114 protein-coding genes, 7 tRNA genes and 1 pseudogene (2 of these 122 running past the window's edge) are annotated in these 110719 nt (G+C 66.5%); 53 read left to right on the forward strand and 69 right to left on the reverse strand.

Annotation, left to right across the window (positions count from 1 at the left end):
- The 4 genes from ACN20X_RS12165 to hpnC all read right to left on the reverse strand — a co-directional run.
- Positions 1–206, reverse strand: partial view of a Bug family tripartite tricarboxylate transporter substrate binding protein gene (locus ACN20X_RS12165; RefSeq protein ID WP_016449594.1) — the beginning only. The gene continues 814 nt to the left of window position 1, outside the view; only the first 206 of its 1020 coding nucleotides appear in the window; its start codon is at positions 204–206; its stop codon lies beyond the left edge, outside the window.
- 125 nt (positions 207–331) lie between these two features.
- Positions 332–1735, reverse strand: a complete 1404-nt coding sequence (hpnE, locus tag ACN20X_RS12170) for a hydroxysqualene dehydroxylase HpnE (RefSeq protein WP_473210648.1) — start codon at positions 1733–1735, stop codon at positions 332–334.
- A complete protein-coding gene (gene hpnD, locus ACN20X_RS12175; RefSeq protein ID WP_016449592.1) occupies positions 1732–2577 on the reverse strand; it encodes a presqualene diphosphate synthase HpnD in 846 nt (281 codons plus the stop codon). Before hpnD ends, hpnE begins: the two co-directional genes overlap by 4 nt.
- Before the next feature lie 67 nt (positions 2578–2644).
- A complete protein-coding gene (gene hpnC, locus ACN20X_RS12180) occupies positions 2645–3529 on the reverse strand; it encodes a squalene synthase HpnC (protein ID WP_473210649.1) in 885 nt (294 codons plus the stop codon).
- Positions 3530–3703: 174 nt separating this feature from the next.
- Between hpnC and ACN20X_RS12185 the strand changes: the two genes are divergently transcribed.
- The 5 genes from ACN20X_RS12185 to ACN20X_RS12205 all read left to right on the forward strand — a co-directional run bounded on the left by ACN20X_RS12185 (position 3704) and on the right by ACN20X_RS12205 (position 9912).
- Complete coding sequence (locus tag ACN20X_RS12185; protein WP_016449590.1) at positions 3704–4927, forward strand: efflux RND transporter periplasmic adaptor subunit; 1224 nt, start codon at positions 3704–3706, stop codon at positions 4925–4927.
- On the forward strand, positions 4924–8139 hold the full coding sequence (locus tag ACN20X_RS12190) for an efflux RND transporter permease subunit (protein ID WP_473210650.1): 3216 nt from the start codon (positions 4924–4926) through the stop codon (positions 8137–8139). The genes ACN20X_RS12185 and ACN20X_RS12190 overlap by 4 nt, the downstream gene beginning before the upstream one ends.
- Before the next feature lie 120 nt (positions 8140–8259).
- Positions 8260–8346: transfer RNA gene (locus ACN20X_RS12195), tRNA-Leu, on the forward strand.
- A gap of 245 nt (positions 8347–8591) precedes the next feature.
- Positions 8592–9557 carry a tyrosine-type recombinase/integrase gene (locus ACN20X_RS12200; RefSeq protein ID WP_016454069.1) on the forward strand — a complete coding sequence of 322 codons (966 nt, stop codon included), beginning with the start codon at positions 8592–8594 and terminating at the stop codon, positions 9555–9557.
- Positions 9558–9621: 64 nt separating this feature from the next.
- Positions 9622–9912 (forward strand): helix-turn-helix domain-containing protein, encoded by a 291-nt coding sequence (locus ACN20X_RS12205; protein WP_016454070.1) that lies wholly within the window; start codon positions 9622–9624, stop codon positions 9910–9912.
- Between the two features lie 13 nt (positions 9913–9925).
- On the opposite strand, the gene ACN20X_RS12210 is transcribed toward ACN20X_RS12205, so the two are convergent.
- The 12 genes and pseudogenes from ACN20X_RS12210 to ACN20X_RS12265 form a co-directional block, all read right to left on the reverse strand.
- Positions 9926–10180 carry a helix-turn-helix transcriptional regulator gene (locus ACN20X_RS12210; protein WP_016454071.1) on the reverse strand — a complete coding sequence of 85 codons (255 nt, stop codon included), beginning with the start codon at positions 10178–10180 and terminating at the stop codon, positions 9926–9928.
- The gene (locus tag ACN20X_RS12215; protein WP_473210651.1) at positions 10177–10638 is read right to left on the reverse strand and encodes a hypothetical protein; all 462 of its coding nucleotides are present in this window, start codon (positions 10636–10638) and stop codon (positions 10177–10179) included. The genes ACN20X_RS12210 and ACN20X_RS12215 overlap by 4 nt, the downstream gene beginning before the upstream one ends.
- 4 nt (positions 10639–10642) lie before the next feature.
- Positions 10643–10885, reverse strand: a complete 243-nt coding sequence (locus ACN20X_RS12220) for a hypothetical protein (RefSeq protein ID WP_473210652.1) — start codon at positions 10883–10885, stop codon at positions 10643–10645.
- Positions 10882–11469, reverse strand: a pseudogene (locus ACN20X_RS12225) (DNA cytosine methyltransferase); the annotation flags it as partial. The gene ACN20X_RS12220 and the pseudogene ACN20X_RS12225, both read right to left, overlap by 4 nt.
- Before the next feature lie 176 nt (positions 11470–11645).
- The gene (locus ACN20X_RS12230; protein WP_473210653.1) at positions 11646–12266 is read right to left on the reverse strand and encodes a hypothetical protein; all 621 of its coding nucleotides are present in this window, start codon (positions 12264–12266) and stop codon (positions 11646–11648) included.
- A 3-nt stretch (positions 12267–12269) separates the two neighbouring features.
- Positions 12270–12473 (reverse strand): hypothetical protein, encoded by a 204-nt coding sequence (locus ACN20X_RS12235; protein WP_096915321.1) that lies wholly within the window; start codon positions 12471–12473, stop codon positions 12270–12272.
- A gap of 96 nt (positions 12474–12569) precedes the next feature.
- The gene (locus ACN20X_RS12240) at positions 12570–14492 is read right to left on the reverse strand and encodes a replication endonuclease (protein ID WP_473210654.1); all 1923 of its coding nucleotides are present in this window, start codon (positions 14490–14492) and stop codon (positions 12570–12572) included.
- Between the two features lie 2 nt (positions 14493–14494).
- On the reverse strand, positions 14495–14908 hold the full coding sequence (locus ACN20X_RS12245) for a hypothetical protein (protein ID WP_016454079.1): 414 nt from the start codon (positions 14906–14908) through the stop codon (positions 14495–14497).
- A complete protein-coding gene (locus ACN20X_RS12250; RefSeq protein WP_016454080.1) occupies positions 14905–15063 on the reverse strand; it encodes a hypothetical protein in 159 nt (52 codons plus the stop codon). Before ACN20X_RS12250 ends, ACN20X_RS12245 begins: the two co-directional genes overlap by 4 nt.
- Entirely contained in the window at positions 15060–15470 is a 411-nt protein-coding gene (locus ACN20X_RS12255) for a hypothetical protein (RefSeq protein WP_016454081.1), read from the reverse strand. The genes ACN20X_RS12250 and ACN20X_RS12255 overlap by 4 nt, the downstream gene beginning before the upstream one ends.
- A 115-nt stretch (positions 15471–15585) precedes the next feature.
- A complete protein-coding gene (locus ACN20X_RS12260; protein ID WP_016454082.1) occupies positions 15586–16134 on the reverse strand; it encodes an Ogr/Delta-like zinc finger protein in 549 nt (182 codons plus the stop codon).
- A gap of 10 nt (positions 16135–16144) precedes the next feature.
- Entirely contained in the window at positions 16145–16399 is a 255-nt protein-coding gene (locus tag ACN20X_RS12265) for a hypothetical protein (RefSeq protein WP_016454083.1), read from the reverse strand.
- An 80-nt stretch (positions 16400–16479) separates the two neighbouring features.
- On the opposite strand from ACN20X_RS12265, the gene ACN20X_RS12270 reads away from it, so the two are divergent.
- A complete protein-coding gene (locus ACN20X_RS12270; RefSeq protein ID WP_016454084.1) occupies positions 16480–17046 on the forward strand; it encodes a helix-turn-helix domain-containing protein in 567 nt (188 codons plus the stop codon).
- Between the two features lie 62 nt (positions 17047–17108).
- The gene (locus ACN20X_RS12275; protein WP_016454085.1) at positions 17109–17804 is read left to right on the forward strand and encodes a zinc ribbon domain-containing protein; all 696 of its coding nucleotides are present in this window, start codon (positions 17109–17111) and stop codon (positions 17802–17804) included.
- A gap of 50 nt (positions 17805–17854) precedes the next feature.
- Here ACN20X_RS12275 and ACN20X_RS12280 read toward each other — a convergent pair whose 3' ends face one another.
- The 34 genes from ACN20X_RS12280 to ACN20X_RS12445 form a co-directional block, all read right to left on the reverse strand.
- Complete coding sequence (locus tag ACN20X_RS12280) at positions 17855–18064, reverse strand: hypothetical protein (RefSeq protein WP_016454086.1); 210 nt, start codon at positions 18062–18064, stop codon at positions 17855–17857.
- Between the two features lie 43 nt (positions 18065–18107).
- Positions 18108–18353, reverse strand: a complete 246-nt coding sequence (locus ACN20X_RS12285; RefSeq protein WP_016454087.1) for a hypothetical protein — start codon at positions 18351–18353, stop codon at positions 18108–18110.
- A 9-nt stretch (positions 18354–18362) separates the two neighbouring features.
- The gene (locus ACN20X_RS12290) at positions 18363–19238 is read right to left on the reverse strand and encodes a tyrosine-type recombinase/integrase (protein WP_016454088.1); all 876 of its coding nucleotides are present in this window, start codon (positions 19236–19238) and stop codon (positions 18363–18365) included.
- A complete protein-coding gene (locus ACN20X_RS12295; protein ID WP_016454089.1) occupies positions 19235–19555 on the reverse strand; it encodes a hypothetical protein in 321 nt (106 codons plus the stop codon). Before ACN20X_RS12295 ends, ACN20X_RS12290 begins: the two co-directional genes overlap by 4 nt.
- 80 nt (positions 19556–19635) lie before the next feature.
- Positions 19636–20025 (reverse strand): hypothetical protein, encoded by a 390-nt coding sequence (locus ACN20X_RS12300; RefSeq protein WP_016454090.1) that lies wholly within the window; start codon positions 20023–20025, stop codon positions 19636–19638.
- A 22-nt stretch (positions 20026–20047) separates the two neighbouring features.
- Positions 20048–20338 (reverse strand): BrnA antitoxin family protein, encoded by a 291-nt coding sequence (locus tag ACN20X_RS12305; protein ID WP_016454091.1) that lies wholly within the window; start codon positions 20336–20338, stop codon positions 20048–20050.
- The gene (locus tag ACN20X_RS12310; protein WP_016454092.1) at positions 20325–20591 is read right to left on the reverse strand and encodes a BrnT family toxin; all 267 of its coding nucleotides are present in this window, start codon (positions 20589–20591) and stop codon (positions 20325–20327) included. The genes ACN20X_RS12305 and ACN20X_RS12310 overlap by 14 nt, the downstream gene beginning before the upstream one ends.
- Positions 20592–20644: 53 nt before the next feature.
- On the reverse strand, positions 20645–21724 hold the full coding sequence (locus ACN20X_RS12315; protein ID WP_016454093.1) for a contractile injection system protein, VgrG/Pvc8 family: 1080 nt from the start codon (positions 21722–21724) through the stop codon (positions 20645–20647).
- Complete coding sequence (locus tag ACN20X_RS12320; protein WP_016454094.1) at positions 21724–22188, reverse strand: phage tail protein; 465 nt, start codon at positions 22186–22188, stop codon at positions 21724–21726. The genes ACN20X_RS12315 and ACN20X_RS12320 overlap by 1 nt, the downstream gene beginning before the upstream one ends.
- 12 nt (positions 22189–22200) lie before the next feature.
- Positions 22201–24705 (reverse strand): phage tail tape measure protein, encoded by a 2505-nt coding sequence (locus tag ACN20X_RS12325; protein ID WP_016454095.1) that lies wholly within the window; start codon positions 24703–24705, stop codon positions 22201–22203.
- Positions 24698–24823: a GpE family phage tail protein gene (locus ACN20X_RS12330; protein WP_016454096.1), complete on the reverse strand. Its 126-nt coding sequence runs from the start codon at positions 24821–24823 to the stop codon at positions 24698–24700. The genes ACN20X_RS12325 and ACN20X_RS12330 overlap by 8 nt, the downstream gene beginning before the upstream one ends.
- Positions 24824–24831: 8 nt before the next feature.
- Entirely contained in the window at positions 24832–25197 is a 366-nt protein-coding gene (locus tag ACN20X_RS12335; protein WP_016454097.1) for a phage tail assembly protein, read from the reverse strand.
- Between the two features lie 133 nt (positions 25198–25330).
- The gene (locus ACN20X_RS12340) at positions 25331–25840 is read right to left on the reverse strand and encodes a phage major tail tube protein (protein ID WP_016454098.1); all 510 of its coding nucleotides are present in this window, start codon (positions 25838–25840) and stop codon (positions 25331–25333) included.
- 36 nt (positions 25841–25876) lie between these two features.
- On the reverse strand, positions 25877–27073 hold the full coding sequence (locus tag ACN20X_RS12345) for a phage tail sheath protein (protein WP_016454099.1): 1197 nt from the start codon (positions 27071–27073) through the stop codon (positions 25877–25879).
- Between the two features lie 167 nt (positions 27074–27240).
- Positions 27241–27705 carry a hypothetical protein gene (locus ACN20X_RS12350; protein ID WP_016454100.1) on the reverse strand — a complete coding sequence of 155 codons (465 nt, stop codon included), beginning with the start codon at positions 27703–27705 and terminating at the stop codon, positions 27241–27243.
- Positions 27702–28121, reverse strand: a complete 420-nt coding sequence (locus ACN20X_RS12355) for a hypothetical protein (protein WP_016454101.1) — start codon at positions 28119–28121, stop codon at positions 27702–27704. Before ACN20X_RS12355 ends, ACN20X_RS12350 begins: the two co-directional genes overlap by 4 nt.
- A complete protein-coding gene (locus tag ACN20X_RS12360) occupies positions 28118–28621 on the reverse strand; it encodes a hypothetical protein (RefSeq protein ID WP_016454102.1) in 504 nt (167 codons plus the stop codon). Before ACN20X_RS12360 ends, ACN20X_RS12355 begins: the two co-directional genes overlap by 4 nt.
- Positions 28622–28631: 10 nt before the next feature.
- Positions 28632–29666, reverse strand: coding sequence for a hypothetical protein (locus tag ACN20X_RS12365; protein WP_016454103.1), 1035 nt, complete (start codon positions 29664–29666; stop codon positions 28632–28634).
- Positions 29656–31815: a DUF4815 domain-containing protein gene (locus tag ACN20X_RS12370; protein WP_016454104.1), complete on the reverse strand. Its 2160-nt coding sequence runs from the start codon at positions 31813–31815 to the stop codon at positions 29656–29658. Before ACN20X_RS12370 ends, ACN20X_RS12365 begins: the two co-directional genes overlap by 11 nt.
- Positions 31816–31822: 7 nt before the next feature.
- Positions 31823–32311, reverse strand: coding sequence for a hypothetical protein (locus ACN20X_RS12375; RefSeq protein ID WP_016454105.1), 489 nt, complete (start codon positions 32309–32311; stop codon positions 31823–31825).
- A gap of 12 nt (positions 32312–32323) precedes the next feature.
- Positions 32324–33271 (reverse strand): phage tail protein, encoded by a 948-nt coding sequence (locus ACN20X_RS12380; protein WP_016454106.1) that lies wholly within the window; start codon positions 33269–33271, stop codon positions 32324–32326.
- Positions 33271–34125 (reverse strand): baseplate J/gp47 family protein, encoded by an 855-nt coding sequence (locus ACN20X_RS12385; RefSeq protein WP_016454107.1) that lies wholly within the window; start codon positions 34123–34125, stop codon positions 33271–33273. Before ACN20X_RS12385 ends, ACN20X_RS12380 begins: the two co-directional genes overlap by 1 nt.
- Positions 34122–34475 carry a GPW/gp25 family protein gene (locus ACN20X_RS12390; protein ID WP_034348225.1) on the reverse strand — a complete coding sequence of 118 codons (354 nt, stop codon included), beginning with the start codon at positions 34473–34475 and terminating at the stop codon, positions 34122–34124. The genes ACN20X_RS12385 and ACN20X_RS12390 overlap by 4 nt, the downstream gene beginning before the upstream one ends.
- Positions 34476–34477: 2 nt before the next feature.
- Positions 34478–35077, reverse strand: a complete 600-nt coding sequence (locus ACN20X_RS12395) for a phage baseplate assembly protein V (RefSeq protein WP_193584795.1) — start codon at positions 35075–35077, stop codon at positions 34478–34480.
- A 73-nt stretch (positions 35078–35150) separates the two neighbouring features.
- A complete protein-coding gene (locus ACN20X_RS12400; protein WP_080649872.1) occupies positions 35151–35786 on the reverse strand; it encodes a phage virion morphogenesis protein in 636 nt (211 codons plus the stop codon).
- Positions 35783–36322 carry a phage tail protein gene (locus ACN20X_RS12405; protein ID WP_016454111.1) on the reverse strand — a complete coding sequence of 180 codons (540 nt, stop codon included), beginning with the start codon at positions 36320–36322 and terminating at the stop codon, positions 35783–35785. Before ACN20X_RS12405 ends, ACN20X_RS12400 begins: the two co-directional genes overlap by 4 nt.
- A gap of 1 nt (position 36323) precedes the next feature.
- Positions 36324–36905: a hypothetical protein gene (locus tag ACN20X_RS12410; protein WP_016454112.1), complete on the reverse strand. Its 582-nt coding sequence runs from the start codon at positions 36903–36905 to the stop codon at positions 36324–36326.
- Positions 36902–37486, reverse strand: coding sequence for a glycoside hydrolase family protein (locus ACN20X_RS12415; RefSeq protein ID WP_016454113.1), 585 nt, complete (start codon positions 37484–37486; stop codon positions 36902–36904). Before ACN20X_RS12415 ends, ACN20X_RS12410 begins: the two co-directional genes overlap by 4 nt.
- The gene (locus ACN20X_RS12420; RefSeq protein WP_016454114.1) at positions 37483–37734 is read right to left on the reverse strand and encodes a hypothetical protein; all 252 of its coding nucleotides are present in this window, start codon (positions 37732–37734) and stop codon (positions 37483–37485) included. The genes ACN20X_RS12415 and ACN20X_RS12420 overlap by 4 nt, the downstream gene beginning before the upstream one ends.
- Before the next feature lies 1 nt (position 37735).
- Positions 37736–37960 carry a tail protein X gene (locus ACN20X_RS12425; RefSeq protein ID WP_016454115.1) on the reverse strand — a complete coding sequence of 75 codons (225 nt, stop codon included), beginning with the start codon at positions 37958–37960 and terminating at the stop codon, positions 37736–37738.
- 2 nt (positions 37961–37962) lie between these two features.
- Positions 37963–38448, reverse strand: a complete 486-nt coding sequence (locus tag ACN20X_RS12430) for a head completion/stabilization protein (RefSeq protein WP_016454116.1) — start codon at positions 38446–38448, stop codon at positions 37963–37965.
- 107 nt (positions 38449–38555) lie between these two features.
- A complete protein-coding gene (gene gpM / locus ACN20X_RS12435; protein WP_473210655.1) occupies positions 38556–39278 on the reverse strand; it encodes a phage terminase small subunit in 723 nt (240 codons plus the stop codon).
- A gap of 82 nt (positions 39279–39360) precedes the next feature.
- Complete coding sequence (locus tag ACN20X_RS12440; RefSeq protein ID WP_333907515.1) at positions 39361–40371, reverse strand: phage major capsid protein, P2 family; 1011 nt, start codon at positions 40369–40371, stop codon at positions 39361–39363.
- A gap of 51 nt (positions 40372–40422) precedes the next feature.
- Positions 40423–41409: a GPO family capsid scaffolding protein gene (locus ACN20X_RS12445; protein ID WP_333907516.1), complete on the reverse strand. Its 987-nt coding sequence runs from the start codon at positions 41407–41409 to the stop codon at positions 40423–40425.
- 16 nt (positions 41410–41425) lie between these two features.
- On the opposite strand from ACN20X_RS12445, the gene ACN20X_RS12450 reads away from it, so the two are divergent.
- Both ACN20X_RS12450 and ACN20X_RS12455 read left to right on the forward strand, forming a co-directional pair.
- A complete protein-coding gene (locus tag ACN20X_RS12450) occupies positions 41426–43276 on the forward strand; it encodes a terminase large subunit domain-containing protein (protein WP_473210656.1) in 1851 nt (616 codons plus the stop codon).
- Positions 43276–44313 (forward strand): phage portal protein, encoded by a 1038-nt coding sequence (locus ACN20X_RS12455; protein ID WP_333907518.1) that lies wholly within the window; start codon positions 43276–43278, stop codon positions 44311–44313. Before ACN20X_RS12450 ends, ACN20X_RS12455 begins: the two co-directional genes overlap by 1 nt.
- Positions 44314–44369: 56 nt before the next feature.
- Here ACN20X_RS12455 and ACN20X_RS12460 read toward each other — a convergent pair whose 3' ends face one another.
- Positions 44370–44504 (reverse strand): hypothetical protein, encoded by a 135-nt coding sequence (locus ACN20X_RS12460; RefSeq protein ID WP_333907519.1) that lies wholly within the window; start codon positions 44502–44504, stop codon positions 44370–44372.
- Positions 44505–45412: 908 nt separating this feature from the next.
- Here ACN20X_RS12460 and tig point away from each other — a divergent pair.
- The 13 genes from tig (at position 45413) to ACN20X_RS12525 (ending at position 55099) form a co-directional block, all read left to right on the forward strand.
- Positions 45413–46723 carry a trigger factor gene (gene tig / locus ACN20X_RS12465; protein WP_016445087.1) on the forward strand — a complete coding sequence of 437 codons (1311 nt, stop codon included), beginning with the start codon at positions 45413–45415 and terminating at the stop codon, positions 46721–46723.
- 135 nt (positions 46724–46858) lie between these two features.
- A complete protein-coding gene (gene clpP / locus ACN20X_RS12470) occupies positions 46859–47467 on the forward strand; it encodes an ATP-dependent Clp endopeptidase proteolytic subunit ClpP (protein WP_016445088.1) in 609 nt (202 codons plus the stop codon).
- A 107-nt stretch (positions 47468–47574) separates the two neighbouring features.
- The gene (gene clpX / locus ACN20X_RS12475) at positions 47575–48837 is read left to right on the forward strand and encodes an ATP-dependent Clp protease ATP-binding subunit ClpX (RefSeq protein ID WP_012204530.1); all 1263 of its coding nucleotides are present in this window, start codon (positions 47575–47577) and stop codon (positions 48835–48837) included.
- A 120-nt stretch (positions 48838–48957) separates the two neighbouring features.
- A complete protein-coding gene (gene lon, locus ACN20X_RS12480) occupies positions 48958–51372 on the forward strand; it encodes an endopeptidase La (RefSeq protein WP_016445089.1) in 2415 nt (804 codons plus the stop codon).
- Positions 51373–51475: 103 nt separating this feature from the next.
- Positions 51476–51551, forward strand: a tRNA-Gly gene (locus tag ACN20X_RS12485).
- A gap of 67 nt (positions 51552–51618) precedes the next feature.
- Positions 51619–51694 (forward strand) — tRNA-Gly (locus ACN20X_RS12490).
- Between the two features lie 58 nt (positions 51695–51752).
- Positions 51753–51828 (forward strand) — tRNA-Gly (locus ACN20X_RS12495).
- Positions 51829–51873: 45 nt separating this feature from the next.
- Positions 51874–51947: transfer RNA gene (locus ACN20X_RS12500), tRNA-Cys, on the forward strand.
- Between the two features lie 383 nt (positions 51948–52330).
- On the forward strand, positions 52331–53095 hold the full coding sequence (gene loiP / locus ACN20X_RS12505; protein WP_016445158.1) for a metalloprotease LoiP: 765 nt from the start codon (positions 52331–52333) through the stop codon (positions 53093–53095).
- 139 nt (positions 53096–53234) lie between these two features.
- Positions 53235–53310 (forward strand) — tRNA-Gly (locus ACN20X_RS12510).
- 99 nt (positions 53311–53409) lie between these two features.
- Positions 53410–53500: transfer RNA gene (locus tag ACN20X_RS12515), tRNA-Leu, on the forward strand.
- Between the two features lie 328 nt (positions 53501–53828).
- Positions 53829–54455, forward strand: coding sequence for a DUF6806 family protein (locus tag ACN20X_RS12520; RefSeq protein WP_013803265.1), 627 nt, complete (start codon positions 53829–53831; stop codon positions 54453–54455).
- Between the two features lie 32 nt (positions 54456–54487).
- The gene (locus tag ACN20X_RS12525; protein WP_017407253.1) at positions 54488–55099 is read left to right on the forward strand and encodes a M48 metallopeptidase family protein; all 612 of its coding nucleotides are present in this window, start codon (positions 54488–54490) and stop codon (positions 55097–55099) included.
- A 1-nt stretch (position 55100) separates the two neighbouring features.
- On the opposite strand, the gene murI is transcribed toward ACN20X_RS12525, so the two are convergent.
- The 4 genes from murI to ACN20X_RS12545 all read right to left on the reverse strand — a co-directional run bounded on the left by murI (position 55101) and on the right by ACN20X_RS12545 (position 58919).
- Positions 55101–55991 carry a glutamate racemase gene (gene murI, locus ACN20X_RS12530; protein WP_016453100.1) on the reverse strand — a complete coding sequence of 297 codons (891 nt, stop codon included), beginning with the start codon at positions 55989–55991 and terminating at the stop codon, positions 55101–55103.
- A gap of 58 nt (positions 55992–56049) precedes the next feature.
- Complete coding sequence (locus ACN20X_RS12535; RefSeq protein ID WP_016453099.1) at positions 56050–56637, reverse strand: GNAT family N-acetyltransferase; 588 nt, start codon at positions 56635–56637, stop codon at positions 56050–56052.
- Positions 56634–57266: a class I SAM-dependent methyltransferase gene (locus tag ACN20X_RS12540; RefSeq protein ID WP_016453098.1), complete on the reverse strand. Its 633-nt coding sequence runs from the start codon at positions 57264–57266 to the stop codon at positions 56634–56636. The genes ACN20X_RS12535 and ACN20X_RS12540 overlap by 4 nt, the downstream gene beginning before the upstream one ends.
- A gap of 99 nt (positions 57267–57365) precedes the next feature.
- Positions 57366–58919, reverse strand: a complete 1554-nt coding sequence (locus ACN20X_RS12545) for a fumarate hydratase (protein ID WP_013803260.1) — start codon at positions 58917–58919, stop codon at positions 57366–57368.
- 313 nt (positions 58920–59232) lie between these two features.
- On the opposite strand from ACN20X_RS12545, the gene fumC reads away from it, so the two are divergent.
- On the forward strand, positions 59233–60624 hold the full coding sequence (gene fumC / locus ACN20X_RS12550) for a class II fumarate hydratase (RefSeq protein WP_016445164.1): 1392 nt from the start codon (positions 59233–59235) through the stop codon (positions 60622–60624).
- A 64-nt stretch (positions 60625–60688) separates the two neighbouring features.
- On the opposite strand, the gene ACN20X_RS12555 is transcribed toward fumC, so the two are convergent.
- The 5 genes from ACN20X_RS12555 to ACN20X_RS12575 form a co-directional block, all read right to left on the reverse strand.
- On the reverse strand, positions 60689–61588 hold the full coding sequence (locus ACN20X_RS12555; protein ID WP_016445165.1) for an alpha/beta hydrolase: 900 nt from the start codon (positions 61586–61588) through the stop codon (positions 60689–60691).
- A 114-nt stretch (positions 61589–61702) separates the two neighbouring features.
- Positions 61703–62929 (reverse strand): multidrug effflux MFS transporter, encoded by a 1227-nt coding sequence (locus tag ACN20X_RS12560; protein WP_016453095.1) that lies wholly within the window; start codon positions 62927–62929, stop codon positions 61703–61705.
- Position 62930: 1 nt separating this feature from the next.
- Positions 62931–63440 carry a MarR family winged helix-turn-helix transcriptional regulator gene (locus tag ACN20X_RS12565; RefSeq protein WP_016453094.1) on the reverse strand — a complete coding sequence of 170 codons (510 nt, stop codon included), beginning with the start codon at positions 63438–63440 and terminating at the stop codon, positions 62931–62933.
- A gap of 116 nt (positions 63441–63556) precedes the next feature.
- The gene (locus ACN20X_RS12570) at positions 63557–64243 is read right to left on the reverse strand and encodes a DUF3334 family protein (protein WP_016445168.1); all 687 of its coding nucleotides are present in this window, start codon (positions 64241–64243) and stop codon (positions 63557–63559) included.
- A gap of 128 nt (positions 64244–64371) precedes the next feature.
- Positions 64372–65358, reverse strand: a complete 987-nt coding sequence (locus ACN20X_RS12575; protein WP_016453093.1) for a LacI family DNA-binding transcriptional regulator — start codon at positions 65356–65358, stop codon at positions 64372–64374.
- Positions 65359–65493: 135 nt separating this feature from the next.
- Between ACN20X_RS12575 and ptsP the strand changes: the two genes are divergently transcribed.
- From ptsP to ACN20X_RS12590, 3 genes are read left to right on the forward strand one after another with little or no spacing between them, the layout of a single operon-like run.
- A complete protein-coding gene (gene ptsP, locus ACN20X_RS12580; protein WP_016453092.1) occupies positions 65494–68037 on the forward strand; it encodes a phosphoenolpyruvate--protein phosphotransferase in 2544 nt (847 codons plus the stop codon).
- On the forward strand, positions 68034–68996 hold the full coding sequence (locus ACN20X_RS12585; RefSeq protein ID WP_473210657.1) for a 1-phosphofructokinase family hexose kinase: 963 nt from the start codon (positions 68034–68036) through the stop codon (positions 68994–68996). Before ptsP ends, ACN20X_RS12585 begins: the two co-directional genes overlap by 4 nt.
- Positions 68997–69019: 23 nt before the next feature.
- Positions 69020–70774, forward strand: coding sequence for a PTS fructose transporter subunit IIC (locus ACN20X_RS12590; RefSeq protein ID WP_016453090.1), 1755 nt, complete (start codon positions 69020–69022; stop codon positions 70772–70774).
- Between the two features lie 44 nt (positions 70775–70818).
- On the opposite strand, the gene proX is transcribed toward ACN20X_RS12590, so the two are convergent.
- From proX to ACN20X_RS12610, 4 genes are all read right to left on the reverse strand, one after another.
- The gene (proX, locus tag ACN20X_RS12595; protein ID WP_016453089.1) at positions 70819–71865 is read right to left on the reverse strand and encodes a glycine betaine/L-proline ABC transporter substrate-binding protein ProX; all 1047 of its coding nucleotides are present in this window, start codon (positions 71863–71865) and stop codon (positions 70819–70821) included.
- A gap of 109 nt (positions 71866–71974) precedes the next feature.
- Complete coding sequence (proW, locus tag ACN20X_RS12600) at positions 71975–73147, reverse strand: glycine betaine/L-proline ABC transporter permease ProW (protein WP_473210658.1); 1173 nt, start codon at positions 73145–73147, stop codon at positions 71975–71977.
- Positions 73144–74478: a glycine betaine/L-proline ABC transporter ATP-binding protein ProV gene (proV, locus tag ACN20X_RS12605; protein WP_016453088.1), complete on the reverse strand. Its 1335-nt coding sequence runs from the start codon at positions 74476–74478 to the stop codon at positions 73144–73146. The genes proW and proV overlap by 4 nt, the downstream gene beginning before the upstream one ends.
- Positions 74479–75175: 697 nt before the next feature.
- The gene (locus ACN20X_RS12610; RefSeq protein WP_016445176.1) at positions 75176–75784 is read right to left on the reverse strand and encodes a TIGR00645 family protein; all 609 of its coding nucleotides are present in this window, start codon (positions 75782–75784) and stop codon (positions 75176–75178) included.
- A 231-nt stretch (positions 75785–76015) separates the two neighbouring features.
- On the opposite strand from ACN20X_RS12610, the gene acs reads away from it, so the two are divergent.
- Positions 76016–78016 carry an acetate--CoA ligase gene (gene acs / locus ACN20X_RS12615; RefSeq protein ID WP_016445177.1) on the forward strand — a complete coding sequence of 667 codons (2001 nt, stop codon included), beginning with the start codon at positions 76016–76018 and terminating at the stop codon, positions 78014–78016.
- A 175-nt stretch (positions 78017–78191) separates the two neighbouring features.
- On the forward strand, positions 78192–78674 hold the full coding sequence (locus ACN20X_RS12620) for a hypothetical protein (RefSeq protein WP_016445178.1): 483 nt from the start codon (positions 78192–78194) through the stop codon (positions 78672–78674).
- 106 nt (positions 78675–78780) lie between these two features.
- Here the strand turns inward: ACN20X_RS12620 and ACN20X_RS12625 are convergent, their stop codons facing one another.
- Complete coding sequence (locus tag ACN20X_RS12625; RefSeq protein WP_016445179.1) at positions 78781–79086, reverse strand: c-type cytochrome; 306 nt, start codon at positions 79084–79086, stop codon at positions 78781–78783.
- Between the two features lie 107 nt (positions 79087–79193).
- On the opposite strand from ACN20X_RS12625, the gene ACN20X_RS12630 reads away from it, so the two are divergent.
- Together ACN20X_RS12630 and ilvD are read left to right on the forward strand one after the other, a co-directional pair.
- Positions 79194–79436, forward strand: a complete 243-nt coding sequence (locus ACN20X_RS12630) for a TIGR04438 family Trp-rich protein (protein ID WP_016445180.1) — start codon at positions 79194–79196, stop codon at positions 79434–79436.
- 189 nt (positions 79437–79625) lie between these two features.
- Positions 79626–81485, forward strand: coding sequence for a dihydroxy-acid dehydratase (gene ilvD / locus ACN20X_RS12635; protein ID WP_473210659.1), 1860 nt, complete (start codon positions 79626–79628; stop codon positions 81483–81485).
- Positions 81486–81823: 338 nt separating this feature from the next.
- Here the strand turns inward: ilvD and bfr are convergent, their stop codons facing one another.
- Positions 81824–82300, reverse strand: coding sequence for a bacterioferritin (gene bfr, locus ACN20X_RS12640; protein WP_016445182.1), 477 nt, complete (start codon positions 82298–82300; stop codon positions 81824–81826).
- Between the two features lie 264 nt (positions 82301–82564).
- Between bfr and ACN20X_RS12645 the strand changes: the two genes are divergently transcribed.
- The 9 genes from ACN20X_RS12645 (at position 82565) to ACN20X_RS12685 (ending at position 94509) form a co-directional block, all read left to right on the forward strand.
- On the forward strand, positions 82565–83407 hold the full coding sequence (locus ACN20X_RS12645) for a p-hydroxycinnamoyl CoA hydratase/lyase (protein ID WP_016445183.1): 843 nt from the start codon (positions 82565–82567) through the stop codon (positions 83405–83407).
- Positions 83408–83571: 164 nt separating this feature from the next.
- Positions 83572–85743, forward strand: coding sequence for an acetate--CoA ligase family protein (locus ACN20X_RS12650; RefSeq protein ID WP_126311839.1), 2172 nt, complete (start codon positions 83572–83574; stop codon positions 85741–85743).
- 106 nt (positions 85744–85849) lie between these two features.
- Positions 85850–87220, forward strand: a complete 1371-nt coding sequence (locus ACN20X_RS12655) for an MFS transporter (RefSeq protein ID WP_017405759.1) — start codon at positions 85850–85852, stop codon at positions 87218–87220.
- The gene (locus ACN20X_RS12660; protein WP_047217624.1) at positions 87217–89007 is read left to right on the forward strand and encodes an acyl-CoA dehydrogenase; all 1791 of its coding nucleotides are present in this window, start codon (positions 87217–87219) and stop codon (positions 89005–89007) included. The genes ACN20X_RS12655 and ACN20X_RS12660 overlap by 4 nt, the downstream gene beginning before the upstream one ends.
- A 109-nt stretch (positions 89008–89116) precedes the next feature.
- On the forward strand, positions 89117–89581 hold the full coding sequence (locus ACN20X_RS12665; protein ID WP_016445187.1) for a MarR family winged helix-turn-helix transcriptional regulator: 465 nt from the start codon (positions 89117–89119) through the stop codon (positions 89579–89581).
- Positions 89582–89642: 61 nt separating this feature from the next.
- Positions 89643–90488 (forward strand): prolipoprotein diacylglyceryl transferase, encoded by an 846-nt coding sequence (gene lgt / locus ACN20X_RS12670; RefSeq protein WP_223275185.1) that lies wholly within the window; start codon positions 89643–89645, stop codon positions 90486–90488.
- A 209-nt stretch (positions 90489–90697) separates the two neighbouring features.
- On the forward strand, positions 90698–92143 hold the full coding sequence (locus ACN20X_RS12675; RefSeq protein ID WP_016445189.1) for a malonyl-CoA decarboxylase: 1446 nt from the start codon (positions 90698–90700) through the stop codon (positions 92141–92143).
- Positions 92144–92239: 96 nt separating this feature from the next.
- The gene (locus ACN20X_RS12680) at positions 92240–93238 is read left to right on the forward strand and encodes a Bug family tripartite tricarboxylate transporter substrate binding protein (RefSeq protein ID WP_016453085.1); all 999 of its coding nucleotides are present in this window, start codon (positions 92240–92242) and stop codon (positions 93236–93238) included.
- A gap of 116 nt (positions 93239–93354) precedes the next feature.
- The gene (locus ACN20X_RS12685; RefSeq protein ID WP_043789635.1) at positions 93355–94509 is read left to right on the forward strand and encodes an esterase-like activity of phytase family protein; all 1155 of its coding nucleotides are present in this window, start codon (positions 93355–93357) and stop codon (positions 94507–94509) included.
- A 12-nt stretch (positions 94510–94521) separates the two neighbouring features.
- Here the strand turns inward: ACN20X_RS12685 and ACN20X_RS12690 are convergent, their stop codons facing one another.
- Complete coding sequence (locus ACN20X_RS12690) at positions 94522–95238, reverse strand: GntR family transcriptional regulator (RefSeq protein ID WP_016453084.1); 717 nt, start codon at positions 95236–95238, stop codon at positions 94522–94524.
- A gap of 39 nt (positions 95239–95277) precedes the next feature.
- Between ACN20X_RS12690 and ACN20X_RS12695 the strand changes: the two genes are divergently transcribed.
- From ACN20X_RS12695 to ACN20X_RS12710, 4 genes are all read left to right on the forward strand, one after another.
- Positions 95278–96027, forward strand: coding sequence for an enoyl-CoA hydratase/isomerase family protein (locus ACN20X_RS12695; RefSeq protein WP_016453083.1), 750 nt, complete (start codon positions 95278–95280; stop codon positions 96025–96027).
- Positions 96028–96209: 182 nt separating this feature from the next.
- Entirely contained in the window at positions 96210–97178 is a 969-nt protein-coding gene (locus ACN20X_RS12700) for a Bug family tripartite tricarboxylate transporter substrate binding protein (protein WP_016453082.1), read from the forward strand.
- A 164-nt stretch (positions 97179–97342) separates the two neighbouring features.
- Entirely contained in the window at positions 97343–98530 is a 1188-nt protein-coding gene (locus tag ACN20X_RS12705) for a CaiB/BaiF CoA transferase family protein (protein ID WP_016453081.1), read from the forward strand.
- A 43-nt stretch (positions 98531–98573) separates the two neighbouring features.
- Positions 98574–100127, forward strand: coding sequence for a malonate--CoA ligase (locus ACN20X_RS12710; protein WP_016453080.1), 1554 nt, complete (start codon positions 98574–98576; stop codon positions 100125–100127).
- 108 nt (positions 100128–100235) lie between these two features.
- On the opposite strand, the gene ACN20X_RS12715 is transcribed toward ACN20X_RS12710, so the two are convergent.
- Positions 100236–100679 (reverse strand): universal stress protein, encoded by a 444-nt coding sequence (locus ACN20X_RS12715; RefSeq protein WP_016445196.1) that lies wholly within the window; start codon positions 100677–100679, stop codon positions 100236–100238.
- 116 nt (positions 100680–100795) lie between these two features.
- On the opposite strand from ACN20X_RS12715, the gene ACN20X_RS12720 reads away from it, so the two are divergent.
- The 9 genes from ACN20X_RS12720 (at position 100796) to ACN20X_RS12760 (ending at position 108990) form a co-directional block, all read left to right on the forward strand.
- Positions 100796–103231 (forward strand): heavy metal translocating P-type ATPase, encoded by a 2436-nt coding sequence (locus ACN20X_RS12720; protein WP_047327124.1) that lies wholly within the window; start codon positions 100796–100798, stop codon positions 103229–103231.
- A gap of 2 nt (positions 103232–103233) precedes the next feature.
- Positions 103234–103371 carry a cbb3-type cytochrome oxidase assembly protein CcoS gene (ccoS, locus tag ACN20X_RS12725; RefSeq protein ID WP_013803228.1) on the forward strand — a complete coding sequence of 46 codons (138 nt, stop codon included), beginning with the start codon at positions 103234–103236 and terminating at the stop codon, positions 103369–103371.
- A 63-nt stretch (positions 103372–103434) separates the two neighbouring features.
- Entirely contained in the window at positions 103435–104871 is a 1437-nt protein-coding gene (gene ccoN / locus ACN20X_RS12730) for a cytochrome-c oxidase, cbb3-type subunit I (RefSeq protein ID WP_016445198.1), read from the forward strand.
- Between the two features lie 19 nt (positions 104872–104890).
- On the forward strand, positions 104891–105523 hold the full coding sequence (ccoO, locus tag ACN20X_RS12735) for a cytochrome-c oxidase, cbb3-type subunit II (RefSeq protein ID WP_016445199.1): 633 nt from the start codon (positions 104891–104893) through the stop codon (positions 105521–105523).
- 11 nt (positions 105524–105534) lie between these two features.
- On the forward strand, positions 105535–105672 hold the full coding sequence (locus ACN20X_RS12740; protein ID WP_016445200.1) for a cbb3-type cytochrome oxidase subunit 3: 138 nt from the start codon (positions 105535–105537) through the stop codon (positions 105670–105672).
- Between the two features lie 27 nt (positions 105673–105699).
- The gene (gene ccoP / locus ACN20X_RS12745) at positions 105700–106617 is read left to right on the forward strand and encodes a cytochrome-c oxidase, cbb3-type subunit III (protein ID WP_016445201.1); all 918 of its coding nucleotides are present in this window, start codon (positions 105700–105702) and stop codon (positions 106615–106617) included.
- Between the two features lie 77 nt (positions 106618–106694).
- Positions 106695–108149, forward strand: coding sequence for a cytochrome c oxidase accessory protein CcoG (gene ccoG, locus ACN20X_RS12750; protein WP_016445202.1), 1455 nt, complete (start codon positions 106695–106697; stop codon positions 108147–108149).
- Between the two features lie 57 nt (positions 108150–108206).
- Positions 108207–108521 carry a FixH family protein gene (locus ACN20X_RS12755; RefSeq protein ID WP_016445203.1) on the forward strand — a complete coding sequence of 105 codons (315 nt, stop codon included), beginning with the start codon at positions 108207–108209 and terminating at the stop codon, positions 108519–108521.
- A gap of 181 nt (positions 108522–108702) precedes the next feature.
- On the forward strand, positions 108703–108990 hold the full coding sequence (locus ACN20X_RS12760) for a hypothetical protein (protein WP_016445204.1): 288 nt from the start codon (positions 108703–108705) through the stop codon (positions 108988–108990).
- 81 nt (positions 108991–109071) lie between these two features.
- On the opposite strand, the gene fnr is transcribed toward ACN20X_RS12760, so the two are convergent.
- Positions 109072–109791 carry a fumarate/nitrate reduction transcriptional regulator Fnr gene (gene fnr / locus ACN20X_RS12765; RefSeq protein WP_016445205.1) on the reverse strand — a complete coding sequence of 240 codons (720 nt, stop codon included), beginning with the start codon at positions 109789–109791 and terminating at the stop codon, positions 109072–109074.
- 161 nt (positions 109792–109952) lie between these two features.
- On the opposite strand from fnr, the gene hemN reads away from it, so the two are divergent.
- On the forward strand, positions 109953–110719 hold the 5' portion of the coding sequence (gene hemN, locus ACN20X_RS12770; protein WP_016445206.1) for an oxygen-independent coproporphyrinogen III oxidase. 616 nt of this gene lie beyond the right edge of the window; 767 of the gene's 1383 nt are visible here — the first part of the coding sequence; the start codon lies at positions 109953–109955; the stop codon falls past the right edge of the window.

Here is a 110719-nt window from a genome sequence, read left to right on the forward strand (position 1 = left end):
GCGGCCGTGGAGCGCGCCACGATTTCCGAGCTTCCGCCCGGCGCAAAGGGCACGACAAAGCGGATGGGCCGTGTGGGCCAGGCGTCCTGCGCCAGCGCGGCCGCAGGCAGCAGGCCAGACAGGGCCATGGCGCCCGTGCCGGCCAGCAGTTGGCGGCGGCTGAGCGGGGGCAGGTCTGCGTGGTGAAGAAAGTCGCGCGAAGGCATGTCTGGTCTCCTGGATATCGTTGTAGTGGATGGTCCGCAGCAGATGCGGCGCCAGCGATGGTGGCGCTGGCGGCTGTCAATCTGCTGTCAAACCGGGGTCCGCAGGCTACGGAGATACCCGGGGGTCAGTCGGTGTGTGCTGTGCGATGGGCTGCGGCTGCGGCCTCGGCAGCCTGCATGCCGCTGCGCACGGCGCCCTCGATGGTGGCCGGATACGGCCCGTCCACATGATCGCCGCAGGCCCACAGGCCGTGGCCCAGCTCCAGGCCGGGCCGCTGAAGTTGGGGCAGGCAGGCGAAGGTGGCGCGCTTGTCGATCACGGTGCGCAGCGGGATCAGGCCATGCCAGCCCAGCTGGGCCTGTGCCTGGGCCAGCACCTGGACCTGCAGGGTTTCGCGGTCCGATGCGCTGTCGCTGATGACGAAGGCCATCAGGCCCTGCGGGCCGCCGAGTTGTCCACGGTCGAAGACGAATTGCGCAGGCGCATCGGGCGTGGGGCGCAGCGCCAGCCAGGGCGCGCCCGGGGGCAATGTGTGGGAGGGATCGCCGGTCTGCGCATAGACGGTGGCAATGGGGCGGTGCTGCAGGTCCTGGGCCAGCTGCGCCCAGCGCTGCAGGGCTATGCCGTCGCGTGCAGGCAGGCTGTCGTGCTCGGCGGCGGTGAGTGCCAGGCGCGCGGCCTCGGGCGCGGGGCAGGCCAGCAGCACGGCGTCGAAGGGCGCGTCTTCGCCCTGGGCTGCGCCCAGCGTCCAGTGCGGGCCCTGGGGCTGCAGTTCGGCCACGCGGCTGCCCAGGCGCACGGCGTGGCCGCGCTCTTGCAGCCACTGCGCGGCCGGCGCGGGGAACAGGCTGCCCAGGTCATGGCGCGGCACCAGGAAATGCGAGCCGCCACGGCCGCTGAACAGCGCATCGCGCAGCACGCGAAGGAACACCGTGCCGCTGGCCAGGTGAATGGGTGTGTTGAGCGCCGAGATGCACAGCGGGTCGATGAACTCGCTGACCAGGCGCTGCGGCAGGCCGGCGCACAGGTCGGCCACGGTGGCTTGCGGCACGCAGCGAAAGCCCGCCAGCCGCCAGCGCACGGCACGCGCCAGCAGGGCTGCACGCTCGCCCAGGCTCCAGCCGCGTGCGGTGGCAATGCCGGCCAGCGCATCCAGCGGCGCAGGCCAGTCGGGAAAGCGCAGGCCGCTGCCATCGGCGTAGGGCAGGGCCATGGGCTGGCGGTGCAGCGCCCGTTCAGGGTCCACGCCCACCTCGCGCATGAGGCGCAGGCTTTCGGTGTACGCACCGATGAGGATGTGCTGGCCGTTGTCCACGCGCAGCGGGCCCTGTGGCGTGTCGAGGTCCATGCCGCGCGCACGGCCGCCGGGCTCGCGTGCGGCCTCGTGCAGGGTGATGTGCCAGCCGCTGCGCGCCAGCGCAAGGGCGGCCGCGAAGCCGGCCCAGCCGCCGCCGAGGATGGCGGCGCGCGGCTGAGCGGCGCGCGGCACAGAGGTGCGCGGCTTGTCTTTGGCGCTGTCTCTGCTCACCGCGCCATGCGCCCCAGCGCCTGCATCTTCCAGGCCAGCCACAACTTGCGCAGCGGCGGCAGGCTGATGCGCTGGTGCAGCACGCGGAAGTCGTCGGCCTCGATCTCGCGCAGCAGGGTGCGGTAGATGCTGGCCATCATCAGGCCGGGCTTTTGCGTGCGGCGGTCGGCCGCGGGCAGCAGGGCCAGGGCCTCGTCGTAGAGGCGGTGGGCGCGCTCGGCCTGAAATCGCATCAGCGCGGTGAAGCGGTCCGAGTATTCGCGCTTGGTGATCTCATGCGCCTTGACGTCGAACTGCTGCAGCTCGCTGATGGGCAGGTAGATGCGTCCGCGCATGGCGTCCTCGCCCACGTCGCGGATGATGTTGGTCAGCTGGAAGGCCAGGCCCATCTTGTGGGCGTAGGCCGTGGTTTCTTCCTGCGTCTGGCCAAAGATGCGCGCGGCCACTTCGCCGACCACGCCTGCGACCAGGTGGCAGTAGCGCGCCAGGCCCGGGAAGTCCAGGTAGCGGGTCTGCTCCAGGTCCATGCGGCAGCCGTCAATGACGGCCTGCAGGTGGCGCTCCTCGATGGCGTAGACCGGGGCATGCGGCATGAGCGCCCGCATCACGGGATGGGAGGGCTTGCCTGCAAAGGCCTGGTGCACTTCGTTCTGCCACCAGCCGAGCTTGGTGGCGGCCACGCCGGGGTCGGAGACTTCGTCCACCACGTCGTCCACTTCGCGGCAGAACGCATAAAAGGCGGTGATGGCGGCACGGCGCTCGCGCGGCAGGAAGAGGAAGGCGTAATAAAAGCTGCTGCCCGAGGCGGCAGCCTTGTCTTGGACGTACTGATCCGGATTCATATGGGGCGGGATTGTCCCATGGACGGCTGGGAGCCAAAGCCTGGGTGTCGCAACGGCCGGCCCGCCATCACATGCGCAGGGCGCGCCACAGCAGCAGCGGCGCATCGGCCTTGCCGACGGTGGGGCGGCGGTAGAGGCTGGCGTCCTGCAGCGCATCGACCTTGTCCAGGATGCGCAGCCCGCCCTGCACGACCAGGCGCAGCTCCCAGCCGATGCGGCCCGGCAGGCGGTGCACCAGCGGTGCGCCGGACTGCATCAGTGCACGCGCCCAGGCCGACTGCTCGGCCAACAGTGCGCGCACGGCAGGGGTCAGTGCAGCTGGCTCGGCGCGCAGGTCTTCACGCCGCACGCCATGGGCGGCGCAGTCGGCATCGGTCAGGTAGTGGCGCCCGCGCGGCAGGTCCACGCTGAAGTCCTGCCAGAAATTGATCAGCTGCAGGGCGGTGCAGATGGCGTCGCTGCGGGCCAGCGATTCGGCATCGTCCACCCCGTACAGATGCAGCAGCAGCCGGCCCACGGGGTTGGCCGAGCGGCGGCAGTAGTCGAGCAGTTCGGCGCGGTCGGCGTAGGTGGTGCCGGAATCGGTCTTGCGCACGTCCTGTGCGAAGGCGCTGAGCAGGTCGTCCATCAGCGCCAGCGGCAGCTGGTGGGCGCGTACTTGCGGCGCCAGCCCTGCAAAGACAAGAGGCCAGGCCGTGCGGGCGAGCATGGAGGCCTCGCCTTCGGTGCCCAGCGCCATCAGGTCGGCACGGTAGGCGGCCAGCGCAGCCAGGCGCTCGGACGGCGTGGCGTCGCCCTCGTCGGCCAGATCGTCTGCAGTGCGTGCGAAGTGGTAGAGCGCGGCAATCGGCGGGCGCAAGCGGGGCGGGCACAGCCAGGACGCCACGGGAAAGTTCTCGTAGTGCGTGACCGGGGCGGGGGAGGCGGGCAGGGTGGGAGCGGTGGACTTCACGGTGGCCGATTGTCGATGCTGCGCGCAAGGCCATGCATTTCACTTGACGGGCTCAAGGGCTTCTCCTAAATTACTAACCCGTCAGTCAGTAAACGGCGCCAGCCAGCTGCCGCGGCATGTTGCCCGGATCTTGCAGCCCGCAGCCGCTTTTCGCACCAGCCCTCCCGGATCCACATGCCCGACTTGCCATCGAACCCTGCCGCGCGCGCTTTGCCGCGCCATCTTCTTCTTGCCCCTCTGTGCCTGGCCGCCGCGCTGGCACTGGGCGCCTGCTCCAAGGCCGAGCCGCCGCCCGAGCCGGTGCGCGCCGTCAAGCTGCTCACTGTAGGCGTGGGCGCGCTGGACACGCAACTGGAATACGCGGGCGAGGTGCGCGCGCGCATAGAGTCGCGCCTGGGCTTTCGCGTGGCCGGCAAGCTCGTTCGCCGCGAGGTGGAGCTGGGCCAGCACGTGCAGGCAGGTCAGTTGCTGGCGCGGCTCGATGCCAGCGACTACCGGCTGGGAGCTGACGCCGCGCGCGCCCAGGTGGCGGCCGCGACCACGCAGCGCGATCTTGCCGCCGCCGATGTGAGGCGTTACTCGCAGCTGAAGGCGCAGAACTTCATCAGCGGTGCGGAGCTGGAGCGGCGAGAGGCCACGCTCAAGTCCGCCCAGGCCACGCTGGACCAGGCCAAGGCGCAGCTGGCATCGCAGAGCAACCAGGAGGCCTATGCGCAACTGCTGGCCGATGTGCCCGGCGTGGTGACCGGCATAGACGCCGAGCCGGGCCAGGTGGTGTCGGCCGGCTCGCCCGTGGTGCGCATTGCCCAGGACGGCCCGCGCGACGTGGTGTTCGTGGTGCCCGAAGACAAGCGCGGCGCCATCCGCGTGGGCCAGAAAGTGAATGTGCGCCCGTGGTCGGCCGGCATGCAGCCGCTGCAGGGCCAGGTGCGCGAGGTGGCGGCCAGTGCCGATCCGGTCACGCGCACCTACCAGGTGAAGGTGGCACTGCCCGCGTCGGATGCGGCCGCCGTGCCGCCGCTGGGCGCGACGGTCCATGCGCTGCCCGAGGGCATGGGCCCCACGGGCCAGCCCGTGATCAAGCTGCCCACCACGGCGCTGCGCCAGGAAGGCGGCGGCGGCCAGGGCACGGCCGTGTGGGTGTTCGATGCCGCCAGCAGCACGGTGAAGCTGCAGCCCGTGCAACTGGCCACGGCCGATGGCAACGAGGCCGTGATTGCCGCCGGCCTGACGCCCGGCATGCAGGTGGTGGCCGCCGGCGTGCATGTGCTCACGCCCGGGCAGAAGGTCACGGTCTATCAGGACCGGTATGACAAGACGCAGCAGCCGGCACAGGCGCCTGCCGCCGCAGGTGCCGCAGCTTCCGCAGGTGCTGCGTCCAGCGGAGCGGCCCAATGAGCGGGCCCAAGCACAAGGCGCCGCAGGGCGGGCACTTCAATCTTTCGCGCTGGGCGCTGGACCATGTGGCGCTGACGCGCTATTTCATGGTCGTGCTGCTGCTGCTGGGCTTTGCCTCGTACTTCCAGCTGGGGCAGGACGAAGACCCGCCCTTCACCTTCCGCGCCATGGTGGTGCGCACCAACTGGCCGGGCGCCACGGCGCAGCAGATGGCCGAGCAGGTCACCGACAAGATCGAGCGTACGCTGCAGGAGGTGCCCTACGCCGACAAGATCAGCAGCTACTCCAAGCCCGGCGAGTCGCTGATCATCTTCCAGCTCAAGGACAATTCGCGCCCCGGCGATGTCCAGCAGCTGTGGTACACGGTGCGCAAGAAGATCGGCGACATGCGCTACACCCTGCCGCAGGGCGTGCAGGGGCCGTTCTTCAATGACGAGTTCGGCGATGTCTATGGCGTGATCTACGCCCTGCAGGCCGACGGCTTCAGCTACGCCGAGCTCAAGACCATGGCCGACGACGTGCGCCAGCAGCTGCTGCGCGTGCCCGATGTGGCCAAGGTCGAGCTGTTCGGCGTGCAGGACGAGAAGGTCTACATCGAGCTGTCGCAGCGCCGCCTGTCGCAGCTGGGCCTGGACATGAACCAGGTGCTCGGCCAGCTGGGCCAGCAAAACGCCATCGAGGGCGCAGGCGTGCTGCAGACGCCGCGCGAGGATGTGCAGGTGCGCGTGGCCGGCCAGTTCCTGGCGGTGGACGAGTTGCGCGCCATGCCGATCCGCGGCGCATCGGGCGCGCAACTGCGCCTGGGCGATATCGCCGAGATCCGCCGCGGCTATGCCGATCCGGCCAATGTGAAGGTCCGCCACCAGGGGCGCGAGACGATTGCGCTGGGCGTGTCCATGACCAAGGGCGGCGACATCATCCGCCTGGGCAAGTCCCTGCGCGGCGCCGTGGGCGACATCGCGCGCACGCTGCCGGCTGGCGTGGAGCTGGCCAACATGCAGGACCAGCCCAAGGCCGTGGCCGATTCGGTCAACGAGTTCCTGCAGGTGCTGATCGAGGCCGTGGTGGTGGTGCTGGCCGTGAGCTTCATCAGCCTGGGCCTGCACAAGCGCGAGGGCCACCAGCCGCTGTGGAAGCGCTGGTACATCGATCCGCGCCCGGGTCTGGTGGTGGCCATCACCATTCCGCTGGTGCTGGCCGCGACCTTCCTGGCCATGTGGTACTGGAACATCGGCCTGCACAAGGTGTCGCTGGGCTCGCTGATCATCGCGCTGGGCCTGCTGGTGGACGACGCCATCATTGCGGTGGAGATGATGGTGCGCAAGATGGAGGAGGGCTACGAGAAGTACCGCGCCGCCACCTTTGCCTACGAGATCACGGCCAAGCCCATGCTGACCGGCACGCTGATCACGGCGGCGGGCTTCCTGCCCATCGGCATGGCCAGGTCCATGACGGGCGAGTACACCTTCGCCATCTTCGCGGTGACGGTGATTGCGCTGGTGCTCAGCTGGTTCGCCTCGGTGTACTTCGTGCCCTACCTGGGCATGCTGCTGCTCAAGCGCCCGCCGCACGCGGCCACGCTGCCGCCCGAGGTGGCCTCGGGCGAGGTGCCCATCGAGGAGACCAAACTCAATGCGTCCTCAGCCGAGCATGAGGTCTTCGACAGCCCGTTCTACAACCGCTTCCGGCGCGCCGTGAACTGGTGCGTGACGCACCGCTGGCTGACCATCGCCATCACGGTGCTGGTCTTTGCGCTGGGCCTGGTGGGCATGTCGCGCGTGCAGCAGCAGTTCTTCCCGGATTCCAGCCGACCCGAGGTGCTGGTGGACATCTGGTTCCCCGAAGGCACGTCGCTGGCCGCCAACGAGGCCGTCACGCGCCGCGTGGAAGAGCGCTTCATGAAGCTCGACGGCGTGCGCACGGTCAGCGAATGGGTAGGCTCGGGCGTGCCGCGTTTCTACCTGCCGCTGGACCAGGTGTTCCCGCAGAACAACGTCTCGCAGTTCATCCTGGTCGCCCAGGACCTGCCCACACGCGAGCGTCTGCGCAAGGCGCTGCCGGCGCTGCTGGCCCAGGAGTTCCCCGAAGTGCGCGGCCGCGTCAAGCTGCTGCCCAACGGGCCTCCCGTGCCCTATCCGGTGCAGTTCCGCGTCTCCGGCACCGATCCGCAAAAGCTGCGTGCCTATGCCGACGAGGTCAAGCAGGCCATGATCGCCAACGCCGACATGCGCGGCGTCAACGACAACTGGAACGAGTCCGTCAAGGCCGTGCGCCTGGAGGTGGACCAGGACAAGGCGCGCGCCCTGGGCGTGAGCAGCCAGGCCATCGCCCAGGCGGCCCGCGTCATGCTCAGCGGCTCCACCGTGGGCCAGTTCCGCGAGGGTGACAAGCTCATCGACATCGTGCTGCGCACGCCGTATTCGGAGCGCGACGCCATCACCGACATCGCCAACGCCTACCTGCCCACGGCATCGGGCAAGTCGATCCCGCTCACGCAGATCGCCAAGCCCGTGATGGTCTGGGAGCCCGGCGTGATGTGGCGAGAAAAGCGCATGTTCGCCATCACCGTGCAGGGCGATGTGCGCGAGGGCCTGCAGGGCGCAACGCTGACCCATGCGCTGCTGCCGGGCCTGCGCGAGATCGAGGCGCGCTGGCATGCCGCGGGCGACACGGCCTACCGCATCGATGTGGCCGGCGCCGTGGAGGAAAGCTCCAAGGGCTCGGACGCCATCGTCGCTGGTGTGCCCGTGATGCTGTTCCTCACCTTCACGCTGCTCATGCTGCAACTGCGCAGTGTCAGCCGTTCACTGCTGGTGTTCATCACCGGGCCGCTGGGCATTCCCGGCGTGGCGGCGGCGCTGCTGCTGCTGGGCCGGCCCTTCGGCTTCGTGGCGCTGCTGGGCGTGGTGGCGCTGATGGGCATGATCCAGCGCAACTCGGTGATCCTGATCGACCAGATCGAGACCGACCGCGCGCGCGGCGTGCCGGCCTGGGACGCCATCATCGAAGCCGCCGTGCGCCGCCTGCGCCCCATCGTGCTGACGGCCGCTGCCGCCGTGCTGGCCATGATCCCGCTGTCGCGCAGCGTGTTCTGGGGCCCCATGGCCGTGGCCATCATGGGCGGGCTGATCGTGGCCACCGTGCTGACACTGCTGGCGCTGCCGGCCATGTACGCCGCCGTGTTCCGCGTGCGCCGCGAGCCCACGCATTGAGGTGGCGGAAACGCAGAGGCCGCCGCTCAAATCCGGGGTATGGCAATGCACCCCGCAATTGCGGCTAGAATCTGCGCCCTGACCTAGGAGCCGCCGCGCAGGCGGCTCCCCCAAGAACCAGCGCGGGTGGCGAAATTGGTAGACGCACCAGGTTTAGGTCCTGACGCCAGCAATGGTGTGGGGGTTCGAGTCCCCCCCCGCGCACCACAATAAAAACCCGGTGTAATCCACCGAAACCCCCTCAAGCCCGTTTTCTCCTATGAAAACGGGCTTTTTTCTTGGTTCGACGCCTCTGTGCGTACCGGCCGAAGCTGGCAGGATCTGGCGCAAAATCACATCCCAATCCCGCACGGTTCCCGCATGCGATCCCGCATGACCTGGCGCGGGTAAAGGGGGCGTGGGTGGCGTATTTCCGAAAACTCAAAACGGGGTGGCGCGCAGAGGTTGAGCGAATGGGCGTGCGGCGCACAGCAGTGCGGCCGACAAAGGCGGAGGCTCAGGCATGGGCTGTCGCCGAAGAGGCTGCGATTTTGGCCGGCGCAAGGGGTGAGTTTCCCCGGCGCACCCTGGCCGAGGCCGTAGAGCGATATCGGTGCGAGGTCACGGACAAGAAGCCGTCATCGACGGCGCGGGCCGACAACCTGCGTTTCGACGCTTGGCTTCGCGAATTCCCCGAGCTGGCGGCCAAGGTCTTTCATGAGATCACGGGCGACGATTTGGCGCGCTGGCGTGATGCCAGGCTCAAACAGGTGTCCGGGTCCAGCGTGCTGCGTGAAGCACAGCAGTTTCGGCCTATCTGGTCGCTGGCCGTCAAGCAGTGGAAATGGGCGGGCAAAAGCCCGTGGCCAGAAATCAAGCTCCCCGGGAAGGCCCACGCACGACGGCGCACGGGGCAGTGGTCTGAAATCCGGCTGATGCTGCGATCTGCAATGGTTTCCCCGCGTGTGGCTCCCGTGGCCCCCATGCAGCAGGCTGCGTGGGCCATGCTGGTGGCCCTGCATACCGGCATGCGCAGCGGCGAAATCCTGCGCATGTCGCGCAGCAACGTGGATTTGCGGCGCAAGGTCTACGAGCTGCCGCACCACAAGACAGAGGCCATCGTAGGGGCGCGGCGCGTACCACTGACAAGCCGCGCCGTGCGCCTGCTGCGCGTGCTGGAGGCTTCAGCCGAGGCTGCTGGGCGTGACGCCTATTGGACCATCAGCGATGCGAGCCGCGACACGCTCTACCGAAAGCTGCGCGATCGGGTGATGGTTGAGGGCCTGCGCTTCCATGACCTGCGCGCCACGGCCCTGACATGGCTCAGCAAGCGCGTGGACGTGATGACGCTGGCCCGCATCAGCGGCCATGTGGATATCAATGAGCTGTTCAATACCTACTACCGGGAATCGGCCGAGGACATCGCCGCACGGCTTTAGGCCATTTCATAACCCATCGGTTATTTTTTGCTTTTATCACCTATGGGTGATTTTGGAGCACGCCATGGATTACTTGTTGCAGTTGCCGCACCAATTGGCCCCACAACTCAAGTCATTGCGCAAAGCGGCCGGCATGAGCCAGGCCCGACTGGCTCACCTGCTTGGAATCTCCCAGGCCCGCGTGGCTGTGATAGAGCGCGATCCGCTGGCTGTCAGCGTCGGCCAGCTGGCGGAAATTTTGCGGCTGCTGGATGTTCAGTTGGTGCTGCGTGCCAATGATGTGCCGGGCTCTGGGCGCGAAGCCTTGGAGCTGCCGCCCGGCTGGCAGCGGCGCAAGCCACAAGGGCGCTGGTAGGCCCATGCAACGCTCAATGGCGCCCCTCTGCCCATGCTTTCACGTCAGCCACTCGCCAATAACGAATGCGGCGGCTGGCGTTGATGAAGGGCTTGGGAAAATCCGGGCGCTTGGTCAGGCGCGCGGTGACGTGCTCGCGGCTCAGGCCGAGGTATTCGGCAATTCCTTGAGTGTCCATGCGGGGTGCGGTGCTCAGATGCGGGTTCATTTCGTTGGTTCCTTTGGGTGGTTTTTGAGACTGGTTTTTTTTGGGCTGGTTCGCACTCATGGGCTTACTTCTGGTGGCGCCGGCTCGATGGCATCGGCCCGGATGGTGCCGGCCAGGATGTGCGCGGCCAGCTTGTGAGCGCCGTCGAACACCTGGCCGGCGATGTCGCCGTTTTCGACAAGCAGATCGGCAGACAGGTCCGCAGCCGTTGCCAGCTGCGCGGCCCATGCCGAGTCCCAGCGGTTGCCATCGCATGCCATCTGCACCACCACTGCCAGGGAGTGGTGCAGGCCGTGGGCGTTGCGTTTTTCGGGCGGCAGGCGGGCCGCCACCTCGGCGCCGACGCCCACCAGCTTGGCCAGGTAGGCCAGCAGCTCCCGCTGCTCGCTGCCGTGGTCTGCCATGAGCATTGCCACGGACTTGTCGCGCAGCTCGCGGGCCATGGCGCGCATTGCGTTGCCGCGCCAGATGGGCGCCGCGTGGGGGTTGTAGTGCTTGCGCCTGGTGTGCTTTTTCATGTTCTCAGCCCTTCTTTGGTGCCTTCGCGTTGCGTGCCGCCATCAAGTGCTCTCCCATAGCCCAGCGCGTCTGCAGCAGCGGTGCAATCACGCTGGGCGGCAAGGTGTGCAACCTGGCCTGTTGCGGTTGGCCGGCCTGCATTGCAGGCAGCATCTGCACGAACACGTCTGCCATTTCTTCGCTTATGAACGCAGCGCATTGCATGCCGTCCACCTCAATGAACACGTTGATTGCTGTGATGGTCATGCCGTGGTCCCCATGGCCAGCCCCAGGGCGATCGGCCGCACCCATACAGGCTGCGCCGAGAGGATGAACGTTTCGCCGCTCAACGCGAGCAGCAGCGTTTCACCCATAACGTGGGCGATGGCCTCGCCGGCCTCGCTGGGCACGGCATTGCCGATGCGCTCGCGCTTGGCCTGGTCGCTGGTGCCGTCCAGTTCCAGCAGCTCGTCGGGTTCGACCAGGCTCTGCAGGTGCGCCAGCTCCAGGGTCGTGAAAGGGCGGTGCCATGTGCCGTCCTCGGACACGATGCGGCACACGAGCTTGTCAGCAGCTGCCGGCATGCGCGGATCGGCCACGCTCCAGCGGCCGTTGTCGTGGCATGCCGCGCCGCTGACGGCGCCGGCCTGGCTGTCCCACGGCACCACGCCGTAGTGGCCGCCCGTGGTGTACGCGGTGCGCTCGGCGTCCATGCCGCTGCGCGGGTCGGCCACGGCAAACGCGCCCTGGCCGGTGGTGCTGCCGCTGATGACGGTGCCGGCGTGAGTGCCGTAGGGTGTCACGGCGTACTTGCCAAAGCACGGGCCATCGCGGCGCGGATCTGCCACGGCCAGGCGGCCGAAGTCCCGGATGCTGGCCGGGTCCACGTCGATGCCGCCCAGGCAGCGGAATTTCGCCTGCAGGTTGCCCACTCGGGGGCTGGCGCGGTTGAAACCACGCGCGCCGCCGCCCAGGCCGCAGAACAGATGGAAGTGGCGGATTTCCACGGGGGTGGTGGTTTGCATGGTCATGCTCCCTCGGTGTTTGCTGCGGGCGAAGCGGGTGCTGCTGCAGCGGCGCCTGGCCATATGTCGTCGCGGTATGCCCAATGTGTGCAGGCGCGGGCAACATCAGCCCCATCCCCATCGCCATCGGTGTGGAAATCACTCGCTCGGATGTCGTGGATCTGGACGCCGCCGAAGTCGTCGTGTGCTGTGACGGCAATCACGCGCACGGCCCTGTCATCCGTCCACGCCGGAATGCCGGTGCGCCAGGGCAGGGCCACGGTCGCGGGCATAGGCTGTATGTGTGTCCGCCATTGGTGCCCAGACGGATCGGCGAGCGCTTTTTTCAGGTCCGCCAGGCTCCCGCCAGACAAGTCCACGCCGCACACATAGACCGGCACCTGCTCCAGATGCGGTGCAGCAGGAATTCCAGAGGCGGCGAAGGCACCGCGCATGTGGAGCATGTCGCCCAGCACCTGCATGGCTGTGTGCAAATCCTGCTCATGGTTGCGCACCTCGCGCACGGGGGCTGCGCCCCAATCGGCCACCGGCGTTTGTGCCAGGTTGCCGGCCAGGCCGGCGCGCGTTGCCTCGATGGTGGCAATCAGCCACGCGAGGGTCAGTTGAGTGAGGGTCTGGGTCATGGCTCAGGCTTCCAGACGTTCAACGCGCAGCACGGGGCGGCCGGTGGCCAGGTGCGCCAGGTTGCTGGCCGCGCTGGCGGTGGGTGCGCTCAAGTTGTGGGTGGGCAGCAGACCGGCGTCGGCCAGCTGCTCCAGCTCGGCGGCCTCGATGTGCGGGGGAATGATGGTGGCGCGATAGGTACGCATGGCAGGGGTGGCGTGTTGCATGTTGGTCCTCTGTGGGTGGTGGTTGCGGGTTCAGGCGACCAGCTGCAGCTGGGCGGGGTGGGTGATTTCGGGCATGGGGTGGCCTCCTTTGCGGGATCAGCGGGAAAAAACGGGGGTGGGGGTGGTGGCGGCGGGCCGGTAGAGCACAGAATCGGGGCTGCTGGGACTGCTCCAGTCCTCTGCCTCGTGCCGTCCGCGCCCGAAAAGGGCTCGCAGCGTCTCGCCGCGCAGGCGGGCCGTACAGTTATTGAAACCAGTCCAAGGGCGCGCCAGCGGCGCGCGGTCAGCGCCCATCGCAAGCGCTTTGCCGCTATCGGCATCCGTGCACGTTGCGGGGTCGAAAGTCTCGGTTTCCTTGGCCACGCTGCGCCATGAAATGCGGCGCGACACCAGCCAGCGGCCGGCGCGGGTTTCCAGGCCCACCACGCGGCCCTGGCCCGGGGCAATCTCTTCGCCGTACTGATTCACGGCGCCGGCCGGCACGGGGCGGCGGGCAATGCTCAGGTGCCAGCGGCCACGGCCCACGCAGTGGCCGCCCATGGCCTCCATGTAGCGGCGCCAATCGGCCTTGATGTCCTCGCTGTGCTTGTGGCACGCGCCCCAGGCCTGCCAGGTGGCGCGGTCGCCGTCCAGGCGCATGGTTTCGATCTGGTCTTTACCCACGCGGCGCAGCTCGCGCCACACGCACACGCTGGGCATGCCAATGGCTTGGAACTGGCGAATGCCCCAGCACGCGGCCCAGGCGTCTACGCGGCGGTGGCCGGGCATATCGCCCTGCTCCACGTCCCACAGCTGGCCTTGCGCCACATCCAGGTGGTCAGCCAGGGCCGCATGGCCCACGCTCTTGGCGATGTACTTGGCCACATAGCCGGCCGCGCCGCCCGTGGTCATGCGCTTCACATTCACGCGGTTCTTTGCCGCGCCGCGCTCGTCGCCATCGTCTTTCAGCCACCACTTGCGGATTGCGGCCTCGATGTGCTGGGCGTGGGCCTCGCACTCGGCCCACACCAGGGCGTGCCAGTGCGGCGTGGCGTCGTGGTGGGGCTCGGCCACGCGAATGCCGTACATGGCAATGCCCGCGTTGCTCAGGTGCGCGCGCACGAGCGCCCACTTGTCGCGCAGCCACATCTGGGCATCGCGCGGGGTGCTCACGCCGTCATAGCGGGGGTTGGGCCGGGGCCGGCCGCCGCTGCCCAGCGTCACGGCATGGAAGCGGCTGGGCGCTGTCAGCGTCAGGAACAGGCCCACATGATTGCGGGCGTCTGCATATTCCTCGGCGCCACGGATGCGCGTCATCAGCTCGCCGCCGCGAATCACCGGGTTGGACGGCGACAGGGCCGCCAGCTCGGCCAGCGTGAACACCTGCCCGGCCTCGTTCTTGAACAGCGAGCGCTCCAGCGCCTTGGCGTTGCGCTCCACCTGCGCCGTGCGGCGGCGCACCGTGGCATTGCTGGCATAGCCGCCCGCAAAGCGGTTGACCACGCCCAGCTTGACGGCGCCGGCCTCCACCGTGCGCGTGACGTGCTTGCGCAGCAGGCGCCGCCACCACGCCGAATCCATGGCACGCCGAATAGCGGGCTCACCCACCAGCGGCGCGGACTCCTGCACGCCCATCATGCGCAGCATCAGGCGCACCAGGTCCACGCGCGCCGGCAGGTCCATGGCCTGGGCCTGGGCGCCCGAATCCAGCTCTGCGACTTCTTCGGCCAGGCGCTTAGCCATGGCGCATATCTCGTAGTCGCTCAGATTCCACTCGGCCGCATTGCCGTGGCGCGCTGCAAAGTCGTCAATGGCCACCAGCGCGTCGAAGCACGCCGCCCACTCGGGCAGATTGCCCGCGCCCAGCTTGCCCAGGCCCATGGCGCGGATGGGCTGCAGCCACTGCGGCGGCAATGCCTTCTCCAGCGCCTGCATGGCGGCTTGCACCATGTGCGGGCGGGGCTTGTGGCGCTTCCATTCCTGCTGCGATGCAGTGCGCAGGCGGCGGCCGGTGGGCTTGGCGTTGAGCAGCGCGGACATGGCTAGTTCTTCACCGTCAGCGAATGCAGCTTCGCCATCTCGTCGGCCATGTAGCGGATCTGGGCCTTGATGGCATTGCGCTCAGGCGGCGGCAGCTCGCGCCACTCGCGGCGGCCCAGCTCTTCCAGCTCGCCCTCGATGCCCGCCAGCAGCAGCACCGACATGCGAATACTGATGTGCAGCGTGGACCACTCGCGCGCCTCGGCATCGCTCCAGCGGCCATTGCTTGAGCGGTACACGGCATCGTCCTTGAGGCGGCGCAGATGCTCGCGGCACTCTGCAGGTGTCATGCGGGCAATGTGCGGCGCCACGGGCGGCGCAGGCAGGCGATGCAGGACGGGTGCCAGGGACGGGGCAGCGTTGTGCACGCCCACCCATTGCAGGAATTGCGGTGCGGAGATTTCGGACAGGTTCACCGCGCACCCCCGTTCAAGCGCACGGCGGTCAGGAACCAGGGCAGTCCGTAGATGAGTTCCACGGTGGCCTGGGCGGCGGCGCGGTTCGCGGCGCTGAGCACCACGCGGCGGCGCACATGCAGCGCGTCAACATGGGTCACGGCGTACTGGCTCATGCCGCACTCCCTTGCGCCCCGGCCCCTGCTGCGCGCGGGTCCACGTAGAAAGCCAGATGCAGGCCGCCCAGGTCCAGCTCCACGGCAAAGCCGCCATCCTTGAATGCGGCCCTGTTGCGGGCCTTGCCGCCCATGCCCATGAGGGCCTGCAGCATGCGGCCGTTGCGGGCGCGGTCCTGGCCGCCGTGGATGAACAGGCCGCCGATGTTGGCGCACTCGTGGCCGCTCACGTCCACGCCGGCCGCGCGCAGGGCGGGCAGGTGCTGCTGCAGCCGCTGCAGGTCGCTGGCGAGGCCGTCAATTTCCTTGAGCCGCGCAGCGTGCCGGGTGTGCTCGGCCCGCAGGGCCTCATCCACCAGGGTGATCTGCTGCGCGGGCCGGGGCCTGCGGAGTTCAAAGAATTGCATTGCGTCCTCTCGGGGTTGCGTTTTTCAGGGTGAGCACGTCCCGCAGGGCCTTCTTTCAGGCTCCACAGGAACAGGGGGAACGGGGTGGGTCAGGGCAGGGCGCGCGGCCCTGGTGTCAGTCCGCTGGCGGGCTGGTGCCGAACAGCTCCAGGGTGCTGGGCGCGGTCTGCGTGGTGCGGTAGTCAGAGGGCTGGGCGCATGCCAGCTGCTCGCGCATCAGATCGCGGCGCACATGGGTGCTCAGGGGCAGGCGCACCGTGGGGTTGGGCGTGGCGCTGGGGCTCAGGGTGCGCGTGATTTCCATCGTGGCGCTGAAGGTGTGGCCGCACTCGAAATTGGTGCAGGCGAATGCGTACTCGCGCGTCAGGTTCGTTACCTGGTTGCTGCGGCGGATGGTGGCCGGGCTCTCGCAGTGCGGGCAGGCGATGCGGTGGAATTCGGATTTCAGGCGCGGGCCTTCGTCCTGAGCCTGGGCCTGCGTGTCGGCAGATGTATCCGGCTTGGACAGGTTGTTACAGCCTTGCGCGCCTTTTCGCACAGTGGCGCGCGCCTTGGGGACGGGCTTGCCGGCCCGGTGGATTACACCCAGAGCGGCCTTGGTGAATCCAAGATTCGGCTGCGTGCCGAGCTGGGGCTGAAAGGGGTTTGCTGCTGCCTGTGCCATGACCGGACTTTCAGCGCTGCTCGGCGGCGGTGGCGGTGCCGGTGTCGTTGTGGCCCAGCACGATGCGGCCGTGCTTGGCGTACTGCTCCATGCCCATGTTGTGGATCATGCGGATGAAGTTGCTTGCGCTGCGGCCCTCGTGCTGGGCGCCGGCCCATGCACGTTCCAGCTCTTCGCCGGTCAGCCGCAGGGGAATGGGTTTGGCGTGCATCAGGGGCTCGACCGTGGCCGAGCGATGGCGGGTGTGGTGCGCTGGGGTGGTCATGTAGTATCTGGAGCTAGGTTGTTACAAGGTGGCTCCAATGTATTTGACGAACGTACAACGAGTCAAGAGTTATTTGAACTATGTCCAATTTTTTTGAGCGCTTGATAGTGGAGCGTAAGCGCTTAGGTCTCAACCAAGAGGACTTTGGCGCGCTTGCGGGCATCTCAAAATTCACGCAGCTCAACTATGAAAAGGGCACCCGCAAACCGGACTCGGATTACCTCGCCGCGCTGGGCAGCGAGGGCGTGGATATCCCGTTCCTACTGACAGGCACGCGCTCGTTTGACCCAAGCGTGCGGCCGGCCGGGCTCGAGCCTGCGGGCGAAACCATCGCCCAGCGGCTCCAGCAGGAGCGCAAAAGGCTGGATTTGACGATTGGCCAACTGGCCGAGAAATCAGGCGTGGACCGCCTGGCGCTGCTGAAATTTGAAGAAGGCGAGTTCGCGCCAGACGCCAAGGCGCTGCAGCAGCTGCACGCGGTTGGCGTGGATGTGGGTTATGTGCTGCTGTCGCTGCGTGCAGGCGGCGGCGTTGAGGCTGGCGCACTGCCCAGCGATGCCCAGGCACTGCTGCAGCACTACCAGCAGGCCGACGATGAGGCGCAGGCCGCGCTGCGCACGCTGGCCGCCCGCGTGGCGCGGGCCTGAATCACCAATTCGCGCGGCCGCCCGCGCGGCAGCAAGCGCGACTTTCACAGAGAGGGAAAACCATGGCAATGATGCCTTGCAAGCAATGCAAAAAAGAGGTTGAACGTACCGCAAAGACATGCCCACATTGCGGCGTTACAAACCCCGCAGTTTCCACAAAGCAAACAGTCCTCGGTGTGGCAGCACTGGCTGCAATCGTTGTTGCTGTCGTCGTTGCCTGCAGCGACAGCAGCACCCCAAAGAGCACAGAGGCTGCAGCGCCGGCACCCGCGACTGCCGCCAGCAGCACCCCACCCACTGCAGAGGTTCGCCCGAATTTTGGCTTTGACTCCCAAGAATTCCGCACACGTTTCAACGCAGTGGCCAAGGAGGTCGGCAAGGAGTGGCTGATTCAGCAGCCGCTGGCCCTTACTCAGGGCAGCAAAAAGGACACGTGGACGCACATAGCACCCGGAGAAACTCCCGTTGTCGGCACGGTGGACAAGCAAAGCGGCAACATGGAGTCCGTCATGGCCACCTTGACGGGCGGCGATCAGGAAAAGTCCATCAAGGCCTTCGCCAGCCTCCACATGATTGCCAACGCGCTCACGAAAAATGCCAGCCGTGACGATGTTTCCGCAGCCTTGATGAGCGCAGTCAAGAAAGCAATGGACGGCTCAGGCGGCGACTTGGTGCGCGAGACTATCGGCGGAGTTCAGATATCCGCCAGGGCAATGCAAGGTGTCGGCGTGATGGTGACGTACAGCCCTGCTGAGTAGCCGAGCCGCCCACAAAAAAGCCCGCTGCGTGCGGGCTTTGTTTTGGGCGCTTACGGCTTTGCAGGTTCGCAAAGCGCCAGGTTCACCGTTGCCTTGACCAATTCAAGGAATGACACATCAAGGCTACCGCGCGCCTTGCGCTCAGCGTCTGAGAGCAATGCTTCCCAGTCCACGTCTGGCCTGGCAAGTTGCAGCCTCACACGCATCTCCTCAAAGGCTTCCGCCTGATGCTGGCCGATCCGTCTGGTTGCGTCGTACATGGTTTGTTCCATCGGTGTATGCAGCGGCGAGAGAGGCCGCCGCCTAGCGTTGGCGCAGGATTGCACCAGGTGCCAGGTAGTCGCGTTCGCCGGGCCTTGACCCGTAGCGGTAGGCATTGAGCTGGCGATTGTCCAGCGTCATCAGCAGCAGGTGCGCCGCATCAAATTCCTGCTCTTGCAAGGCACCGAATGCTGCCGCCGCAGCAGCAAAAACAGGGGTTTGGGTGCGCGTGGCGGGCAGCACTTCGCTGCCCCCGGCGCGCTGCTTGATCACATAGACGCGGTACATGCATGGAGTTTATCCGGCCCACCTGCCCAACACTTCGGCAGCGGGGGCCAGCTGGGCGGGCTTGAGGTGGCCGTACACGTCCGCCGTGATGGCCACGGATGCATGCCCAAGCATTTTGGAAACCATGGTCAGCTCCACCCCTTCGGCAAGCATGTGCGTGGCCACGCTGTGCCGGATGACATGCGGCGTGACTCCCTGCACGCCCGCCTGCAGGGCAGCGGTCTTGAGCTGCTGGCGAGCAGATGACACGGACAACCCGACCACGCGGGCGCCCGGCACTGGACGCCGGCCGCGTCCTCGGTGCACCTCTGGCGCGTCACGATAGGCGGCCAAGTAAGCGGCCAGCTCGCTGGTGATGGGGACTACAGCGCGGCGCTTCATGCGTTGCGCCAAGGGGTGACGGGAGCGCAGATCAATGACGCGCTCGTGCAGATCCACGGCGGCCCACGTCAGTTCGCACACAGCAGATACGCGCCCGCAGGTGGCGATGAGCAACCGAAGGAACGCATGCAGGCGGGGCCTGGGTGCGGTTGCCGCAAGCAGGGCACGGACCTCATCCCGGGAGAGAACTCGCTCACGGCGGTTGCTGTGCGCCGGCATGGGCAGCGGGGGCACACGATCAATCAGGCCGTCACGCCAGGCCATCCGCAGTGCTGCGCGCAGGGACACCAGCTCACGGCGAACGGTTGGGGATTGCAGGCCTGTGGCCTGGCGCTTTTGCGTGTACTCCAGCACGGCGCTGCGGGTGATCTCTGCCACCGTGAGCTGCCCGAAGAAGGGCAGCAGGTGCGCCACGGTGTCACGGATGCGCTGGGGCTGCACCACCACCGCCACGCGGTCCCGCTCGTACACCTGCAACAGATGGGCAATGCGGGGCGCGCTCATGAAAAGAATTCCTCGATTTCAAGCAGCGGCGATGCGCCGGCCGCCATCATCATGACCCTGCCGATAGGCGTGTCCCAGGCGAACAGCTGGGAATTGAGTTGCCGGGCGGGCCGGCCGTTCAGAAAGCAGCTGAGCGAGTATTGCGTGCCCATGCCGTGGCCATTGCTGGGCGTCAGCCGCATTTCAAAAGTGTCGTGCTGGTCTCTGTAGAAAAGGTGCGGCCAGCCTTGGCCGTCTTGTGCTTCGCGGGCCTGCGTGAAGATGTGGGCCAGGGGGCGTACCAGGTCGGCGCGCGTGAGAGTGGTGCATGTGGACATGCGATTGCTCCTATCAAGCATCCGGGAACCCGCCCGGCCGGTTGGTGCCCGGCGCCATGCCGGGCTGATGCGTTGCAACGCTATCGGTAGGGGTTAAAGCCCTCGCCGCCTTCGTTGTGCCGTTGGTCGAATTCGCGCGCCTTGTGCATCCGGTCCGCAAATTCAGCCTCGCTCTCCCGAGGCAGCGCTGCAATCTCGGCAATCTCCCTGGCCTGGTCCGCAGCCTGGGCTGCAGCCTCTATTTCCCTCAGTGCAGCCCAGAACGCATGCACATCGGCCTCAACCTCGGCCGGCAATGCTTCGCCGCCAAAGCCCTGCCTTGCGAAATAGGCCATTTGATAGATGTCGCGTTGCGCCACGGTGTCGTGCAGGTAGCTGTCTGCGCCGGTAAACCAGGTATAGCGCCCGTTTTCTGACTGCACCCTGTAGGGCAGTCCCCGGTGATCTTTCTCAGTAACGATGAGCTGCATTTGATTCTCCCGTTGATTGTGCTCAGGCCAATTTGCCGCGTCGCACGGCTTCGCGCAGCACATCATTGACGCGCGACTGCCAGCCCGACCCGGTGGCCTTGATTGCCATCAGAACGTCTGCATCCACACGCATGGTCATGGACAGCTTGGGCTGCTCCAGCGGGGGGCGCCCACGCCGGGCCAGCGGTTGCATTTCGGCGAGCATGTCGCCCGTGATTTCCATGGTGTCCGGGTCTTGTTCGATGCCCCGGGCAATGGCGGCATCTTCGGCCGCCGTGGGCTGGATCAGCCCCACTTTCTTAGATTGCTTCATAAGCCTTGACCTCTCTGGAGTTTGCCTTGCGGAGACTGACGATTCGCATGGTCTGCCCGCGCTGCACGAACACCACAACGTACAGCCGTTGGCCGATGACGGTGAAGCCGATTTCACGTACTTCGCCGTAGTCCCGGCGCGCATCCGGCATGCACAGGACATTGCTCCATTCGATGTGGCCCGCCATCTCCAGCGAAACGCCGTGCTTGTCGATGTTGGCCTGGTTCTTGTCGGGGTCGAATTCGATGTCCATGTGAATTATTGTACTTACGATAATTCCCGGGTCAAGGCTTTTTTGTATGTACGTTAATTGTCGTCGTCGGGTACTTCCGTCGCCGCATCATCCGCATCATCCTGGGCCTGCGCGTCGCCACCGCCCTGGCGCTCCAGCTCGATCTGCGTGGTGAATCCCCCATCACCCAGGGCGTGCTCCACGGACTTGACCAGCCAGCCCTCGCCGTCAATCTCGGGTTTGAAGCCCTCCACGGTCACGGCCGCCTGCGGCATGAGGTGGGGCCGGCCCAGGGCCAGGGCCAGGCTCAGGGTGGCGGCGCCACGGTCCACGCGCTGCATCTCCGATTGCGCGGCCTGGCGCGCGGCCTCGGCGCTGGCGAAGGTGTCTTTCAGCGTCTTGACGCTGCCCGTCTTGGTGCCCGCCAGCACGCCCCTGCGGCGGGCGCGCTTGCCGTCAGTCCAATAGGCGCGCACCCCGGTGTAGTTGGTGCGGTCTGCGGTGTGCCATCGGTGTTGGTCGCCCGCTTCGCGCGTGATGTGCATAGGGGCGATGGGCTGGCCGCTGGCGTTGGTGCGGCTGTTTGTGCGCAGAAAGATCAGCTGCCCTTTTTTGACCGTGGCCACGGCGTCGTGCTGGCGCGCCAGGCGGGACAGAAAATGCAGGTCCGATTCGTTGGTCTGGTCTATGTGCTGCACCTTGCGCTCGGCCAGCTCAGGGGCGATGCGCGCCGGCAGGCTGTTGCGCGCGGCAATGTCTTGGACCACGGCGCCCACGGTGGAGTCGTTCCAGCTGTGGCTGGCGCGCTCGCGCAGGCTCTTGGCCATGTCCGCGCTGCGGGCGCGCACGCTGATGCGGTCGGGGCTGCCGCCGTGCTCCACCTCATCCACCACAAAGCTGCCCTTGTCCACCAATCCCTCGTGCAGCCAGCCCAGACGGATGGAGATGGTGGCGCCCTTGGGCGGGATGGCCATGCGGCCGTCCGCGTCGTCCAGGGTCAGATCCAGCTGGTCCGCCTCTTCGCCGCGGCTTTCGCGCAGGCGCAATTCGATCAGGCGTTTGCCCACCTTGGGCGTGATGTTGACGCCGTTGATAGTGAGCTGATAGTCCGGCTGCTGGTAGGCGCCCGTGGCCTGGTTTTCTGTTGCTGCCATCACATCCACCAATCCCAGAAGTCGCCATCGTCCCAATCACCGCCGCCCGTGCCGCCATCGCTGCCCCCGCTGGGGTCGGCCTGGGAGTCGTCCACGCGGGCCAGCTCCACGGTGAAGTCGATGCGGCGGGGCAGGCCTTCCTTCACGAACACGCTGCCGTTTTCGCTCAGGCGCTGGATGACCCACGCGCCCAGGTTGTCCCCGGCCCCGTTGACCATGGCGTATGCGCTGCCGGCGTCGGCCATCTTGCGCAGTTCGTCCAGGGTCTTGCGGCCGCCACGGAATTCTGGAACGAACAGTCCGGTAAACGTGATGGTGTCATCACCCTGGCCCACGTACTGGCGCGCCGGCCGGGCGCCCACGCGGCTGTTGCTGGGGTGGCGCCAGTCGGTGGCGCGCTGCATTTCCTGATACGCCACGGTATCTAGGCCAAACACAAATTGGCCCAGGGTCATCATTGGCATGTGCGGGCTCCTTTATCCCTCGGTGTCGCTGAGCTGGCTGAGCACGCGGGACTTGTTGGCGCGCTCGCGCTTGTCCAGCTCGGCCGCCACGGCGCGGGCTATGTCCTTGGGGTCCATGCCTGGCGCGGCGTTGATGGTAATGGTGATGGGGCCGCTGGCCGCCGCCATGGGCGCGCCCGCTCCGGCCGCATTGCCACGCCCCAGGGCGCTGCCGCTGGGCGCCATCAGCGGCGCGGGCGCCGTGATGGGCATGGCCTGGGCAGCGGCCAGCGCATCAGTGCCGGCAGCGGCCATGGGTGCGGCCGTGACGCCGGCCAGGCCCACGGCAGCCGCTGCCGCCAGGCCCTGGCCCTTCTGGATGCCCAGGGCCGCGCCCTCGGACACCCAGCCGCCGTACTCCATGAACACGCGCGAGGGGCTGGCAATGCCCAGCGTTTCCTTGAACCATTGGCCCACGGATGTGGCGGCGCCCACCACGGTGTCCTTGAGCGCGGTGAGCTTGGCGGTCACGCCGCTGATGAGGCCGTCAATCATCTGGCCGCCGATCTGCACAAAGTTGCCGGCCATGCCCTTGAGGCTTTCCCACAGCGCCAGGGCGCCGGCCTTGATCTCTTCCCAGCGCGTGACGATGAGGTAGGCCGCAGCGGCCAGGGCCACCAGGGCCAGGATGACGATGCCAATGGGGTTGGCCGCCAGGGCGGCATTGACCAGCCACTGCGCTGCGGCAAATGCCTTGCTGGCCAGCGCGGCAGTGCGGCTGATGACCATGCTGGCCACCATGGCGCCGGTCTGCAGAATCCAGGCCATGCGCGCCGCAATCAGCACGCCGCGCACGGTGAGCAGGGCGCCTTTGATCAGCGCGAATCCGTAGCCCGCCGCAATGGCCACCACCTTGCCCAGCACCAGGGCGGCCACCAACAGGACCACGGCGCGCGTGACACCGGGAAAGGCCTGGGTGAGTGCGGAGATGCGCTCCATCCAGGGCGTCAGCATGGTGAGCCCGTCATTGAGCGATGGCAGCAGGATGTTGCCCAGGGAGATGCCCATGGCCGCCGCCTGGTTGCTGGCCAGTTTCAGGCGGTTGGCCGTGGTCGCTGCGCGCTTTTCGTACTCCGCATTCACGGCGCCGCCGTATTTGCTTTCGTCCGTGACCTTCTCGAAGTTTTCTTTGAGCGTGTCCAGCTGGCTGAGCAGGGGCGCAATGGCCTTGATGGATTCCTTGCCGAAGAGCGTTTGCAGGGCGGCGGCCTGCTGGTATTTCTCCAGCCCGCGCACCTTGTCGAACACGTTCATCATCGTGGCCGTGGCGTCCTGCTGCATGCTCTTGGCCACTTCGGTGGCGTCCAGTCCCAGGGCCTGCAGGCCCTCGCGCTGGCTCTTTGTGGCGCTTTCGCCGGCCACCAGGGCGAGCATCAGATTCTGGATGCCGGTGGATGCCACCTCTTCCTGCACGCCCATGCCGGCCAGGGTGGAGCCCAGGGCCGCAATGCCCCCGGCCGCCACGCCGGCCACGCCGCCCAGCGGACCCACGCGCGTGACTATGCCAAGGATCTGCTTTTCGTTGGCCGCCCCCGTGTTGCCCAGCAGGTTGATTTTGTCGGTGAGCGTGGCCACTTCGGGGATGGACATGCCGAAGGCAGATTTCATCTTGGCCATGGCCTCGCCAGACTCTTCGGCCGTCATGCCGAAGGCCGTGCCCATCTTCACGGCGTGCTCCACAAAGCCCACCTGTCCGTCGCCGCCCAGCAGCTGCTTTTCGTCCAGGCCAGACTGGCCGCCGAGGGCCATGATTTGCGCGATGTCCTTGGCCGCCATGGGCAGGCGCTTGGACAGGTCAATGGCGCTTTGGGACATGCGCTCCAGGCCGCTTTTGTCCAGGTCCATGACCTTGTCCACATCGGCCATGGACGACTCGAAGTCAACGGCCATCTTCAATGGCGCGGCCAGGGATGCGGCCATGGCCGCGCCGTCGAACAGTGCGCCACGCGCATCGCCCCGGGCGGCCTTGTTGGCGTCCACGGCGGCGCGGTGCTTGTTGGTCAGCTCCTGCGCCTTGCGCTGACGCTCCAGGGCCTTGGTGGTGCGGTCGATGGCCTCGCGCAGCTTGCCTTCTGCCTGGGCCGCATTGGTAATGCCCATTTCAGCCAGGCCGGCGCGCAGGCGTTTGGTCTGGTCAATCTGCCGCTGATAGGTGGCCGCGAGCTTTTGCACTGCGTCGCCAGCGGCGCGGTACTGCCCGCCTGCGGCCTTGGCCGCCTCGCCGCCCTTGAGCATTTCCGCCACCAGCGCAGCCTTGGCCGTGCGCGCGGCCTGCAGTTTCGCCTGCGTTTCGCGCAGGCTGGCCTGCATGGCGTTGGCCTTGCCCACGGCAGCCTGCTGCTGCTGGAGCTTGCGCAGCACGTCCTGGGTGCTGCTCACATCCGTGTTCAGCGCACGGGCGCCCGCGCCTATGCGCTTGAGCGGGGCCGAAACCCGGTCGGCCAGGTCCAGCAGTACCTGCAGCTTGAGCTTATCCATGCTTGTTCATCTGTTGGAAGCGGTCTACAGCCAGGGCGCGCCAGTGCATCAGCTCGGCCAGGTCCATGGGGTCCATGTCGGCCGGCCGCCAGTGGAAGATGGCGGCCACGTCCGCCATGGCGTCCTCTACGCGCCCAGGGATTCCATGGCCATCGCCTGATTGGCCTTGGCCGTCTCCAGCTGCTTGGATGGCACCAAAAAATTGACCACCTCCGAAGCGCAGGCCACCAGGTCCACGGGGTCCATGGCCGCCACGTCTTCCCGCGTGAGGGTGGGGGTGGTGATGCGCGGCAGCAGCAGCATGACGGACTCGGCACGCAGGGCCAGCAGCTCGGCCAGGTTGATGCCGCGCAGTGCGCCGGCCAGCGGCTTGCGCAGCGTTACCACGTCGATGACGCCGCTGCCGCGCTGGATCGGTGTTTCCAGCGTGACGTTGACCTGCACGGTCTTGGGACTGGTAGTGGTGTCGGTGGTCTTGGCTTGGGGGTCCATAGGTGCCTCGGTGGTTGGTTGTGAAGAAAAAAGCGCCGACCAAGGTAGTGGCCCAGGCCGGCGCGAAGGGCCGTTTCCCATGCGGCCGGAGACAGACGAGAGGGGAAGGAAAACTGTTTGCGGGTGCGGGCCGTCAGATGCCCAGGGCGGTGCGGGTCTGGGCCATGCGGTCCTCGCCGTGGACCTTCTCGACCAGGTTCACGAAGTCGATTTCAAGGATGGTTTCGCCGTCCAGCACTTCCTTGTAGTAGCTCAGGCTGTACTTGAAGGTCTGCTCCACCATGTCGCCAGCCTTGGAGCTGCCCGGGTCGCGCTCGGTCAGGCGCCCGCGCATGACGACTTCGACGGCCTGCACGCCCTCGCTGTCATCGGTCTGCAGGGCGCCGGCAAAGCGCAGCATCACGGCATCGTGCTTGGCGGCGCCCCATTGCTTCATCAGGCCCTTCATGTAGCCGGCCGCCTTGAGTTCGGCTTCCATCTTGTCCTGGCCCATGTCCAGATCAACGGGGCCATTCATGCCGCCGCCCCGGTATTCCTCCACCTTGCGGGTGAGGGTGGGCAGGGTGACTTCGGGCATTTCGCCCATGTAGTTCTCGCCATCAATGAAGGTGGCGAAGTTCTTGAGTTTGCGGGGCAGTCCCATGGTGTGGATCTCCTGTGTGCTGGAATGCGGCCGGGCTTATTGGCCGGTGCCCACGCGCATGGCGAAGTCGGCGAAATAGCGGTCGGTGATGCGCTGGCGGAATCCCAGGTCTTCCAGCGGCGGCACGGGCGTGTAGTCGTAGTCGATGACCAGCTTGCCGGCCTTGAGGGCTTCGGTGGTGTTGACCTCGGCGTCAAACCAGGCGCGGCCGTCGAGGATGTAGCCCAGGGCCTTGAGTTCGCGGAACTTGGCGTTGATGCCTTCGATGATGTCTTTCACCAGGCTGGGGTGCAGGGGCTTGTCGATGAAGGCGAAATGGCCTTCTGCCACGGTGTCGGCCAGCACCTGGGCGGTGCGGGTTGCGGACTCGAAGCGGAACAGTTCGCCCGTGCTGCAGGTGCGCGATCCCCAGAAGCGATAGCCCTGGTAGTTGATCAGCGTGGTGACGTTGCCCTCATTGAGAATGTTCGCGTCCGTCTCCGAGCTTTGCAGGTCGAAATGCACGTCCTTGCTGATGCCGACCGGGCCATTGAGCGGCACGTTGGAGAGGGTCTTGTGCCAACCCTGCTCCACGTCGATGCGGGCGCGCAGGCCCAGCGCATAGGCCACGGCCGGCACGTTGGTGGCCGCGTTTGTGGTGGTGTTCCAGGCCTTGAAGTCGGGCCAGATGACCATGGTTTCCCGTGCGCCGAAACTCTCTGCATAGGCCAGCGCCTCGCTCACATCGTCTGCGCCGTAGCCCTGCACGTAGGCCATGGCGCGCAGCTTGATGGCGGCGGCCGTCAGCGCATCGGCCACGGGCTTGGAATCCAGGCCCGGCGCGCCCAGGATGCGGGGCTTGACGCCCAGCTGCTGCTGCGCGGTGAGCAGGGCCTGAATGCCGGAGCGCTTGCCGCCCACGTTGTCGCCAACGACCAGGCTGGTCTGGTCGGCCTCGGCCTCTTCTGGCGTGGCACCTGCGCCCAAGGGCACGCGGACGATGACGAGCACGGGGCGGGACTGGTCCTTGATGGCCTTCAAGGCCTCGGGCAAGGTGCCGGTGGTGCCGGCCGCGTCCAGCGCCTTCTCGATGTTGGTGAAGAGAACAGGCCTATCCAGCGGGAATTTGGTGGGGTCGGCTCCGGGGCCGGTGGCCACCAGGCCGATAACGGCCGTGGAGACGATGCGCAGCGTGGTGGTCCCGGTGTTGACTTCCGAGACGCGCACGCCGTGGTGGTAGCCGGCGAGTGTCATGGTGATGGGCTCCTGCAGGGGTTCGGTGGGTGTGCGGTGTGTGTCTGCATGTTCCCCCGCCCGCGCGTAGGCGGCCAGCGATAGGGCCGGTGCGAGCCGGTGCTACCCCAAAGACAAAGCCCGCCGAGTGGCGGGCTTGCGGTGGTGGTGCGGGTGGCGCGGCCAGGTCAGTCCGGCAGCTCGTCTGGGCGCGGTGGCGTGTCCGTGATCTGCAGCGCGCGGCCGTCTGCGATCAGGCCCACGGTTTCCAGCAGCTGCACGCCGGCCGCCACGTCCGGGTCGTCCAAGTCGATGAAGCTGGCCAGCTCCTGGTCCTTCAACGTGCTGCGCAGCTGGGCGGCCTGCATGCGCTCCATGGTGCCGGCCTCTGCGCGGTCCACGGCCGCCCATTCGATGGCGGCGCGCTCGATGGCGGTGAAGCGGCGGCGAAACGCCAGCGGCGTGATGCGCCGGCTGATCTTGGGCGGTGGCACGTCCACCCATTTGGCGCCAGTCCAGCGGCGGCCCAGCACGCTCGTGTCGTATTGGGGCAGGCGGTGCATGTCGGCAGCGGTGATTTCCTCGTGGGCTTGCGTCAGCGCCACAGCCACGCCAGATGCATTCAGTTGGGCATAGAAATAGGCGACCATCATTTGTACTCCACCAACTCCCACGACACCAAAATATTTGTCGCGTTAATAACCTGATTTCCCCAATCAAACTGTATTTGACTACTGTTGATGAGCTTCGCGTAGGCAAATCGCCCGTATCCGTTGCTGACAAATGCCGCACCGCCAATAAAGTGGAGCGATGTTCGCTCCATCGTTACAGGGCTCACATTCACAATTACAGAATTACTGCCCGAAGGCGTTTCCCCACTCATCGACACAACCCCGCGCTGCACGCTCTTTACCGCTCCGGTATTGGCCACTTGGCTGCTCACCCACTGCACGCGGTTGTCCACGGTGGCGATTTCTACCCGGGCAGCTGCCAGACTTTGATTCAGCGCCGCGATTTCCGCGCGGGCGCGCACCAGGTCACTGCTGATGACCATCTCCATGCTGCTCATGCCTGCACCTCCGATGCGTTGCTGCCGCTGACCCGCCCGGACACATAGGCCATGGTTTCGGTGCGCGTGCGGCCCCTGTAAGTGGTGGTCACGGTGTTGACCGTGCCGTCTCCGTTGTAGGCCACGGTGGTGGTGGCCAGCTGTCCGTCCACGGTTTCCACGACGGTGGAGACGCGGCCCGAGCCGTCATAGGTGATGACGGTTTTGGATGGGCCGTTTGCGGGGCCGAGTGCCATGTCCTCGGCCTTGAGCACGATGGTCTTGCCGGCCTTGGTGTTGACCTTCTCAACCTTGGTCGCGCCCAAGTCGTTGATGGCCAGGCGAATGAGGTCCAGGCTGTCCGCCACCTGCTGGGAGACGGCGCGCCGGGCCACTTCCTCGTCGATGATTTCCAGCGCGCGGATGAGCTTTGGCAGATCCACCTCCAGCGTACTGCCTGGCAGTGGTAGGCCCAGGTGCTCGGTCTGGCCCTGCCCGGTTGCAATGCTGTTGTCGCTCATGGGGCCTCGCTCACAGGATGACGGCGCGCAGGTCGCGCACCTTGGGCCGGGCCGTGGTGGTGCCGGTGAGGGTGAGCCGCAGGCGCAGACTGGTGGCGTTGATGCCCTGCAGCCGGTGCGTGATTTCGATGGAGCCAGCCGTCTGCTGGCTGCTGGACAGGTAGGGCACTTCCTGCCATTGCTGGCTTGCGGCCAGCTGCATGTGGACGGCCACGGCCGCGCCGGCTGGAATGTCGCCCACGAACAGGACGCGCAGATCCGTGCCGCCCGCTGTCGCAATGCTGGGCGTGATGTAGGTGCCAGCGTTGAGCAGGCTTCCGACCAGCAGCAAGGGGGCGGCGTCAAGCACGGCGCCCAGGCCGTTGTCGCCCACGCGCAGGGTGGCGCGTACGCGCACGCTGCCGTTGTGGGCCGCCGAAAGCTTGACGGGCTGGCCCACGTCTGCCTCGATGGTCTGCTGCAGGGCGCCGCCAGCGTCCAGCAGTTCCAACGCGTAGCTGATGCGGGCGGTGGGCTCGGGCTGCGAGGCGCCCGCGTTGAGCATCAGTGAGGTGGCATTGGCCACGGCTTGCGTGCCCAGGGTGACGGTTTTGCTGTTGGCGGTGTACTGCACGGCCAGCAGCTCAAAGCGCAGCATGCGGTTGGCGTGCCGCGTGACGATGGCCGATGCATTGATTTCCAACATCTGGCCCACTTCGGCCTGCGCCGCTGTGACCCAGCCGCCGCCGCCCTGGCTGGCCTCGCCCACCTGGGCCACTTCCAGCGCGGTCTGCGTATCTGCCGCAGAAACGCTGATGGCATAGCCCGTCCTGGCGCGCATCAGCACGGGCGCCGGCCACGTCACGCGCGTGGCCTGACCGGCCACGTTGATCTGCGCGGGCTCCAGGCGCCGGACCACGGCAGCTATACCGGGCATGCCCGCATCGTCCAGCTCGGACAGCACGACGATGACGGGGCCGCCCACGGCGGCAAAGTGCAGATCCAGGCCCGCGCACTGCAAAGCGGCGGCAGGGGTGACGGTTTGGACGATGGTGCTAGATGACATAGGTGAGGGTCGTGTGGACGGCAGAACGGGCACCCCATGCGAGGTTTGCCGTTGCTTGCACATACAGTTTTACGGATGCGGCGCCCACGAATTGCGCGCGCCCTATGGTTCCCTGCTCGCCTTCCAATTCCACGGTTTTCGCACCCACTGGAATACCTGCAGGAATGGTGAATTTGCCGTGCAGCACGCCTTGTGCATCCGCCACCAGGCTGCCGCCAGCGGCCGGCGTGGCGGCCACGGGCTGGCCATCGAAGCGCACGGCCTTCAGCGGCTCCATCGGGCGGAAACCGGCAATCTCGAAAGCCACGTCGATGGTGCGCAGCGTGATGCCGCTGGTGTCGATCAAATCCGGGTTCACGCCGGGCTTGATGTTGCCTTCTGTCATCCACGTCAATGGGTTGACGTCATGCCCGAAATTCAGGATCACCTCTTTCGGATAGCGCAGCTCTTGCGGGTGCTCCCAGCGGTCCACGGCCGGAATCAGGGTCACGGTGGCGGGCATGTCGCCGGCCACGGCCAGGCCGTTGACGAGCATGGAGCGGCTGACGCTGGTTTGCCGGATGACGGGCACCAGGCTGTATTCGAGCGCGTGGGTAGTACGCCCGTCGCCCAGCATGTGGGCGGCCTCGGCTTCGTACAGCTGCAGGGCGCCGCCCGTGACCAGGGCGGTCTGCTCGATGCCCTGGTCGCGCATGCTGTCATCCTTCATCGGGTCGGCGAAGTAGCCCTTTTTCAGCCCGCTGTACCGGCCTGCGGTGTCGGTGGCCAGGCGCAGCTCGGCCAGGTCCATCTCGATGTCATCCATGCGGCGCCGATAGTCCACCAGGGTGGCCATGGGCACCATGCGCACGCTGTCGGATTCCGTGCGGCGCGTGTCCGCTTCCCAGGTCTGGTAGATGCTGCCCAGGGCCAGCATGCTGTCGGGCACAGCCGGGGGGACAGGTTGCCAGGTGGCGGGAATGCCCTTGACCACGTTGATGAGGCCTTCACCGTCCATGACGATGCGGTCAATGCGGCGCAGTGCAAAGCGGTAGTCCACAAGGATCAGCGAACCGACCAGGGCGCCACTCACGTCAAAGCCGCGCGGCGTCTGGTTGAGCACGGGTTCGGTGCTGATGTACTCATAGGTCACGTTGTAGCTGCTGCCCGGCGTGGGCTCGGCGCCGGTCGGGCTCCAGTCCACCTGTTGGGCCGTGAGCTTGTAGTCCACGTCGGGCGTGAAGGTCTTGGCGCCCTGGGTGACGCTGTTGATGCGGATCACGCTGCCATCGGGCAGCGGGTCGGCCGCGCCCACGAAACTGCCGTGCACCACCTGGGCGGTCTTGCGGCGCGTGACGCGCACGGTGGCCGGCTCCAGTACGGGCCAGCGGTCGAAAGTCACATGCTGCTGGGCCTCGGTGGTGCTGCCGTGGGGCTCGCTGCTCACCTGGGCCATGTTGGGCTGAGCCTTGTAGATCAGGCGGCGGTCAGCAGGCACCTCGATGGCCGCGCCCACGACTTGCGCCGCACCGGCCGTGACGGCATAGACCTGGTTGCCCTCCTCATCATCAGGCAGCTGGATGGTGAGCAGGCCGCGCACGGCGTAGGTGCCGCCCGTGCTGCGCTCGTCATAGCGGCGGATGGCCTGGGTGACGGCGTTGAGCTGGGGCGCGGGCTCGCGCGGCTTGACGATGCCATCTTCAACGGTCCACACGGGGTAGAAGTCGCCCGCGCCCTGGCCCTGCAGGCCCCAGACCACGGACACCTTGATGCGGTCGGCGCCGGGCTCGCCATAGCCGCTGGTGCCCACGGCGGGGTTGTAGAGGCTGGGGTCTTCCTCGGCGGTGACGATGCGCGTGGAGTACAGCACGCCCACATGCACGGTGCCTTGGGTGGCGATCTGCAGCGCTGCGGCGGCCACGTCATGCACGGCGCCGTGGATGTAGACGCTGCCGGCCTCCAGCTGGCAGGCGCCGGTTTCGGGGTCCACGGTGCAGCGCGCGCCGGCCGTGATATCGCCGTTGGAAAACAGCACATCGGCCACGCGGCGCAGGCGGTAGTTGGCCTGGGCCTGCATCTCGTTCGGCTCGGCCGACTGCGCCACGCGGTCGGCGTGGAAGATGTGCTCTGTGTAGCCCTTGGCGGGGTCGAATCGGTTGTAGCTGGTCATGCGCGGCTCACAGGGGAATGACGATTTCTTCCGTGGCCTTGGTCGTGCCGCTGCGCAGCACGGGCGGCCGGTTCTCCAGGCAATACACGGTGCCGGGGTTCTCGATCTCGCCGGGCGTGAGATAGCGTTTGCCGGCCGGCACGTCAGGCTTTGCCACGGTGCCGAAGAACACGCCGCATTCCCGCACGGTTTCGCCTTCGGCGTCGGCAAAGGCAAAGGTGGTGCGCAGCACCAGGTAGGGCGTGGGCTCGGCGCTGGACTTGTAGTAGATGGGGCCGGGCAGCTCGATATCGTGGTCTGCCAAGGTGCCAGGGCGGGCATAGCCCACGTCCACCACGGTGCGGCGGCCTATTTCGTCGCGCAGTGCGGTGCGGTCGGTGGGGTTGGCGGGGGCGACTTGCCACTGGCCATCGCCGCGGCCCCATGCGATATGGCAGGGCATGGCGGCCAGGGATTTGGCCAGGGCAATGCGGCCGGCGTCTTGCAGTGTTTGCATGCGGTACTCCGTCTATTCGGTGGATTCGGTGGTTTTGCCGTGGATGTTGGATTGCTGCCAGCGGTCGCCGTCCCAGCGGCCCGTCCAGCCCCGGGCAGGCGCCACGCGGGGCCGGGCGGCGCCGGCAGTCCAGTGGCTGGTGGCCCCTGGCGATTGGCTGGGCCGTGCGTCTGCGCTGGACGCCCAGGCCTCGCCGTAGGCACTCAGGGGCTGATGCGGGAAATGTGGTGCGGTCTGGCCTGGCGTGTGCTGCAGCTGCCCCCCGGCCGGCAGGCGCTGCATGCGGCCGTCCCAGCGCCACACATCCAGGCGCAGCTGGTCAGCTCGGCGCAGGCGGCCGCTGGTGTGCTGGTGGTCTGCGCTGCGCAGCGGGGTGAGGTTGGGGCGCTGGGCCTGGGACTGGTTGATGCGGCCTTGGCTGCCGATGACGGGCGGCTCACCCTCGCCCACATCCACGGGCATGCCGCTGTCGTTGTCCCAGAGGGCGCCGTCCAGCTTGGGCGCGCGATCCCAGCGCAGGGCGCGCAGATCGAAGCGATAGAACACGCGGTAGAAATGGACGTGCAGCGGGATGCTGGCCCGCACCACATGGGCCATGCGCGCGATATCGGCATTGCTGACTTCGCGGCCCGGGTTGATGTGCAGGCGGGCGCCGTCCTCTTCCAGGGTCACGCTCAGGTAGCCCTGCCAGGCCAGCGCGCGGCGCACGGCGGCGGCGCTGCCTCGCTCGCGCAGCCAGGGCAGGCCCTTGGCCAGCAGCTCGCGCGGGTCGGAAAAATAGCGCTCGAATTGCCCCAGCTGCCACTGCTGGGCCAGCCAGGGCAGCAGGGCCGGGTGCTGGGCGGTGCTGGCCGGCTCGGCCGCGTCGGCCATGGCGCCCCAATCGCGCGGCAGCGTGGTGTCTATCACGCGCTCCAGGCTGGTGGATGCCGGGGGCAGGATGCTGCGGCGCGCGTCCATCAGGCCACCCCTGCGTCGATCAGGTCCACGGCGCCCAGGGCCGGGAATTCGCCGGCGGCGATGGGCGTGATGGGCGCGGGCCGGGCGTTGTCCTGGTAGTCCACGGCGTGCACGCCATCGACGTGCAGCAGCGTGGTGATGTAGCTGCGCGCCACGCTGCCGTCCAGGCTGGCCATGCCCGCAAAGGCCGCCTGCAGGCGCGCCTGCAGCTGCTGCAGCAGGCCGGCCGGCGCGGTGCGCGTGCGGGTGATGCGCGCGGTGATGTCAATGGCGCGCGGCACGGCCACGGCCACGTTGACGGGCACGCCCAGCATGCGGGCGTTGTCGGCGTTCAGGGTCTGGGACACCAGCTGTCGCACAGCCTGGGCTTGCGTCTGGTCGGTGACCCACAGCATGACGAGCACGCTGCCCGGGGTCTGCTGGCTGGCCCGCACGGAGCGCACCAGGGGCGAGGCCGTAAGGGCGTGGAATTCGTAGTGCTCGCGCGTGCCCTGGCCGGCCAGGGCGGCGATGCGCAGCTGCAGGCGGGTGCGCAGGCGGTCGTCGGTTTCGCCATCCTGGCGGGTCACGCCGTACTGCGCGGCCAGGTGGTCGAGGTCGCCGCCCGTGGCAAAGGCCAGCAGGTGGGCGCGGGCGGCATCGTTGACGCGGGCGCGGTACAGCAGTTCCCGGTAGGCGCAGGCCTCCAGCAGCTTGACGATGGGATCGGATTCGAGCGCGAGGACTTCGGCCAGCTCGGGCGCGCGGGCCAGTATGTCGGCCTTGAGGTCGGCCAAGATCTGCTCGAAGTCCAGCGGCTCGATGATCTGCGGGGCGGGGAGGGTGGCCAGGTCTGTGCCCAGGGATTGACTCATGGCGCGCCCCCGATGGTGACGGCCAGGCGCAGGGCGCGGGCCTTGGCGGCGGCGCCGGTCAGCAGGTTGCCCACCACGGTGATGGTGGCCCGGCCCTTGGTCAGCGGGTCGCGCTCGATGTTGAGCTGCTGCAGCTGCAGGCGCGGCTCCCAGCGCATCAGGGCACTGGCGGCGGCGGACAGCAGGCGGATTTCAGTGGTGCGGTTGTCGGGCTGGTCCACCAGCGCGGGCACAAGCGAGCCGTAATCGCGGCGCATGACGCGCGTGCCGATGGGCGTGGCCAGGATGTCGCCAATGGATTGGCGCAGATGCTCCACCTCGGTGATGGCGCGGCCAGTGTTGCGGTCCATCATCACAGAGGCCCCCCGGTGTTGGCAGGACCTGGCTCCACGCCGCTGTGGCGGTGGCTGGCGAGGCTGATGCCCTGGGCCACGATATCCACGCTGGTGGTGATGCGCTCGGCCGTCATGCTGAGCGATGCGCCGCCCACGTTGAGCTGCAGGCTGCTGGGGGTCATGTGCAGGCGGCACTGGCCCTGGCCCACGTCCAGCGTGATGGACTCCAGGCACATGATTTCCAGGGCGCCGCGCAGCCACTGCAGGTAGTTGTCTTGCGCCCACTCCATGCGTTCGCATTCGGGCTGGTCGCTGGGCTGGGGCATGGCGTCGGAGTACAGGCCCACCAGGGCCACGCCTTGGGTCATGTCGCCGCCCTGGCACAGCACCACGGCCTGCTCGCCCACCACGGGTGGGGACCAGTGCCGGCCGCCCTGGGCGCCGCCAGCGCGCAGGGCCAGCCAGGGGAGCCATGCCGTGGTGTTGTCGCCCACCTTGACGCGGATGCGCGCCGGGCTGGCCAGCCGCACGGCGGCCACGGTGCCGCGCCGGATCAGGTTCTCCAGGCGGCGGGCGGCCTCGTAGGGCGATTCGGTTTGTGCGACGGGCGATTCCATGGCCCCCATGGTGGCCACGCACGCGCGCGAAGGCCACAAGCATTGCCGGTGCCAGGCGGTCTAACCCAACTGCCTATGCCGCGTTCAGGTAGTTGAGCACAGCAGCCAGCACCGCCTCGCGCTCCATCCTGCCGATGCCGAGTAGTGGCCGCGCTGGATAGTCGTATTGAGGCCCGCCCGGACGCACGCTGTCGCGCTCGCCAAAGTGATGGACACGCGCGATGCGCTCGGCGCGTCCGAAGAATCCCACCTCTGCCCCATTCGGGGTCCCACGTGCGCCCAGGTGTTTAGGCGATGCCATCCGGACAAGCATCATTTGCGCGCGCTTGCGAAGGCTGGTCATGTTCGCAGGGTGCTTGGCCGCCTCTTTACGGACCATTCCAGACTTGAGCATGGTCCGGACACCCTTGGCTTCCTTGTCATACCCGACGATGCGGTCGCCGTCATCGCGGTAGCTGGACATTTCAAGCTCCCTGTGACTCCCGCCGCGCCCTCTGTAGAAGTACCGAATGGGTGGCGCCACGTTGCGCGTTTGTTTGCGCTTTGGCCATTTGCGCCCATCCGCGCCCCGTTGCGCACGGATGTTGCGTATCTGGAGCTTTCGCAAATCTTGGCTGATGCGTCGGCGCAGCACCATGTTTTGCCGGGGGCTGAGCTTTCGCGCAAAGGCTGCTACCCATTCTTCCAACAGGTGAAGATCATCCGTCATTGGCCGAAGCGTTCCACGTAGCCGGGCGGCTTGAATTCCCAACGGGCCAATAGCTGCTCGTCACGCAGCCACAGTTCCCATTGCTCCAGTTGATCGATGTCTCTACCGTCAAAGCGTTGGAGCCCCACTTGCCCAGGCTCATCGGGGTGTGAGATGCGGACGCGGGTAGGGTGATCAGGATCGGCTTTGACAATGGCGCGCTCTGTCAGATCAATCTCTATGCCGATATCACAAGTTGTCGCATTCAACGGTTCGACGTTGAAGCGGATAGCGCGCTCACTCTTTTCCTTGCTGGCAAACAGATCGGCTTGGTGAACTTTGCACCAGGCCAAGACTGGGACCATGAGGGCATCAGCGTGGCCAGCGAAGTCCAACACGGTGACGAAGGCGGTGTACCTGTATTCAAAGGATAGCGACTGCGTTCCGGTGGCAACGATCTGCCCGTTGTCTCCCGTGATGATGAGATTTTCAGGGGTACGCGCAAGGTCCGGAATGCATTGCGCCAGGAGATTGCGCAGGCTCTGCAGCTTGAGCATGTCAGCCCCCCATGCCGGCCAGCGTCCGCTCGGTCCACATGTCCATGGCCTTGCGCATCAGCTCGTATTGACCGATGCAGTGATTCAGCTCCCTGATTCCCTGATCCCCATCGTTGGCGATGCCGGCAAGATTTGCCGCTGCCTCTGGGTCAAGTTGGGCATACGCGGTTTCAGGCCCAGCGGCTCCACCCTGGGCGGGGCCGCGTGGCGCAGGTCCACCGCAGGCGGGCACTGCAGGGACGATGGGGACGCGCACGCGGACAGTGCCAGCACGCACGCCAGCGACATGGGTTTGATGAGCTGCATTGGCGTTTCCTTGGGTGGTTTCGAGTTTGGCTTTCTGGTCGGCGATCTGCTTGCGCAAGTCGCGCTCTGTGTCGTCGCGCTCGGCGCGCAGCTTGTCCACAGCCTCGTCGGCCTTGCGCTGCTGGGCCTGCAGGGCGGTCTGCTGGGCCTTGGCGGCGCTGCGGCCTTCGTAGAGCACGCCCGCGTAGAACGTGGCCAGGACCAGAGCCAGGACCAGCACGCCGGTCAGCAGGAATTGCGAGCCGAGCAGGCCGCGCTGGTGGTTGTGTGGTGTCACGTCAGGGCCTCCATGCAGGCGCTGTGCCGCGCGAGCTGCCGGGTCCAGACGCCGCGGCAAACGCGGTTGCCCGGCGTGCTGCAGTCAAAGCGCCAGCGGCGCGGCCGGCCCGCGCTGTCCCATTGGTAGGCGGTCCAGCCTGCGGCCTCCTGCCGCGTGCTGGTCATGTAGCGATAGGCCAGGTAGGCCTGGCAGGCGCCCGCATAGTCGCCGGCCCGGGTGCGCGCCAGCATGCTTGAGCCGCGCCAGGCGCCGCAGCCGTACTGCCCGGCAAAGTCCACGGCCTGGGCGAATTCAGCGGCATGCATCGGCGTGTCGCCCAGCGAGTCGCGCACGCAGGTGCCGTATTGCGCTTCCAGCAGGTTGGTGGCCAGCTGCCGGGCACGTTCGCGCGTGATGGGCGGATCTTCCATGGTCACGCGCTTGCCGTCCTCGTAGTGGGTGGCGCCGTGGCCGATGGTGGGCACGTCTCCCTGCACCGGCACGATGGGCGCCGAGCTGAAACCCTCGGCCGCAATCCAGGCGGTGACGATGGCCGCACCGATGCCCAGCAGCTTTGCAGGGATGCGCTGGCCGCTCATGCCTGCACCTTGCAGGCTGCGGCCTGGTCCAGCGCTTCGCGCGCCTGCTTGGCGCGGCGGTCTTCGCGCTCATTGCTCCAGCGCCACACGAGGTAGGCCGCCTGCAGCAGCACGTAGATGATGGTGAGCGCGGTAGCGGTGTGGGTCATGGTCCAGCCGTTGGCAACGTTGGCGGCCACGACGGTGACGGGCGGGGCGGCCTTGGCACCCTCCATGGCAACGGCTTTCACGATGGTTTCGCGGTCCATATCAGTCCCACAGTTGAATCATTGGGCGGGCCGGCGCGGGCGCGGCCACCAGTTGGACGGGCTCCCCTGCGCCCAGGCCTGCGGCACGCTTGGCCAGGCCCGGTTGGGCGTTGAGCGTGGCTTCCACGGCGCCGGCCGTGCGGCCCAGGTGGCGGTGGCACAGGGCGTCCAGCGTGTCGTGCTCATGGGCGCGCACGGTGGTGGTGGGGCTGCTGGTGGTGGCCATGGCTACAGCAGTTCCACGGTGCAGCGGGCACGGCCCACCAGGTCGGCAATGGCCCAGCGCTGGTTTTTGCGGTGGTAATCCACCTTGGCCGCCAGGGCCTCGCGCACGGCTTCCTCGCCGCCGCCGCCCACCTTGGTGGCCGCGCTTTCGCGGTAGGCCTCCTGCAGATCCGCCTGCAGGCATTCGTGCACGGCGCGGCGGTAGTGCAGGAGCTTGGCGCTTTCGCCGCCTACCTGGGGCGCGGGCACGTCAGCCAGCTGCGCATAGCCCCAGCGGGCGCGCTGCTCGGCCGCCCACTCTGCCAGCTCGGCATTGACGCTGAGCATGGCGGCCTTGAGGGCGGGCAGCAGGCGCGCGGTGGTCACGGTGCCGTCCAGGCGGCAGGCATCGCGCACCTGGGTGGGCGCCAGTTCGGGAAACCAGCCGTCATTGCTTACGGTGGGCTCTGCGGTGGATGCGGGCGGGTTGGCGTTGGCAATGAAGGACATGGCAGGCAGTGGCGGGTGGTGTAGGTGGGCGGTGGTCCGTGGCGTTGGCCGTGCGTGGCATGGCCAGATGGCCGTGGCAACGGAGCCGCCCGGCGCGGGGGGTGCGCTCAGGTGGGAGCGTCGGACTGCTGCAGCTCGGTCAAGCGGCGCTCCAATCGCTCCACGTCTTTTTTCACGCCCACCTTGTCAAACAAGGTGACGGCGCGTGTCAGGTGCTGCAGCGCGATTTGCACGGGCTGCAGCTCCAGCTGTTTGGGGTCCACCTCGGTTGTGGTGGTCTTGCCCATGGCGGCCCAGCCGATGGCCTTGTGCAGCTTGGCGCGCACCTGGTCATGGATGTCCAGGCCGGTGGTGAGCTGGTCCACCTTGGCCAGCGTGACCAGGGCGTCATGGCCGGCCAGCTTGCCGGCAATGGCGGCCTCGGCGGTTTCTTCCATGACCACGGCCGGCAGGTCGCGGTTGTACTGGTCGGGCATCTTGAGCTGGTGACGCAGCGCGTAGTCGGCCAGCTCCAGGACGCGGGGCCAGTTGCCCACGTCGATCTGCCACACGAGCACTTCCACCAGCACGGGGTCTTGCGCGCCTGCATCGGCCTGCAGCACGCCGTCAATGTAGGCGTCGAAGTCGGGCAGAAACTTGACCTTGGCCGCGATCTTGTTGTCCACGGCCTTGATGTTTTTCAGCGTGGCCTTGTGGGCGTACAGAGTGGCCAGCATCAGCTGGTGTTCGCTGCCTTGCATGGGGCCGTGTGGGTCGATGGAGGCAGATGCGGCGGCCTCTTGTTCCGCCAGCACACGCATGCGGTGCAGGCGCGCGGGAGTCATTGGCATGGTGTGTTCCAGGTGGTGGCTTGCAACATGGGCCGCGCCGCTGAGCTGCTGCGCGGCCCTGGCCCTCGGCTTGGGGGCCGGGCTATTCGATGAGTTCGATGTTTTCGACGAAGGCGCAGGCGCCGAAATCCTCGATCACATAGTCATCGTTGGAGCTGTTGAAAAAGTCCACCTGATCCATGGCCGGGTGGTCGATGATGGCTTTGCGGCGCGCATCGCGTTGCCAATAGATGGACAGATTTTTCAGCGGCGTGAGGAGCACGCCGCCGTCGATGAAGAAAGGCACGGTCACGGCCTGGCTGCCGCCCAGGCGCAACTGGCTCACAACCATGTCGGCCGCCAGGCGCTCGGTGGGCAAGTCGTTGTTGTTCACGATGGGGAACAACTTGTCATGCATCAGGTCATCGCTGGTGATGGCGCGCAGGTCCGGATTTTTTCGGTGCCACGGGTCTATCAGCGAGTGCTTGGCATCCATGACCAGGGCGTCAAGGTTCTTGTAGTCGCCGTTCTGCCCCACAGTGACCTTGCCCGCCACCTTGCCCGAAGACATGACGCGCTCAGGTGCCTCTTCGCGCAGGCGCTGCAGCCATCCCTTGGTCAAGTCCTGCAGCAGAGGGTTGGCGGTCAGGTCTGTGGTTGGCTCTGCCTTCACGCCGTTCCAGCCCACCATGATGCGGTCCAGCGCATTGCGTTCAGCAATCAGGTTGCTGATACGCACCTGAAAATCGGGGAAGTGCGCCCAGGCATCGAGCATGGCGTACTTGATGTGGGTATCGGAATTGATTTGCCGGCAGAGATAGCCCTTCTGATCCTTGCCGGTCGGGTCCTTGGTCTTTCGGGGGCCATCCACAGCCGTGTTGGTCCGGCTTGCAACGGGCCGGGTCAGGCTCAGGCCCACTTTGGCGCCCATCTGCGGGACCACGGGAAGGACGCTGATGCCGCTCAGGAACGAACTGGATTCCTGCATGCGGGTTTCCAGCTTCTGCTGGACAGTCGGCGAGACGTTGAAATGCCGTGTGACGTTGGACACGCCCGACAGTCGGGCTTGTTGTTGCGTGTAGGCATCGAAGAGCGCTGCGGTTTCGTTACGCATTGTGGATTTCCTCGGTGTTTCGGTGGTTGTCTGTTTGGCCAGGCGCGGCTATCAGTACTCGGCCATTGCCTGGCCGTTGCCGCCTGCGGCGGGCGGGCGTTGCTGGCCGGGCTGCTCTTCCTGACTGAGCTTTTTCACCAGGTCGGTGTGCTGGGTTTGGAGCTGGGCGAATTGGCTGGCCATTTCGTCCTGTTTTTGCGCCATGGTCTGGAGCACCTTATTGGCTTCGCTGAGCGCTTCGACCAGGGGCGCCTGATCGGCCGTCGCGCTGTGCGCCTGCACCGTCTCTGGCTTTTTCTCCGGCTGCGGCAGGAGTCGCTTCAGCGCCTCGGTGAAGGCGCCAACCACGGTTTGCACTGCACCGGATTCGCTGCCAGTAGGCGGGTTCATCTCTTCAAACACCAGCTCCGCAGGCTCCGCCACCGAGAACATCAGCGCCTGGTCCACCTTGCGGCTGGCAAATGGGCTTTTAGCCAGATCGCCGGCCGAGAACTTCAGCACTTCGGTGCCGAGCGAGGCGGGGCTATCGGTGACGGCCAGGCCGAAGAAATAGGCGCCGCCCGTCTTGGGAAAGCTGGGATGAATTTCGATGGAACTGAAAATCTTCTGCCCCTTCTTGTTCATCTCGATGAGCCCCTGCAGCGGCTCGATCTGTGCGAACAGCTGCAGCTTCTTGTCGGCGTTTTCTTCGGCCTTCAGGGCCAGCACATCGCCCAGTGCATCGAACGGGCCGCCTGGCACGGTGCCCCGGTAGTGCTCCAGCCAGATCCGCGCGCCATAGGTTTTTTCGCGGTCGTAGCTGGCGGCCATCTGCTGGATTTCGGCGCGCGTGATTTCGCGGCCGTCGGTGGTGGCGCCTTCGGTGGCCACGCGGAACCATTTGGACTTGGTGGGCATGTGCTGCAGTTCGGTGGATGGTGTGGATCGGCCCCTTTTGGGGATGCCTCTATGCTCCCGCCGCACCGCGTAGGCGTCCAACTGAATGGCCGGTGCGAGGCGATCACAGCGGGCAAAGGTGATGCGCGCGCGCGAGGGCATGCAGACACTCGATGGCATGACTTCTGCCGTGCGCCGAAATAGGCCTGCCAACCCCTTCCCCATCCAACCCGATGCCACGCCGCCCGACCAGGTGCAGCTGCTGCATGACCTCACTGCAGACGGTGAGGCGGGGCAGCGGCGACAGGCACGGGCGCTGTACTGGATGGGGTGGCGCATCACCCACATCGCCGAGCACCTGGGCATTGCGCGTACCACGCTGCATGACTGGAAAAAGGCCGATGGATGGGATGCGGCCAAGCCCGTGGAGCGTGTGGAGGGCTCGCTGGAGATGCGCATGTGCACGCTCATCCACAAGGAGGGCAAGGGCAACGGCGATTACAAGGAAATGGATGCGCTGGGGCGTGCCCTGGAGCGCTTGGCGCGCGTGCACAAGTACGAGCGCACGGGCCGCGAATCGGATCTGAATCCGACCATTGAAAAACGCAATGCCGGGCCGAAGAAACAGCCCGAGCGCAATCACTTCACGTCCGAAGACGTGGACAAGATCACGCAGGCATTTCTGGATTCACTTTTCAACTATCAAAAGACATGGTGGGAGCAGATCCAGCAGCGCACGCGCGCCATCCTCAAATCGCGCCAGATCGGCGCAACGTGGTATTTCGCCCGGGAGGCCTTGATTGATGCACTGCAGACGGGCCGCAATCAGATTTTTCTTTCGGCCAGCCGTGCGCAGGCCCATGTTTTTCGGCAGTACATCATCGCGTTTGCCAAAGAGCATTGCGATATCGATTTGAAGGGCGATCCCATCGTCCTGAGCAATGGCGCCACGCTGTATTTCTTGGGCACGAGCGCTCGCACCGCGCAGTCGTACCACGGCAATCTCTATTTCGATGAATTCTTTTGGGTCAACAACTTCACGGAGCTGTGGAAGGTGGCCAGCGGCATGGCCATCCACAAGCATTGGCGCAAAACGCTGTTTTCCACGCCCAGCAGCCTGCAGCACCAGGCTTATGCCCTGTGGAGCGCCGAACGCATCAACAAGAAGCGCGCCAAGAAGGACCGCATAGAGCTGGACCTGAGCCATTCGCACCTGGCTGGCGGCTTCACCGGCGAGGACAAGATATGGCGGCAGATTGTCACGGTGCTGGATGCGCAGCGCGGCGGCTGCAATCTGTTCGACCTTGACGAGCTGCGCTTCGAGTATTCGGACGAAGAATGGGACAACCTTCTTATGTGCGGGTTTGTCGATGACACCTTCGCGGTTTTCCCGCTGTCCACGCTCATGCGCTGCCATGCGGACAGCTGGGATGCATGGAGCGATTTCAAGCCCTTCACGCTTCGGCCGTATGGCAGCAAACCTGTCTGGATTGGCTATGACCCCAGCCACACGGGCGACTCTGCCGGCCTGGTGGTGCTGGCCGCGCCCGATAAGCCCGGGGGCAAGTTCCGTGTGCTGGAGCGCATCCAGTTCAAGGAGCCAGACTTTGAGGACCAAGCCGAAGTCATCCGCAAGATGACCGAGAAATACAACGTGGCCCATATCTGCATCGACACCACGGGTCTGGGCCAGGGCGTCTATCAGATCGTCAAGAAGTTTTTCCCGTCCGCGAAGGCCCTGCAGTACAGCGTGGAAGTCAAAACGCGCCTGGTGATGAAGGCGCAAAGCCTGATGCGCGCAGGCCGCTTTGAATTCGATTCCGGCGACGTGGATCTGCAGCGCAGTTTCATGGCCATCAAGCGCGAATTGACGGGCTCGGGCAAGAGCGTGACCTATGCGGCAGGCCGTGGCGGCGAGACAAGCCACGCTGACCTGGCTTGGGCCTGCATGAATGCGATGGACAACGAGCCACTGGAGGCCGCCGCCGTGGGTGGTGTTTCCAGTGGCGTGACTATGGAGTTTTTTTGATGGACGAAACCCCTTCTCAAACCGCCGCCCTTACAGCTCCTGCTGGAGCCCAGGCCTTCACGTTTGGCGATCCCGAGGCTGTGATGGACCGCCGCGATGTCTTGGACTATGTGGAATGCTGGCTGAATGGCGAATGGTATGAAACCCCCATCAGCTTTGATGGTCTGGCTCGTTCCCTACGCGCTGCCACGCACCATGCAAGCGCCGTTCACTTCAAGGCCCAGGTTCTGGCCAGCACGCTGCGCCCGCACCCGCTTCTGAGCCGGGCAACGCTGCAACGTGCGGCGCTCGACTTTCAGGTTTTTGGCAATGGCTATCTTGAGCGGCCACTCAATCGGCTGGGCGGTTCGCTGCCCTTGCGCAATGCTCTGGCCAAGTACACCAGGCGGCACCGTGACCTGAAACGCTTCGGCTTTCTCAGGACTTGGAAGGATGAGTACACGTTCCCTGCTGGCAGCATTTGCCATCTCATGGAGCCGGATGTGCATCAGGAAATCTACGGCCTGCCGCAGTACCTGGCAGCGCTTCAATCTGCCTGGCTCAACGAGTCAGCCACGCTGTTTCGGCGCAGGTATTACAACAACGGAAGCCATGCCGGTTTCATCCTCTATCTGTCGGACCCCGATGTGCAGCAGGGTGACGTGGATTCTTTGCGCAAGTCTCTGCAGTCGTCAAAAGGCGTTGGCAACTTCCGCAACCTGCTTTTTCACTCGCCAGGTGGCAAAGAGAAAGCCATCCAGCTGCTGCCAATCGGAGAGGCGACAGCGAAGGATGAATTCTTCAACATCAAAAACGTGAGCCGGGACGATCAACTGGCCGCCCATCGCGTCCCGCCTCAACTCATAGGCGTGGTGCCGGCCAATGCTGGCGGGTTCGGCGAAGTGGTCAATGCTGCGCGGGTGTTCGCCCGCAACGAAATCCAGCCGCTGCAGACCAGCTTTTCGCAGGCGATCAATGAATGGATGGGGGAGGTAGTCTGCAGCTTCGACCCATACGAGCTACCCACCGTTGAACCTGTGCACCAAGCGCTTGTATAGACGGGAAACGATGGAACAAAGGGGCCTGCCTGCAGGCCCCTTTTTCATTGGCGCGGTCAGCTGGTGGCGCGGTCCAGCGATCTGAGGGCGGGTTGCAACAGCTGACGTACATGGCAGGCGGGCACGGGGTTGGACTGCGCCGCCTGCAGCAGCGCGTCCAGCGCAATCATGGTTGCGTAGATGTCCCGCATTGCCGCCTGATTGGGTTCTTCCGTCTCTGTGCTATCGCTCACTGTGGCCCCTTGTGTCTCGCTGATGCTGTGTGAATATACAGCGTTCTACTGTTTAAATATACAGTGTATTTGAATCTGTAACATTTCGCTTACGCAACCGCAGGCATCCAGCGCGCTCGACGCATGCGGCCTGCTCCACCCCCTGCCGCTGCCCCGACGCGCTGCCCAGCGGCCCGCCACGCCCCTGCACGCCCCCATCGCAGGGCACCCCCTTTCCCGCCATCCGGCCGAAACAGCCCATCTTGACCGCCAGCGCGCGCCGAGACCCCCGCCTCGCCCCCGCTCTAAATGTGTGGCTTTCGACGGCCCTGCCGGCCGGGCCCAGCGCCAAGCGCGGCGCGGCTTGCGCGGCGATGTGGCCTGTATTTCACATGACGATATTTGACGATCAAATAGGGCTTTTGACGGTTGCCCGGCGGCCTGCGTGGGCGGAGGGCTTGCGATAATCGCAACAACAAGCCCCGAGCCCCGCTGTAATCCCGCATTTGGTGCATAAGCTTTTGATTTTTATTGATTTTCGTCCCGCCCCCCGCGCACCACGCACCAACGCCGCTCAACTGCGGCCAACACTGCTCAAGCCCGCTCCCTGTAGGGACGGCCCGTTTGCAAACGGATTGGGGGATTCCCCGCAAGTGGGTGCGTCCGGAGGTTAAAACCGCCTCGTTTATAATGTCCGGCTTCGCTTACATCACGGGTTGAGCGAACCATGTGCGGTCCCCAGCGGCCAGGCGCATGTGATGTAAGCCCTTGAAATCTGAGGTGCCGCGCGGCCGACTGGCTTTGGCTCGCGTTGCACCGTGACTTTTGCGCAATACGGTGCGGGCTGTACAGCAGCCGGCACGGTCCAATCCCTCATAGGAACAAACATGGCCGTTACTGTTGAAACCCTTGAAAAGCTCGAGCGCAAGATCACGCTGAGCCTGCCCCTGAACTCCATCCAGAGCGAAGTCGAGAACCGCCTCAAGCAAGTGGCGCGCACCGTGAAGATGGACGGCTTCCGTCCCGGCAAGGTGCCGATGAGCGTGGTGGCCCAGCGTTATGGCTATTCGGTGCAGTACGAAGTGCTCAACGACAAGGTCGGCGAGGCTTTTGCACAGGCTGTCAACGAAGCCAAGCTGCGCGTGGCCGGCCAGCCCCGCATCTCCGAAAAGGAAGGCGCTCCCGAGGGCGAGGCCCAGTTCGAAGCCATCTTCGAAGTGATGCCTGAAGTCAAGATCGGTGACCTGACCTCTGCCGAAGTCGAGAAGCTGACGGCCGAAGTGGACGACGCCGCCATCGACAAGACCGTGGACATCCTGCGCAAGCAGCGCCGCACCTTCGCGCAGCGCGCCCAGGCCGATGTGGCCGTGGACGGCGACCGCGTGACCGTGGACTTCGAAGGCAAGATCGACGGCGAGACCTTCTCCGGCGGCAAGGCCGAAGACTTCCAGTTCCTGGTCGGCGAAGGCCAGATGCTCAAGGAATTCGAAGATGCAGTGCGCGGCATGAAGGCCGGCGAGTCCAAGACCTTCCCCCTGGCTTTCCCCGCCGACTACCACGGCAAGGACGTGGCCGGCAAGACTGCCGACTTCCTGGTGACGGTCAAGAAGATCGAAGCCGCCAACCTGCCCGAAGTGGACGAGGCTTTTGCCAAGGCCCTGGGCGTGGCTGAAGGCACGGTCGAAGGCCTGCGCGCCGACATCAAGAAGAATCTGGAGCGTGAAGTCAAGTTCCGCGTCCAGGGCCGCAACAAGCAGGCCGTGATGGACGCGCTGGTGTCCAAGGCCGAGCTGGAACTGCCCAAGGCCTCGGTGCAGGCTGAAGTCGCCCGTCTGCTGGAAGGCGCTCGCGCCGAGCTGCAGCAGCGCGGCATCAAGGACGCCGACAAGGCCGAGATCCCTGAAGACGTGTTCCTGCCCCAAGCCGAGCGCCGCGTGCGCCTGGGCCTGGTGGTGGCCGAGCTGGTGCGCGCCAACGAGCTGCACGCCACGCCCGAGCAGATCAAGGCCCACGTGGAAGAGCTGGCCGCCAGCTACGAAAAGCCCGAAGACGTGGCACGCTGGTACTTCGGCGACCGCCAACGCCTGGCTGAAGTCGAAGCCGTTGTCATCGAAAACAACGTGACCGAGTTCGTGCTGGGCAAGGCCAAGGTCTCCGACAAGGCCGTGTCCTTCGACGAACTGATGGGCCAGGCCTGAGGGTTTGAGCACCGCCTGCCTGCCGCTTCGTGAGATCGGCGGGCGGGTTGGCATCTGCGGGGCTTGTGCTTTGGCGCACAAGCCCCATTTTCTTTCCGGATACGGCTAAAGTAGCCCCCTAGTACTGGAGAAAACATGAGCGCATTGGAAACTCAGGGTTTGGGCATGATCCCAATGGTCATCGAACAGTCCGGCCGCGGAGAGCGGTCGTACGACATCTACTCGCGCCTGCTCAAGGACCGGGTGATCTTCCTGGTGGGTCCTGTCAATGACCAGACGGCCAACCTCGTCGTGGCCCAGCTGCTGTTCCTTGAAAGCGAAAACCCCGACAAGGACATTTCGTTCTACATCAACAGCCCCGGCGGCTCCGTGAGCGCCGGCCTGGCCATCTTCGACACGATGAACTTCATCAAGCCCGATGTGTCCACGCTGTGCACCGGCATTGCAGCCAGCATGGGTGCCTTCCTGCTGGCCGCTGGCACCAAGGGCAAGCGCTTTGCGCTGCCCAATTCCCAGGTCATGATCCACCAGCCGCTGGGCGGCATGCAGGGCCAGGCCACCGAGATCGAGATCCACGCCCGCGAGATCCTCAAGACCCGCGAGCGCCTGAACAAGATCCTGGCCGAGCGCACGGGCCAGCCGCTGGAAAAGATCCAGCACGACACCGAGCGCGACTACTTCCTGTCCGCCGACGAAGCCAAGGACTACGGCCTGGTCGATCAGGTGATCAACAAGCGCTCCTGAAGCCCGGAGGCTGTATGAGAATGGGCGGCGTTTTCCCCCTACGGAAAACGCCGCTTTCCATTTGGTTATCATCCTTTTCCATATTTCTGTAACAAGGCACCGACCCCATGGCCGAGAAAAAAGGCTCCTCCAGCGAAAAAAACCTTTATTGCACCTTCTGCGGCAAGAGCCAGCATGAGGTCAAGAAGCTGATCGCGGGTCCGTCAGTCTTTATCTGCGACGAGTGCATCGATCTCTGCAACGAGATCATCCGCGACGAGCAGCCCAGCACCGAGGCCAAGGACGGCCGAGGCGACCTGCCCACGCCCGCCGAAATCAAGGCCAACCTGGACAACTACGTGATCGGCCAGGACCTGCCCAAGCGCACGCTGGCTGTCGCCGTATACAACCACTACAAGCGCCTGCGTCACAAGGACAAGGCCGGCAAGGACGAGATTGAGCTGGCCAAGAGCAACATCCTGCTCATCGGTCCCACGGGCTCCGGCAAGACGCTGCTGGCGCAGACGCTGGCACGCATGCTCAACGTTCCCTTCGTCATGGCCGATGCCACCACGCTGACCGAGGCCGGCTACGTGGGCGAGGACGTCGAGAACATCATCCAGAAGCTGCTGCAAAGCTGCGAATACGACGTCGAGCGTGCGCAGCGCGGCATCGTCTACATCGACGAGATCGACAAGATCTCGCGCAAGTCCGACAACCCCAGCATCACGCGTGACGTGTCGGGCGAGGGCGTGCAGCAGGCCCTGCTCAAGCTCATCGAAGGCACCATGGCCAGCGTTCCCCCGCAAGGCGGCCGCAAGCATCCGAACCAGGACTTCCTGCAGATCGACACGACCAACATCCTGTTCATCTGCGGTGGCGCGTTCGCGGGCCTGGAGAAGGTCATCGAGAACCGCACCGAGGCGTCGGGCATCGGCTTTGGCGCCACGGTCAAGAGCAAGAAGCAGCGCTCCATCTCGGAAGTGTTCCAGGAGATCGAGCCTGAAGACCTGATCAAGTTCGGCATCATCCCCGAGCTGGTGGGGCGCATGCCCGTGGTCACGGCCCTGGCCGAACTGGGCGAAGACGCCCTGGTGCAGATCCTGACCGAGCCCAAGAACGCCCTGGTCAAGCAGTACAGCAAGCTGCTGGCCATGGAAGGCGTGGAGCTGGAGATCCGGCCCGCCGCGCTCAAGGCCATCGCCCGCAAGGCGCTGGCGCGCAAGACGGGTGCCCGTGGCCTGCGCTCCATCCTGGAGCAATCGCTGATCGGCACCATGTACGAACTGCCCAATGCCGACAATGTCGAGAAGGTGGTGGTGGACGAGTCCACCATCGAAGACGGAAAAGCACCGCTGCTGGTTTACCGCGAGGCGGCCAAGAAAGCCTGATGCGCCGCTGCCTGCAAAGGTCCGGCAGCGCAAGTCCCTGTGGCCCGAAATCCTTTCGGGCTGCGGGGTTGAAATACACCGGTGGGCGGACCATCTTCCGCTGACAAACCGAGGATTCCCATGTCAGGACATACCCCTTTGCCTTCCACCCCCCTAGACCTGGCGCTGCTGCCGCTGCGCGATGTGGTCGTGTTCCCCCACATGGTGATCCCGCTGTTCGTGGGCCGCGCCAAGAGCATCAAGGCGCTGGAGCTGGCCATGGAGGGCGACCGCCGCATCATGCTGGTGGCCCAGAAGACCGCCTCCAAGGACGAGCCCACGGCGGCCGACATGTTCGACGTCGGCTGCGTCTCCACCATCTTGCAGATGCTCAAGCTTCCCGACGGCACGGTCAAGGTGCTGGTCGAAGGCCAGCAGCGCGCGCTGGTCAAGCAGGTCATGGATGAAGAGACCCACTTCGTGGGCTCCGTCGTGCCCGTGGCGCCCGAGGCCGAAACCCACAAGCCCAGCGAGATCGAAGCCCTGCGCCGCGCCGTGACGCAGCAGTTCGACCAGTACGTCAAGCTCAACAAGAAGATCCCGCCCGAGATCCTCACCTCCATCGCCAGCATCGACGATGCCGGCCGCCTGGCCGACACCATCGCCGCGCACCTGCCGCTCAAGCTCGAGAACAAGCAGGCCGTGCTCGACCTGGTGGACATCAAGGAGCGCCTGGAAAACCTGTTCGAGCAGCTGGACCGGGAGGTCGACATCCTCAATGTCGACAAGCGCATCCGTGGTCGCGTCAAGCGCCAGATGGAAAAGAACCAGCGCGACTTCTATTTGAACGAGCAGGTCAAGGCCATCCAGAAGGAGCTGGGCGAGGGCGAGGACGGCGCCGACATCGAAGAGATCGAAAAGAAGATCAAGCTCGCTCGCATGCCTGCCGAGGCGCGCAAGAAGGCCGAGGCCGAGCTCAAGAAGCTCAAGCTCATGTCGCCCATGTCGGCCGAAGCCACCGTGGTGCGCAACTACATCGATGTGCTCACGGGCCTGCCCTGGAGCAAGAAGACCAAGATCAAGCACGACCTGGCCAATGCCGAGGAGGTGCTCAATGCCGACCACTTCGGCCTTGAAAAGGTCAAGGACCGCATCCTTGAATATCTTGCCGTGCAGCAGCGCGTGGACAAGGTCAAGGCGCCCATCCTGTGCCTGGTCGGTCCTCCGGGCGTGGGCAAGACCTCGCTGGGTCAGTCCATCGCCAAGGCCACGGGCCGCAAGTACGTCCGCATGGCGCTGGGCGGCATGCGTGACGAGGCGGAAATCCGCGGCCACCGCCGCACCTACATCGGCGCCATGCCGGGCAAGGTGCTGCAAAGCCTGGACAAGGTCGGCACGCGCAACCCGCTGTTCCTCCTGGACGAAATCGACAAGCTCGGCATGGACTTCCGTGGCGATCCGTCGAGCGCCCTGCTGGAAGTGCTGGACCCCGAGCAGAACCACACCTTCGGCGATCACTACGTCGAAGTGGACTTCGACCTCAGCGACGTGATGTTCGTGGCGACCTCCAACTCCATGAATATCCCGCCCGCGCTGCTGGACCGCATGGAAGTGATCCGCCTGTCGGGTTACACCGAGGACGAAAAGGTCAACATCGCCATCCGCTACCTGCTGCCCAAGCAGATCACCAACAACGGTGTGAAGGAAGGCGAGATGCGGGTGGAGGAATCCGCCATCCGCGACATCGTGCGCTACTACACGCGAGAGGCCGGCGTGCGTTCGCTGGAGCGCGAGCTGTCCAAGATCTGCCGCAAGGTCGTCAAGGGCCTGCAGCTCAAGAAGCTGGAGCCCACCGTCGTCGTCACTGCCGACAACCTGCCTGACTACCTGGGTGTTCGCAAGTACACCTATGGCCGTGCCGAACTGAACAACCAGATCGGCCAGGTCGTGGGTCTTGCCTGGACCGAGGTCGGCGGCGATCTGCTGACCATCGAGGCCGCCATCATGCCCGGCAAGGGCGTGATCTCGCGCACCGGCTCGCTGGGCGACGTGATGAAGGAATCGGTCGAAGCCGCGCGCACCGTGGTGCGCAGCCGCTCGCGCATGCTGGGCATCAAGGACGAGGCCTTCGAGAAGAAGGACATCCACGTGCACGTGCCCGATGGCGCCACCCCCAAGGACGGCCCCAGCGCGGGTGCGGCCATGACGACGGCCTTCGTCTCTGCGCTGACGGGTATCCCGGTGCGTGCCGATGTCGCCATGACTGGTGAAATCACGCTGCGCGGTGAGGTCACCGCCATCGGCGGCCTCAAGGAAAAGCTGCTGGCGGCCCTGCGTGGCGGCATCAAGACGGTGCTGATCCCCGAAGAGAACGTCAAGGATCTCCAGGAGATCCCCGACAACGTCAAGAGCGGCTTGGAAATCATCCCCGTCAAGTGGATCGACCAGGTCCTCAAGGTGGCGCTGGAACGCGTGCCAGAGCCTCTGTCCGACGAGGAGGCCGCCGCCGTGGCCCCGGCGGAAACCAAGGCTGTGGAGCCTGCAGTCAAGCACTGAAGATGAAAAAATGTAGCGTTTTTCCTGAACCCTCCAAGAACTACGCTACAATTCATCCCATCGCAGCAAACGACGTTGTAGAATGTCAGGCTTCGATAGAAATGCGGGAATAGCTCAGTTGGTAGAGCGCAACCTTGCCAAGGTTGAGGTCGACGGTTCGAACCCGTTTTCCCGCTCCAGATTATGAACATGCTTTCGGGGGTGTTCGGTTCTGGTGGCGGTTGGCTGCCAGAATGGATGATTCAAGCGGGAATAGCTCAGTTGGTAGAGCGCAACCTTGCCAAGGTTGAGGTCGACGGTTCGAACCCGTTTTCCCGCTCCAGTTTTGAATGTGCCTTGTGTACGTTCGATTCAGGTGACGGGTAGTTGCTTGAATGTTTGCGGGAATAGCTCAGTTGGTAGAGCGCAACCTTGCCAAGGTTGAGGTCGACGGTTCGAACCCGTTTTCCCGCTCCAGTTTTAGAAACTGCAGCAATGCTGTAGTTGTTTGATAGTGATCTTGGCGCGATAGCAAAGCGGTTATGCCCCGGATTGCAAATCCGGTTAGACCAGTTCGACTCTGGTTCGCGCCTCCAAAAATTCATTGCGAAAACAGTTCAAAAGGCCCTTCGGGGCCTTTTTCTTTTTCTGCGTCAGGATCATTGCTTGTCCTTGCTGTCTGGTTCGAGCCAGCACCGTGCCCGGTCAAGCTCCATCTCTCCCTCTCTCTAAAGTTTCGGCACTCTGCGAGTGGTTCAGGGCTTGTTCTTCTGTGACATGAAGAGAATTCCATTCTGTAATTCATTGCCAGTTCGGTGAATTATTTTGTTTCCAATTGTTCTGCCTGGATCATCGCCACGAGCGTGCTTATTGGAAGTTGATTGGAAAATTGCAAAAAAGTGCAAATGGCTTGCCATTGGCAGTGGATTCAATTGGCCGGTCGTGGATATGATGCGCGCTTCATTCATCGGGAGGGATTATGAAGATCAAGCTATTGACGGCGATTGTTGCCAGCGGCGTGGTGCTGGCGGGTTGTAAAACCATGGAGTCCGCTGATGTGGGCGGGCTGCTGGATTCGGGCTCCACGGCCATGAAGGCCATGACACTCACGGATGACGATGTGGTCACGCTGTCCAACGACTCCTGCGCAGCCATGGATGCGCAGAACAAGGTGGCCGATGCCAAGAGCAAGTACACGGTGCGGCTGAACAAGGTCATTGCCAGCATGCCGCAGGCCGTCAATGGGAAAAAAGCCGTTTACAAGGTCTATATGACGCAGGACGTGAATGCCTGGGCCATGGCCAATGGCTGCATTCGCGTCTACAGCGGCCTGATGGATCTGATGAACGACGATGAATTGCGTGGCGTGATTGGCCATGAGATCGGGCATGTGGCGCTGGGTCATAGCAAGAAGCGCATGCAAACGGCCTATGCGGCATCGGCTGCGCGCTCGATTGCAGCCAATAGCGGCAATTCGGCGCTGGCCTCGCTGTCGCGCTCGCAGGCCGGAGATCTGGGTGAGAAGTTCATCAATGCCCAGTTCTCCCAGTCCCAGGAGTCGGCGGCTGATGACTATTCCTTTGACCTGCTCACGGAAAAGAAGATGAGTCGCCAGGGCCTGGTCACATCGTTCCAGAAGCTGGCCAAGCTCAGCGGTGGCAGTGGCGGCAGCTCCATCCTGAGCTCTCACCCCCCGTCTGAACAGCGCGCCAAGCGCATGCAGGACCGCATCGACGGCAAGTAAGCGACGGCATGGAGCGGGCTGCTGTGCGGGTGGGCATTGATCCGCTTCGACGTGGATTTTTTCCGGACTTGGTCCGGAGTGCCGGAAATCTGCGCTAGAATTAAAGTCTGCTCTGTGAGGCGCACAGCTTGACAGATATGCGGGAATAGCTCAGTTGGTAGAGCGCAACCTTGCCAAGGTTGAGGTCGACGGTTCGAACCCGTTTTCCCGCTCCAATTCAGAAAAAAGGGAAGCGGTAACGCTTCCCTTTTTCGTTGGTGCTGCAGTTCGCAGGCAGGATCAGCTTGCGTTGGCCTGTGACGCTGCGGCGCAGGGCCCCGATGGTGAAATTGGTAGACACTGCGGACTTAAAATCCGCCGCTTCCGAACAGGGGCGTGCCGGTTCGATCCCGGCTCGGGGCACCATGAGCTATGTGCAGCAACGTTCTGATGCTGCAATCTTTGTAGCAATTTTGCGTTGAGGCGAATGCTGCGGTTGCGCAATGTTTCGCGGTGCTGCGCAGTGCATGTTGCTGGCTTCGTGCTCTTGCAGCACCGCATTGTGGCCATGCGCCGCCAAGTCCTTGCCGGCTGCATTACGTGCGAGAATCCCTTCATCAGGCCCCGGGCTGCTTGCCTGGATGGCGCGGCTCGGGCAGACAGTGATGGCGATGCCTGCATGCGTTCCGTTGACATTGATCGTGGCACATGGTGCGGCGTGACAGGTGTGGCCAAACTCATCCCAGACGAGAACATGTCGAATTACAACGCTCCATTTGAAATCCACGTGCACGGCCAGGTGCTGCTGCGCCCCGACACGACCTACGAGCAGTTGCAGGAAGCGCTGGGCCCGCTGTGGAAGTATGCGGGTGCCCGCTCCCTGGCCGATGGCGCTGGCAGCGTCTACGAAGAAGAGCCTGGCATCCAGTTCGATACCAAGGAGCGCCTGCTCCAGGTGTGCTGGACGGTGCGCGGCGATGAGGACTTCCGCCAGTCGCTGGACGACATGTGCATGGGCATCAACGAGCTGGCCGAGCAGGGCGCTGCCATCGAGGTGACCTTCTACGACACCGAGTTCGACGAGGAAGAGGAGTCCGAAGAGGCCGAGTCGCGCGACGACTTCGTCATGCTCTTCGTGGGCCCGACGCCCGCGGCCATCATGCAAGTGCAGCGCGACCTGCTGGTGCAGGACGTGGTCAACCTGATGGAGCGCCATTTCGACGGCTCCGAGCTGGGTGGCGTGGTGCAGGAGATCGACAAGCTGTTCTCCCAGCGCTTCGACGCCCTGGTCAGCTCGCTGGAGATCGGCAAGCCGCCGCGCGGCATGGGCGGATCGGGTTCGGGCCACGGCGGCAACCGCCGGCCCCGCCACCTGCATTGAGCGCAAGGCGCTGCCCCGCGCAGCGTACAGCCATGGCGGCACAGGCCAGCACGCCCAAGTATTCCGGAGCAGTCACCGAGACCGTGCGCCGCCAGCGCGAGCAGCGGCGCGAGGTGGCTGGCGGTGCACTGCCGCTTCCCTACCTGTCCGCCTACCCGGCCGCGCTGCAGTCACAGGTGCGTGGCTGGCTGGCCGATGACAAGGCCGAGGCCTGGCTGCTGCGCAAGCATCCCGAGGCCCATGCCGTGCGCACGGACAAGAGCCTCTATGACTACGTGGATGCCCTCAAGGGCCGGCACCTGCGCAACGCCGGCACGCTGAACAAGGTGGCCTACGACGGCCGCATCCATGTGGTCCACAACGCCCTGGGGCTGCACACGCGCCGCACCGTGGTGCAGGGAAGCCGCCTCAATGCCCGGCATGAGATCCGCATCGGCGCACTGTTCAAGCAAGCGCCCGAGGCTTTTTTGCGCATGATCGTCGTCCACGAGCTGGCCCATCTGCGCGAGCCCGACCACGACAAGGCCTTCTACCAGCTGTGCACCCACATGGAGCCCGACTACCACCAGCTGGAGTTCGAGCTGCGGCTGTACCTGAGCTGGATGGACCACTCGGGCCGGCGCCTGTGGCAGGCGCAGCCGTGATTCAAGCGGCCGTGGGGATGGCGCTGGATTCGCCGACCTGAACGGATGAGCAGCATTGCGCGGGCAGATCCAGCCAGCGCGATGCCGCAGCCTGCAGGGCCTGCAGCGATCCCGTGGTCATCAGCTGGACCTGGCCCTCTGCCGCGGGCAAGGGGCCTGATTCGCTGGCCAGGGTGCCCAGTCGTTCCAGTACGCGCCGCGTCTGGCGTGCCACCGGGGCACCGGTGTCGATGAACTGGATGTCCGGCCCCAGCAGCGTGCGCAACTGCTCGCGGGCGAATATGTAGTGGGTGCAGCCCAGCACCAGGGAATCCATCTCGCCCGTCTTCTGTCCGAAGCTGCCCAGGGCATTCACATACCTGGCGCACAGGCGCGCGACCTCGGTGGCCATGGGGTCGGCGGGAACGGGCTGCTCCGTGCTTTCCTCGATGGCCTTGGCCAGTCCGTCGCAGGGCTGGACATGAAATTGCACGCGCTGGCCATGGTCGGCCACCAACCGGGCAAAGCGCGCACTGCTCACCGTGCCGCGCGTGGCCATCACGCCCACGTGGCCGGTCTGGCTCGATAGCGAAGCGGGCTTGATGGCGGGCTCCACACCGATCAGGGGCAGTTCGGGCATTTCAGCGCGCAGCATGTCCACGGCAGCGGCCGTGGCCGTATTGCAGGCGATCACCAGTACCTTGATCTGGTGCTGCTCGCACAGGTGGCGCGCAATGGTGCGCGTGCGCTGCTGCACGAAGGCGTCGCCGCGTGCATCGCCATACGGTGCATAGCCGCTGTCGGCCAGGTAGATGAAGCGCTCATGCGGCAGCTCATGGCGCAGCGCCTGCAGCACGCTGAGGCCGCCGATGCCGCTGTCGAAGACGCCGATGGGAGAGGCCGGGGAGGTCATGTGGAGATGCGGATAAAGGCTTTTGGAGGCGGCGCCCAGTATGCCCGCTCGGGCGCGTTCATGCTCGGGCCATGGCTTGCTGCTGCAGCCATTGGGCATGTGTCAGGCGGTACAGGCAATGCCTGCGCAGCGCATGGCCTACCGGCACCTCCGGATGGTCGAAGTCATGGGCGTCGCGCTCCATGCCCAGGCGCTGCATCACGGCCTGCGAACGCAGGTTGGACAGCGCGGTGAACGAGACGATGGACTCCCGATGCAACGCGCCGAAGCCGTGCTCCAGCGCCGCCCGCGCGCCTTCGCTGGCCAGGCCCTGGCCCCAGAAAGGCCGGGCGAGCCGCCAGCCGATTTCCACGCAGGGCGAGAACGGCAAAGACGCGGCGGGAGTGTGCAGCCCGATGAAGCCCATGAACTCGCCACTGGCAAGGTGCTCTGCCGCCCAGAAGCCCCAGCCGCGTTCCTCGATCAGTGCCTGGATCCTGTCTGCCATGGCATCGCTTTGTTCACGGCTGAGCAGTGCCGGAAAGTGCTCCATGACCTGTGGGTCGGCATTCAGCGCGGCAAAGGGTTGCCGGTCGCCGGCCTGCCACTGGCGCAGTATCAGGCGCGGTGTCCGCAGGGTCGCTACAGGAGAATGTGTGGTGGTCATGGTTGGAGAGGGCGCTGCAGCACCAGCAGATAGGCGGCCGCATGGCCGTGGAAGGAGTGGGGGATGAAGCCTGCCTTGCCTGCCAGCTTTTCCACGCTGGTGCGGCGCTGGAAATGCGGGTCGAAGACCAGCTCGGCCACGGCCAGCAGGCCGCCGGGGCGCAGGCTCTGGAACACGTCGGCCAGCGCGGCCTGGCGGTCCGGGATCTCTCCCAGCACGGCGGCCATCACGGCGCGGTCGTGCTGCTCGGCTGCCAGCTGCCCCTGGCCCAGCGCCGCCGCCTGGGTGCGCACATTCTCCAGCCTCTGCGCGCGCGCCTTGGCCGCCACCTTTTCGAGCATGGCCGGCTGCAGGTCCACGGCCAGCACCTGTCCCTGCGCACCGACGGCACGTGCCAACGGCAGGGTGACGCGGCCTGGGCCGCAGCCCGCGTCCAGCACTTTCATGCCTGGCTGGATCTGCAGTTGCCCGACGATGAAGGCGGCCTTGTTGCTGGCCGCGAAGGGGTTGTCAAGCTCGACCATCCAGCGCAGCCAGGACGGGCAGGGCAGGACATGGCGGCGGGAGGACAGGCGCCAGGCCAGGCTGGTCACGGCCAGCAGGGCGATGAGGACGAGCGCGATGGTCATGTTGAATGGGCAGTGTTGCAGGCAGCGGGCAGTCTGTCACAAATGCCCGCGCCATGAAAAGACCGCCCGAAGGCGGCCTCTTTGCGCTTGGCGCCGGCGTCAGGCCGAGGCAATCTCAATGGTCTTGAACTCGCCGGATGCGATGCGCTTTTGCCATTCGGCAGGGCCGGTGATGTGGGCGCTGGTGCCGCCGGCATCCACGGCCACGGTCACGGGCATGTCCACCACGTCGAATTCGTAGATGGCTTCCATGCCCAGGTCCTCGAAGCCCACGACCTTGGCGTTCTTGATGGCCTTGGACACCAGGTAGGCGGCGCCGCCCACGGCCATCAGGTAGGCCGACTTGTGGTTCTTGATGGACTCGATGGCCACCGGGCCGCGCTCGGCCTTGCCGATCATGGCGATCAGGCCGGTCTGCTCCAGCATCATGTCGGTGAACTTGTCCATGCGGGTGGCCGTGGTCGGGCCTGCGGGGCCCACGGCTTCGTCCTTGACCGGGTCCACCGGGCCGACGTAGTAGATCACGCGGTTGGTGAAGTCCACGGGCAGCTTCTCGCCCTTGGCCAGCATGTCCTGGATGCGCTTGTGGGCGGCATCGCGGCCCGTGAGCATCTTGCCGTTGAGCAGCAGTGTGTCGCCGGGCTTCCAGCTGGCCACTTCTTCCTTGGTCAGGGCGTTGAGGTCCACTCGGCGCGACTTGTTGTAGTCGGGCTCCCAGTCGATCTTGGGCCACAGGTCCAGCGAGGGGGCGTCCATGTAGACCGCGCCGGAGCCGTCCATCACGAAGTGCGCGTGGCGCGTGGCCGCGCAGTTGGGGATCATGGCCACGGGCTTGGAGGCCGCATGCGTGGGGTACATCTTGATCTTGATGTCCAGCACGGTGGCCAGGCCGCCCAGGCCCTGTGCGCCAATGCCCAGGGCGTTGACCTTCTCGTACAGCTCCAGGCGCAGTTCCTCGACCTGGTCGAGCTTCTCGCCGCGCGCGGCCTTGGCCTGCAGCTCGTACATGTCCAGGTCTTCCATCAGGCTTTCCTTGGCCAGCAGCACGGCCTTCTCGGCGGTGCCGCCGATGCCGATGCCCAGCATGCCCGGCGGGCACCAGCCCGCGCCCATGGTCGGAACGGTCTTGAGAACCCAGTCCACCAGGTTGTCGCTGGGGTTCATCATGATCATCTTGGACTTGTTCTCCGAGCCGCCGCCCTTGGCGGCCACGGTCACGTCCAGCTTGTCGCCGGGCACGATCTGCACGTTGATGACGGCAGGCGTGTTGTCCTTGGTGTTCTTGCGCGCGAACAGCGGATCGGCCACGACCGAGGCACGCAGCGTGTTGTCGGGGTGGTTGTAGCCGCGGCGCACGCCTTCGTTGATGGCGTCTTCCAGGCCGCCCGTGAAGCCTTCCCAGCGCACGTCCATGCCCACCTTCAGGAACACGTTGACGATGCCGGTGTCCTGGCAGATCGGGCGGTGGCCGGTGGCCGACATCTTGGAGTTGGTCAGGATCTGGGCCATCGCGTCCTTGGCCGCCGGGCTCTGCTCGCGCTCGTAGGCGCGGGCCAGGTGGGCGATGTAGTCGGCGGGGTGGTAGTAGCTGATGTACTGCAGGGCGCCTGCGATCGAATCGATCAGGTCCTGCTGGCGGATCGTGGTGGTCATCGGTGGGGTGTCTTTTTGATCGGGGGAACAGGGGAGGGGAATCCCGGGGGCGATTATCGGCGCTGCGCGGCGGAAAGTGCACGCAAGGGGTGCAGTCTTGTACAAGAGTCGAGGGGTTTGCCTGGACAAGCCCGCCTCGGCGACACCTCAGTGGGGGATGGATGCGAGAGGTTCCCATTTGCGGAGTTACCATGGGCGGGTTTTTGCCATTGCGGCCCCGCCAGCCAGACATCTCCGAGCCACGCAGCGCGCGGCCCGCCGACCTGCCTCCAGCCAACTGCGCCGCGTTGTTTTCACCAAGGAGTCCACACCAATGACCGCGACCCGCCAGGAAAAAGACACTTTCGGACCCATAGCCGTCCCCGCAGACAAGCTTTGGGGCGCGCAGACGCAGCGTTCGCTGCAGAACTTCGACATCAGCGGCGAGCAGCAGCCGCGCGAGATCATCCACGCGCTGGCCCAGGTCAAGAAGGCCTCGGCCACCGTCAACCACAAGCTGGGCCTGCTCGACGAGAAGAAGACCCGGGCCATCCTGGCCGCCGCCGACGAGGTGATCGCCGGCAAGCACCCGGACGAGTTCCCGCTGGTAGTCTGGCAGACCGGCTCGGGCACGCAGACCAACATGAACGTCAACGAGGTGCTGGCCAACCGCGCCAGCGAAATCCTCGGTGGCGAGCGGGGCGAGTCGCGCCTGGTCCACCCCAATGACGACGTGAACAAGAGCCAGTCGAGCAACGACGTATTCCCGACCGCCATGCACGTGGCTGCCGTCACGGCCATCGAGCAAAAGCTGCTGCCCGCCATTGCCCTGCTGCGCAATACGCTGCAGGCCAAGAGCGAGGCCTATGCCGACATCGTCAAGATCGGCCGCACCCATCTGCAGGACGCCACGCCGCTGACGCTGGGCCAGGAAATCTCGGGCTGGGTGGCCCAGCTGGCCCATGGCGAAAAGCATGTGCGCGCCGCGCTGCCGCACCTGTACGAGCTGGCGCTGGGCGGCACGGCCGTGGGCACGGGCCTGAATGCGCCCAAGGGCTATGCCGAGGGCGTGGCGGCCGAGCTGTCCCAGCTCACCGGCTACCCGTTCGTGACGGCGCCCAGCAAGTTCGAGGCCCTGGCCTCGTGCGACGGCCTGGTCCACGCCCACGGCGCGCTCAAGACGCTGGCCGCCAGCATGATGAAGATCGCCAACGACGTGCGCTGGCTGGCCTCCGGCCCGCGCAGCGGCCTGGGCGAGATCTCCATCCCCGAGAACGAGCCCGGCTCGTCCATCATGCCCGGCAAGGTCAATCCCACGCAGAGCGAAGCCGTGACCATGCTGGCGGCCCAGGTCTTCGGCAACGACGTGGCCATCAACTTCGGCGGCGCCTCGGGCAACTTCGAGCTGAACGTGTTCCGCCCCATGGTTTCGCACAACTTCCTGCAGAGCGTGCGCCTGCTGGCCGATGGCATGAAGAGCTTCAACGACCACTGCGCCGTTGGCATCGAACCCAACCGCGAGCGCATCACCGAGCTGGTGCAGCGCTCGCTGATGCTGGTGACGGCGCTGAATCCGCACATCGGCTACGACAAGGCGGCCTACATCGCCAAGAAGGCGCACAAGGAAGGCTCCAGCCTGCGTGAAGCCGCCGTGGCCTCCGGCCACCTGACCGGCGAACAGTTCGACGCCTGGGTGATCCCTGCCAAGATGGTCGGCAATCTGTAGGACCTGCTGACGCCATCAAAAAGGGGAGCCGATCGGCTCCCCTTTTTTTGCTTCATGGCCTGGCTCAGTTGTCCGCCTGCGGGCGGCGCACGGTGCGGAACACGTACTTGAGCGCGTCGCCGATGGTGCTTTCCCAGACCGGCCATTCATGCTTGCCGTTGACGATGCGCAGCTCGGCAGGCTGCTTGTTCCTGCGCAGCTGGGCGTAGAGCTGGGCGGCGTCGGACTCGATCATGAATTCATCGTCGTCGCCCGAGTTGATGTACATGGGCACGCTGATCTTGCGGGCGAGAAAGCTGTCCCACAGCACGGGGTAGTTGTAGCTCTTCCAGACCGTGGTGCTGTACTGGCCGCCCGTGTGGGGTTCGGCAAAGACCTTGACCGAGCGTGCCGAGGAATCGGCGGGCGGCTCGGGGTTGTAGATGGCGGGGCTCAGCAGGGCGGCGGCCTGGAATTTCTCGGGGTACTTGAGCACGTAGCGCAGCGCGCCATAGCCGCCCATGGACAGGCCGCCGATCACGCGGCCATCGCGGCTGGTGAGGGTGCGGTACTTCTTCTCGACATGGGGGACGAGGTCCTGGAAGAAGGCCGTCTCCATGGGCTCCTTGAGGTCCACGTACCAGGTCGTTCCCGCGTCGGGCATGACGATGATGGCGGGCGGGATCTCCCCGTTCTGGATCAGCTGGTCCACCGTGCGCAGCAGGTTGCCCTTGACGGGCCAGTCGTTGCGCTGGCCGTCGTTGCCGTGCAGCAGGTACATGACGGGGTAGCGCAGCCTGGACTGGGCATCGTAGCCCGTGGGCAGGTAGACGTTGTAGGTCCAGCTGCGCTGCAGCGTGGCGCTCTTGAACTCGGCGGCCTCGATGGAACCGGCCTGGGCGGCCGGGCCGGCCAGCAGCGCGGCGGCCGCCAGCGTGCCGGAGGCGGCCTGGCGCAGGACGATGGAAAAGGAAAGTTGGCGCATGTTTTTTGTCTCCTGTGGTCCGTGGCAAGGGCCCACGGCTGCGCCAATGTAATCGAGGCCCTGGCCCCGCCTGCGCTCCGCGCGGCCGGGCCGTCGCCTCGGGGACCATGGCCCTCAGCCGGGCGCACGCTGCGCGTGGCGCAGCGCGCTGCGAAAGCCCAACTGCCCCACCACGCACGCCACGACCAGGGCCAGCGCGGCCGACAGCGCCGGGTTGCTGCCCAGGCTGGCGCCCAAGGTGCACAGGCCGCCCACGGCCATTTGCGTGCTGCCGTAGACACCGGCGGCCGAGCCCGTGAGGCGCGGATGCACGCTCAGCGCGCTGGCCAGCGCCGCAGGGCTGGTCAGGCCCGAACCCAGCGCGAACAGCACCATCAGCCCCACCACGATGGCCGGCGTGAGCTGGTTGAACAGGGCCAGCAACAGCAGCATGGCCGCGCTGGCCAGGCTCAGCAGATTGCCGTTGAGCATCAGCCGCTCCAGGGGCCAGTGGCGTATCAGCTGGCGGGCCAGCGCATTGCCCACGGCCATGCCGCCCATGAGCAGGCCCAGGTAGATGGCCACTTCATGCTTGGTGGAATGCAGCTGCTCGATGAAGACGAAGGGCGCAGCCGCCAGGAAGGCATAGATGGACGTGGTGGCGCAGCCGCCGCCCACGGCAAAGCCCACGAAGGCCGGCGAGCGCAGCAGGCTGCGGTAGTCGTCGCGGATGGTGCCCAGGTGCAGGCGGCCCGTGGGCTGGCCGGTTTCGGGCAGCAGCTTCCAGATGCCGAAGGCCGTCACGCCGCCGACCACGGCCAGCGTGCCGAAGATGGCGCGCCAGCCCAGGGCGTCGTCGATGGCCGAGCCGATGGCCGGCGCGATGCCGGGGCCGATCATCATCATCAGGTTGAGCAGCGCCAGGCTGCCCACGGCGTTCTCGGGCGTGCTCGAATCGCGCGCAATGGCGCGGCCCAGGGCCAGGCCCGCGCAGCCGCCCAGCGCCTGGAGCAGCCGCGCGCCGATCAGCCAGGGGGCGGACGGGGCGAGAAAGGCCGCCAGGCTGGCCAGCGCATAGAGGATGAGTCCGGCCAGCAGCATGGGGCGGCGCCCCAGGCTGTCCGACAGCGGGCCATAGATCAGCTGGCCCACGCCCAGGCCCAGGATGTAGACCGTGATGGTCAGCTGCATCTGGCTGGCGCCGGCCTGGAGCTGGCGTGCCGCATCGGGCAGGGCGGGCAGGAACATGTGCATGGCCAGCGTGCCGACGATGGTCACGACCACCAGCAGCCACAGCGGCGCCTTGCGGCTGGCCGCTGTATGGTCCTGGGCGGGTGGCAGCGAAGAGTGCTCGGCAGCCATCTCAGGCAGCCTGCTCGTCGGGCAGGTCCGTGTCGCAGGCGGGCTCGGCGGCCATGGCCTCCAGCAGGCGCTGCAGCGTGGCGTAGGCCGCGCCCAGTTCCTCGGGCGGCACGGCGCCCAGCACCTGGGCGCGGGCCTGCTGCAGCAGGCCCTGCACGGCTTCGACCTGGGCATGGCCGGCTGGCGTGAGCTGGATTTTTCTGACGCGGCGGTCGCTGTCGTCCACGCGCTCTATCCAGCCCTGGGCGGCCAGGCCGTCCACCAGGCGCACGACCGAGGAGCTGTCCAGCGCCAGGGAGTGGGCCAGATCCTTCTGGCGCATGGCCTCGGGCGAGCGCGCCAGGTGCATCAGCGGCATCCACAGCGCCTGGGTCAGGCCCATGGGCGCCAGCAGCCTGTCCAGCGTGCGGCGCCATTGCTTGTTGACTTGGCCCAGCGTGAACATGAAATGCCGCTGCACGCTGGCGGCATCGGCTTGCGCGGGCGGGGACTGGTCGGGAAGGGAAGACATCGTGGCATTCAAATAGTTGGCATTCCAATTATCTGCATGTCAACGATATCGTTTCCCGGAGCCGCCTGATACATCCGCAGGCGTCAGGGTTTTGGCCCCCGCAGGGGAGGCGGGGCCTACATGCCCAGGGACTTGAGCAGTTCGTCGGTGTCCGTGCTGCCGGCCGGTTCAGGCGCTGCGGCGGGGGCGCTGGCGTTGGCCTGCGCCATGAGGGCGTCCGGGTCGGGGCGCTCCTGCGGTTCGAAATCCACCACCTTGATGAACTCCGTGCGGTCCATGGCCAGCTCGAGATAGAAGATGTTGTTGTTGCCCGTGTAGAAGGTCACGCGGCGCGCCTCGGGAGAGTCGAGGTTGGCATCCACGCTGAGGTTGACCTGCTTGTTAAGGCGGATCATCTTTGGCTGGCTTTGCGTGATGTAGGTCTGAAGCTCGCGCTGGACCTTGCTGGTGAAGTCGCCCACCACCTGGTTCATCAGCTCGCCCATGACGTTGCTGACATCGTCGGAGGTGTAGGAGCTGGCAAGGTCCTCTTCACCCATGCCCATGCTCAGCATGTAGCTGCGGTACAGCTCCATGGCGGCGGCGGCCGAGAAGTTGATGATCACCAGGCCCGAAAAGCCGCCGTCCACCAGGACAAAGCAGCCGATGTCGGGCTTGAGGCTGGTCTTGGTGATGCGCTGCACCATGCCCGAATACTGGATCTGGCACTGCGTGGCCACCTGAAGCACGCGCGAGACGGAGTTGCAGAGGCTGATCAGCACGTCTTCCGTGCCATGGACGATGGGATGTTGGGGCTGGTTCATGAGGTCAACGGGACAAAATTGTGAGCGATTATGGGTGCAAGTCCGTTGTTTGCGACTGTTTGTAACATTGAAAGTCCAATGTGCCCCCTCCTGGGGCGGGGCTTGGCAGGCGGCCCTGAAAGCCGCGCTCAGCGAATTGCCTGCGTGGACTCGCGCACAATGCAGCGCCCCTGCATGACCACCTTGCGCACGGGCAGCTCGGGCGCATGCAGCCGCTCCATCAGCAGGCTGAAGGCCGTTCGGCCCATGGCGTCGATCGGCTGCTCGATCACGGTGATGGCGGGGGCCACCAGTTCTGTCCAGCGCTCGTTGTCGAAACCGGCGAGCGCCACATCGGCAGGTATGCGCAGGCCGGCTGCGCGTATCGCGCGCAGGCAGCCTTCCAGCAGCAGGCCGTTGCTGGCCACGAAGGCGTCGGGCCGCTGCGGCTGGCGCAGCCATTGCGTGACTTCGGCCTCGGCGGCATCGCTGGTCGGGGGCAATTGGCGCAAGTCGGGCTCCAGGCCTGCATCGCGCATGGCGGCCAGATAGCCGTCGCAGCGCTCGCGCGCCGTGCTGCTGGTGCTGCCGAAGACGCCTGCAATGCGGCGGCGGCCCTGTTCCACCAGATGCCTGACCAGGGTGGCGCAGGCCTGGGCGTTGTCCAGCACCACGCTGTCATGGAAGGCCGGGGCGCCCGCCCGGTCCACCAGGACGACGGGAAACTCCAGCTGCATGCGCTCGAGCTTGTGCAGGCTGGCCTGGGTGGGCGCAAAGATCAGCCCCGCGATGCGCTCTTCCTGCATGAGCTGCAGGTACATGGCTTCGCGCTGCGGGTCTTCGTCGGTATTGCACAACAGCACGCGCCGGCCCTGGCGATAGGCCTCGGCCTCGACCGCGCGGATCAGGGCCGTGAAAAACGGGTTGCGTATGTCGGCCACCAGCACGCCCATGGGCCCTGCGTCGCGCGCGCGCAGCCGGCGCGCCATCAGATTGGGCCGGTAGCCCGTGGCCTGCACGGCGGCCGCGACCCGCGCCCGGACTTCTTCGCTGACCGAGCCGCCCGCCAGCGCGCGCGACACCGTCGATTTGGAAACCCCGGCCGCACGGGCCACATCGTTGATGCTGATGCTCAATGCAATCGTTCCCGTTGGTTGTGGTGTGCCGCAGAGGATAACTCCAAAGAAATGCCGGGGTATGGCCGGATGGTGGCCAGGTTATGTTGCAGTGCAGATTGACTGATGGTTGGGAACGTTCCCACAATCCGCGCCATGAACAATGCCCATTCATCCCTCCCGGCGGTTGCACCCACCGCTCCTGCGGGCCTGCAGATCGCCGTTCGCCTGGATACCCGGGTGCGCGACAAAGCCGACGCCATCGCCCAGGCGGCCCGGCTGCTCCAGGACAGCGGCTGCGTGGCCCCTGGCTATGCCGCCGGCATGCAGGCGCGCGAGGCCCAGGCCGAAACCTTTCTGGGCCACGGCGTGGCCATTCCCCACGGCCGGGCCGAAGACCGGGCCCTGGTGCTGCGCGACGCGGTGGCCGTGCTCCAGGTGCGCGAGGGCCTGGATTGGAATGCAGGCCAGAACGTGCATCTGGTCGTGGCGGTGGCGGCACGCTCCGATGCCCACATCACCTTGCTGCGCCGCCTGGCCGGCCTGCTGCAGACACCCCGGCTGCAGGCGCTGTTCACCACCGGCGATGCGCAGCAGGTCATCGATGCACTCCAGGGGCAGGCGGACCCGGCGCCGCCTGCCGCCCGCCCGGCGGCAGTGGACCTGGCCGAGGCGTGCGAATGGACCATTGCCTATCCCAACGGCCTGCATGCGCGGCCTGCCACGCGCTGGGCGGAGGCGGCGCGCGGCTTTGCCTCGCGCATGCAGGTGCGCCATGGCGGCGAGGTGGCCGATGCGCGGCAGATGGCCAGCCTGTTGCAGCTGGGGCTGCGCGAAGGCGACAAGGTCACCGTCTCGGCAGAGGGCCCCGACGCCAGGGCCGCGGTCCAGCGCCTGTGTGCCGTGGCCCAGGCCCTGGTGGCCCAGGAACGTGCCGATGCCGACGCCGCTGCGCGCAAGGCGGCCGAATCGCCCGCCACGGGCTGGCTGCCGCCGCTGGCGCGGCCTGCCTTTGTGGGCCTGGGCGCCAGCCCGGGGCTGGCCGTGGCCCGCATCCACCAGTGGCGTGTGGAGGCCGCCGAGATCCCCGACCTGCCCGAGCCGCTCAGCGTGGGCGGTGCGCGGCTGCATGCGGCGCTGGCCGAGACACAGGGCCAGCTGCGCGCCCTGCATGACGACACCCGCCGCCGCCTGGGCGAAGGCGATGCGGCCATCTTCAGCGCGCAGGCCGAGTGGCTGGGCGACACCGGTCTCCTCACGCGCGCCTGCCAGTTCATGGTCCAGGGCCACGGCGTGGCCTGGGCCTGGGACCAGGCCGTGGAGGAGGGCGCTGCCCGTCTCCAGGCGCTGGACAACCCCGCGCTGGCCGCGCGTGCCGCCGACCTGCGCGACGTGGGCCGGCGCGTGCTCGTGCAACTGCAGCCCTCGCTGGCAGCGGCGGGGCCGGAGGGCCTGCCGGAAGGCGGCTGCATCCTGGTCGCGGCCGATCTTTCTCCCTCGGAAACCGCCCAGCTGGACACTGCGCGCGTGGCCGCGCTGGTCACGGCGCAGGGCAGTCCCACCTCGCACACGGCCATACTCGCGCGCACGCTGGGGCTGCCGGCCGCCGTGGCGGCAGGCGGCGGCGTGCTGGGCATGGCCGATGGGGCCCTGGCCATCGTCGATGGCGCCAATGGCCGCATCTACCTTGATCCCTCGGAGCAGGACCTGGCTTCGGCGCGTGCCCACATGGCCGAGCAGCAGGCACTGCAGGAACGCGTGGCCGCGCAGCGCAGCCTGCCTGCCATCACCACCGATGGCGTGCGCATCGAAGTCTGTGCCAACGTCAACCTGCCCGGGCAGGTGCCGCTGGCCCTGTCCCAGGGCGCCGAGGGCGTGGGCCTGATGCGCACGGAATTCCTGTTCCTGGAGCGCGGCAGCACGCCCGGCGAGGACGAGCAGTACGAAACCTACCGCGCCATGGCGCAGGCGCTGGAGGGCCGGCCGCTGATCGTTCGCGCGCTGGACATCGGCGGCGACAAGCAGGTCGCCCACCTGGAGTTGCCGCGCGAGGACAACCCCTTCCTGGGCGTGCGCGGCGCGCGGCTGCTGCTGCGCCGCCCCGACCTGCTGGAGCCCCAGATGCGCGCCCTGTACCGGGCGGCCCGCGATGGCGCAAGGCTGTCCGTGATGTTTCCCATGGTCACCAGCGTGCAGGAACTGCTGGCGCTGCGCGCGGCCTGCGAACGGCTGCGCGCCGAACTGGACGCCCCGGTCCTGCCGCTGGGCATCATGATCGAGGTGCCCGCCGCCGCCGTGCAGGCCGACGCACTGGCCCGCCATGCCGATTTCTTCTCCATAGGCACCAACGACCTGACCCAGTACGTGCTGGCCATGGACCGCCAGAACCCGCAACTGGCGGCCGAGGCGGACAGCCTGCATCCGGCCGTGCTGCGGATGGTGCGCGCCACCGTGCAGGGCGCTGCCACCCGCGCGCGCCCCGTGGGCGTCTGCGGCGGACTGGCCGGCGACCCGTTCGGCGCGCTGCTGCTGGCAGGGCTGGGGGTGGGCGAGCTGTCGATGACGCCCAACGACATCGCCGGTGTCAAGGCCGGCCTGCGTGCGGCCAGCCTGCGGCAGTTGCAGGCGCTGGCAGACAGGGCGCTCGGCTGCGAGGATGCCGCGCAGGTGCGGGCACTGGCCAAGGAGGTGACGGCATGAACGCCCCGCAAGCCATCACCGTGACCCTGAACCCGGCCATAGACCAGCATGTGACCCTGGATGCGCTGCTGCCCGGCCAGGTGCAGCGCGCGCTGGGCAGCGTGCAGGCGCCGGGCGGCAAGGGCATCAATGTTGCCGCCGCCTTGGCGGGCCTGGGCATTTCCACGGCCGCGCTGGGCGTGCTGGGCCGCGACAACGCCGGCATATTCGAGGCCTTGTTCGCGCAGCGCGGCATTGCCGACGCCTGCCTGCGCGTGCCGGGCCAGACGCGCACCAACATCAAGCTGGTGGCCGACGGCGGACGCCAGACCACGGACATCAACCTGCCGGGCCTGGCCTTGGCCGAAGCGCATCTGGACGCCGTCATGTCCACGCTGGCCCGGTATCTGCGGCCCGGCCTGGCCGTGGTGCTGTCGGGCAGCCTGCCTGCCGGCCTGCCTGCGGACAGCTGGGCCCGGCTCCAGGCCCAGGCCGTGGCCGCCGGTGCCGACGTGCTGCTGGACACCAGCGAGGCCCCCCTGGCTGCTGCCCTGGCGGCACCCCATGCGGCCATGCCCTGGGCCATCAAGCCCAACCGGGAGGAGTTGCAGGCCGCCACCGGCCTGCGCCTGGACGGCCGCGACGCGCTGCTGACCGCCGCGCGCAGCCTGCTGGACAGGGGGCTGGGGCTGGCCGTCGTGTCCATGGGCGAGGAGGGCGCGCTGTTCGCCACCGCGCAAGGCGCGGTGATCGCGCGGCCGCCGCAGCGGGCACGCGGCAGCTCCGTGGGCGCGGGCGATGCCATGGTCGCGGGCATGGTGGCCGCGCGGCTGCGCGGACTGGATCTGGCGGACACCGCACGCCTGTCCACGGCCAGCGCGCTGGCCTGGCTGCAGGCAGTGCCCGCGCGCGAAGTCGATGCCAACCGCGTCCAGGCCCTGGCTGCCAGCGTGCTGCTGGAGTCATGCCAGTGGCCGTGATCCCCCATTCTTCAGGAGCTCTCATGAACCCTCTTTTTGTGGTGATCGCAGCTGCCGGGCACGACGCCGAAGCGCTGCTGGCCGCCGAAGCCCTGCGCCATGCGGCCGGACAGCGTCCCTTGGCCGTGGAAGTGCGCGCCAGCGGCGGTGTGATCGGGCTGCATGCGGCCGATGCCGCCGCGCAGGCCGGGCAATTGCTGATCGTGGGGGATGCCGGCACCCATGACGATGCAGATACCGCCGCCGATGCCTCCCGCTTCGTGCAGGCCACCGTCGAGCGCTGCAGCCTGCGCGAGGCGCTTGATGATCCGGCCGGCGTGCTTGCACGCTGCGCTGCCGCCAGTCCCGCAGCACAGCGCATGGGCGAGAGCCTGGGCAAGCGCACGGGCAAGCGGATCGTGGCCGTCACCTCCTGCCCCACGGGCATCGCCCATACCTTCATGGCGGCCGAGGGGCTGCAGCGCGGCGCGGCGGCGCTGGGCCACGCCATGCGCGTGGAGACACAAGGCTCGGTGGGCGCGCTCGATGCGCTGACGCCGCAGGAGATTGCCGAGGCCGACCTGGTCATCATCGCCGCCGACCGGGAGGTGGATCTCTCGCGCTTCGCGGGCAAGCCGCTGCTGCGCAGCGGCACCAAGCCGGCCATACGCGACGGCTCGGGCCTGATCACCCGGGCGCTGGCCGAAGCCGCCGTGCATGGTGTCGCCGTGGGCGCTGCTGCGGCAGGCGGCGCCGCGCCCACGCCGGCCCGGACCCAGGGTGGTGCCTATCGCCACCTGATGACCGGCGTGTCCTTCATGCTGCCCTTCGTCACGGCGGGCGGCATTCTGATCGCCATGGCCTTTGCGCTGGGCGGCATCTATGTCCATGACGATGCCCACCAGGGCACGCTGGGATGGACGCTGTTCCAGATCGGCGCCAAGGGCGGCTTTGCGCTGATGGTGCCGGCGCTGGCCGGCTATATCGCCTATTCCATTGCCGACCGGCCCGGCATTGCGCCGGGCATGATCGGCGGGATGATCGCGTCCAGCATGGGGGCGGGATTCATCGGCGGCATTGCGGCCGGCTTCATTGCAGGCTACGGCGTGGCCTTCATGGCGGCGCACATCCGGCTGCCGCAGGCGCTCAAGGGCCTGCTGCCCATGCTCATCCTGCCCGTGCTGGGCAGCCTGTTCACGGGGCTGCTGATGTTCTATCTGGTCGGTGCGCCCGTGGCCGAGCTGCTGCAGTGGCTGAGCGCCTGGCTGCGCGGCATGCAGGGCGCCAGTGCCTTGCTGCTGGGCCTGTTGCTGGGCGCGATGATGGCCTTTGACATGGGCGGGCCGGTGAACAAGGCCGCCTATGCGTTTTCCACGGGAATGATCGCCAGCCAGGTCTACACGCCCATGGCTGCAGCCATGATCGCCGGCATGACGCCGCCGCTGGGGCTGGCCCTGGCCACGCGCCTGTTTGCCGACCGCTTCACGCGCGAGGAGCGCGGCAGCGCCGCCTCGGCCGGCGTGCTGGGCCTGGCCTTTGTCACCGAGGGGGCCATTCCCTATGCGGCCCGCGATCCGCTGCGCACGATCCCGGCCCTGGTACTGGGCTCGGCCGTGGCCGGTGCCGTGTCCATGCTGGCGGGGGTGGAACTGAAGGTGCCGCATGGCGGCATCTTCGTCGCGCCCATTCCCAATGCCGTGACCCACGTGGCCATGTATGCGGTGGCGCTGGTGGCGGGCGTGGTGGTCACGGCCATCGCCCTGCGCATGTTCAAAAGGCCCGCCGAAGCGGGCCTTTGAAGCAGGAAGCCGGGGGAGCGCCTGGCGCGGCTCCCCCGCAGCGTTCAGCGGGCTGCGGCGCGGGCCTGTTCCAGCCAGCCGTCGAAGGTCTTCTGGTGGGCCTTGATCCAGCCGTCCACATGGCGGTTGATGTCCGAAGGCTTGCTCTGGCCCTGGCTCATCATGTGGTTCTGTGCGCTGATGTCACCCACGGGGACCTGCATCAGCTCGAACAACTTGGCGGCATCGGGATGCTTGTCGGTGAAGGCCTTGTTGGCGATGATCTGCTGCTTGTTCACCACGAAGCCGTAGTTCTTGCCGTTGGGCAGCTTGGTGTCCAGCTTGGCCTGCTCGCCGGGCAGCGAGGAGAACGGCACCTCCAGCCATACCACGTCCTTGCCGGGCTTGAGCACGTTGCTCACCCAGTAGGGCGTCCAGGTGTAGTAGAGGATGGGCTTGCCGGCCTTGTAGCGCGAGATGGTGTCGGCGATCAGCGCCGAGTAGGTGCCCTGCTTGTGGGTCACGGTGTCGCGCAGCTTGTAGGCCGTCAGGTGGTGCTCGATCACGGCCTCGCAGCCCCAGCCCGGCGTGCAGCCGGTGAGGTCGGCCTTGCCGTCGCCGTCCGAGTCGAACAGCTTGGCGATCTTGGGGTCCTTGAGCTGGCCGAGGTTGGTGATCTTGTATTCGTCGGCCGTCTTCTTGTCCATCAGGTAGCCCTGGGCGGCGTTGTCCGAGTACACGCCCTTGCGGAACAGCTTGGCGTCGCCGCCCGCGTTCTTGTAGTAGTCGGCGTGCAGCGGGTTCCAATGCGTGGCCAGGAAAGTGGCATCGCCATTGGCAATCGCCACGTGGGCCGTGGGGTACTCGACCTCCTGGAAGGGCTGCACGTCGTAGCCCAGCTTCTCCAGGGCCTTCATGACGATGAGGGTCTGGAAGCTCTCTTCGGCGATGGAGCTCTTCAGTGGCAACACCTTCACGCCCTTTCCGGGCTGTTCGTCGGCCGACCATGCGCTGGCGCAGGCCAGCGCAATGCCTGTGGCGATGGCGCCGGCGCGCAGCCAGTGGCGCAGTGCGTTGGCCTGCAGTCGGTTGGGGTTCAGGGCTTGGATCATCCTCGGGTTCCTCCGTTGTGTGATGAAAGGGGAGCGGGCGGCCAGCGGGGCTGGCCGTTTTCGGGAAGGCGACGCGGCAGAAGGCCCGTCCGCGCCGCAGGCAAGGCGTTCAGCTGGTGCTGCCGCGATGAACTGGCTTGCTGCCGGCGCCCAGCAGGCGGGCAATGCAGCCAGCGGGGCCGCTGTGCCACCAGCGCGCGCCGCCACGGGTGGTCTGTCCCATGGCCTGGGTGATACGGTCCAGCACGATGGCCAGCAGCACGATGCCCAGGCCGCCCACGGTGGCCAGGCCCATGTCCAGGCGGCCGATGCCGCGCAGCACCATCTGGCCCAGGCCGCCCACGGCGATCATGGAGGCGATCACCACCATCGACAGCGACAGCATCAGCGCCTGGTTCACGCCGGCCATGATGGACGGCATGGCCAGCGGCAGCTGCACCTTCCACAGAAGCTGCCAGGGCGAGGCGCCGTACGCGCGGCTGGCCTCGATCAGGTCGGGGCGCACCTGGCGTATGCCCAGGTTGGTCAGGCGGATCAGCGGCGGCAGCGCGAAGATGATGGTCACGATCACGCCGGGCACGTTGCCGATGCCGAACAGCATCACCACGGGCACCAGGTAGACGAAGGCCGGCGTGGTCTGCATGGCGTCGAGCAGCGGGCGTGTCCAGCTCTGCGCACGGTCGCTGGAGGCCAGCAGGATGCCCACGGGCAGCCCGATGACCATGCAGAACACCAGCGAGGTCAGCACCAGGGACAGCGTCACCATGGCCTCGGGCCAGATGCCCAGCATGGCGACCACCACCAGCGAAACGGCGGCGCCAATGGCCATGGCGCGGCCCGCGAACTGCCAGGCCACCAGGGTCAGGATCAGGATCAGCAGCGGCCAGGGCAGGGCCAGCATGGCATCGGTGATGCCCGACAGCGTGCCGTCGATGGGCGTGCGCACGGCCTGGAAGAAGGGGCGGAAATGGTGGACCACCCATTCCAGGCCGCTGTTGATCCAGCCCTGCACGGGCAGGCCGTCCGTGGTCAGTTGGTGCCAGAGGCTGGCCTGTGCGTCGTCGGGAACCCCGGCCGACGCGCCCAGCCAGTCGCCGCCCGGTGCATCGCCGCTGCTGGCAGCGCCCCAGGGATCGGGCGACGCATCGGCGGGCGCCTGCGTGGAGGCGGCTGCCCAGGGATCGGCAGCAGGGGCTGCGTTTGCATTGGCGCCTGCTTCGGCCCAGGGATCGGTGGCGGCAGCGGCGGTGTTCGGGTTCAGGTTGTTGTTGGCATCGCTCATGCGGCATCTCCTTGTCGTTGTTCGATCGGCTCCACGGTCGGCGCGACGGTGGGGGCGACGGTTGGGGCGTTGGAGGCCGGGAAATGCGGGTTGAGCGTGACGGGCGGCACGATCTCCTGCGGCGGCGGCACGGGCGGCGTGTCGCGGTCCAGGAAGCGCAGCATGGTGGTGCGGCTGACCACGCCCATGAACTGGCCGTCGTCGCTGGTCACCGGCAGCGCGCAGGGCGCAGCGGCCACGGGGCCGAACAGCTCGGCCACCGGCGTGCCTGCGGACAGCGGCTCGACGTTGGGCAGGAAGGCGTGGCTCAGGCCCAGCATGCCGGGGCGGCCATGCAGTGCGTCGCGCAGCGACTGCGAGGACACCACGCCCAGGAAGCGGCGGCGCGCGTTGACCACATAGGCGTAGTCGCGGTCGGAGTCTTCCAGCAGGCGCTGGGCGGCACGGCAGCCGCGGTCGCTGTGCTCGGACACCACGGTCAGGGCCTGGCGCGCAATGTCCCCGGCCTTGAAGACCGAGGCCGCGTCCACGCCACGCACGAAGCTGCGCACATAGTCGTCGGCGGGGCTGCGCAGGATCTCGTCGGGCGTGCCGACCTGGATCACCTGGCCGTCCTTCATGATGGCGATGCGGTCGCCGATGCGCATGGCCTCGTCCAGGTCATGCGAGATGAAGACGATGGTGCGGCGCTGGATCTGCTGCAGGCGCAGCAGCTCGGACTGCATCTCCGTGCGGATGATGGGGTCCAGGGCCGAGAAGGCCTCGTCCATCAGCAGGATGGACGGATCGGACGCCAGCGCCCGGGCCAGGCCCACGCGCTGCTGCATGCCGCCCGACAGCTCGTCGGGATAGCTGGCGCCCCAGGCGCCCAGGCCCACCTGCTCCAGCGCGGCCTGGGCCTGCTTCTGGCGCTCGGCCTTGTCGGCGCCGGCCAGCTCCAGGCCGAAGGCCGTGTTGTCCAGCACCGTCATGTGCGGCATCAGCGCAAAGGACTGGAACACCATGGAGATGTCCTTGCGGCGCAGCGCGCGCAGATCGCGCTCGCTCAGGGCATTGATGTCCTGGCCATCGACCACGATGCGCCCGGCCGTGGGCTCGATCAGGCGGTTGAGCATGCGCACCAGGGTGGACTTGCCCGAGCCCGACAGGCCCATGACGACGAAGATCTCGCCGGCCTCGATGGTGAAGTCGGCGTCGAACACGCCGATGGACTGGCCCGTGCGCTCCAGGATCTCCTGTTTGCTCAGGCCTTGTTGGACGAGCTCGAGTGCGGTCCTGGGGTCGTCCCCGAAAACCTTGAACACATGATCGATGATGATCTGCTTGGCCACTGTGGCGTTCTCCTTTTGGGTGAGATGGAACACAGTCCAGCGTCCTCGACGGGCGAAGACGCTGGCGCGCAAGCCAAAAATGAAGCCCTGATGCCGTTCGCTGCAGGGGACGGCCGTCCCCCGTTGCTGGAATTCAAACAGGTGCGAAAGCACCCGAGACGGCTCGGATGGCACGCGAAGCGGTGCGCAAGAGCCAGAGGTCGAGAGCAGCCGGCGGCAAGCGCGCGCGGTGTCTCAGGCGGGCATCGTGGCTGAAGATCAGCCAGCGCGATGCCCCACAACATCAGGACCGAGTTTCGGCCCGGTTGACGGGGCTGTGCCGGGAGCACAACGATCCGCCGGAGGGATCGGCAGGCCGTGAAGACGGTGCCGATGACCTGCTTGGCAGGTTGTAAAGAAGCCGAAATTATATAAAACAGGTTTTACTGCGTCAAAACGCATGAGCCGAAGAAGGCCTGTTTTGGGCTGTTTCAAGCCCTTGGGGGTTGCAATCCGGCCATTATTTGCTCTATTAATGAGAGCATTGAGGCCATGATTCACAAGGCGTATGCTGTCATCGATGAATAAAATCGGTCAAGCGTCAGCTTGAGGAAAGCTTCAGGCCCGATCTGCGGCAAAAAGCGTGCCCGGCGCCCGCCCATGGAAAAAGCCCCGCAGCGGCTGGCGCTGCGGGGCTTCGGTGTGGGATGCCGCCGGCTCAGTGGTTGCCGGCCGTGCTGTTGATCAGCTTGTCGGTATAGGCGATGGCCAGGGCGCTGGCCAGGAAGGTGACGTGGATGATGGTCTGCCACATCAGCACCTTGACGTCGTAGCTGCCTGCGTTGATGAAGGTCTTGAGCAGGTGGATGGAGCTGATGCCGATGATGGACAGGGCCAGCTTCACCTTGAGGATGGAGGCGTTCACGTGGCCCAGCCACTCGGGCTGGTCGGGGTGGCTGTCCAGGCCCAGGCGGCTGACGAAGGTTTCGTAGCCGCCCACGATGACCATGATCAGCAGGTTGGAGATCATCACCACGTCGATCAGCGCCAGCACCACCAGCATGATGATGGTTTCGTTGAGCGCGCCAATGGGCGCATCGTGCTTGTAGCCGATGCTGGTGATCAGCGCCTGCAGCGCTTCCTGGTTGCCGAAGGCGGCCTCGATCAGGTGCCACAGCTCCAGCAGGAAGTGCCAGACATAGACGCCCTGGGCGGCGATCAGGCCCAGGTACAGCGGCAGCTGCAGCCAGCGGCTGGCGAAGATCAGGGAGGGCAGGGGACGCAGGGGGGAGCCGGGGGCTCGGTTGGAGTTTTGCTGGCGGGCCATGGTGGTCGGTCGCGCTTGTCTTGCGTGGGGGCGTGGATGGGAGGGGACAATGGCCGTGGAAAACGGGCGCGCGATTTTAGCGGCGAAACAGGCCATTGCCGGTGACAGCCAGGAACTGCGGGGAATCCCCAGGTAGACGCACCCAAGGGTGTTTCAGTCAGTGGCATGTAAGACCGGCCCCCGACAGTCACACCACAATTTTTATTTGGCCAGCCCAGGAGACAAGCAAGCATGAGCACCGCAACAGCATCCCCCATTGAATCGGTACTGGTGGAGAACCGGGTCTTCCCGCCGCCGGCAGACTTTGCCGCCAAGGCCCGCATTTCCGGCATGGAGCAGTACAAGGCGCTGTGCGCCGAGGCAGAGAACGACTACCAGGGCTTCTGGGCCCGCCTGGCGCGCGAGAACGTGGTCTGGTCCAAGCCCTTCACCCAGGTGCTGGACGACAGCAATCCCCCCTTCTTCCGCTGGTTCGCCGACGGCGAACTCAACGCCAGCGCCAACTGCCTGGACAAGCACATGGGCACGGCCGTCGAGCACAAGACGGCCATCATCTTCGAGGCCGATGGCGGCGAGGTCACCAAGGTCAGCTACCGCGAGCTGCTGGAGCGCGTCTCGCAGTTCGCCAACGCGCTCAAGGCGCAGGGCGTGCAAAAGGGTGACCGTGTCCTGATCTACATGCCCATGACCATCGAGGGCGTGGTGGCCATGCAGGCCTGCGCGCGCATCGGCGCCACGCACAGCGTGGTGTTCGGCGGCTTCTCGGCCAAGGCGGTGCAGGAACGCATCGTCGACGTGGGCGCCGTGGCGGTGATCACCGCCAACTACCAGATGCGCGGCGGCAAGGAACTGCCGCTCAAGGCCATCGTGGACGACGCGCTGGCGCTGGGCGGCTGCGAGGCCGTGCGCCATGTCTTCGTCTACGAGCGCACGGCCACGGCCTGTGCCATGACGGCGGGCCGCGACAAGACCTTCGGCGAGATCCTGGCCGGCCAGAGCACGGAGTGCGCGCCCGTGGCCGTGGATTCCGAGCACCCGCTGTTCATCCTCTACACCAGCGGCTCCACCGGCAAGCCCAAGGGCGTGCAGCACTGCACGGGCGGCTACGTGCTGTGGGCCAAGCAGACCATGGAGTGGACCTTCGACCTCAAGCCCAGCGACGTGTTCTGGTGCACGGCCGACATCGGCTGGATCACGGGCCACACCTACGTGGCCTACGGCCCGCTGGCCGCTGGCGCCACGCAGATCGTGTTCGAGGGCGTGCCCACCTTCCCCAATGCGGGCCGCTTCTGGCAGATGATCGAGCGCCACGGCTGCACCATCTTCTACACGGCTCCCACGGCCATCCGCTCGCTGATCAAGGCCGCCGACAGCGATGCCGCCGTGCATCCGAAGAACTGGAACCTGTCCAGCCTGCGCCTGCTGGGCAGCGTGGGCGAGCCCATCAATCCCGAGGCCTGGATGTGGTACCACAAGCATGTGGGCGGCGAGCGCTGCCCCATCGTGGACACCTTCTGGCAGACCGAAAACGGGGGCCACGTGATCGCCCCCATGCCGGGTGCCACGCCGCTGGTGCCGGGTTCGTGCACGCTGCCGCTGCCGGGCATCATGGCCGCCATCGTCGACGAGACCGGCCACGAACTGCCCAACGGCGCAGGCGGCCTGCTGGTGGTCACCAAGCCCTGGCCCAGCATGATCCGCACCATCTGGGGCGACCCCGAGCGCTTCAAGAAGAGCTATTTCCCGGCCGAACTCGGCGGGCAGACCTATCTGGCAGGCGACGGCGCCGTGCGCAGCGAGGACCGGGGCTACTTCCGCATCACCGGCCGCATCGACGACGTGCTCAATGTCTCCGGCCACCGCATGGGCACGATGGAGATCGAATCGGCCTTGGTCGCCAAGACGGATCTGGTGGCCGAGGCTGCCGTCGTGGGCCGCCCCGACGACCTGACCGGCGAGGCCATCTGCGCCTTCGTGGTACTGAAGCGGGCACGCCCCACGGGCGAGGAAGCCAAGCAGATCGCCAAGGAGCTGCGCGACTGGGTGGCCAAGGAAATCGGCCCCATCGCCAAGCCCAAGGACATCCGCTTTGGCGACAACCTGCCCAAGACGCGCAGCGGCAAGATCATGCGCCGCCTGCTGCGCTCGATTGCCAAGGGCGAGGCCATCACCCAGGACACGAGCACGCTGGAGAACCCGGCCATCCTCGACCAGCTGGCCGAGACGAACTGAGGTCCGACACGACCGCCATGAAGAACCGGAGCCCTGGCTCCGGTTTTTTCTTGGCCGGACTGCGGGCGGCGCCCTGTCTTGCAGTCCTATTTTGTGTGGGCCGACAGCTCAGGCATGATGGTTGCGGTACAACCGAAGCTGTTGCTTTCACCACTGCCGAGGGAGGCCTTTCACCATGAATCTGAGAACCCTGTCGTTGCTGATCACCGTGGCCCTGATTGCGTTGCTGGCGGCATTCAACTGGAACACGCTGGCCGCGCCATCCGTCGTGTCGCTGGGCGTCACCGATGTCCAGGCGCCGCTGGGCGTGCTGATGCTGGCGCTGACCTGCCTGCTGGGCGTGTTCTTCGTCGCCTATGTGCTGTGGCTACAGGGCTCGGTGCTGATGGAGGCGCGCCGACACGCCAAGGAAATGCAGGCCCAGCGCGACCTGGCCGACAAGGCCGAGGCCTCGCGCTTCACCGAGCTGCGCACCGTGCTGGAAGACCTGCATGCGCGTGACAAGGAGGTGCTGATGGCGCGGCTGGATGCGCTGGAGGCCCATCTGGTGCAGCGCGCCCAGGAGTCGGACAACAGCACGGCCGCCTATGTGGGGCAGCTGGAGCAGCAGGTACGCCTGCACCAGCAGCCCGGCACGGGCGCTGCGGACTACAGGTAAGGGGGCCGGGCCCGGATTCACCGGCGGACCATGAAAAAACCGCGCGACTTGCGTTGCGCGGTTTTTTTGCGGGCCCTGAGGCGGGGCCCCGAAGGAAAGGCGGAGCCTACTTCAGCGACATCACCCAGGCGGCCAGCTTCTTGGCATCGGCTTCGTTGACCTGGGGGTTGGCGGGCATGGGAACCGGGCCCCAGACGCCGCTGCCGCCCTTCATGATCTTGCCTGCCAGCTTGTCCACGGCGTCCTTCTGGCCGGCGTACTTGGCGGCCACATCCTTGTAGGAGGGGCCCACCAGCTTCTTGTCCACTGCGTGGCATGCCATGCAGTTCTTGGAGGTGGCAAGTGCCTGGTCGGCCATGGCGGGGGCCACGGCGGCGACGGTCAGGGCAAATGCAATCAATGTCTGCTTCATCATGAGTTCCTGGGGTGTTGTCGGGAATAATTATGCGAACCATTGTAGTGGGCGCGCATGCGTGATGCGTTACCTCGTGTGAAGCGCTTTGTGGCGAAGGAGAAGTGATGTATCTGTTGGGAATTGCGGTCCTGCTCACCCTGCTCAAGCTGGCCGATATCGAACCTGTCGCCACCTGGTCGTGGTACGTCATCCTGGGCGCCTATGGCTTGACGGCGGCCTGGTGGGCCTGGGCGGACATGTCGGGCTACACCAAGCGGCGCGCGGCTGACAAGATCGAGCAGCGGCGCCTGAAGCGCATCGAAAAGAACAAGGAAGCCATGGGCACGGGCACGCGTTCGCGCCGCTGATCGGATCTGAATTGCGCAGCAGGCTTCGCCGCAGGCGATGCCTGGGGTCTGCAAAGGGGCGGTCCACGCCGGCCGGGGCATTCCTGCGCCCCAGCGGTGCGGCGGGTGCTGCGCCATAATCTTCGCCCAGACCCTGGCCTTCCCCACAGGACCAGGGACGGACCGAGACGACAGACAACTGGATTGCCCATGCCCGCATACCGTTCCAAGACTTCCACCGGCGGCCGCAACATGGCTGGTGCGCGCGCCCTGTGGCGTGCCACCGGCATGAAGGATGGCGACTTCGACAAGCCCATCATCGCCATCGCCAATTCCTTCACGCAGTTCGTGCCCGGCCACGTCCACCTCAAGGACCTGGGCCAGCTGGTGGCGCGCGAGATCGAGGCCGCAGGCGGCGTGGCCAAGGAATTCAACACCATCGCCGTGGACGACGGCATCGCCATGGGCCACGACGGCATGCTGTATTCGCTGCCCAGCCGCGACATCATCGCGGACTCGGTGGAGTACATGGTCAACGCCCACTGTGCCGACGCGCTGGTGTGCATCTCCAACTGCGACAAGATCACCCCCGGCATGCTGATGGCTGCCATGCGGCTGAACATTCCCGTGATCTTCGTCTCGGGCGGCCCCATGGAAGCGGGCAAGACCAAGCTGGCCAATCCCACCACGCACACGCTGGAGTTCAAGAAGCTGGACCTGGTCGATGCCATGGTGATCGCGGCCGACTCCAACTACACCGACGAGCAGGTCGCCCAGGTCGAGCGCTCGGCCTGCCCCACCTGCGGTTCGTGCTCGGGCATGTTCACCGCCAACTCCATGAACTGCCTGACCGAGGCCCTGGGCCTGTCCCTGCCCGGCAACGGCACGGTGCTGGCCACGCATGCCGACCGCGAGGAACTGTTCAAGCGCGCCGGCCGCCGCATCGTCGAGCTGGCCCGCGAGTACTACGAGCAGGAAGACGCATCCGTGCTGCCGCGCTCGGTGGGCTTCAAGGCCTTCGAGAACGCGATGACGCTGGACATCGCCATGGGCGGCTCCACCAACACCATCCTGCACCTGCTGGCCATTGCCCGTGAAGCCGAGATCGACTTCACCATGGCCCACATCGACCGCCTCTCGCGCCAGGTGCCCCAGCTGTGCAAGGTCGCGCCCAACACGCAGAAGTACCACATCGAGGATGTGCACCGCGCCGGCGGCATCTTCGCCATCCTGGGCGAGCTGGCTCGCGCCGGAAAGCTGCACACCGACGTGCCCACCGTGCACGCCAAGACCCTGGGCGAAGGCCTGGCGCAGTGGGACATCACCACCACCCAGGACGAAGCCGTGCGGCACTTCTACCTGGCAGGACCGGCCGGCATCCCCACCCAGGTGGCCTTCAGCCAGAACACGCGCTGGCCCAGCCTGGACCTGGACCGTGCCGAAGGCTGCATCCGGTCCTACGAGCACGCCTTCTCCAAGGAGGGCGGCCTGGCCGTGCTGACGGGCAACATCGCCCTGGACGGCTGCGTGGTCAAGTCGGCCGGCGTGGACGAAAGCATCCATGTGTTCGAGGGCACGGCCCACGTGACCGAGTCGCAGGACGAGGCCGTGCAGAACATCCTGGACGACAAGGTCAAGGCCGGTGACATCGTCATCGTGCGCTACGAAGGCCCCAAGGGCGGCCCCGGCATGCAGGAAATGCTGTACCCGACCAGCTACATCAAGTCCAAGGGCCTGGGCAAGGCCTGCGCGCTGCTGACGGACGGGCGCTTCTCGGGCGGCACCTCGGGCCTGTCCATCGGCCACTGCTCTCCCGAAGCTGCCGCTGGCGGCGCCATCGGTCTGGTGAAGAACGGCGACCGCATCCGCATCGACATTCCCAACCGCAGCATCAACGTGCTGGTCTCCGACGAGGAACTGGCCCGCCGCCGCGCCGAGCAGGATGCCAAGGGCTGGAAGCCCGCCCAGCCGCGCCCGCGCAAGGTCTCGGCCGCGCTCAAGGCCTATGCCAAGCTGGTGATGTCGGCCGACAAGGGCGCCGTGCGCGACCTGTCGCTGCTGGACGACTGACACCGGGCTGCACCGCTGCCCGGCGGTGCGCACCCGATGGAAATGAAAAGGGATGGAAGGCCTTGCGGCTTTCCATCCCTTTTTCTTTTCTCTTCTCTCAGGCCCTTGAGGGCTCTTGTTTCATCGTGGGGCGACCGGCTTGCCGTTTCATCGTGGCTGCCGGTTCGGGTTTTCATCGTGGAGCAAACAGCCCACTCTCATTTATGGGAAGTGCCTGAAAAACTGGCGCGGCCAAAACAAGGGACAGCGAGCAAGGGCCGCCCCGCCGCGAGGCTGTCGTCCCCCTCCCGCGAAGCGAGAGAGGGGGAAGGCGCGAAGCGCCTCAGGGGGAGCTTCATTCAGGCCGGCTCGCCCATCTTGCTTTGCAGGTAGTTGGGCAGCCCGATCTTCTCGATCAGGCCCAGTTGCTTCTCCAGCCAGTAGGCGTGGTCTTCTTCGGTGTCGCGCAGCTGGGCCAGCAGCAGGTCGCGACTGTTGTAGTCGCCGTGGCGCTCGCACAGGGCCATGGCCGAGCGCAGGCTGTCACGCACGCGGTATTCGGTGGCCAGGTCCTTGCGCAGCATCTCTTCGACGGTCTCGCCGGGCGTGAACTCGTGCGGGCGCATGTCGGGGCGGCCGCCCAGGAACAGGATGCGGCGCAGGATGGCGTCGGCGTGCTGGGTTTCCTCTTCCATCTCATGGCCGATGCGCTCGAACAGGCGCAGCAGGCCCTGGTCCTCGTACTGGCGCGAGTGGATGAAGTACTGGTCGCGTGCGGAAAGTTCGCCGCGCAGCAGCTCTATGAGGCATTCGATGACTTCTGGCTGGCCTTGCATGTTCTTCTTCTCCTGACTGTGTTGAACACCGCAAGTATCGCGTGAACCCCCGGATCGGCCAAAACACCTGCCGCAATTCCCCGCGTGCCGCGCATTGCATGCATGCGCGACGCAGAAGCATTCGCATCGCCACCGGTCTGGGTGGTGACCGGCCTAGGGTAAACGCTGTATTGCTATGTCGAATAATAGTTATTTATCATAACGATTATGGATCCGAAGCATCGGTGTCCAACCTCCCATTTCCCTTTTGCACAAGGAAGCGCAATGAGCACCGAACGTACCGAAGAACAGACCGTGTCCTGCACCGTCGAAGGCCGCGTGGCCTGGGTGAAATTCAACCGCCCCGAAAAGCGCAATGCCATGAGCCCCCAGCTCAACCGCCAGATGATGCGCGTGCTCGACGACCTGGAGTTCCGTGACGACGTGGGCGTGGTCGTTCTGGCCGGTGAGGGCACGGCCTGGACTGCCGGCATGGACCTGAAGGAATACTTCCGCGAGACCGAGGCCACGGGCCTGGCCGGCACCCGCAAGGCCCAGCGCGAGAGCTATGGCTGGTGGCGCCGCCTGCGCTGGTTCCAGAAGCCGACCATCGCCATGGTCAACGGCTGGTGCTTCGGCGGCGGCTACGGCCCGCTGTTCGCCTGCGACCTGGCCTTTGCCTCGGATGACGCCAAGTTCGGCCTGTCCGAAATCAACTGGGGCATCCTGCCCGGCGGCGGCGCCTCCAAGGTGGCGGTGGAGCTGCTGTCCTTTCGCCGCGCCATGTACCACGCCATGCTCGGCGAGAACATCGACGGCCGCACGGCGGCCGAGTGGGGCCTGGTCAACGAATCCCTGCCGGCCGACCGCCTGCAGGCCCGCGTCACCGAAGTGGCCGAGGCCCTGCTGCAGAAGAACCCCATCGCCCTGAAGGCCACCAAGGATGCCATCCGCCGCGTGCGCGACATGAGCTACGACAACGCCGAGGACTATCTGGTGCGTGCCCAGGAAGCCGCCAACAGCTTCGACAACGAAGGCCGCAAGGAAGGCATGCGCCAGTTCCTGGACGACAAGACCTACAAGCCAGGTCTCGGAACCTACGACTTGAGCAAGCAAGTCACCCCCTGAGGCGCTTCGCGCCTTCCCCCTCTCTAACTCGCTTCGCGAGGGAGGGGGACGACACCCTCAGTGCGGGGCGGCGCGGCCGGCTTAGGCCCTTCCTCGGTGTCCCTCGCTTGGGCAGCGTCCACCACGCGCGGTAGGCCTCCCAGCTTTAATCATTGGAGACAAGAATGACAACGACAGAGATGGCGGCCGCCGTGCGGCCCGACATCGGCAGGCTGCTGAGGCCGCGTTCCATCGCCATCGTCGGCGCCTCGGCCACGCCGGGTGCGCTGGGCGCATCGGTGCTGGGCAATCTGGAGCGCAACGGCTTCGCTGGCGACATCCACCTGATCAATCCCAAGCGCAGCGAGATCGCCGGCCGGGCCTGCCTGGCTTCGGTGGACCAGCTGCCCGAGGGCGTTGACGTGGCCGTGCTGGCCATCCCCCAGCCCTTTGTGCTGGACACGGTGCGCGCGCTGGCGGCGCGGCGCGTGGGCGCGGTGGTGATCTTCTCGGCCGGCTTTGCCGAGGCAGGCGAGCGCGGCATGGCCGAGCAGCGCGAGATCGCACGCCTCGCCGCCGAGGCCGGCATGGTGGTGGAGGGCCCCAACTGCCTGGGCTGCATCAACTACCTGCAGCGCGTGCCGCTGACCTTTGTCGAGGTGAATATCGACGCGCAGCAGGTCGATGCCGCGCGGCCCGCCATTGGCGTGGTCTCGCAAAGCGGCGCCATGATGACCGTGCTGTGCACCACGCTGGCCAGCCGCGCGCTGCCGCTGTCGCACGCCATCTCCACGGGCAACGAGGCCGCCAGCCATGCCGAGGACTATGTGGACTTCCTGCTGGAGCAGCCTTCCACGCGCGTGGTCGCCATGATCGTCGAGCAGTTCCGCCAGCCCGGGCGCATTCTGGCCGCCGTGGCCCGTGCGCGCAGCCTGGGCAAGTCGGTGGTGCTGCTTCATCCGGGCAAGAGCAGCGCGGCGCGCGCCTCGGCCGCCACGCACACCGGCGCCATGGCCGGCGACTATGCGCTGATGCGCACCAAGCTGGAACGCGCAGGCGCGGTGTTTGCAGAGACGCTGGAGGAGCTGGGCGACATTGCCGAGATCGCCATCCGCTGCCCGGTGCTGCCATCGGCTGGTGCAGCCGGTGCAGCAGCTGCAGCGGGAGTTGCCGTGCTGGGCGAGTCCGGCGCCTTCAAGGCGCTGACGCTGGACTGGGCCGAGGAGCTGGGCCTGGCCCTGCCCGCCATCGGCGACGACGACTCGCCCGCGCTGCGGGCTGCGCTGCCCGAGTTCGTGGGCGTGAGCAACCCGCTGGACCTCACGGCCCAGGGCCTGGTCGAGCCGGACCTGTATTTCCGCACGCTGGATGCGCTGTTTGGCGATGCGCGCTTTTCCACCATCATCGTCGGCCTGATCCAGGGCGACCCGGTGACCTGCGGCATCAAGATGCCGCCCGTGCTGCGCGCCGTGCGCGAGCTGCGGCCGGCCAAGCCCGTCATCGTGGCGGGCCTGGACGAGGGCGCGGCCGTGCCTGCCGAGTTCATCGCCGAGATGCGTGCGCTGGGCGTGCCGTATTTCCCCAGCACCGAGCGTGCCCTGCGCGCCGTGCAGCGCCTGACCGCCTTCAGCCAGCGCAGTTTCGAGTGCACCGATGCCCAGCCCGTCGCGCTGGCCCTGCCCGCAGGCCGCACGGTGGTGCCCGAGTACGAATCCAAGGCCGTGCTGGCCCAGGTCGGCGTGCCGTTTGCGAAGGGCCGCCTGGCCACCTCGGCCGAGCAGGCCGTGGCGATTGCGGCGGAGATCGGCTGGCCCGTGGCGCTCAAGGCGCAGTCGGCCGACCTCAGCCACAAGAGCGATGCAGGCGGCGTGATCCTGAACATTGCCGATGCGCAGGCCATGGGCGAGGCCTGGGGCCGGCTGCATGCGAATGTGGCCGCCTATGACAGCGCCATTGCGCTGGACGGCGTGCTGGTCGAGGCCATGGGCCGGCGTGGCCTGGAGATGATCATCGGCGCGCGCAACGATCCGCAGTGGGGCCCCGTGATCCTGGCGGGCCTGGGCGGCGTGACGGCCGAGATCATGCGCGACGCGCGCCTGCTGGACGCCGACCTGTCCACCAGCGAGGTGCTGCGCGAGCTGGACCGCCTGCAGGGCGCGCCGCTGCTGCACGGCTACCGTGGCGCCCCGGCGCTGGACCGCCAGGCGCTGGCCGAACTCATCGTGCGCCTGGGCCAGGTGCTGCGCGGCACGCCGGCCATCCGCGAGATCGACCTCAACCCGGTCATCGTGCTGCCCGAAGGGCAGGGCGTGGTCGCGCTCGATGCGCTGATGCTGGTCGAGCACAGCGCCGGCTGATGCCCGCGCAAGGGCTGGCGCGGCGCGCCGGCCCTTTTCATGCGCAGCCCTGTCTCGCTTTCCCGCTTTCTTTTTTCCGCTTTCCCTTCCTCCACAGGAGGTCTCCATGAGCCTGCCTTACCCGCCGGGCCGCGTGTCCACGCCCGCGCCGGCCGAGTCGAACGGACTCGGCTATGCCTACTACGTCACTATCATCCTGCTGCTGGCCTACACCCTGTCCTTCGTGGACCGCCAGATCCTGGGCCTGCTGGTGCAGCCCATCAAGAAGGATCTGCAGCTGTCGGACTGGGTCTTCAGCATCGTCCACGGCTTTGCCTTCGCCATCTTCTACACCTTCGTCGGCATCTTCCTGGGGCGCCTGGCCGACCGCTGGAACCGCCGCAACCTCATCGTCATCGGCATGGCGATCTGGGTGGTGGCCACGGCGGCGGGCGGCTATGTCACGGGCTTCGTCTCGCTGTTCGTGGCGCGCATGTTCGTGGGCGTGGGCGAGGCGGCACTGTCGCCGGCGGCCTATTCCATGCTGGCCGACTACTTCCCGCCCGAGCGCCGCGCACGCGCCATGAGCATCTACACCTCGGGCGTGTACATCGGCTCGGCCACGGCCTTCATCGTGGGCGGCCTGGTCATCCAGGCCACCAGCCAGGCCGGCGAGGTGGTGTTCCCGCTGCTGGGCAGCTTCAAGCCCTGGCAGGCGGCCTTCATCTTCGTGGCCCTGCCCGGCATTCCGCTGGTGGCGCTGATGTACACCGTGCGCGAGCCGCTGCGCCGGGGCCTGCAGGCCCGGGCCGCGTCCGCCAAAGTGGCCGCGCCCGCGGGACCGGCGCCCGACCTGTCCCATGTGTTGCGCAACAAGCGCGCCTTCCTGCCGCTGCTGCTGGCGCCGGGCATCACGGCCATGATCACCTTCGGCGTCACGGCCTGGCTGCCGGCCACCTTCATCCGCCAGTGGGGCTGGACGCCCGGCGAGATCGGCCCGGCCTACGGCGTCATCATCCTGACCTTCGGCATTGGCGGCATGCTGCTCAGCGGCTTCCTGGCCGACTACCTCACGGCGCGCGGCAAGCAGGTGGGGTCGATCGTCATCTCGCTGGTGGCCACCGGCGTGCTCGTCATCACCGGCCTGGTGCTGGCCTTTGCGCCCACGCCCACGGTGGCCCTGGTGGCCGTGGCGGCCACCACCTTCTTTCTGGGCATGCCGGTGGCGCTGGCGCCGCCCATCCTGCAGGCGGTCACGCCCAACCAGCTGCGCGGCCAGGTGACTTCCATCTACCTGCTGCTGATCAACCTGATCGGGCTGGGCCTCGGTCCCTTCCTCGTGGCCTTTTTCACGGACTTCGTCTTCCATGACGAAAAGCTCGTGGGCCTGTCGCTGGGCCTGGTGTCCGCACTGGCCGCGCTGCTGTCCGTGCTGTGCCTGGCCAGCGCCATCGGTCCCTACCGCCGCCTGGTCGCGGCCACGGAGGGCCGGGCATGAGCGCGCAGGCATCACATTGCTCGCACTACCAGCCGCCGCTGCAGGACATCCGCTTCGTCCAGCAGCACTGGCTGGGCGCCGAGGGCGACTGGCGCCGCATGCCGGCCCATGAAGCCCTGGACCAGGAGACGGCCGACATGGTGGTCGAGGCGGCCGGGCGCTTTTGCGCCGACGTGCTGGCCCCGCTCAACGGCCCGGCCGACCTGCAAGGCTGCCGCCTGGAGCAGGGCAGGGTGCGCACGCCCGACGGCTTTCCCGCCGCCTATGCAGCCTTCGTGGAGGCAGGCTGGCCCGCACTGGCCTGCGCCCCCGACGCTGGCGGCCAGGGCCTGCCCCAGCTGCTGGACGCCGCGCTGCACGAAATGCTGGCCTCGGCCAACCATGGCTGGACCATGTATCCGGGCATCCTGCACGGCGCCTATGCCTGCCTGCACGCGCATGGCGACGAGCACCTGCGCGCCACCTACCTGCCACACATCGTCAGCGGCCGCTGGCTGGCCACCATGTGCCTGACCGAGCCCCAGGCCGGCTCCGACCTGGGCCTGCTGCGCAGCCAGGCCAGGCCCCGCGGCGATGGCAGCTACAGCCTGGACGGCAGCAAGATCTTCATCTCGGGCGGCGACCAGGATATGAGCGAGAACATCGTCCACCTGGTGCTGGCGCGCCTGCCCGATGCGCCTGAGGGAACGCGCGGCCTGTCGCTGTTCCTGGCGCCGCGCGGCATTCCCCGGGACGACGGCAGCTTTCTGCCCAACGCCATCCACTGCGACGGCATCGAAAAGAAGATGGGCATCAAGGGCAGCGCCACCTGCGCCATGCGCTTCGAGGGCGCGCAGGCCTGGCTGGTGGGCCAGCCCCACCAGGGCCTGGCTGCCATGTTCGTGATGATGAACTCGGCCCGCCTGCACGTGGGCCTGCAGGGCCTGGGCCATGCCGAGATGGCCTGGCAGCTGGCGCGCGCCTATGCGGCCGAGCGCCGCCAGATGCGCGCCCAGCCCCGGCCTGCCGATGCGCAGGGCCCCGCCGACCCCATCGCCCTGCAGCCGGCCGTGCAGCGCATGCTGGCCGACCTGCGCGTCTGGACCGAAGGCATGCGCGCCATTGCAGGCTGGGTGGCGCACCAGCTGGACCTGGCCGAACAGGCGCCGGATGCCGAGGAGCGCGCCCAGGCCCATGCGCTGGCCTCGCTGCTCACGCCCGTGGTCAAGTCCTTTTTCACCGAGCGGGGCTTTGCGCTGGCCAGCGAGGCGCTGCAGGTCTTCGGCGGCTACGGCTATGTGCACGAGTACCGTATCGAGCAGACGCTGCGCGATGCCCGCATCGCCATGATCTACGAAGGCACGAACCAGATCCAGGCGCTGGACCTGCTGCAGCGCAAGGTGGCCTCCAGCGGCGGTGCCGCGCTGGCGCCGCTGCTGAAGGTGCTGCGTGAAGAGGCCGATGCCTGCGACGCCGCGGGCATGGAGACCGGCTTTGCAGGCGCGCTGCGCAGCTGGGCCGAGCGCATGCAAGCGCTGACGGGCGAGCTGTGTACCGGCGCTGCCGGCGACAGGCAATTGCTGGCGCGTTGTGCCGAGGACTACTTGCGACTGGTCGGCACGCTGTGCATGGCCTTTGCCTGGGCGCGCGCGGCGCGCGTCAGCCTGCCGCTGGCCGATCCGGCGCTGCGCCGCTCCAAGGCGGACAGCGCGGCCTGGTTCCTTGCGCATGGCCTGCTGGATGCGGAGCACTGGCTGCGCCGTACCGAGGCCGCTGCCCGTACGCCGCTGCCAGCCGCCGTGGCTTGAGCGGGCTGCCGGGGCTTTTATGATGGAACGCCGCACCGGCCCTGCAGAACCGCAGGCGCCGGTGCGGCCTTGCTTCGTTGCGCCTTCTTCCTCTTCCGGATCCGTGTCCATGGACAGCTCCTTCGAACCCGCCGTCGACCAGTCGCGCCTGCAGCGCTTTCTGGGCTACCGCCTCACGCGCGCGGAAATCCACATCCACAAGCTGTTTGCGCGGCGCGTGGCCGAACTGGACCTCAAGCCCAGCGAGTTCTCCATCCTGGTGCTCATCCACGCCAACCCGGGCATCTACCTGCGCCAGCTGGGCGAGGCGCTGGACATCTCGCCCTCCAACCTGGTGCCCGTGGTCGAGCGCCTGGTGCAGCGCGGCCTCATCGGGCGCCAGCCCGATCCGCGCGACCGCCGGCTGCAGCAGCTGCACCTGACGGACGACGGCAGCGCACTGCAGGCGCGGGCCGAAGGCGTGGTGGTGCAGCTGGAAGACGAACTGGAGCAATTGCTCACCGCCACCGAGCAGCGCCATCTGCTGTCTGCCCTGGACAAGCTCACGGCCATCCAGGAAGGCCCGCAAGGCTGAGCGGGCGGGACGCCATCTTTCCAACCCCTGGCCGGCGCCGGCCATGCGGCGCTGCGGCACAATGCCGACCATGCTGATGTACCCGCAGATCGATCCCGTGGCCCTGCAGATCGGGCCCCTCGCCGTGCACTGGTACGGCCTGACCTATCTGGCCGCCTTCGGCCTCTTCCTCTGGCTGGGCACGCGCAGGCTGCGCCACCCGCCCTTCGTGCGCATGCAGGGCGACCGCGCCTGGACGCGCAAGGACGTGGAAGACATTCTTTTCCTGGGCGTGCTCGGCGTGGTCGTCGGCGGGCGGCTCGGCTACTGCCTGTTCTACAAGCCCGGCTACTACCTCAGCCATCCGCTGGAAATCTTCTACGTCTGGCAGGGCGGCATGAGCTTTCATGGCGGGCTGATCGGCGTCATCGGCTCCATGGTCTGGTTCGCGCGCTCGCGCGCACGCTCGTGGCTGGAGGTGGCCGACTTCGTCGCGCCCTGCGTGCCCACGGGCCTGGCGGCGGGCCGTGTCGGCAACTTCATCAATGGCGAACTGTGGGGCCGCTTTGCCAGCCCCGAGCTGCCCTGGGCCATGGTCTTCCCGCAAAGCGGCTCCATGCTGCCGCGCCATCCTTCGCAGGTCTACCAGTTCCTGCTCGAGGGCCTGCTGCTGTTCGTGCTGCTGTGGCTGTATGCACGCAAGGAGCACAAGCCGGGCCAGGTGGCGGCGGTCTTCCTGACCGGCTATGGTGCCTTCCGCTTCATTGCCGAGTACTTCCGCGAGCCTGACGACTTCCTGGGCCTGCTGTCGCTGGGAATGAGCATGGGCCAGTGGCTGTGCGTGCCCATGGTGATCGGCGGCATTGCCATGTGGCTGTGGGCGGCGGGGCGTCCGGCCTATCCGGCCCATGCGGGCAAGCCGGCCTGAACCTGGCTGGACACAATGCGAAGCGGGCCCTGGGCCCGCTTTCTTTTTGGCGTGGCGCGCGCGTGCTGGGGATTGCCCGAAGACAAGAACGCGACATCGGCGTACACGCGCTGGCGTACAGACTCCCATAATGTGAGCAGCAAGGGATTGTCATTGGCCCGTTGGCGGCATGACAGTCCCGTGACCGCTTGATATGGAGGAGTGTCTGAATGGGTCTGGCTACCGACTGGATTGCCCGCAATGTGTCCCGCTTTCGCAGCACCGAGGCCGCTGCGCCTGCAAAAAAGGCCGAAGGCGATGCAGCCAAGGCTCCCGCGCCGCGCGGCACGGCCCAGCGCCTGCAGGCCACCCTGCGCCGAGGCCAGGAAGTGCTGTCCCCGCGCGAGCTGCGCAAGCTCATGGAAGACCTGCAGGCTGCCGCCGACGCAGCGCTCAGCGATGTCGAGGGTGGCCGCCACGCGCAGCAGCTGATGGACTGGTATGCCCAGGCCGAGCTGCCGGCGCGCCAGGATTTCTGGGCGCTGATCGTCGAGCAGTTCGGCCCCGACACCGACGCCTTGATGACCGCACGCAAGCGCTATGACACGGCCACCAGCGACGCCGAGCGCGGCCATGCCGAGATGGATCTGCGCCGCGCGCTGATGTCGCCGCGCACGCGGCTGCTGCAGCGGTTTGCCCAGCCCCAGGGCGGCATGGGCTTTCTGGTGGACCTGCGTGCCGAACTGCTGGCATTGCCCAAGGCGGAGCAGCAGCGCTTTTCCGCGCTGGATGCCGAGCTGGAGCATCTGTTTTCCACCTGGTTCGACGTGGCCCTGCTGGAGCTGCGCCGCCTGAGCTGGGACTCGCCGGCCTCGCTGATCGAAAAGCTCATCCAGTACGAGGCCGTGCACGACATCCGCAGCTGGGCCGATCTCAAGAACCGCCTGGACAGCGACCGCCGCTGCTACGGCTTCTTTCACCCCCGCATGCCCACCGTGCCGCTGATCTTCGTGGAGGTGGCGCTGGTGGACAAGATGTCCGACAGCATTGCCCCACTGCTGGACGAGACCGCCGCAGCCTCCGACCTGGGCCGCGCCACCACGGCCATCTTCTACTCCATCAGCAACACCCAGACCGGCCTGCGTGGCGTGAGCTTCGGCGACTCGCTGATCAAGCATGTGGTGGAGACGCTGACGGGCGAATTCCCCCGGCTGCGCCATTTCGCCACGCTGTCGCCCATTCCGGGCCTGCGCGCCTGGATCGCCAAGCACGGCGACGCCATCCTGGAGAAGATGGACGAGCGCCAGCGCAAGGCCTTCGAGCTCAAGGCGGGCGGCATGGGCGCCGAGCACCTGCTGGCGGCGCTGGATGCGCCGCAGGATCTCAAGCCCGACGCGCCTGTGCGCCGCGCCCTGCTGTTTTGCGCTGCCCACTATCTGGGGCGCGAGACGGCCAAGGGCCGGCCGCTGGACCCGGTGGCGCGCTTTCACCTGGGCAACGGCGCGCGCGTGGAGCGGCTCAACTGGGCGGCCGACCTGTCGGCCAAGGGACTCAAGCAGTCGCTGGGCCTGATGGTCAACTATCTCTACGACCTCAAGCGCCTGGACAAGCATCGCGGCCTGCTGGCGCAGGGCCGCATACCGGTGTCCTCGGACATCGAAGCCCTGTGCAAATGAAAAGGGGCGCGGCGCATGCCGTGCCCCTTTTCTTGCACAGGGATTGCTGCGCCTGACAACGAAGACAGCCTCAAAGAGGCGACAAGGAGACAAGTCATGCAAGCTTCCCACCCCACGGGGCGGCGCGCGGTGTTGCGCGCGGCCGGGGCCTCGATGGCCGCGCTGGCCCTGCCCATGGCAGCCCGCGCGGCGGCGGACTGGCCGTCCAAACCCGTGAACCTGGTCGTGCCGTTTCCGGCCGGCGGCGGCACCGATGCCTTTGCCCGGCCGTTCTCGGCCCAGTTCGCCAAGAGCGCGGGAAAGACCCTGGTGATCGACAACCGTGGCGGCGCAGGCGGCACCCTGGGCGCCAGCTACGCGGCCAAGCTGGCGCCGGACGGCTACAACTTCTTCATGGGCGGCACCCACCATGTGATTGCGCCGTCCATGTACCCCCGCCTGGACTATGACCTGGAGCGCGACTTCGTCGCGCTGGCCCTGCTGGCCAGCGTGCCCCAGGTGCTGGTGGTCAACCCGCGCAACGTGCCGGGCAAGACCGTGCAGGAGCTGCTGGCCGACCTGCGCAAGCGGCCTGGCAAGCTCAACTACGCATCGGCGGGCGCGGGCACATCGCACCATCTGGCCGGAGAGCTGTTCAAGCTGCAGACCAATACCTTCATCACCCACATTCCCTATCGGGGCGCAGGCCCGGCGCTGCAGGACCTGATCGCCGGCAATGTGGACATGATGTTCGACGGCCTGGGCTCCTCGGCCCAGCACATCAAGAGCGGACGCATCCGTGCGCTGATGGTCTCGGGCGACAAGCGCAACCCCGCCTTCCCCGACGTGCCCTGCGCGGCCGAGTCCGGCCTGCCCGACTACACGGTCACCACCTGGTACGGCCTGTGGGCGCCCAAGGGCACGCCGCAGGCGGTGCAGGCCCAGGTCATCGACCAGGTGCAGCGCATAGGCTCGGCCGAAGAGATCAAGTCCATCTGGGCGCGCAACGGCGCCGACTACGGCGGCATGAACCAGCAGCAGTTCGCGGCCATGGTGCATGGCGAGATCGCGCGCTGGGCCCAGGTGGTCAAGGCCTCGGGCGCCAAGCTGGAGTAGCGGACGAGGGGCTGGTCAGGGCGGGGGCAGGGCGGCGGCATGCGCGTGCATGTCACCACCCTGTCACGGGCCTTGGCTACGGTCCATCCCTTCTGAGATCCATCCTGGGAGGGAATATGAACAAGGCAGACAAGGTCCGCTCGCCCGCATCCGTGCTGCTCGCGCTGGTCCTGGCTTTCGGCACGGCCACGGGCCTGGCAGGCTGCGGCGGCAGCGACGACGGCCCCGAGACCATCGGCTCGCTGCGCCTGATCGGCGACTACAGCATCAAGACCAAGACACTGTTCGACGGCGTGGAGTTCGGCGGCATCTCCGGCCTGGACCGCGCACCCGATGGCAGCTACTGGGCCATCTCGGATGAGCGCGGCGGCGAGCGCGGCACGCCGCGCTTCTACAACCTGGGCATTCAGTTCGATGACAAGGCCATCCAGGCCGTGACCATCCGCAAGATGGTCACGCTCAAGGGCCGCGATGGCCAGCCCCTGCCGGGCACGCGCCGCACCGTGGACCCCGAAGGCATCCGCGTGGCGCCCAACGGCAATCTCTATGTGTCCAGCGAAGGCAACTTCAGCACCGACCCCGCCAGCCTGTTCCAGCCCTTCGTGCGCGAGATCAGGGTGGACGGCAGCTTCGTGCGCGACTTCGAGACGCCTGCGGCCTTCAACTACGTGGACAACACCACCAGCGGAGGGCGCAACAACAAGCTGTTCGAGGCCCTGGCCGTCACGCCCGACGGCAGCGTGTTCACGGCCAACGAGGATGCGCTGGTGGAAGACGGCCCCCTCACCACGCTGGCGGCGGGCAGCGTGGTCCGCGTCCTCAAGCTCGATCCGGCCACGGGCAAGTCCGGCGCGCAGTACGTCTACCAGCTGCCGAAGATTCCGCTGGACAAGGCCGCCAGCGGCAGCTTTCCGCCGGACAACGGCCTGCCCGAGCTGCTGGCGGTCTCCAACCACGAGTTCATCGCCATCGAGCGCGCCTTTGCCGACGGCGTAGGCAACACCATCCGCCTGACGCGCGCCACCATCGAGCCGGACACCACCGATGTGCGCAGCTTCAAGAGCCTGGTCGGCGCCAGCTACAAGCCCATGAAGCGCGAGCTGCTGCTGGAGATGCCCGTGACCTACCAGGGCGTCAAGCTGGACAACATCGAAGGCATCTCCTGGGGCCCGCGCCTGGCCAACGGCAACCGCACCCTGGTGCTGGTGGCCGACAACAACTTCGCGGACAACCAGGTCACGCAGTTCCTGGCCTTCGAAGTGCGGCCCTGAGCCCTCTTCGGGCTATCTCGGCTTGCGCGGGCGTTCATAGCCTGCGCTTGCGGGCGCGCCCAGCACCATGTCGGTGAAGGCGCTGCCGCCTGCGCAGATGTGCTGGCGCATGGCCTCGGCGGCCACCTCCGCCTGGCCCGCGCAGATCGCAGACACCACGGCCACGTGCTCCTGCTGCGAGCGCGCCAGGCGGCCCGGCTTCTCGAACATCCGGCCCCGGTAGGGCGTGATGCGCAGCCGCAGCAGCCGGGTCTGTTCCACGATGAAGTCGTTGCCGCTGGCCTCGTATATCAGTTCGTGCAGCTGCATGTTGGCCTGCACATAGCCTTGGGCATCCTGCGCCTGGGCGCAGGCGGCGGTGTGCGCCAGCGCCGCCTGCAGCCGCTCGCGCAGCTGCGCATGGATGCGCGTGGCGGCCAGCCGGGCCAGCACGCCTTCCAGCTCGGCCAGGCCTTCCATCATGGCCACCAGCTCGCGCGCATCCAGGCGCCGCACATAGATGCCCGAGCGCGGAACGATCTCCACCAGCCCCTTGGCCACCAGCAGCAGCAGCGCCTCGCGCACGGGCGTGCGCGAGGCGCCGAAGCGCTCGCACAGGGCCGGCTCGTCGATGGCATCGCCGGGCTGCATGGCGCCTGAGCGCAGCTCGTCTTCCAGCGATTGCCGTATACGCTCCTGCAGGCTGGACGTGGCCGGGGTTTTCTCCAATGGCTGCTTGGCTGGAAGCATTTTCTAATTCAAATATATCTGATTGACTGACTGATACATATGACGCCCAGACTCGACATCCAGGATCACCTGGCCACCATCACGCTGCAGCGCCCCGAAGCGGCCAACAAGCTGGCCCCCGAAGACCTGGGCACGCTAGTCGCGCATGTGGAGCTTATCAACCGCCGCGACGATGTGCGCGTGGTGGTGCTGCGCAGCGAGGGCAAGTACTTTTGCAGTGGCTATGATATATCAGAGATCCAAGGCAGCCAGACCGAGGGCAGCAGCTTCGGCGAGATGGTGGACGCCATCGAGCAATGCCGCGCCGTGACCGTGGCCGCCATCCACGGCGGCGTCTACGGCGGTGCCACCGACATGGCCCTGGCCTGCGACTTTCGCGTGGGCAGCACGGCGGCCGAAATGTTCATGCCGGCCGCGCGCCTGGGCCTGCATTTCTACGCGGGCGGGCTGGAGCGCTATGTCTCGCGCCTGGGCCTGGACACGGCCAAGCGGCTGTTCCTGACCTGCGAGCGCATCCAGGCCCCGGAGATGAAGGCCTGCGGATTCCTCACCCATCTGGCCGAACCCGCCGCCTTCGACGCGGCCGTGGCCCAGCTCACCGGCACGCTGGCCGCCATGGCGCCCATCCCTTTGTTCGGCATGAAAAAGCACCTGAACCTGATTGCGCGCGGCCGCCATGACGTGGCCGATATCACGCGCGAGGTGCAGCGCAGCATCGCCTCCGAAGACCTGCAGGAAGGCGGCCGGGCCTGGCGCGAGAAACGCAGCCCGGAGTTCAAGGGGCGCTGAGCAGCATCCTCCCGCATACACGCAGATTGCCCGTGGTGCTGCCTACCGCCCACAGCCCACGGAACCGGCGCGGCCCAACTCGGGGACACCGAGGAAGGACCGCTCCCGCACCGAGGGTGTCGTCCCCCTTTGGGGGAAGGCGCGCAGCGACTCAGGGGGTATCAATAAAGAGGAGACAAGCCATGTTCAAGCGTTTTGCACTGTCGTTGCTGCTGGCCGGATTGGCCGGTGGCGCGATGGCCCAGTCCTATCCCGCCCGGCCCGTCACGCTGGTCGTGGGATTTCCGCCCGGCGGCGGTGCCGACGCGGTGGCGCGCATCGTGGCCGACAAGGTCGGCAAGATCCTGGGCCAGCCCCTGCTGGTGGACAACCGCCCGGGCGCCGGCACCACGCTGGCGTCCGAGCATGTGGCGCGTGCAGCGCCCGACGGCTACACGCTGCTGCTGGGCAGCGCCAACATCTATGGCTCGGACCAGCTGCTCTACAAGAGCGCTCGCTATGAGGGCGCGCGCAATTTCACGGGCATCACGCGCTGGAGTTCGGCCCCCATGCTGCTGGCCGTGCGCAAGGATTTTCCGGGCCAGAGCGTGGGCGATCTGGTGGCGCTGGCGCGCAGCCAGCCCGACAAGCTCAGCTATTCCTCCTCGGGCGCAGGCGTGATCACGCACCTGGCCACGCTGTCGTTTGCGGGCGCCAGCGGCGGCCTGCGCATGCTGCATGTGCCGTTCAAGGGCGGGGCGCCATCGATACAGGCCGTGGCCGCTGGCGATGTGGACCTGACCTTCGGCACGCCGCCCTCCGTGCTGCCGCTGGCCCAGGCGGGCAAGCTGCGCATGCTGGCCGTGAGCACGGCCGAACGCTCGCCGCTGTTCCCCGATCTGCCGGGCATGAAGGAGTCCGGCGTGCCGGGCTTTGACTACACGTTCTGGTTCGGCCTGTTCGCCCCGGCGGGTCTGCCCGAGGACGTGGCGAAGAAGCTGTTCGATGCCAGCACCAAGGCGCTGGAAGACCCCGATGTGAAGGCCAGGCTGGCCAAGCAGGGCAATCTGGCCGCGCCCTCGGCATCCCTAGAGGAATTCCGTGCCTGGGCCCTCAAGGAAGGGCAGGAGTCCAAGGCCCTGACCCAGCGTTCCGGCGCCGGGCTGCAGTGAGACACCTACTGAGGCGCCACGTGCCTTACCCCTCTCGCTTCGCGGGGGGGACGACACCCTCGGTGCGGGGGGCGGCCCTTCCTCGGTGTCCTGGTCTTGGGCCCCGCCGGTCCCATGGGTTGTGGGTGTCGCGTCAAGCAATAGATAACGATATGGAAATCCCTATGAATGAACAAGCCACGGGCCTGCCGCTGCAAGGCCTTACCGTCATCGACCTCACGCGCGTGCTGGCCGGCCCCATGTGCACGCAGATGCTGGCCGACCTGGGCGCGCGCGTGATCAAGGTGGAGCAGCCCGGCACGGGCGACGATGCGCGCGGCATCGGGCCGTTCGTGGACGGGGGCTCGGCCTATTTCCTCTCGGTCAATCGCAACAAGGAGTCGATTGCGCTGGACCTCAAGCAGCCCCAGGACCGCGAGGTCTTCGAGCGCCTGCTGCAAGGCGCCGATGTGCTGGTCGAGAACTTTCGCCCCGGCACCATGGACAAGCTCGGCTATGGCTGGGAGACCCTGCATGCACGCCATCCCCGGCTGGTGATGACCTCGGTCTCGGGCTTTGGCCAGACGGGGCCCTACAGCGGCTTTCCCGCCTACGACATGGTGGTGCAGGCCATGAGCGGCATGATGAGCGTGACCGGCCACCCGGACGCCGGGCCCTGCCGCGTGGGCGTGTCCATCGGCGACCTGGGCGCGGGCCTGTACGCGGTCATCGGCACACAGGCGGCCTTGATGCGCCGCTCGCGCACGGGGCAGGGCGAGCGCGTCGATGTCTCCATGCTCGACTGCCAGGTGGCCTTGCTGGAGAACCCCGTGGCCCGCCTGGGCGCGCTGGGCAGCGTGCCGGGGCCTATCGGCACGCGGCATCCCTCCATGGCGCCCTTCGATGTGTTCGCGGCGCAGGACGGCTGGTTCGTCATCGCCGTGGGCAGCGATGCGCTGTTTCGCAAGCTCTGCGGCCTGCTGCAATTGCCCGAACTGGCCGAGGACGCGCGCTTTGCCGGCAACGCGCAGCGGTGCGAGCACCAGGCCGAGCTCAAGGCCGCGCTGCAGGCGCGCCTGCGGGACAGTCCCAGGGCGCATTGGCTGGGGTTGCTCACTGATAATGGCATCCCGGCGGGGGAGTACAACAGCGTGGCCGACATCGTCGAGCACCCCCAGGTGCGCGAGCGCGGCATGCTGGCCCAGGTGCAGACCCCCAGCGGCCAGACGCTGCGCGTGGCGGGCAATCCCTTGCAGGCCTCGCTCGGCCAGCCCCTGGTGCGCAGGCAGCCGCCCGCGCTGGACGCGGACCGCGAGCGCATCCTGCGCGAGCTGTCCGTGGCGCCGCCTTCGCCAATCCATGAACGTGCCTGAGATTTCCCGGTCCCCAGCGGATTCTTCCTTCTTCTTCACAGCCATGACCAACCGCAATCTGTTCGCTGCCTTGCGCGCCGCCTTTCCCCAGGATCTGCAAAAGTGGGCCGTAGAGGCCATAGGCGCTGACGGCGCCAGCCTGTTCTACAGCTGGGCCGACCTGGACCGTGGCAGCGCGCGCATGGCCAACCTGCTGCAGTCACTGCAGCTGCCGCCCGCCAGCCGCATTGCCGTACAGGTGGACAAATCGGTGGAAGCGCTGATGCTCTACCTGGCCACGCTGCGCAGCGGCCATGTCTTTCTGCCGCTGAACACTGCCTACCAGGCCGCCGAGATCGAGTACTTCGTGGGCAATGCCGAGCCCGCCGTCGTGGTCTGCACGCCGGCCAATTTCGGCTGGGTGTCCAAGATCGCCTTCACCTCGGGCGTGGCCCATGTCTACACCCTGGGCGACGACCGCAGCGGCACGCTGCTGGAGCGCGCCGCCCACCATGGCGACGAGCAGGAGGTGGTGGAGCGCGGCGAGGACGATCTGGCCGCCATCCTCTACACCAGCGGCACCACGGGCCGCAGCAAGGGGGCGATGCTCACGCACGGCAACATGCTGTCCAACGCCGAAACCCTCAAGGACTACTGGGGCTGGCAGGACGGCGACGTGCTCATCCACGCGCTGCCCATCTTCCATGTGCATGGCCTGTTCGTGGCCATCCATGGCGCGCTGCTCAACGGCAGTCCTATGATCTGGCTGGCCAGGTTCGAACCCGGCACGGTGATCTCGCGCATGCGTGACGCCACCGTCTTCATGGGCGTGCCCACGCTCTACGTGCGCATGCTGGCCGATGCGCGGCTCACGCGCGAGGCGGCGGCCCACATGCGGCTGTTCATCTCGGGCTCGGCACCCATGCTGGTGGAGACGCACCGCGACTGGCAGGAGCGCACCGGCCACGTCATCCTGGAGCGCTACGGCATGAGCGAGACCATCATGCTGACCTCCAACCCCTACCGTGCCGATGGCCGCAACGGCGGCCAGTCCGAGCGCCGCGCCGGCACCGTGGGCTTTGCGCTGCCCGGCGTGGGCGTGCGCATCGTGGACGACGCAGGCCAGCCGGTGGCCGTGGGCGAGATCGGCAACATCCAGGTGCGCGGCCCCAATGTGTTCAAGGGCTACTGGCGCATGCCCGAGAAGACGGCCGAGGAGTTCACGGCCGATGGCTGGTTCCGCACGGGCGACGTGGGCAAGCTCGACGAGCGGGGCTATGTCAGCATCGTGGGCCGCAGCAAGGACCTGATCATCTCGGGCGGCTACAACGTCTATCCGGCCGAGATCGAAGGCTTCATCAACGAGCTGCCCGGCGTGGCCGAAAGCGCCCTGGTCGGCGTGCCGCACCCCGACTTCGGCGAGGTGGGCGTGGTGGTGGTGGTGCCGCGTCCCGGCGCTTCGCTCGAGCCCCAGGCGGTGGTCGATGCGCTCAAGGGCCAGCTGGCCAATTTCAAGATTCCCAAGCGCTGCTTCGTGGTGCAGGAGCTGCCGCGCAACACCATGGGCAAGGTGCAGAAGAACCTGCTGCGCGACCAGCACAAGCAGTTGTTCGCCTGAGTGGTCGCCAAGGCGCGGGTCGCGCCCTGGCCTGATTGAAAAAGCAAAAGGCATCGGCGCCGCCGATGCCTTTTTTTGTGCAGCGAAAGCCGAAGCTGCCGCTACCCTTCAGCGCAGTACCAGCACGGGAATGTGGGTGTGCGTGAGCACGTGCTGCGTCTCGCTGCCCAGCAGCAGGCGCTGCAGGCCCTTGCGGCCATGCGAGGCCATGACGATGAGGTCGCAGTCGCGGCGCTTGGCCACGTCGATCACGCTTTCGGCCACCAGGTCGGACTTGACGATCTCCGTGGTCACGTGGACCTTGAGCGCCTGGCCCTTGGCGTGGATGGCATCCAGCACGGTCTGCGCGTTGGCCGTCCACTGGCCTTCGATGCGTTCGATCTGCTTGAGATCCACGGTTTCGCCGCCTTCGAAGTAGCTGCGCGGGTAGTGCTGGACCACCTTGACGACGATCACGCTGGCGCCGCACAAGGCGGCAAGGCCCAGGCCGCTGTCCACGGCCTTGTCGGAAAGCTCGGAACCGTCGGTGGCGATCAGGATGCGGTTGTACATGCGTGCTCCTTTCGTGTGTGCTGATGGGTGGGACGAAGTCAGCATAGACCCAACCATGAGTTAACGGTTGATTAATGTCAATACGCTTATCATGCCCCCCGATTACGCTAAGAACCATGCCCCACACCATTGCAGCCCCATCCAGCGAGGCGGCGGTGGCGGCGCCTGATTCAGGTCTCTCGCCCTCGCAGCAGGCCACGGCCCGACTGCTGGATGATCCGCAGGAGTGGAGTTCGTTCGGACGGCCCGCAGGCCCCGCAACTCCCGCCGACCCTTCCAAAGAACCCACCGATTTCCCTGCCTGGGATTCGCACGTCGTTCTGGAGGGCATGCACTGTGCCGCATGCGCGCTGACCATCGAGGATGCGCTGCGGGCCGTGCCCGGGGTGGAGAAGGCCGAAGTCAGCGCAGCCACCCGCCGCGCGCGAGTCACCTGGCGCCACGAGCAGGTGCTTCCGTCCCAGTGGATGGAGGCCGTGCGGCGCGCCGGCTACCAGGCGCTTCCTGCGCGCGATGCCTTTGCGCGCGAGCGCCGCCAGGCCGAAAGTCGCCGTGCGCTGTGGCGCTGGCTGGTGGCCGGCTTTTGCATGATGCAGGTGATGATGTATGCGTGGCCCGCCTACGTGGCCCGCCCCGGCGACCTGTCGCAGGAGATGGAGACGCTGCTGCGCTGGGCCTCCTGGGTCATCTCGCTGCCCGTGGTGCTGTTTTGCTGCGGCCCCTTCTTCTCCAGCGCGCTGCGCGACATACGCCAGCGCCGCGTGAGCATGGACCTGCCCGTGGCGCTGGGCATGCTGATCACCTTCGTGATCAGCTCGCTGGGCACCTTCGATCCTTCGGGGCCCTTCGGCGAGGAAGTCTTCTACGACTCGCTGACCATGTTCGTCTTCTTCCTGCTGTCCGGCCGCTGGCTGGAGCTGCGGCTGCGCGACCGCACGGCCGGTGCGCTGGAAGCCGTGATGAATCGCCTGCCCGATGCCGTGCTGCGCGAGAACGCGGCCGGCCACTTCGAGCGCGTGGCCACGCGCCGCCTGCGTGCCGGCGACCTGGTGCGCGTGCTCAGCGGCGAGGCCTTCCCGGCCGACGGCACCATCGTGCGCGGCCGCACCCATGCCGACGAGGCCCTGCTCACGGGCGAGTCCACGCCCGTGCTGCGTGCCGAGGGCGACAGCGTCACGGCCGGCAGCTACAACCTGGACGCCGTGGTCGATGTGCGCGTGGACGGCGTGGGGGCCGACACGCGCTTTGCCCAGATCGTGGGCCTCATGGAAAGCGCCTCGCTGCAAAAGCCGCGCCTGGCCCAGCTGGCCGACAAGGTGGCGCGGCCCTTCCTGGTCGTGGTGCTGCTGGCCGCGCTGGGCGCTGCCATCTGGTGGTGGCCCACCGATCCCGGCAAGGCCATGATGGTGGCCGTGGCCGTGCTCATCGTCACCTGCCCCTGCGCGCTGTCGCTGGCCACGCCCGTGGCCATGCTCACGGCCGCCGGCACGCTGGCGCGCAGCGGCGTGCTGGTGCGCAACCTGCAGGGCCTGGAAGCGCTGGCCGCCGTGGACACCCTGGTGTTCGACAAGACCGGCACGCTCACACGCGACGGCCTGGCGCTGTCCTCGTTCGAGCCTGCGCGCGGCGAGGATGCCGACGAGGTGCTGGCGCTGGCGGCGCTGCTGGCGCGCCAGTCCATGCACCCGGCCTCGCGCGCCATCGCGCAGGCTGGCGCCCATGCCGCGACGCACTGGAAGCTGGACACCATGCAGGAAGTGGCAGGCCTGGGCCTGGACGCCTGGGTGCAGGGCCCGGGCGGACGCCGCCATCTGCGCCTGGGATCGGCCCTGCATGCGGGCGTGGCGGGCGAGCAGCCCGTGCAGGGCGTGTTGCTGGCCGAGCAGACCGAACAGGGCTGGCATACGCTGGCGCGCTTTGTACTCAGCGAGGACGTGCGGCCCGAAGCCGCCGCCGTCGTGCAGGCGCTCGGGAAGCAGGGCATCGCCGTGATGCTGCTGTCCGGCGACCGCGAGGACGCCGCACGCGCCATGGCGGCGCGCGTGGGCATCACCCAGGCCCACGGCGGCTGCAGCCCGCAGGACAAGCTGGAGCGGCTGCAGCAGGCGCAGGCAGCCGGCCACCATGTGGCCATGGTGGGCGACGGCCTCAACGACGGCCCAGTTTTAGCTGGAGCGCATGTCTCTTTTGCTTTTGGTAGAGCAGTGCCGCTGGCACAATCGCGCGCAGATTTCGTTGTTCTGGGCGACAGCCTGGAACTGGTGCTCCAGGCATGTCTGTTGTCGCGCCGCACACTGCAGGTGGTGCGCCAGAACATGGCCTGGGCTGCCGCTTACAACGCGGTGTCGATTCCACTGGCCCTGGCGGGCTTCATGCCTGCCTGGGTGGCCGGCCTGGGAATGGCACTGAGTTCGCTGCTGGTGGTGCTCAACGCCGCGCGCCTTGCGCGCAGCCTTCCACTGGCCTTGACGAATCACACGGGCACGCCTGCTGCGCCCGCAGCGTCCGTCACCATGCCGACGGGCTCCACCGCAACGGTGGGGAGGTTCTGACTATGGACATTCTCTATTTACTGATCCCGCTGTCGGTGGTGCTTGTGCTCGCCATCCTCGCGGCCCTGTGGTGGGCCGTCTATCGCGGGCAATTCGAGAGCGTGGAACAAGAGGGCGAACGCATTCTTCGGGACGATTGACGTGGGTCAACACGCCCGACAGCGAAGAAAGTAACACTTTGATAGCAATCTAAGGGGTGCACGATGGATAGTTCAAATAACAACGCTGTCTATTACGACGATACCGTCGTAAGGCAGTTCTCTATCATGGCCGTCGTCTGGGGAGTGGTGGGCATGGCTGTCGGGGTGTTGATCGCCTCGCAGCTGGCCTGGCCGGAACTCAACTTCGGCATTCCATGGCTGAGCTACGGACGCCTGCGTCCGCTGCACACGAACGCCGTGATCTTTGCCTTTGGCGGATCGGCGCTGTTCGCAACCAGCTACTACGTGGTGCAGCGCACCTGCCAGACGCGGCTGTTCATGCCCAAGCTGGCCAGCCTGACCTTCTGGGGCTGGCAGATCGTCATTCTCGCCGCCGCGATCAGCCTGCCGCTGGGCTACACACAGGGCAAGGAGTACGCCGAGCTGGAGTGGCCGATCGACCTGCTGATCGCCGTGACCTGGGTCTCGTATGCCATCGTGTTCTTCGGAACCATCGGCATCCGCAAGGTCCGTCACATCTATGTGGCCAACTGGTTCTTCGGCGCCTTCATCATCGCCGTGGCGCTGCTGCACATCGTCAACAGCGCGGCCATTCCGGCCGGCTGGATGAAGAGCTACTCGGCTTACGCCGGCGTGCAGGACGCCATGGTGCAGTGGTGGTACGGCCATAACGCCGTGGGCTTCTTCCTGACCGCAGGCTTCCTGGGCATGATGTATTACTTCATTCCCAAGCAGGCTGGCCGTCCGGTCTACAGCTACCGCCTGTCCATCGTCCACTTCTGGGCGCTGATCTTCACCTACATGTGGGCGGGTCCTCACCACCTGCACTACACCGCGCTGCCCGACTGGACGCAGTCCGTGGGCATGGTGTTCTCGCTGATCCTGCTGGCTCCCAGCTGGGGCGGCATGATCAACGGCGTGATGACGCTGTCGGGCGCATGGCACAAGCTGCGCGACGATCCCATCCTGCGCTTCCTGATCGTGTCGCTGTCGTTCTACGGCATGTCCACGTTCGAGGGTCCGATGATGTCCATCAAGACCGTCAACGCGCTGTCGCACTACACGGACTGGACCGTGGGCCACGTTCACTCGGGCGCCCTCGGCTGGGTGGGCCTGATCACCATGGGCTCGCTGTACTACCTGATCCCGCGCCTGTTCGGCAAGACCAAGATGCACTCGGTGGGCGCCATCGAACTGCACTTCTGGATGGCCACCATCGGCATCGTGCTGTACATCGCCGCGATGTGGATCGCCGGTGTGATGCAGGGCCTGATGTGGCGCGCCGTCAATCCCGATGGCACGCTGACCTACACCTTCGTCGAAAGCGTCAAGGCCAGCTATCCGTTCTACGTGATCCGCGTGGCCGGTGGCCTGCTGTACCTGGGCGGCATGCTGGTCATGCTGTGGAACACCTGGAAGACCGCGATCTCCGGCCGTTCCGTGAAGGTGGCCGTGCCTGCCGTCGTGGCCCACGCCTGAGCGTCTAGGAGCATTACTCATGTCCGATCACAACCATAGCGCTCCCAAGAGCTTTTCCCACGAGAAGGTGGAAACCAACAATTTCCTGCTGATCGTGCTGACCCTGCTGGTGGTCGCCGTCGGCGGCCTGGTGGAAATCGTTCCGCTGTTCTTCCAGAAGTCGACCACGGAAGCGGTGGCGGGCCTCAAGCCCTACACGCCGCTGCAGCTGATGGGCCGCGACGTCTATCTGCGCGAGGGCTGCTACAACTGCCACTCGCAGATGATCCGCCCCTTCCGCGCCGAGACCATGCGCTACGGCCACTACTCGGTGGCGGGCGAGTTCGTCTACGACCACCCCTTCCAATGGGGTTCCAAGCGCACGGGTCCCGACCTGCACCGCGTGGGCGGCAAGTACAGCGACGAATGGCACCGCATCCACCTGAACAACCCGCGCGACGTGGTGCCCGAGTCCAATATGCCTGCCTACTCCTGGCTGGAGAAGAACAAGGTGGATGACACCGTGGTCGCCCAGCACATGAGCGCGCTGCGCAAGGTGGGCGTGCCCTACAGCGACGAGGAAATCAGCGGCGCCGCCGAGCAGGTCAAGGGCAAGACGGAAATGGACGCCGTCATCGCCTACCTGCAGGTGCTGGGCCGTTCGGTCAAGTAAAGGAGAGCGACATGGACATCACCACCATGCGCATCGTGGCCACGCTGGCCTCTCTGGCCTGCTTCATCGGTATCTGGTGGTGGGCGTTCGCCCGCCGCAACCAGGCCCGTTTCGAAGAGGCCGCCCAGCTGCCGTTCGAGCAAGACTGAGTCCCTCCACCAGAACGAGAACTTCCCATGAGCGATTTCGTAAACAACTTCTGGTCGATCTATGTCACGGCGATCACGCTGGGCGGCATCATCGGCTGCCTGCTGCTGCTGTATCTCACCGCACGCAAGAAGGTGGTCCCCTCGGCCGACAACACCACGGGCCACGTCTGGGACGAGGACCTGCGCGAGCTGAACAACCCCATGCCCAAGTGGTGGATGTGGCTGTTCATCATCACCTCGGTGTTCGGCTTCGCCTACCTGGCGGCCTATCCGGGCCTGGGCTCGTTCGCGGGCAAGCTGGGCTGGACGCAGCTGGGCGCCTATGAAAACGAGATGGCCAAGGCCCGCGCGGACCTGGAGCCGCTGTACGCCAAGTTCACGAGCATGAGCACCGAAGACATGGCCAAGGACCCCCAGGCCATGGCCATCGGCGAGCGCCTGTTCATGAACAACTGCGCGCAGTGCCACGGCTCGGATGCACGCGGCGGCAAGAGCTTCCCCAACCTGACCGATGGCGACTGGCTGCATGGCGGCACGCCCGACAAGATCAGGGAAACCATCACGGCGGGCCGCATCGGCATCATGCCGCCCATGGCCGCTGCCGTCGGCACGCCCGATGATGTGCGCAACCTCTCGCACTATGTGCTGAGCCTGTCGGGCAGCCCGCACGACTCGCTCAAGGCTTCGCTGGGCAAGTCCAAGTTCACGGCCTGCGCCGCCTGCCATGGCATGGACGGCAAGGGCAACCAGGCCCTGGGCGCGCCCAACCTGACCGATGACATCTGGCTGCACGGCTGGGGCGAGGCCGCCATCACGGCCATGATCAACAACGGCAAGCACAACGAGATGCCTGCCCAGAAGGACAAGCTGACCGAGGCGCAGATCGCGGTGCTTGCCTCCTATGTCTGGGGCATGTCGCACAAAGACGGCGCAGTCCGTCAATAAGGACAGGGGGCGGCGCTGCGGCGCCGCCTTTTTGCCTTTTGAGTTTTCAGATATTCCAAAAAACCAAGGAACCCACCATGAAGCCCGAGAACGGGGATGATGCCGGGAAGCCTCCCCGCAAAGTCATTCCGATCACGCCTGCCGACCCGGACCCGGGCCAGCTGGTGTCGATGTTCGAGTCCGAGAAGAAGGTCTACCCGCGCTCCATCAGCGGTGTCTTCGCACGCTGGCGATGGGCTCTGGTGTTTCTCACCCAACTGGTTTTCTATGGCCTGCCCTGGCTGGAATGGGGGCAGCGCCAGATGGTGCTGTTCGACCTGGGTGCGCGGCGCTTTTACCTGTTCGGGCTGGTGCTGTACCCGCAGGATTTCATCTACCTGGCGGGCCTGCTGATCATCTCGGCGCTGGCGCTGTTCCTGTTCACGGCCGTGGCCGGTCGCCTGTGGTGCGGCTTTTCCTGCCCGCAGACGGTCTACACCGAAATCTTCATGTGGGTGGAGCGCAAGGTCGAGGGCGACCGCAGCGCGCGCATGCGCCTGGACAAGAACGGCTGGACCTTTGAAAAGCTCTGGAAGAAGTCGCTCAAGCAGTTGCTGTGGATTGCCATTGCCCTGTGGACCGGCTTCACCTTCGTGGGCTACTTCGTGCCCATCCGCGAGCTGGGCGGCGAGCTGCTGGCGCTGCAGGGCAGCTGGCAGGTCTTCTGGGTGCTGTTCTACGGCTTCGCCACCTATGGCAACGCCGGCTACATGCGCGAGCAGGTCTGCAAGTACATGTGCCCCTATGCGCGCTTTCAGAGCGCCATGTTCGACCGCGACACCATGATCGTCAGCTACGACACGGGCCGGGGCGAGCCGCGCGCGCCTCGCACCAAGAAGGTGGACTACAAGGCCCAGGGCCTGGGCGACTGTATCGACTGCAAGATGTGCGTGCAGGTCTGCCCCGTGGGCATCGACATCCGCAACGGCCTGCAGTACGAATGCATAGGCTGCGGTCTGTGCATAGACGCCTGCAATTCCATCATGGACAAGATGGAGTATCCGCGCGGCCTCATCCGGCTGACCACGCAGAACGCCATGGCCGGCCTGTGGCGGCGGGCCCAGGTGCTGCGCCGCATCTTCCGTCCGCGCGTGCTGGTCTACTCGGCCGTGCTGATCGGCCTGAGCATGGCCATGATCGTGAGCCTGGCGCTGCGCCAGTCGGTCAAGGTCGACGTGATACGCGACCGGGCGTCGCTGTCGCGCATCGTCGCGGGCGGCAAGCTGGAAAATGTCTACCGCCTGCAGATCATGAATGCCACCGAGCAGGCCCAGCGCTACCGCATCAGCGCCCATGGCCTCGACGGGCTGGAGCTGGCGTCCGAGCAGGAGGTCGAGGTCGGCCCGGCCGAGACGCGCGGCATTGCGGCGCGGCTGCAGATTCCCTACGGTTCCGCCGAGCCGGGCTCGCACACCGTATTCTTCGATATCGATGCCGTGCATTCAGGCGCGGGACGCGCGTCCGAAAAGGCCGTCTTCCTGGTGCCCCGGTGATATGTCTGGCCGGCGCCGCCCAGGCTGCGCCGGCTGTTTGAAAGAAAGAGGTTATCCATGTCTTCCAGTCCCGCAGTCTCCGCGCCCGCCACGGCCCCTTCGCATCCGGACGCCGGCAAGCCCTGGTGGAAGTTCGCCCATGTCTGGCTCGTGGTGGCCGGCCCGGCCGCCGTCGTGGTGGCCGGCGTGGTCACGGCCGTCATTGCGATCAATGGCGCCGATCCCGTGATCGATCCTGACTATTACCGCAATGGCATCACCATCAACGAGCGTGCCGATGGCGTGCGCGAAGTGCCCAAGAGCCTGGCGCCCGCGGTCACCGGCCGCAACCACGCGGCCACGCCCGCGCAGGACCATCCCACGGACCGCTGAACGCAGGAAAATACCGTGCACAAGGCCGCAGTCGCGGCCTTTTTGCATGGTGGATGGCATCTCCAGCATGCGCGAGGGCCAAGGGTTTCCTACAGGCAGTGCAGGGTGCGCAGGGCTTGGCACGGTGCGAGGGCGGCGCGCACAATGAAAGCCACCCCTCGACAGCTCAAGGAGATCGCTGATGTTGGCCCAACGCTGGATGTGGATTGCCTGGCCGGCCTTTCTGGCCGCCGCCGTGATGGAGATGCTGGTATTCGCCTTCGTGGACCCGCTGGAGCTGCACTGGCTCGGCGACCTGGGCTGGTCGCGGCAGGGAATCTACACGCTGGCCTTCTTCGCCTTCTGGGGCGTGACCATGCTGTCCAGCCTCATGACCACCATGCTGGGACGCTCCACGCACGATCTCAACGACGGCGTGGTCTCCGAGCCGGACCCAAATCTGGCCATGCAGGGCCTGGGGCGCGATTGAACCCGCGTGCACTGCAATGGCAATGAACAAGGCCCGCGATCGCGGGCCTTGTTCATTGCCGGGGGGCGGGGCCTTGCGGCCTCACTGGCACTGCTGGCTGTTGACGATGCGCTTGAGCGCGTCCGTGTCCAGGATGCGCAGATGGCGCTGGCGCACCTCGATGATGTTTTCCTCGGCAAACTTCGAGAAGGTGCGGCTCACCGTCTCCAGCTTCAGGCCCAGGTAGCTGCCGATTTCCTCGCGTGTCATGCGCAGCACCAGTTCCGACTTGGAAAAGCCCCGGGCGTGAAGGCGCTGCACCAGGTTGAGCACGAAGGCGGCCAGCCGCTCCTCGGCACGCATGCTGCCCAGCAGCAGCATCACGCCATGCTCGCGCACGATCTCGCGGCTCATGACCTTGTGCACATGGTTTTGCAGGGCCGTGACCTCGCGCGACAGGTCCTCCAGCTTGTCGAAGGGCATGACGCAGACCTCGGCGTCTTCCAGCGCGACCGCATCGCAGGTGTGGTGGTCGTTGACGATGCCATCCAGGCCGATGATCTCGCCGGCCATCTGAAAGCCCGTGACCTGGTCGCGCCCGTCCTCGGTGGCCACGCAGGTCTTGAAGAAGCCCGTGCGGATGGCGTACAGCGAGGTGAAGGACTCACCGTTGCGAAACAGCAGGCCGCCGCGCTTGACCTTGCGGCGCGTGGCCACGATGTCGTCGATGCGCTGCATCTGCTCGGCATCCAGGCCCATGGGCATGCACAGCTCGCGCAGGTTGCAATTGGAACAGGATGCTTTGATGGTCTGAAGGTTCATGGAGTAAACATCAGCGGCGCAGCAGTGCGCCGGCGGTGACCTCGTGGATGGCGATGAGTTGGATCAAATTGTCGCAGCACTGCCGCGAACAACTCTTGATATGAGTCAAGGACGCGGCCAATGGGCTGCGGCACAGTGGACGACATTAGAGGAAAAAACCCATGACCGCTGTCACCCCAGAGCTGCTGCGTCGCTTCGACGTACCGGGGCCCCGATACACCTCGTTCCCCACGGCCGATCGTTTCGTGGAGGCTTTCGGTGCTGAAGACTATATCCTGGCACTTGAGCACCGCAAATCGAGTACCGCAGCGCGGGCCATGCCTTTGTCGCTGTATGTGCATGTGCCGTTCTGCGAGTCGCTGTGCTACTACTGCGCCTGCAACAAGATCGTGACGCGCCACCACGATCGCGCTGCCGTCTACCTGGACTACCTGGCGCGCGAGATGGCCTTGCACACGGCCCATTGCGGCAAGGGCCAGGCCGTCAGCCAGTTGCACCTGGGCGGCGGCACGCCCACCTTCTTCTCGGACGATGAGCTGCGCACGCTGATGGCCCTGCTGCGCGAGCATTTCAAGCTGGAGCCGGGCGGCGAATACTCCATCGAGGTCGATCCGCGCACCGTCAGTGTCGAACGCCTGGCCGTGCTCAAGGAGCTGGGCTTCAACCGCCTGAGCTTCGGCGTGCAGGACTTCGACGAACAGGTGCAGATCGCCGTGCACCGCGTGCAGCCGGCCGAGCAGGTGTTCGCGCTGGTGGCAGCGGCACGGCAGCTGGGCTTTGCCTCCATCAACGTGGACCTGATCTACGGCCTGCCCAAGCAGACGCCCGAGTCCTTCGAGCGCACGCTGGCCCAGGTCAATGCGCTGCGGCCCGACCGCATCGCGCTCTATGCCTATGCCCACCTGCCCGAGCGCTTCAAGCCGCAGCG

It is taken from the genome of Delftia sp. PX-1, from assembly GCF_055797465.1.

Coding starts and splice junctions, on each gene's coding strand:
- murI (WP_016453100.1), bottom strand. CDS start 55,991: ATGACCTCCCCGGCCTCTCCCATCGGCGTCTTCGACAGCGGCATCGGC.
- ACN20X_RS12240 (WP_473210654.1), bottom strand. CDS start 14,492: ATGTCCGCGCTGCTCAACGCCAAGCCCACCGGCCGCCGCCTGCGCACT.
- ACN20X_RS12330 (WP_016454096.1), bottom strand. CDS start 24,823: ATGGCGGACGTGGCCGCCATCTTCCACTGGCGGCCGGCCGACATGGAC.
- ACN20X_RS12620 (WP_016445178.1), top strand. CDS start 78,192: ATGAATCTGAGAACCCTGTCGTTGCTGATCACCGTGGCCCTGATTGCG.
- ACN20X_RS12740 (WP_016445200.1), top strand. CDS start 105,535: ATGGACATCACCACCATGCGCATCGTGGCCACGCTGGCCTCTCTGGCC.
- ACN20X_RS12220 (WP_473210652.1), bottom strand. CDS start 10,885: ATGACCATCACAGCAATCAACGTGTTCATTGAGGTGGACGGCATGCAA.
- ACN20X_RS12705 (WP_016453081.1), top strand. CDS start 97,343: ATGAATGAACAAGCCACGGGCCTGCCGCTGCAAGGCCTTACCGTCATC.
- proW (WP_473210658.1), bottom strand. CDS start 73,147: ATGAGCGATGCCAACAACAACCTGAACCCGAACACCGCCGCTGCCGCC.
- ccoS (WP_013803228.1), top strand. CDS start 103,234: ATGGACATTCTCTATTTACTGATCCCGCTGTCGGTGGTGCTTGTGCTC.
- hpnD (WP_016449592.1), bottom strand. CDS start 2,577: ATGAATCCGGATCAGTACGTCCAAGACAAGGCTGCCGCCTCGGGCAGC.
- ACN20X_RS12685 (WP_043789635.1), top strand. CDS start 93,355: ATGAACAAGGCAGACAAGGTCCGCTCGCCCGCATCCGTGCTGCTCGCG.
- ACN20X_RS12425 (WP_016454115.1), bottom strand. CDS start 37,960: ATGGCCACCACCAGCAGCCCCACCACCACCGTGCGCGCCCATGAGCAC.
- ACN20X_RS12370 (WP_016454104.1), bottom strand. CDS start 31,815: ATGACCAGCTACAACCGATTCGACCCCGCCAAGGGCTACACAGAGCAC.
- ACN20X_RS12695 (WP_016453083.1), top strand. CDS start 95,278: ATGACGCCCAGACTCGACATCCAGGATCACCTGGCCACCATCACGCTG.
- ccoN (WP_016445198.1), top strand. CDS start 103,435: ATGGATAGTTCAAATAACAACGCTGTCTATTACGACGATACCGTCGTA.
- ACN20X_RS12230 (WP_473210653.1), bottom strand. CDS start 12,266: ATGACCCAGACCCTCACTCAACTGACCCTCGCGTGGCTGATTGCCACC.
- ACN20X_RS12645 (WP_016445183.1), top strand. CDS start 82,565: ATGAGCACCGAACGTACCGAAGAACAGACCGTGTCCTGCACCGTCGAA.
- ccoP (WP_016445201.1), top strand. CDS start 105,700: ATGAGCGATTTCGTAAACAACTTCTGGTCGATCTATGTCACGGCGATC.
- ACN20X_RS12665 (WP_016445187.1), top strand. CDS start 89,117: ATGGACAGCTCCTTCGAACCCGCCGTCGACCAGTCGCGCCTGCAGCGC.
- ACN20X_RS12310 (WP_016454092.1), bottom strand. CDS start 20,591: ATGGACATCGAATTCGACCCCGACAAGAACCAGGCCAACATCGACAAG.
- ACN20X_RS12190 (WP_473210650.1), top strand. CDS start 4,924: ATGAGCGGGCCCAAGCACAAGGCGCCGCAGGGCGGGCACTTCAATCTT.
- ACN20X_RS12760 (WP_016445204.1), top strand. CDS start 108,703: ATGTTGGCCCAACGCTGGATGTGGATTGCCTGGCCGGCCTTTCTGGCC.
- ACN20X_RS12265 (WP_016454083.1), bottom strand. CDS start 16,399: ATGACCACCCCAGCGCACCACACCCGCCATCGCTCGGCCACGGTCGAG.
- ACN20X_RS12285 (WP_016454087.1), bottom strand. CDS start 18,353: ATGTACCGCGTCTATGTGATCAAGCAGCGCGCCGGGGGCAGCGAAGTG.
- ACN20X_RS12585 (WP_473210657.1), top strand. CDS start 68,034: ATGAACGCCCCGCAAGCCATCACCGTGACCCTGAACCCGGCCATAGAC.
- ACN20X_RS12350 (WP_016454100.1), bottom strand. CDS start 27,705: ATGATGGTCGCCTATTTCTATGCCCAACTGAATGCATCTGGCGTGGCT.
- ACN20X_RS12235 (WP_096915321.1), bottom strand. CDS start 12,473: ATGCAACACGCCACCCCTGCCATGCGTACCTATCGCGCCACCATCATT.
- ACN20X_RS12560 (WP_016453095.1), bottom strand. CDS start 62,929: ATGGCTGCCGAGCACTCTTCGCTGCCACCCGCCCAGGACCATACAGCG.
- ACN20X_RS12650 (WP_126311839.1), top strand. CDS start 83,572: ATGACAACGACAGAGATGGCGGCCGCCGTGCGGCCCGACATCGGCAGG.
- ACN20X_RS12420 (WP_016454114.1), bottom strand. CDS start 37,734: ATGGACCGCGAAACCATCGTGAAAGCCGTTGCCATGGAGGGTGCCAAG.
- loiP (WP_016445158.1), top strand. CDS start 52,331: ATGAAGATCAAGCTATTGACGGCGATTGTTGCCAGCGGCGTGGTGCTG.
- ACN20X_RS12345 (WP_016454099.1), bottom strand. CDS start 27,073: ATGACACTCGCCGGCTACCACCACGGCGTGCGCGTCTCGGAAGTCAAC.
- ACN20X_RS12325 (WP_016454095.1), bottom strand. CDS start 24,705: ATGGATAAGCTCAAGCTGCAGGTACTGCTGGACCTGGCCGACCGGGTT.
- ACN20X_RS12445 (WP_333907516.1), bottom strand. CDS start 41,409: ATGCCCTCGCGCGCGCGCATCACCTTTGCCCGCTGTGATCGCCTCGCA.
- ACN20X_RS12700 (WP_016453082.1), top strand. CDS start 96,210: ATGTTCAAGCGTTTTGCACTGTCGTTGCTGCTGGCCGGATTGGCCGGT.
- lon (WP_016445089.1), top strand. CDS start 48,958: ATGTCAGGACATACCCCTTTGCCTTCCACCCCCCTAGACCTGGCGCTG.
- ACN20X_RS12660 (WP_047217624.1), top strand. CDS start 87,217: ATGAGCGCGCAGGCATCACATTGCTCGCACTACCAGCCGCCGCTGCAG.
- ACN20X_RS12290 (WP_016454088.1), bottom strand. CDS start 19,238: ATGAGCGCGCCCCGCATTGCCCATCTGTTGCAGGTGTACGAGCGGGAC.
- ACN20X_RS12360 (WP_016454102.1), bottom strand. CDS start 28,621: ATGAGCGACAACAGCATTGCAACCGGGCAGGGCCAGACCGAGCACCTG.
- ACN20X_RS12610 (WP_016445176.1), bottom strand. CDS start 75,784: ATGGCCCGCCAGCAAAACTCCAACCGAGCCCCCGGCTCCCCCCTGCGT.
- ACN20X_RS12250 (WP_016454080.1), bottom strand. CDS start 15,063: ATGAGCCAGTACGCCGTGACCCATGTTGACGCGCTGCATGTGCGCCGC.
- fnr (WP_016445205.1), bottom strand. CDS start 109,791: ATGAACCTTCAGACCATCAAAGCATCCTGTTCCAATTGCAACCTGCGC.
- ACN20X_RS12675 (WP_016445189.1), top strand. CDS start 90,698: ATGGGTCTGGCTACCGACTGGATTGCCCGCAATGTGTCCCGCTTTCGC.
- ACN20X_RS12380 (WP_016454106.1), bottom strand. CDS start 33,271: ATGGACGCGCGCCGCAGCATCCTGCCCCCGGCATCCACCAGCCTGGAG.
- ACN20X_RS12375 (WP_016454105.1), bottom strand. CDS start 32,311: ATGCAAACACTGCAAGACGCCGGCCGCATTGCCCTGGCCAAATCCCTG.
- ACN20X_RS12215 (WP_473210651.1), bottom strand. CDS start 10,638: ATGAAAAAGCACACCAGGCGCAAGCACTACAACCCCCACGCGGCGCCC.
- tig (WP_016445087.1), top strand. CDS start 45,413: ATGGCCGTTACTGTTGAAACCCTTGAAAAGCTCGAGCGCAAGATCACG.
- ACN20X_RS12405 (WP_016454111.1), bottom strand. CDS start 36,322: ATGCTCAAGCTGCAGAGCCTGCGCAATCTCCTGGCGCAATGCATTCCG.
- ACN20X_RS12540 (WP_016453098.1), bottom strand. CDS start 57,266: ATGACCATCGCGCTCGTCCTCATCGCCCTGCTGGCCGTGACCAGCCTG.
- ACN20X_RS12200 (WP_016454069.1), top strand. CDS start 8,592: ATGGGCGTGCGGCGCACAGCAGTGCGGCCGACAAAGGCGGAGGCTCAG.
- ACN20X_RS12335 (WP_016454097.1), bottom strand. CDS start 25,197: ATGGACCCCCAAGCCAAGACCACCGACACCACTACCAGTCCCAAGACC.
- ACN20X_RS12440 (WP_333907515.1), bottom strand. CDS start 40,371: ATGCGTAACGAAACCGCAGCGCTCTTCGATGCCTACACGCAACAACAA.
- clpP (WP_016445088.1), top strand. CDS start 46,859: ATGAGCGCATTGGAAACTCAGGGTTTGGGCATGATCCCAATGGTCATC.
- ACN20X_RS12280 (WP_016454086.1), bottom strand. CDS start 18,064: ATGTACGACGCAACCAGACGGATCGGCCAGCATCAGGCGGAAGCCTTT.
- ACN20X_RS12460 (WP_333907519.1), bottom strand. CDS start 44,504: ATGCGGGACATCTACGCAACCATGATTGCGCTGGACGCGCTGCTGCAG.
- bfr (WP_016445182.1), bottom strand. CDS start 82,300: ATGCAAGGCCAGCCAGAAGTCATCGAATGCCTCATAGAGCTGCTGCGC.
- ilvD (WP_473210659.1), top strand. CDS start 79,626: ATGCCCGCATACCGTTCCAAGACTTCCACCGGCGGCCGCAACATGGCT.
- ACN20X_RS12625 (WP_016445179.1), bottom strand. CDS start 79,086: ATGAAGCAGACATTGATTGCATTTGCCCTGACCGTCGCCGCCGTGGCC.
- ACN20X_RS12715 (WP_016445196.1), bottom strand. CDS start 100,679: ATGTACAACCGCATCCTGATCGCCACCGACGGTTCCGAGCTTTCCGAC.
- ACN20X_RS12755 (WP_016445203.1), top strand. CDS start 108,207: ATGTCTTCCAGTCCCGCAGTCTCCGCGCCCGCCACGGCCCCTTCGCAT.
- ACN20X_RS12390 (WP_034348225.1), bottom strand. CDS start 34,475: ATGGACCGCAACACTGGCCGCGCCATCACCGAGGTGGAGCATCTGCGC.
- ACN20X_RS12655 (WP_017405759.1), top strand. CDS start 85,850: ATGAGCCTGCCTTACCCGCCGGGCCGCGTGTCCACGCCCGCGCCGGCC.
- ccoG (WP_016445202.1), top strand. CDS start 106,695: ATGAAGCCCGAGAACGGGGATGATGCCGGGAAGCCTCCCCGCAAAGTC.
- ACN20X_RS12315 (WP_016454093.1), bottom strand. CDS start 21,724: ATGGCAGCAACAGAAAACCAGGCCACGGGCGCCTACCAGCAGCCGGAC.
- clpX (WP_012204530.1), top strand. CDS start 47,575: ATGGCCGAGAAAAAAGGCTCCTCCAGCGAAAAAAACCTTTATTGCACC.
- ACN20X_RS12185 (WP_016449590.1), top strand. CDS start 3,704: ATGCCCGACTTGCCATCGAACCCTGCCGCGCGCGCTTTGCCGCGCCAT.
- ACN20X_RS12555 (WP_016445165.1), bottom strand. CDS start 61,588: ATGCGCCAACTTTCCTTTTCCATCGTCCTGCGCCAGGCCGCCTCCGGC.
- ACN20X_RS12535 (WP_016453099.1), bottom strand. CDS start 56,637: ATGACCACCACACATTCTCCTGTAGCGACCCTGCGGACACCGCGCCTG.
- ACN20X_RS12300 (WP_016454090.1), bottom strand. CDS start 20,025: ATGCAGCTCATCGTTACTGAGAAAGATCACCGGGGACTGCCCTACAGG.
- fumC (WP_016445164.1), top strand. CDS start 59,233: ATGACCGCGACCCGCCAGGAAAAAGACACTTTCGGACCCATAGCCGTC.
- ACN20X_RS12545 (WP_013803260.1), bottom strand. CDS start 58,919: ATGACCACCACGATCCGCCAGCAGGACCTGATCGATTCGATCGCAGGC.
- ACN20X_RS12295 (WP_016454089.1), bottom strand. CDS start 19,555: ATGTCCACATGCACCACTCTCACGCGCGCCGACCTGGTACGCCCCCTG.
- ACN20X_RS12415 (WP_016454113.1), bottom strand. CDS start 37,486: ATGAGCGGCCAGCGCATCCCTGCAAAGCTGCTGGGCATCGGTGCGGCC.
- ACN20X_RS12320 (WP_016454094.1), bottom strand. CDS start 22,188: ATGCCAATGATGACCCTGGGCCAATTTGTGTTTGGCCTAGATACCGTG.
- ACN20X_RS12565 (WP_016453094.1), bottom strand. CDS start 63,440: ATGTCTTCCCTTCCCGACCAGTCCCCGCCCGCGCAAGCCGATGCCGCC.
- ACN20X_RS12690 (WP_016453084.1), bottom strand. CDS start 95,238: ATGCTTCCAGCCAAGCAGCCATTGGAGAAAACCCCGGCCACGTCCAGC.
- ACN20X_RS12590 (WP_016453090.1), top strand. CDS start 69,020: ATGAACCCTCTTTTTGTGGTGATCGCAGCTGCCGGGCACGACGCCGAA.
- lgt (WP_223275185.1), top strand. CDS start 89,643: ATGCCGACCATGCTGATGTACCCGCAGATCGATCCCGTGGCCCTGCAG.
- ACN20X_RS12570 (WP_016445168.1), bottom strand. CDS start 64,243: ATGAACCAGCCCCAACATCCCATCGTCCATGGCACGGAAGACGTGCTG.
- ACN20X_RS12395 (WP_193584795.1), bottom strand. CDS start 35,077: ATGGAATCGCCCGTCGCACAAACCGAATCGCCCTACGAGGCCGCCCGC.
- gpM (WP_473210655.1), bottom strand. CDS start 39,278: ATGCCAATGACTCCCGCGCGCCTGCACCGCATGCGTGTGCTGGCGGAA.
- ACN20X_RS12400 (WP_080649872.1), bottom strand. CDS start 35,786: ATGACGGATGATCTTCACCTGTTGGAAGAATGGGTAGCAGCCTTTGCG.
- ACN20X_RS12430 (WP_016454116.1), bottom strand. CDS start 38,448: ATGTCCTTCATTGCCAACGCCAACCCGCCCGCATCCACCGCAGAGCCC.
- ACN20X_RS12260 (WP_016454082.1), bottom strand. CDS start 16,134: ATGGCACAGGCAGCAGCAAACCCCTTTCAGCCCCAGCTCGGCACGCAG.
- ccoO (WP_016445199.1), top strand. CDS start 104,891: ATGTCCGATCACAACCATAGCGCTCCCAAGAGCTTTTCCCACGAGAAG.
- ACN20X_RS12205 (WP_016454070.1), top strand. CDS start 9,622: ATGGATTACTTGTTGCAGTTGCCGCACCAATTGGCCCCACAACTCAAG.
- acs (WP_016445177.1), top strand. CDS start 76,016: ATGAGCACCGCAACAGCATCCCCCATTGAATCGGTACTGGTGGAGAAC.
- ACN20X_RS12520 (WP_013803265.1), top strand. CDS start 53,829: ATGTCGAATTACAACGCTCCATTTGAAATCCACGTGCACGGCCAGGTG.
- ACN20X_RS12385 (WP_016454107.1), bottom strand. CDS start 34,125: ATGAGTCAATCCCTGGGCACAGACCTGGCCACCCTCCCCGCCCCGCAG.
- ACN20X_RS12630 (WP_016445180.1), top strand. CDS start 79,194: ATGTATCTGTTGGGAATTGCGGTCCTGCTCACCCTGCTCAAGCTGGCC.
- ACN20X_RS12720 (WP_047327124.1), top strand. CDS start 100,796: ATGCCCCACACCATTGCAGCCCCATCCAGCGAGGCGGCGGTGGCGGCG.
- ptsP (WP_016453092.1), top strand. CDS start 65,494: ATGAACAATGCCCATTCATCCCTCCCGGCGGTTGCACCCACCGCTCCT.
- ACN20X_RS12255 (WP_016454081.1), bottom strand. CDS start 15,470: ATGCAATTCTTTGAACTCCGCAGGCCCCGGCCCGCGCAGCAGATCACC.
- proX (WP_016453089.1), bottom strand. CDS start 71,865: ATGATCCAAGCCCTGAACCCCAACCGACTGCAGGCCAACGCACTGCGC.
- ACN20X_RS12305 (WP_016454091.1), bottom strand. CDS start 20,338: ATGAAGCAATCTAAGAAAGTGGGGCTGATCCAGCCCACGGCGGCCGAA.
- ACN20X_RS12450 (WP_473210656.1), top strand. CDS start 41,426: ATGACTTCTGCCGTGCGCCGAAATAGGCCTGCCAACCCCTTCCCCATC.
- ACN20X_RS12365 (WP_016454103.1), bottom strand. CDS start 29,666: ATGTCATCTAGCACCATCGTCCAAACCGTCACCCCTGCCGCCGCTTTG.
- ACN20X_RS12355 (WP_016454101.1), bottom strand. CDS start 28,121: ATGAGCAGCATGGAGATGGTCATCAGCAGTGACCTGGTGCGCGCCCGC.
- ACN20X_RS12525 (WP_017407253.1), top strand. CDS start 54,488: ATGGCGGCACAGGCCAGCACGCCCAAGTATTCCGGAGCAGTCACCGAG.
- ACN20X_RS12455 (WP_333907518.1), top strand. CDS start 43,276: ATGGACGAAACCCCTTCTCAAACCGCCGCCCTTACAGCTCCTGCTGGA.
- ACN20X_RS12210 (WP_016454071.1), bottom strand. CDS start 10,180: ATGAGTGCGAACCAGCCCAAAAAAAACCAGTCTCAAAAACCACCCAAA.
- ACN20X_RS12270 (WP_016454084.1), top strand. CDS start 16,480: ATGTCCAATTTTTTTGAGCGCTTGATAGTGGAGCGTAAGCGCTTAGGT.
- ACN20X_RS12275 (WP_016454085.1), top strand. CDS start 17,109: ATGGCAATGATGCCTTGCAAGCAATGCAAAAAAGAGGTTGAACGTACC.
- ACN20X_RS12710 (WP_016453080.1), top strand. CDS start 98,574: ATGACCAACCGCAATCTGTTCGCTGCCTTGCGCGCCGCCTTTCCCCAG.
- ACN20X_RS12340 (WP_016454098.1), bottom strand. CDS start 25,840: ATGGGACTGCCCCGCAAACTCAAGAACTTCGCCACCTTCATTGATGGC.
- ACN20X_RS12680 (WP_016453085.1), top strand. CDS start 92,240: ATGCAAGCTTCCCACCCCACGGGGCGGCGCGCGGTGTTGCGCGCGGCC.